The organism is Anaerococcus octavius (assembly GCF_900445265.1).
Classification (GTDB): Bacteria; Bacillota; Clostridia; order Tissierellales; family Peptoniphilaceae; genus Anaerococcus; species Anaerococcus octavius.
In genome coordinates this window covers 115,344-230,686 of record NZ_UFTA01000002.1, presented here as the reverse complement: position 1 = coordinate 230,686, position 115,343 = coordinate 115,344, and the positions used below count along the sequence as shown (strand labels likewise).

The 115,343-nt window shown below is 30.9% G+C and carries 100 protein-coding genes, 1 tRNA gene, 3 pseudogenes and 1 riboswitch (2 of these 105 cut by a window edge); of the genes and pseudogenes, 25 read left to right on the top strand and 79 right to left on the bottom strand.

The genetic code is table 11. The annotated features are described in order from the left end of the window. The 6 genes from thiM to DY249_RS01180 all read right to left on the bottom strand — a co-directional run. On the bottom strand, positions 1–494 hold the 5' portion of the coding sequence (gene thiM / locus DY249_RS01205) for a hydroxyethylthiazole kinase (protein ID WP_115594903.1). 343 nt of this gene lie to the left of the window's left edge; the window shows 494 of its 837 coding nt (coding positions 1–494); the start codon lies at positions 492–494; its stop codon lies off the left edge, out of view. After that, positions 495–1,424: a P1 family peptidase gene (locus DY249_RS01200; RefSeq protein ID WP_115594902.1), complete on the bottom strand. Its 930-nt coding sequence runs from the start codon at positions 1,422–1,424 to the stop codon at positions 495–497. It lies immediately after the preceding gene. Between the two features lie 41 nt (positions 1,425–1,465). Continuing rightward, on the bottom strand, positions 1,466–2,155 hold the full coding sequence (locus DY249_RS01195; RefSeq protein ID WP_115594901.1) for a beta/alpha barrel domain-containing protein: 690 nt from the start codon (positions 2,153–2,155) through the stop codon (positions 1,466–1,468). 48 nt (positions 2,156–2,203) lie between these two features. Then, complete coding sequence (locus DY249_RS01190; RefSeq protein WP_115594900.1) at positions 2,204–3,361, bottom strand: nucleotide sugar dehydrogenase; 1,158 nt, start codon at positions 3,359–3,361, stop codon at positions 2,204–2,206. A 93-nt stretch (positions 3,362–3,454) separates the two neighbouring features. After that, positions 3,455–4,744: a dicarboxylate/amino acid:cation symporter gene (locus DY249_RS01185; RefSeq protein ID WP_115594899.1), complete on the bottom strand. Its 1,290-nt coding sequence runs from the start codon at positions 4,742–4,744 to the stop codon at positions 3,455–3,457. A gap of 111 nt (positions 4,745–4,855) precedes the next feature. Then, positions 4,856–5,923, bottom strand: a complete 1,068-nt coding sequence (locus DY249_RS01180) for a hypothetical protein (RefSeq protein ID WP_115594898.1) — start codon at positions 5,921–5,923, stop codon at positions 4,856–4,858. Between the two features lie 86 nt (positions 5,924–6,009). On the opposite strand from DY249_RS01180, the gene DY249_RS09240 reads away from it, so the two are divergent. Next, on the top strand, positions 6,010–7,770 hold the full coding sequence (locus tag DY249_RS09240; protein WP_218565041.1) for an ABC transporter ATP-binding protein: 1,761 nt from the start codon (positions 6,010–6,012) through the stop codon (positions 7,768–7,770). Beyond that, positions 7,685–8,746 carry an ABC transporter permease gene (locus DY249_RS09290; RefSeq protein WP_245943476.1) on the top strand — a complete coding sequence of 354 codons (1,062 nt, stop codon included), beginning with the start codon at positions 7,685–7,687 and terminating at the stop codon, positions 8,744–8,746. The genes DY249_RS09240 and DY249_RS09290 overlap by 86 nt, the downstream gene beginning before the upstream one ends. 97 nt (positions 8,747–8,843) lie before the next feature. Here DY249_RS09290 and ribH read toward each other — a convergent pair whose 3' ends face one another. The 9 genes from ribH to rpsL all read right to left on the bottom strand — a co-directional run bounded on the left by ribH (position 8,844) and on the right by rpsL (position 18,660). Next, entirely contained in the window at positions 8,844–9,302 is a 459-nt protein-coding gene (gene ribH, locus DY249_RS01170) for a 6,7-dimethyl-8-ribityllumazine synthase (RefSeq protein ID WP_101540954.1), read from the bottom strand. Further along, positions 9,302–10,507, bottom strand: a complete 1,206-nt coding sequence (ribA, locus tag DY249_RS01165; protein WP_101540956.1) for a GTP cyclohydrolase II — start codon at positions 10,505–10,507, stop codon at positions 9,302–9,304. The genes ribH and ribA overlap by 1 nt, the downstream gene beginning before the upstream one ends. 5 nt (positions 10,508–10,512) lie before the next feature. After that, positions 10,513–11,130 (bottom strand): riboflavin synthase, encoded by a 618-nt coding sequence (locus tag DY249_RS01160; RefSeq protein ID WP_115594897.1) that lies wholly within the window; start codon positions 11,128–11,130, stop codon positions 10,513–10,515. Next, entirely contained in the window at positions 11,111–12,184 is a 1,074-nt protein-coding gene (gene ribD, locus DY249_RS01155; RefSeq protein WP_115594896.1) for a bifunctional diaminohydroxyphosphoribosylaminopyrimidine deaminase/5-amino-6-(5-phosphoribosylamino)uracil reductase RibD, read from the bottom strand. Before ribD ends, DY249_RS01160 begins: the two co-directional genes overlap by 20 nt. 94 nt (positions 12,185–12,278) lie before the next feature. Next, positions 12,279–12,391: riboswitch (FMN riboswitch) on the bottom strand. 377 nt (positions 12,392–12,768) lie between these two features. Beyond that, complete coding sequence (locus tag DY249_RS01150; protein ID WP_115594895.1) at positions 12,769–14,022, bottom strand: YkvI family membrane protein; 1,254 nt, start codon at positions 14,020–14,022, stop codon at positions 12,769–12,771. A 300-nt stretch (positions 14,023–14,322) separates the two neighbouring features. Further along, positions 14,323–15,519, bottom strand: coding sequence for an elongation factor Tu (gene tuf, locus DY249_RS01145; protein WP_115594894.1), 1,197 nt, complete (start codon positions 15,517–15,519; stop codon positions 14,323–14,325). A gap of 16 nt (positions 15,520–15,535) precedes the next feature. Further along, a complete protein-coding gene (fusA, locus tag DY249_RS01140) occupies positions 15,536–17,608 on the bottom strand; it encodes an elongation factor G (protein WP_115594893.1) in 2,073 nt (690 codons plus the stop codon). Between the two features lie 14 nt (positions 17,609–17,622). Next, positions 17,623–18,093: a 30S ribosomal protein S7 gene (gene rpsG, locus DY249_RS01135; protein WP_101540200.1), complete on the bottom strand. Its 471-nt coding sequence runs from the start codon at positions 18,091–18,093 to the stop codon at positions 17,623–17,625. Between the two features lie 153 nt (positions 18,094–18,246). Beyond that, a complete protein-coding gene (gene rpsL, locus DY249_RS01130; RefSeq protein ID WP_101540201.1) occupies positions 18,247–18,660 on the bottom strand; it encodes a 30S ribosomal protein S12 in 414 nt (137 codons plus the stop codon). 252 nt (positions 18,661–18,912) lie between these two features. Here rpsL and tpx point away from each other — a divergent pair, with 252 nt between their 5' ends. Beyond that, positions 18,913–19,410: a thiol peroxidase gene (gene tpx, locus DY249_RS01125; protein WP_115594892.1), complete on the top strand. Its 498-nt coding sequence runs from the start codon at positions 18,913–18,915 to the stop codon at positions 19,408–19,410. Between the two features lie 70 nt (positions 19,411–19,480). Here the strand turns inward: tpx and glmS are convergent, their stop codons facing one another. Both glmS and DY249_RS01115 read right to left on the bottom strand, forming a co-directional pair. Then, a complete protein-coding gene (glmS, locus tag DY249_RS01120; protein WP_115594891.1) occupies positions 19,481–21,301 on the bottom strand; it encodes a glutamine--fructose-6-phosphate transaminase (isomerizing) in 1,821 nt (606 codons plus the stop codon). A 414-nt stretch (positions 21,302–21,715) separates the two neighbouring features. Next, positions 21,716–25,720, bottom strand: coding sequence for a protein kinase domain-containing protein (locus DY249_RS01115; RefSeq protein ID WP_172540041.1), 4,005 nt, complete (start codon positions 25,718–25,720; stop codon positions 21,716–21,718). A 274-nt stretch (positions 25,721–25,994) separates the two neighbouring features. Between DY249_RS01115 and DY249_RS01110 the strand changes: the two genes are divergently transcribed. Both DY249_RS01110 and DY249_RS01105 read left to right on the top strand, forming a co-directional pair. Beyond that, on the top strand, positions 25,995–26,996 hold the full coding sequence (locus DY249_RS01110) for an MsnO8 family LLM class oxidoreductase (RefSeq protein ID WP_115594889.1): 1,002 nt from the start codon (positions 25,995–25,997) through the stop codon (positions 26,994–26,996). A gap of 125 nt (positions 26,997–27,121) precedes the next feature. Continuing rightward, positions 27,122–28,159 carry an aldo/keto reductase gene (locus DY249_RS01105; RefSeq protein ID WP_115594888.1) on the top strand — a complete coding sequence of 346 codons (1,038 nt, stop codon included), beginning with the start codon at positions 27,122–27,124 and terminating at the stop codon, positions 28,157–28,159. Between the two features lie 101 nt (positions 28,160–28,260). On the opposite strand, the gene DY249_RS01100 is transcribed toward DY249_RS01105, so the two are convergent. The 5 genes from DY249_RS01100 to DY249_RS01080 form a co-directional block, all read right to left on the bottom strand. Then, on the bottom strand, positions 28,261–28,578 hold the full coding sequence (locus tag DY249_RS01100) for a PqqD family protein (RefSeq protein WP_115594887.1): 318 nt from the start codon (positions 28,576–28,578) through the stop codon (positions 28,261–28,263). Then, positions 28,571–30,451, bottom strand: a complete 1,881-nt coding sequence (locus tag DY249_RS01095) for an OPT family oligopeptide transporter (RefSeq protein WP_115594886.1) — start codon at positions 30,449–30,451, stop codon at positions 28,571–28,573. Before DY249_RS01095 ends, DY249_RS01100 begins: the two co-directional genes overlap by 8 nt. 163 nt (positions 30,452–30,614) lie before the next feature. Beyond that, a complete protein-coding gene (gene rpoC / locus DY249_RS01090; protein WP_115594885.1) occupies positions 30,615–34,178 on the bottom strand; it encodes a DNA-directed RNA polymerase subunit beta' in 3,564 nt (1,187 codons plus the stop codon). An 8-nt stretch (positions 34,179–34,186) separates the two neighbouring features. Then, positions 34,187–37,978, bottom strand: a complete 3,792-nt coding sequence (gene rpoB / locus DY249_RS01085; RefSeq protein ID WP_115594884.1) for a DNA-directed RNA polymerase subunit beta — start codon at positions 37,976–37,978, stop codon at positions 34,187–34,189. A 154-nt stretch (positions 37,979–38,132) separates the two neighbouring features. Continuing rightward, positions 38,133–38,642: a nitroreductase family protein gene (locus DY249_RS01080; RefSeq protein WP_115594883.1), complete on the bottom strand. Its 510-nt coding sequence runs from the start codon at positions 38,640–38,642 to the stop codon at positions 38,133–38,135. Positions 38,643–38,772: 130 nt separating this feature from the next. Here DY249_RS01080 and DY249_RS01075 point away from each other — a divergent pair, with 130 nt between their 5' ends. Genes DY249_RS01075 through DY249_RS01065 form a run of 3 tightly spaced genes read left to right on the top strand, consistent with a single transcriptional unit; the run spans position 38,773 to position 41,925 of the window. Beyond that, positions 38,773–39,744: a YrzE family protein gene (locus tag DY249_RS01075; protein ID WP_115594882.1), complete on the top strand. Its 972-nt coding sequence runs from the start codon at positions 38,773–38,775 to the stop codon at positions 39,742–39,744. A gap of 16 nt (positions 39,745–39,760) precedes the next feature. Beyond that, entirely contained in the window at positions 39,761–41,659 is a 1,899-nt protein-coding gene (locus DY249_RS01070; protein WP_115594881.1) for a fructose-1,6-bisphosphatase, read from the top strand. Positions 41,660–41,667: 8 nt separating this feature from the next. Further along, entirely contained in the window at positions 41,668–41,925 is a 258-nt protein-coding gene (locus tag DY249_RS01065) for a zinc ribbon domain-containing protein (protein WP_101540213.1), read from the top strand. A 334-nt stretch (positions 41,926–42,259) separates the two neighbouring features. Here the strand turns inward: DY249_RS01065 and DY249_RS01060 are convergent, their stop codons facing one another. The 4 genes from DY249_RS01060 to DY249_RS01045 form a co-directional block, all read right to left on the bottom strand. Next, the gene (locus DY249_RS01060) at positions 42,260–42,778 is read right to left on the bottom strand and encodes a peptidylprolyl isomerase (protein ID WP_115594880.1); all 519 of its coding nucleotides are present in this window, start codon (positions 42,776–42,778) and stop codon (positions 42,260–42,262) included. 64 nt (positions 42,779–42,842) lie between these two features. Continuing rightward, on the bottom strand, positions 42,843–43,622 hold the full coding sequence (locus DY249_RS01055; RefSeq protein ID WP_115594879.1) for a hypothetical protein: 780 nt from the start codon (positions 43,620–43,622) through the stop codon (positions 42,843–42,845). 97 nt (positions 43,623–43,719) lie between these two features. Then, positions 43,720–45,126: a phospholipase D-like domain-containing protein gene (locus DY249_RS01050; RefSeq protein ID WP_172540040.1), complete on the bottom strand. Its 1,407-nt coding sequence runs from the start codon at positions 45,124–45,126 to the stop codon at positions 43,720–43,722. A gap of 123 nt (positions 45,127–45,249) precedes the next feature. Then, the gene (locus DY249_RS01045; RefSeq protein WP_115594877.1) at positions 45,250–46,095 is read right to left on the bottom strand and encodes an aggregation-promoting factor C-terminal-like domain-containing protein; all 846 of its coding nucleotides are present in this window, start codon (positions 46,093–46,095) and stop codon (positions 45,250–45,252) included. Between the two features lie 428 nt (positions 46,096–46,523). On the opposite strand from DY249_RS01045, the gene DY249_RS01040 reads away from it, so the two are divergent. The 3 genes from DY249_RS01040 to DY249_RS01030 are packed head-to-tail and all read left to right on the top strand — an operon-like array spanning position 46,524 to position 49,879. Next, positions 46,524–47,561, top strand: coding sequence for a D-alanine--D-alanine ligase family protein (locus tag DY249_RS01040; RefSeq protein ID WP_115594876.1), 1,038 nt, complete (start codon positions 46,524–46,526; stop codon positions 47,559–47,561). Then, positions 47,558–48,937 carry a UDP-N-acetylmuramoyl-tripeptide--D-alanyl-D-alanine ligase gene (locus DY249_RS01035; protein WP_101540219.1) on the top strand — a complete coding sequence of 460 codons (1,380 nt, stop codon included), beginning with the start codon at positions 47,558–47,560 and terminating at the stop codon, positions 48,935–48,937. Before DY249_RS01040 ends, DY249_RS01035 begins: the two co-directional genes overlap by 4 nt. Before the next feature lie 9 nt (positions 48,938–48,946). After that, positions 48,947–49,879 (top strand): 1-phosphofructokinase family hexose kinase, encoded by a 933-nt coding sequence (locus tag DY249_RS01030; RefSeq protein WP_101540220.1) that lies wholly within the window; start codon positions 48,947–48,949, stop codon positions 49,877–49,879. Between the two features lie 633 nt (positions 49,880–50,512). Here DY249_RS01030 and DY249_RS09480 read toward each other — a convergent pair. The 8 genes and pseudogenes from DY249_RS09480 to DY249_RS00985 all read right to left on the bottom strand — a co-directional run. Continuing rightward, positions 50,513–50,721 (bottom strand): annotated as a pseudogene (locus tag DY249_RS09480) (IS3 family transposase); the annotation flags it as partial. An 858-nt stretch (positions 50,722–51,579) separates the two neighbouring features. Further along, entirely contained in the window at positions 51,580–52,353 is a 774-nt protein-coding gene (gene udp, locus DY249_RS01015; RefSeq protein ID WP_101540223.1) for a uridine phosphorylase, read from the bottom strand. 26 nt (positions 52,354–52,379) lie between these two features. Then, positions 52,380–52,817, bottom strand: coding sequence for a deoxycytidylate deaminase (locus DY249_RS01010; RefSeq protein ID WP_101540224.1), 438 nt, complete (start codon positions 52,815–52,817; stop codon positions 52,380–52,382). Positions 52,818–52,834: 17 nt separating this feature from the next. After that, a complete protein-coding gene (locus DY249_RS01005; RefSeq protein ID WP_115594874.1) occupies positions 52,835–54,064 on the bottom strand; it encodes a hypothetical protein in 1,230 nt (409 codons plus the stop codon). Further along, a complete protein-coding gene (locus DY249_RS01000) occupies positions 54,064–54,927 on the bottom strand; it encodes an ATP-binding cassette domain-containing protein (RefSeq protein ID WP_115594873.1) in 864 nt (287 codons plus the stop codon). The genes DY249_RS01005 and DY249_RS01000 overlap by 1 nt, the downstream gene beginning before the upstream one ends. Next, a complete protein-coding gene (locus DY249_RS00995) occupies positions 54,917–55,288 on the bottom strand; it encodes a GntR family transcriptional regulator (protein ID WP_101540227.1) in 372 nt (123 codons plus the stop codon). The genes DY249_RS01000 and DY249_RS00995 overlap by 11 nt, the downstream gene beginning before the upstream one ends. A 122-nt stretch (positions 55,289–55,410) precedes the next feature. Further along, positions 55,411–56,916: a PTS transporter subunit EIIC gene (locus DY249_RS00990; protein WP_115594872.1), complete on the bottom strand. Its 1,506-nt coding sequence runs from the start codon at positions 56,914–56,916 to the stop codon at positions 55,411–55,413. Positions 56,917–57,007: 91 nt separating this feature from the next. Then, positions 57,008–58,600 carry a phospholipase D-like domain-containing protein gene (locus tag DY249_RS00985; RefSeq protein WP_115594871.1) on the bottom strand — a complete coding sequence of 531 codons (1,593 nt, stop codon included), beginning with the start codon at positions 58,598–58,600 and terminating at the stop codon, positions 57,008–57,010. A gap of 82 nt (positions 58,601–58,682) precedes the next feature. Here DY249_RS00985 and DY249_RS00980 point away from each other — a divergent pair, with 82 nt between their 5' ends. The 3 genes from DY249_RS00980 to DY249_RS00970 are packed head-to-tail and all read left to right on the top strand — an operon-like array spanning position 58,683 to position 61,012. After that, entirely contained in the window at positions 58,683–59,474 is a 792-nt protein-coding gene (locus DY249_RS00980) for a carbohydrate kinase family protein (RefSeq protein WP_115594870.1), read from the top strand. Next, complete coding sequence (locus DY249_RS00975) at positions 59,452–60,792, top strand: MATE family efflux transporter (protein ID WP_115594869.1); 1,341 nt, start codon at positions 59,452–59,454, stop codon at positions 60,790–60,792. Before DY249_RS00980 ends, DY249_RS00975 begins: the two co-directional genes overlap by 23 nt. A gap of 7 nt (positions 60,793–60,799) precedes the next feature. After that, positions 60,800–61,012: a hypothetical protein gene (locus tag DY249_RS00970; protein ID WP_115594868.1), complete on the top strand. Its 213-nt coding sequence runs from the start codon at positions 60,800–60,802 to the stop codon at positions 61,010–61,012. A 47-nt stretch (positions 61,013–61,059) separates the two neighbouring features. Here the strand turns inward: DY249_RS00970 and DY249_RS00965 are convergent, their stop codons facing one another. The 4 genes from DY249_RS00965 to DY249_RS00950 form a co-directional block, all read right to left on the bottom strand. Next, positions 61,060–61,299, bottom strand: a complete 240-nt coding sequence (locus DY249_RS00965) for a Veg family protein (RefSeq protein ID WP_101540232.1) — start codon at positions 61,297–61,299, stop codon at positions 61,060–61,062. A gap of 96 nt (positions 61,300–61,395) precedes the next feature. Next, positions 61,396–62,778 (bottom strand): aminopeptidase, encoded by a 1,383-nt coding sequence (locus DY249_RS00960; RefSeq protein ID WP_115594867.1) that lies wholly within the window; start codon positions 62,776–62,778, stop codon positions 61,396–61,398. Positions 62,779–62,786: 8 nt separating this feature from the next. Next, positions 62,787–64,628: a molecular chaperone HtpG gene (gene htpG, locus DY249_RS00955; protein ID WP_115594866.1), complete on the bottom strand. Its 1,842-nt coding sequence runs from the start codon at positions 64,626–64,628 to the stop codon at positions 62,787–62,789. Between the two features lie 54 nt (positions 64,629–64,682). Next, a complete protein-coding gene (locus DY249_RS00950) occupies positions 64,683–65,042 on the bottom strand; it encodes a hypothetical protein (RefSeq protein WP_115594865.1) in 360 nt (119 codons plus the stop codon). Positions 65,043–65,168: 126 nt separating this feature from the next. Between DY249_RS00950 and DY249_RS00945 the strand changes: the two genes are divergently transcribed. Beyond that, positions 65,169–65,384: a DUF1858 domain-containing protein gene (locus DY249_RS00945; RefSeq protein ID WP_115594864.1), complete on the top strand. Its 216-nt coding sequence runs from the start codon at positions 65,169–65,171 to the stop codon at positions 65,382–65,384. Between the two features lie 31 nt (positions 65,385–65,415). Here DY249_RS00945 and DY249_RS00940 read toward each other — a convergent pair whose 3' ends face one another. The 4 genes from DY249_RS00940 to DY249_RS00925 all read right to left on the bottom strand — a co-directional run bounded on the left by DY249_RS00940 (position 65,416) and on the right by DY249_RS00925 (position 69,260). Continuing rightward, the gene (locus DY249_RS00940) at positions 65,416–65,739 is read right to left on the bottom strand and encodes a DUF1648 domain-containing protein (RefSeq protein WP_115594863.1); all 324 of its coding nucleotides are present in this window, start codon (positions 65,737–65,739) and stop codon (positions 65,416–65,418) included. 25 nt (positions 65,740–65,764) lie between these two features. Further along, positions 65,765–66,283: an NUDIX hydrolase gene (locus DY249_RS00935; protein ID WP_115594862.1), complete on the bottom strand. Its 519-nt coding sequence runs from the start codon at positions 66,281–66,283 to the stop codon at positions 65,765–65,767. Between the two features lie 73 nt (positions 66,284–66,356). Further along, positions 66,357–68,006 (bottom strand): putative manganese-dependent inorganic diphosphatase, encoded by a 1,650-nt coding sequence (locus tag DY249_RS00930; protein ID WP_115594861.1) that lies wholly within the window; start codon positions 68,004–68,006, stop codon positions 66,357–66,359. A 9-nt stretch (positions 68,007–68,015) separates the two neighbouring features. After that, positions 68,016–69,260, bottom strand: coding sequence for a hemolysin family protein (locus DY249_RS00925; RefSeq protein ID WP_115594860.1), 1,245 nt, complete (start codon positions 69,258–69,260; stop codon positions 68,016–68,018). 120 nt (positions 69,261–69,380) lie between these two features. Between DY249_RS00925 and DY249_RS00920 the strand changes: the two genes are divergently transcribed. Then, entirely contained in the window at positions 69,381–70,700 is a 1,320-nt protein-coding gene (locus DY249_RS00920; RefSeq protein WP_115594859.1) for an NCS2 family permease, read from the top strand. Positions 70,701–70,738: 38 nt separating this feature from the next. Here the strand turns inward: DY249_RS00920 and DY249_RS00915 are convergent, their stop codons facing one another. Then, the gene (locus tag DY249_RS00915; protein ID WP_101540242.1) at positions 70,739–71,035 is read right to left on the bottom strand and encodes an MTH1187 family thiamine-binding protein; all 297 of its coding nucleotides are present in this window, start codon (positions 71,033–71,035) and stop codon (positions 70,739–70,741) included. A 15-nt stretch (positions 71,036–71,050) separates the two neighbouring features. Beyond that, on the bottom strand, positions 71,051–72,325 hold the full coding sequence (locus DY249_RS00910; protein WP_115594858.1) for a M18 family aminopeptidase: 1,275 nt from the start codon (positions 72,323–72,325) through the stop codon (positions 71,051–71,053). 122 nt (positions 72,326–72,447) lie between these two features. Here DY249_RS00910 and DY249_RS00905 point away from each other — a divergent pair, with 122 nt between their 5' ends. Further along, a complete protein-coding gene (locus tag DY249_RS00905; RefSeq protein ID WP_115594857.1) occupies positions 72,448–73,020 on the top strand; it encodes a xanthine phosphoribosyltransferase in 573 nt (190 codons plus the stop codon). On the opposite strand, the gene DY249_RS00900 is transcribed toward DY249_RS00905, so the two are convergent. Then, positions 72,938–73,198: a YkvA family protein gene (locus DY249_RS00900; protein ID WP_245943475.1), complete on the bottom strand. Its 261-nt coding sequence runs from the start codon at positions 73,196–73,198 to the stop codon at positions 72,938–72,940. The genes DY249_RS00905 and DY249_RS00900 overlap by 83 nt on opposite strands. Here DY249_RS00900 and DY249_RS00895 point away from each other — a divergent pair. The 3 genes and pseudogenes from DY249_RS00895 (at position 73,131) to DY249_RS00890 (ending at position 74,928) form a co-directional block, all read left to right on the top strand. Next, on the top strand, positions 73,131–73,433 hold the full coding sequence (locus tag DY249_RS00895) for a macro domain-containing protein (RefSeq protein WP_245943474.1): 303 nt from the start codon (positions 73,131–73,133) through the stop codon (positions 73,431–73,433). The genes DY249_RS00900 and DY249_RS00895 overlap by 68 nt on opposite strands. A 93-nt stretch (positions 73,434–73,526) precedes the next feature. Beyond that, a complete protein-coding gene (locus DY249_RS09395) occupies positions 73,527–73,646 on the top strand; it encodes an LDCC motif putative metal-binding protein (RefSeq protein ID WP_281063119.1) in 120 nt (39 codons plus the stop codon). A gap of 146 nt (positions 73,647–73,792) precedes the next feature. Next, positions 73,793–74,928 (top strand): annotated as a pseudogene (locus DY249_RS00890) (IS256 family transposase). 311 nt (positions 74,929–75,239) lie between these two features. On the opposite strand, the gene DY249_RS00885 reads toward DY249_RS00890, so the two are convergent. Then, the gene (locus tag DY249_RS00885; RefSeq protein ID WP_115594856.1) at positions 75,240–77,081 is read right to left on the bottom strand and encodes a flavocytochrome c; all 1,842 of its coding nucleotides are present in this window, start codon (positions 77,079–77,081) and stop codon (positions 75,240–75,242) included. 242 nt (positions 77,082–77,323) lie between these two features. Here DY249_RS00885 and DY249_RS00880 point away from each other — a divergent pair, with 242 nt between their 5' ends. Both DY249_RS00880 and DY249_RS00875 read left to right on the top strand, forming a co-directional pair. After that, positions 77,324–77,845: a sigma-70 family RNA polymerase sigma factor gene (locus DY249_RS00880; protein ID WP_115594855.1), complete on the top strand. Its 522-nt coding sequence runs from the start codon at positions 77,324–77,326 to the stop codon at positions 77,843–77,845. After that, positions 77,838–78,824, top strand: coding sequence for a hypothetical protein (locus DY249_RS00875; RefSeq protein WP_115594854.1), 987 nt, complete (start codon positions 77,838–77,840; stop codon positions 78,822–78,824). Before DY249_RS00880 ends, DY249_RS00875 begins: the two co-directional genes overlap by 8 nt. Before the next feature lie 45 nt (positions 78,825–78,869). Here DY249_RS00875 and yihA read toward each other — a convergent pair whose 3' ends face one another. The 13 genes from yihA to DY249_RS00810 form a co-directional block, all read right to left on the bottom strand. Further along, positions 78,870–79,457 carry a ribosome biogenesis GTP-binding protein YihA/YsxC gene (gene yihA / locus DY249_RS00870; RefSeq protein ID WP_115594853.1) on the bottom strand — a complete coding sequence of 196 codons (588 nt, stop codon included), beginning with the start codon at positions 79,455–79,457 and terminating at the stop codon, positions 78,870–78,872. Further along, positions 79,454–81,784, bottom strand: a complete 2,331-nt coding sequence (lon, locus tag DY249_RS00865) for an endopeptidase La (RefSeq protein WP_115594852.1) — start codon at positions 81,782–81,784, stop codon at positions 79,454–79,456. Before lon ends, yihA begins: the two co-directional genes overlap by 4 nt. Positions 81,785–81,825: 41 nt before the next feature. After that, positions 81,826–83,055 carry an ATP-dependent Clp protease ATP-binding subunit ClpX gene (gene clpX, locus DY249_RS00860; RefSeq protein WP_115594851.1) on the bottom strand — a complete coding sequence of 410 codons (1,230 nt, stop codon included), beginning with the start codon at positions 83,053–83,055 and terminating at the stop codon, positions 81,826–81,828. 7 nt (positions 83,056–83,062) lie between these two features. After that, a complete protein-coding gene (clpP, locus tag DY249_RS00855) occupies positions 83,063–83,656 on the bottom strand; it encodes an ATP-dependent Clp endopeptidase proteolytic subunit ClpP (protein ID WP_101540251.1) in 594 nt (197 codons plus the stop codon). Between the two features lie 31 nt (positions 83,657–83,687). Beyond that, the gene (gene tig, locus DY249_RS00850; RefSeq protein ID WP_101540252.1) at positions 83,688–85,055 is read right to left on the bottom strand and encodes a trigger factor; all 1,368 of its coding nucleotides are present in this window, start codon (positions 85,053–85,055) and stop codon (positions 83,688–83,690) included. A gap of 56 nt (positions 85,056–85,111) precedes the next feature. Beyond that, a complete protein-coding gene (locus tag DY249_RS00845; RefSeq protein ID WP_115594850.1) occupies positions 85,112–86,428 on the bottom strand; it encodes a CCA tRNA nucleotidyltransferase in 1,317 nt (438 codons plus the stop codon). Then, positions 86,425–87,378 carry a CdaR family protein gene (locus DY249_RS00840; protein WP_115594849.1) on the bottom strand — a complete coding sequence of 318 codons (954 nt, stop codon included), beginning with the start codon at positions 87,376–87,378 and terminating at the stop codon, positions 86,425–86,427. Before DY249_RS00840 ends, DY249_RS00845 begins: the two co-directional genes overlap by 4 nt. Beyond that, positions 87,368–88,192, bottom strand: a complete 825-nt coding sequence (gene cdaA, locus DY249_RS00835; protein ID WP_115594848.1) for a diadenylate cyclase CdaA — start codon at positions 88,190–88,192, stop codon at positions 87,368–87,370. Before cdaA ends, DY249_RS00840 begins: the two co-directional genes overlap by 11 nt. Before the next feature lie 113 nt (positions 88,193–88,305). Beyond that, entirely contained in the window at positions 88,306–89,100 is a 795-nt protein-coding gene (locus DY249_RS00830) for a ZIP family metal transporter (RefSeq protein ID WP_101540255.1), read from the bottom strand. Positions 89,101–89,108: 8 nt separating this feature from the next. After that, positions 89,109–91,496: a glycogen/starch/alpha-glucan phosphorylase gene (locus DY249_RS00825; RefSeq protein ID WP_115594847.1), complete on the bottom strand. Its 2,388-nt coding sequence runs from the start codon at positions 91,494–91,496 to the stop codon at positions 89,109–89,111. Beyond that, positions 91,489–92,994, bottom strand: a complete 1,506-nt coding sequence (gene malQ / locus DY249_RS00820; RefSeq protein WP_115594846.1) for a 4-alpha-glucanotransferase — start codon at positions 92,992–92,994, stop codon at positions 91,489–91,491. The genes DY249_RS00825 and malQ overlap by 8 nt, the downstream gene beginning before the upstream one ends. A 9-nt stretch (positions 92,995–93,003) precedes the next feature. After that, positions 93,004–93,315 (bottom strand): divalent cation tolerance protein CutA, encoded by a 312-nt coding sequence (gene cutA, locus DY249_RS00815; RefSeq protein ID WP_101540258.1) that lies wholly within the window; start codon positions 93,313–93,315, stop codon positions 93,004–93,006. After that, entirely contained in the window at positions 93,302–93,925 is a 624-nt protein-coding gene (locus DY249_RS00810; RefSeq protein WP_101540259.1) for a hypothetical protein, read from the bottom strand. Before DY249_RS00810 ends, cutA begins: the two co-directional genes overlap by 14 nt. Before the next feature lie 110 nt (positions 93,926–94,035). Here DY249_RS00810 and DY249_RS00805 point away from each other — a divergent pair, with 110 nt between their 5' ends. Next, positions 94,036–94,656 (top strand): thiamine diphosphokinase, encoded by a 621-nt coding sequence (locus tag DY249_RS00805; protein WP_101540260.1) that lies wholly within the window; start codon positions 94,036–94,038, stop codon positions 94,654–94,656. A gap of 23 nt (positions 94,657–94,679) precedes the next feature. Here DY249_RS00805 and DY249_RS00800 read toward each other — a convergent pair whose 3' ends face one another. The 6 genes from DY249_RS00800 to DY249_RS00775 all read right to left on the bottom strand — a co-directional run bounded on the left by DY249_RS00800 (position 94,680) and on the right by DY249_RS00775 (position 101,484). Next, a complete protein-coding gene (locus DY249_RS00800; protein WP_115594845.1) occupies positions 94,680–95,909 on the bottom strand; it encodes an AI-2E family transporter in 1,230 nt (409 codons plus the stop codon). A gap of 21 nt (positions 95,910–95,930) precedes the next feature. Beyond that, positions 95,931–97,856, bottom strand: a complete 1,926-nt coding sequence (gene abc-f / locus DY249_RS00795) for a ribosomal protection-like ABC-F family protein (RefSeq protein ID WP_115594844.1) — start codon at positions 97,854–97,856, stop codon at positions 95,931–95,933. 2 nt (positions 97,857–97,858) lie between these two features. Next, on the bottom strand, positions 97,859–98,497 hold the full coding sequence (locus tag DY249_RS00790) for a redox-sensing transcriptional repressor Rex (RefSeq protein ID WP_101540263.1): 639 nt from the start codon (positions 98,495–98,497) through the stop codon (positions 97,859–97,861). Then, positions 98,490–99,152 (bottom strand): DUF3488 domain-containing protein, encoded by a 663-nt coding sequence (locus DY249_RS00785; RefSeq protein WP_115594843.1) that lies wholly within the window; start codon positions 99,150–99,152, stop codon positions 98,490–98,492. The genes DY249_RS00790 and DY249_RS00785 overlap by 8 nt, the downstream gene beginning before the upstream one ends. A 9-nt stretch (positions 99,153–99,161) precedes the next feature. After that, positions 99,162–100,982: a translational GTPase TypA gene (typA, locus tag DY249_RS00780; RefSeq protein ID WP_101540265.1), complete on the bottom strand. Its 1,821-nt coding sequence runs from the start codon at positions 100,980–100,982 to the stop codon at positions 99,162–99,164. A gap of 109 nt (positions 100,983–101,091) precedes the next feature. Continuing rightward, positions 101,092–101,484 (bottom strand): ATP-binding protein, encoded by a 393-nt coding sequence (locus DY249_RS00775; RefSeq protein WP_115594842.1) that lies wholly within the window; start codon positions 101,482–101,484, stop codon positions 101,092–101,094. Positions 101,485–101,612: 128 nt separating this feature from the next. Here DY249_RS00775 and rd point away from each other — a divergent pair, with 128 nt between their 5' ends. Next, positions 101,613–101,771 (top strand): rubredoxin, encoded by a 159-nt coding sequence (rd, locus tag DY249_RS00770; protein ID WP_019190929.1) that lies wholly within the window; start codon positions 101,613–101,615, stop codon positions 101,769–101,771. 59 nt (positions 101,772–101,830) lie between these two features. Here rd and DY249_RS00765 read toward each other — a convergent pair whose 3' ends face one another. The 10 genes from DY249_RS00765 to DY249_RS00720 all read right to left on the bottom strand — a co-directional run bounded on the left by DY249_RS00765 (position 101,831) and on the right by DY249_RS00720 (position 109,127). Continuing rightward, the gene (locus DY249_RS00765; RefSeq protein ID WP_115594841.1) at positions 101,831–102,856 is read right to left on the bottom strand and encodes a hypothetical protein; all 1,026 of its coding nucleotides are present in this window, start codon (positions 102,854–102,856) and stop codon (positions 101,831–101,833) included. A 73-nt stretch (positions 102,857–102,929) separates the two neighbouring features. Beyond that, positions 102,930–103,751 carry a glycosyltransferase family 8 protein gene (locus DY249_RS00760; protein WP_101540269.1) on the bottom strand — a complete coding sequence of 274 codons (822 nt, stop codon included), beginning with the start codon at positions 103,749–103,751 and terminating at the stop codon, positions 102,930–102,932. A 9-nt stretch (positions 103,752–103,760) separates the two neighbouring features. Further along, a complete protein-coding gene (locus DY249_RS00755; protein ID WP_245943473.1) occupies positions 103,761–104,720 on the bottom strand; it encodes a YitT family protein in 960 nt (319 codons plus the stop codon). A gap of 19 nt (positions 104,721–104,739) precedes the next feature. Beyond that, positions 104,740–105,921, bottom strand: a complete 1,182-nt coding sequence (locus tag DY249_RS00750; protein WP_115594840.1) for a coenzyme F420-0:L-glutamate ligase — start codon at positions 105,919–105,921, stop codon at positions 104,740–104,742. A gap of 64 nt (positions 105,922–105,985) precedes the next feature. Next, positions 105,986–106,360: a zinc ribbon domain-containing protein gene (locus DY249_RS00745; RefSeq protein ID WP_101540271.1), complete on the bottom strand. Its 375-nt coding sequence runs from the start codon at positions 106,358–106,360 to the stop codon at positions 105,986–105,988. Further along, the gene (locus DY249_RS00740) at positions 106,350–107,084 is read right to left on the bottom strand and encodes an NAD-dependent protein deacylase (protein WP_115594839.1); all 735 of its coding nucleotides are present in this window, start codon (positions 107,082–107,084) and stop codon (positions 106,350–106,352) included. The genes DY249_RS00745 and DY249_RS00740 overlap by 11 nt, the downstream gene beginning before the upstream one ends. Positions 107,085–107,092: 8 nt before the next feature. Further along, entirely contained in the window at positions 107,093–107,827 is a 735-nt protein-coding gene (locus DY249_RS00735; protein WP_115594838.1) for a hypothetical protein, read from the bottom strand. 2 nt (positions 107,828–107,829) lie between these two features. Further along, positions 107,830–108,528, bottom strand: coding sequence for an ABC transporter ATP-binding protein (locus DY249_RS00730; protein ID WP_115594837.1), 699 nt, complete (start codon positions 108,526–108,528; stop codon positions 107,830–107,832). Further along, complete coding sequence (locus DY249_RS00725) at positions 108,521–108,871, bottom strand: GntR family transcriptional regulator (RefSeq protein WP_101540275.1); 351 nt, start codon at positions 108,869–108,871, stop codon at positions 108,521–108,523. The genes DY249_RS00730 and DY249_RS00725 overlap by 8 nt, the downstream gene beginning before the upstream one ends. Beyond that, a complete protein-coding gene (locus DY249_RS00720; RefSeq protein WP_115594836.1) occupies positions 108,861–109,127 on the bottom strand; it encodes a barstar family protein in 267 nt (88 codons plus the stop codon). The genes DY249_RS00725 and DY249_RS00720 overlap by 11 nt, the downstream gene beginning before the upstream one ends. A 177-nt stretch (positions 109,128–109,304) precedes the next feature. Here DY249_RS00720 and DY249_RS00715 point away from each other — a divergent pair. Beyond that, positions 109,305–109,381 (top strand) — tRNA-Pro (locus DY249_RS00715). Positions 109,382–109,481: 100 nt separating this feature from the next. On the opposite strand, the gene DY249_RS00710 is transcribed toward DY249_RS00715, so the two are convergent. From DY249_RS00710 to DY249_RS00695, 4 genes and pseudogenes are all read right to left on the bottom strand, one after another. Next, the gene (locus tag DY249_RS00710) at positions 109,482–111,926 is read right to left on the bottom strand and encodes a zinc ribbon domain-containing protein (RefSeq protein WP_115594835.1); all 2,445 of its coding nucleotides are present in this window, start codon (positions 111,924–111,926) and stop codon (positions 109,482–109,484) included. An 85-nt stretch (positions 111,927–112,011) separates the two neighbouring features. After that, positions 112,012–112,944 carry an ABC transporter permease gene (locus tag DY249_RS00705; protein ID WP_101540278.1) on the bottom strand — a complete coding sequence of 311 codons (933 nt, stop codon included), beginning with the start codon at positions 112,942–112,944 and terminating at the stop codon, positions 112,012–112,014. 246 nt (positions 112,945–113,190) lie between these two features. Further along, positions 113,191–114,304 (bottom strand): annotated as a pseudogene (locus DY249_RS00700) (ABC transporter permease); the annotation flags it as partial. Then, positions 114,301–115,343, bottom strand: partial view of an ABC transporter ATP-binding protein gene (locus tag DY249_RS00695; protein WP_115594833.1) — the 3' portion only. The gene runs 481 nt beyond the window's last position; only the last 1,043 of its 1,524 coding nucleotides appear in the window; its start codon lies off the right edge, out of view; the stop codon is at positions 114,301–114,303. The gene DY249_RS00695 and the pseudogene DY249_RS00700, both read right to left, overlap by 4 nt.

Here is a 115,343-nt window from a genome sequence, read left to right as displayed (position 1 = left end):
GCAATGGCTGCATCTTTTGCTTCTTCTACTTCATCTTCTGCCTCTACACCTCTTATTTTTGTCTTACTGTTACTAGCTAATCCCCACATTTCTGCTATGGTAAGTATTTCTGTTGAATTTGCCCTAATTATAGTAGGAGTTTTATCTTTAAAATAATCTATAGCTTGGCTTCTCATTTGACCAAGTCCCGCCGCAACAGGATCTAGAACCCATTTATGATTATTTTCATGTAAATAATCAGATAAAGGTTCTAAAGTGTCCATATAAAAATCAAACATAGTGCCTAAGTTTACATAAAAGGATTGAGAAATGGATGCTATAGCCTCAGCTTCATCTGCTAAATAAACCATTGCAGCTGCGCCTCCTACTGCAAGTTGTGCATTTGCCACAAAATTTACTGTTACAGTATTGGTAATAGAAGGTGCCATCGGCTTAGTTTTTCTTACATCTTCTACTGCTTTTGTTATGCCTTGTTTTAATTCTTGTTCATCCATTTACTGTTTCTCCTCTACACTATAAATGGCATTTGCTATTGCACGGCTCATAGCATTTGCCGCCATTATTCCGACTACATTTAAATCTGCTTTGACTTCGTTTGTAGCAAGGGCAAAAACTGTATCTCCATCAAAAGCTGTATGGACTGGATTTATAGATCTTGCAAATCCGTCATGAGTCATTTGGGCTATTTTTTTAAGTTTAGTTTTATCAAAACTTGCATTTGTTGATACTATGCCTATAGTTGTATTTTTGTTTGCTATTTCAGAAAATCCTGACATTATATTTGCCATTTGATCAGTCGTTTTCATCATTTTCCCATCGGCTATAGGTCCTGCAATTTGCTTTCCTTTTTCATAATCAAAAATATCTCCAAAGGCATTTACTGCTACTATAGCGCTTACTTTTAAATCCCCTTCAATTATTGTAGCAGAACCAAGACCGGACTTCATTGAAGCTTCCATACCTAAAATTTTCCCAACACTTGCACCAGCTCCTGCTCCTATAATCCCTTGGCTATTTTCACTTGTACTTGCATTTTTGTAAGCTTTTATGCCCATATTCCTATCTGGTCTTATCTTTGGATTTTTATAGGCTAGGTCAAATAAAACTGCCTGGCATACTATTGGCACCTTGCAAACTCCTACATCTAGACCCAAACCATCTTTTTCTAAAGCTTCCATTACTCCACTTGCTGCATCAAGTCCATAAGCTGATCCTCCGCTTAAAATAAGAGCATTTACACTTTCTACTGTATTTATTGGGTCCAATAAATCCGTTTCCCTTGTTCCTGGAGCTGAACCTCTTACTTCTACAGAACAAGTATTATTTACTGGTGGAATTAAAACTGTAAGTCCAGTTCCACCTTCATAATTTTGAGCATGACCAACTTTTATACCATCTATATCTGTAATATATCCTTTATACATATTTCTCCTTAAAAAAAGACCTCCATTGGGAGGTCAAAAGATTAATGGGCAACATCTTCATTTCTGTATTTATCCATCATTTGACCAAAAACTTCGGAACTTGATGGTGGTGTATAAGAAATAGCATTAGCACCTGCATATATAGTTTCTAAAATGCTTTCACCAGTTTTGCCACCGGTTGCAATAATCGGGAATTTATCTCCAATATCTTTTCTTATTTCTTTAACTACATCTGCAGTATATCTACCTCCTGATACATTTAAAATCTCAGCTCCTGCTTGGATTTTACCTATGTAATCATCTTTTAATGTAGTAACAGTTGCTATAACTGGCACATCAATAAAATTTGCAATCTCTTTTATATCTTTATTTGGCATTGGTGAGTTTACTACCACACCATATGCACCAGAAAGTTCTGCATCTATTGCTACATATTTTGATCTAAGTCCTTGAGTAGTCCCACCTCCAACACCTATAAAGCATGGAACATTTGCTACATCTAAAATCGCACTTGATATAGTGCTTTGAGGAGTATATGGATATACTGCCATGATGCTATCAGCGTTTGAATTTCTTATGATTGCTAAATCTGTTGTAAAAAGCAATGATTTTATTCTTTTCTCAAATATCATTATTCCAGACGCCTTATATACTTCTTCTGGCACCTTTACAAAAGATTTTCTGAGCTTTGAGTGCACCAATGGTATGTTTTTTTCTTTTTTTCCGCTCATAAAGCCCTCCTATTTTTCACTTTCTATTCTTACCCGCTATAAGCTTTATCAATCTTTGTTAAAAATATCTCTAGTATATACTTTTTCTTTTACATCTAATAATTCTTGATCAAGTCTATTTGCAACTATGATGTCAGATTTTTTAAATTCTGCTAAATCATTGACTACTCTTAGTCCTTCAAAGTAATCTTCATCCAAATTTGGTTCGTAGATTTGGACCTTAGTTTTGTCTTTAATATTATTTATAACGTCAAAAATAGCTGATTTTCTAAAGTTATCTGAGTCTTTTTTCATTATAAGCCTATATATACCAACTGTTTTTGGGGCATTTCTTAAAATCCTATCACTTATATAAGTTTTTCTAATTTTATTGGCATCAATCACAGCTTTAAACATAGCATTTGGTACATTTTCAAAGTTTGCATATAGTTGCTTGCTATCTTTTGGCAAGCAATATCCACCATAGCCAAATGAAGGATTATTATAATAATTTCCTATCCTAGGATCTGCAGAAACTCCCATAATTATATCTTTTGTTGATAGACCTTTCATTTCTGCAAAAGTATCCAGTTCATTAAAATAAGAAACTCTCATAGCTAGATAAGTATTTGCAAAAAGTTTTACTGCCTCAGCTTCTGTAGAATCCATATATAAAACCTCTGTATCATTTAAAGATTCTTTTTTATAAAGATTAGCTATATTTTTGCCTATATCTGTCTTATCGCCAACAATTATCCTAGAAGGATTTAAACTATCAGCTAAGGCTTTACCTTCTCTTAAAAATTCTGGAGAAAATATAATATTTTGGCAGGCAAATTTTTCCCTTTGTCCTTTTGTATAGCCTACAGGTATCGTAGATTTTATTAATATTGGCAAATCTTCATTATCATTTTTTATATTTGTTATTACATCATCTACAAAGCTTGTATCAAAATATCTGGTATTTTCATCATAATTTGTAGGTACTGCAATAATTGCTAGATCACTATCTAATAAATGATCCTCATAGTTTTTTGTAGCTATTAAATCTAAATCTTTATTATTTAAATAATCAATAATCATTTCGTCATTTAGGGGAGATTTTCTTTGATTTATCAGATTTATTTTTTCTTCATCTGTTTCTATCCCTATGACTTCGTTTGATTGGCTAAGTAAAATAGCATTTGCTAGTCCCACATAGCCTAATCCAAAAACTAAAATTTTCATAAACTCTCCTTAAAATAGTTAAGATTATTTTACAAGAAAAGTTAATTTTTACAATAAAAAAAGCCTGATAAAAACCAAGCTTTTATTTTTTTGTTAGGCTCTATTAAATACTTCTCTATTTAATTTATCCTCACTTGCTGCTACTATAAGTGCTGATGAGTTTGCAGCTGTTACATTTGTAGCTGTTCTGCCCATATCTGCAAGTGTAGAAATTGGAGCAAGAAGTACTACCATTTCTAGTGGCAATCCCATAGCTGCAAATAATGCTGTTGTTGTAATTGTAGCTGTTCCTGGTACTCCTACTGTTCCTAGGGAAACTAAAAGAGCAATTAAAACTAATTTTACATAATCTCCTGCTCCCCAGCCAAGTCCCATCATATTTGCAACAAAAATCGCGTTCATTACTGGCCAAAATCCTGCACAGCCAGGCATGCCCATGGTTGCTCCAAGTGGAGCTGTAAATGAAGCTATTTCTTCAGCAACACCTTGTTTTTCCGTAAGATTTTCAACATTAGCAGGAATAGCTCCCATTGATGATTGAGTTGTAAAGCCAATCATTGTTACTGGCCATACCTTTTTGAAATACGCTATAGGATTTACTTTTGCAAATGAAGAAACAAGGATACCTGTTCCAAGGAAAGTGTGGATTACTGATGCTACATAATTTAATACCAAAATTAATATAAATGGTGTAATAGCTGTAGAATCCACTCTACCAACAGCATTTGTCATTAAAGCAAGCACTGCATATGGAGTTAAGCTTGTAATCATACTTGTTAATTTAAAAATAACTTCTGCAAAAGAATTTATAAATTCAGAAAAAGGACGAACAGTTTCTTCTTTGCCAGATTCAATTAATTTTAAAGTAGCAACACCAACTAAAACGGAAAATATAATAATCGGTACAACTTGACCTTCAGCTGCATTTGAAACTATATTTGAAGGGAAGAAGTTAGTAATAGTTTCACTAACAGTTGGCACTTCCTTAACTTCTGAATCTACTGGTACATCAAAATGTACACCTTGACCAATTTTAAAAGCAACTGCTAGAATAAGACCTACAATAGAACCCATTACATTGTGCAAACTTAAAATTCCAATTGATTTTAGACCAACTGATCTAAGTTTTGTAAGAGAACCAGTATTTAACATAGTTCTTATAATAGTAGTTAGAAGTAGCGGTATAACCATTGCGTATAGCAAGTTTACATAAATACTGCCAAAAACAGATACATATTCGGTATTGCCTTTAAAAATAAATCCTAAAATAAGACCTACAATAGTACCTGTTATTACTCTGCCACCAAATGAAATACCACGCTTTTTCATTTGATAGAGTACATAAAACAATACTAGGGTCACTAGTACAGCAACAAATTGCATATATTCCTCCTGATTTGTATATATTTTATCTATCAGATATTATTTTAACACTTTAGCATAAAATATACAATATTTTTATATAATATTTCACTTATATAATATATTTATAAATCATTTTATAAAGGCTATAAATTCATAAGGTCTAAGTAATAAATTTTTAACTATTTTTCTTCTACCATAATTGCCAAGTAAATAGTGAAAATCATTTCTATCTATAAAATGAAATCTAATATCAGCAAGAATTTCCTTTTGAGTAAAATTTGCGAATACAATAATTTTCTTATTTTTAAAAGTTCTTATAAAGGCGAATATATCAGGATCTTTATCAAAAATTTCCCTGTATTTTCCTTCTATAATGGTCTCTTTTTGGATTTTTATTTTAATAAGTTTTTGATAAAATTCAAAAGTTTTATTAGTTTGATCTAAAACTTTATAATCATTGCTGTAGTTTGAAGATGAAAATATACCTAGCTCCTCAAAATCTTTTAAAATAATCGCTCCCTTTAAAAGAAAACTTACTCCTGCAAGTAAAGAGCTAGTTAAAAACGGGAAATTTTTATTATTTGTAAAATTTTTTAAATTATTATCTGTAGTATATATTTGATTTATATTTCTATCCTGTATAGCTGATAAGCATTTTTTGCTATCTAAAAAATCATTTTGATTGTCAATTAAGTTTTTATTAAAAATATATGAGAATAATCCACTCTTTCCATGGGATAAGTAATTTTGATAGTTCAAATCATCCGAATCCACTTCAACAATAGAAGTTATTTCATTCGTAGCCAGTATATTTTTGCTCATTTCTCTTAGATAAAAACTTGAATTCTCAAAAAATAAATCTTCAAAATTACTAAAGTAAAGTCCACTTATATCATGTTTTTTCAAATAGTTAATAAATTGATAAAAAGACTTGCGTATTTTAGGATCATTCCAAGCCAAATCCTCTTCTTTAGTGTCCAGTAGTAAGCTAGATATTTTTTTCATATCTATTTTTACAAATAATTTTATGCTCCTATCTGCAAGTAAAAAGTTTATATATAGAACTTTTTCTATAATTTCTTCATCTAATTTTATAAATGGATCTAGCAAAATAGCATTTATACCAAGTTTTTTATAATATGTAATTTTATTTATAATATCTATTTGATTTTCTTTATAAACTACTAAATCTCCCATATTTGCCCTCTAAAGTATATTATATTTTACTTTACTTTTGACAAATTTTAAGGGTATAATATTTTGATTACAGAAAGAAGGCATAAATGTTAACTCTAAAAAATATATCTAAAATTTACAAGACTGGAGATTTTGAGCAAAAAGCTTTGGATAATATTTCCATATCTTTTAGGCAAAATGAATTTGTCTCTATTTTGGGTCAGTCAGGAGGTGGTAAAACCACTTTGTTAAATATAATAGGTGGGCTTGACCACTACACTTCAGGTGACCTTTTAGTAAATAATAAATTAACTAAAAATTTTACAGATAATGATTGGGACTATTACAGAAATGTATCAGTAGGTTTTGTTTTCCAATCATATAACCTTATTATCCATCAAAATATATTATCAAATGTAGAACTTGCTCTAACCTTATCTGAAGTTTCCAAAGATCAAAGAAAGCAAAAAGCTATAGCAGCCTTAGAAAAAGTGGGGCTTGGCAAACATATTAATAAAAAACCTTCAGAATTATCTGGTGGGCAAATGCAAAGAGTTGCCATTGCAAGAGCTTTGGTAAATAATCCTGATATAGTACTTGCAGATGAACCAACAGGAGCCTTGGATACGGAAACTAGCCAGCAGATAATGAAATTATTAAAAGAAATCTCCAAAGATCGCCTAGTAATAATGGTAACTCACAATCCAGAACTAGCAGAAATTTATTCTACAAGAATAGTTCGCATAAAAGATGGGCAAATAATTGGTGATAGCAACCCTTATAAGGAAATAAATGAAAATGATAATTTTAAAACAAGAAAAATAAAATTAGGATTGCCTACAGCTATAAGCCTTTCTTTTAATAATCTTTTAACTAAAAAGGCAAGAACAATTTTAACGGCATTTGCGGGATCTATAGGAATAATCGGTATAGCTCTTATTTTATCAATATCTACTGGTGCCAATGATTTTATAGCTGATAGCCAAAGAAAAGCTTTAAAAGCTTATCCCATACAAGTAAAAAAAGAATCAGTAAATATATCATCTCTTATAACACCACCAAAAACCGAAGAGAAAAACCACAAGGACAATAAAATATACACCAATAACTTCATCTTGGATCGTAGGTCAGATTTGGCTTCAAATGTAAAGGAAAATAATCTCACCCCTTTTAAAAAATATATAGAAAAAAGCAAAGACGATTTAAATAAAAATGTAGGGCCGCACTTTGTTAGCTATCTTTATGATATGAACTTTGATATATTTACCAAAGATCCAAAGGGAGAGCTAGTAAATACAAACGGAGAAGATTTTGAAGAGGATAATCGTCCAGAATTTGCTAGTATGTTTGAGCCTAGCCAAGATAATAAAAATTTCACTCAATTAATAAGCAAAGATGATGGGAGTATTAGCCCAATAATAACAGATGAATATGAAATAGTAGATGGCCACTGGCCAAGAAAATCCAATGAGCTAGTGTTATTTACCGATTATAATAATGAAATCCTAGCATCTCATATGTATGAACTAGGATTTTTGCCAGCAAAAGACTATAAAAATATTATTGCAAAACTAGATAATAATGAAAAAGTTGACCTAGATGAAATCGGCATAAAATCATCTGATATTTTAGACCATGAATACAAAATAGTATCCCCTTCCGATTACTATGAAAAAAATGGTGATAGTTTTGTAAACATAAAAGATGATGAAATAAAAGTAGATGAAATAGTAAAAGATGGCGTAAGTGCAAAAATAGTTGGTATAGCAAAAAGAAAAACTAATGAAGATAATCAAAGTTGTAAATGGTACTATTGGATTTACAGAAGGTCTAACCGATATGATGATAGAGCACGCAAATGCATCTGAAATTGTAAAAGCACAAATAGCAGACAAAGACAAAAATATTCTAAATAATCTGCCATTTAAAGCACAAAATGATGATGACAAACAAAAGGCAGCAAAATATTATCTAGAAAATTTAAATGACAAAGACTCTTTAGCCTTTTCTACTTGGATAGTTAAAAATAAGCCAAAAATTGCAGAACAAGCACAAAAAAAGACTGGAGAAATGCAAAAGCAAGCTATGATTAATCCAAGCCTTATGCAAGCACAAGATAAAAATAAGCAAAATGCAGATATTAAAGAACAAAACCAACTTGCCCAATACATTTTAGAAGAAAACAACAAAGATACTCTAATTGATATTTACGATGAGTTTTTATCTGGAAATTCCTACAACAAAAACTTAGAAGATCTAGGAGTTGTAAGCAAGGATGCACCAGCAGAAATAGACATTTATGTAGAAAACTTTGAAAATCGTGAAAATATCAAAAATGTAATAGATAAATACAATCAAGGTAAAAGTGAAAACGAGCAAATAAACTATACAGATATTATTGGACTAATAACAAAATCAATCACAGATATAATTAATGCTATTTCCTATGTGCTAATAGCCTTTGTTGGAGTAAGTTTGGTAGTTTCTTCAATAATGATAGGAATTATAACTTATATATCAGTTTTAGAACGTACTAAAGAAATAGGCATCCTAAGATCCATTGGTGCTAGCAAGGCAGATATCATAAAAGTTTTCATGTCTGAAACCTTTATCATAGGTTTATTATCAGGTTTAATCGGCATAGGAGTTACTATGATTTTAAATATACCAATTACAAATCTAATTAGAAATCTAACAGGAGTAGATTATATAGCATCCACCCTTCCAGTTAACGCTGCGGGAATTTTGGTTTTAATTTCAGTAGTTTTGACATTAATAGCTGGAATCATCCCATCAAGCATGGCAGCTAAAAAAGATCCTGTCGAGGCACTTAGGGAGGAATAAAATATAAGGCAAAAGAGCCAAATATAGATTTTTAAGTAGCAAAGCTATTTGGCTCTTTTTTTTACATAAATTAATTTAAATTTATCATATATCTTTTCTAAAACATATCAATTAGGTTAGCCATTTCAATAGCAGATAGAGCAGCATCGCTTCCCTTATTTCCTGATTTTACACCTGCTCTTTGGATTGCTTGATCTATGGTATCTGTTGTTATTACTCCAAATATTATTGGTTTTCCAGTATTTAGACTTACATTTGCTACTCCCTTTGATACTTCAGCACATACATAGTCAAAATGTGGCGTATCTCCTCTAATGACTGCTCCAAGTGTAATTATGGCATCGTAGTCTTTTTTACTTGCTTTTTGAGCTGCTAGTGGGATTTCAAATGCTCCTGGTACTCTGATGATTTCTATTTCCTCATCCTTTACCCCATGTCTTTTAAGAGTATCTAGACATCCTTCTACTAGTCTATCTGTTATAAAGTGGTTAAATCTTGCTACTACTACTGCGTATTTTTTGCCTTCACTTGTTAATTCTGCACTATATTCTTTCATTAATTTGCTCCTTTAAATTCTTGTAAGTCATGTCTCATTCTATCAGCTTTTGTTTTTAGATATATTTTATCAATCTCGTTGGAATGAATTTCTATTGGAACTCTATTATTTACTTTTATATTATATTTTTCTACTTGCTCTATTTTATCTGGATTATTGGTTAATAATCTAACAGATTTTACTCCAAGCTCTTCTAGGATATCTGCAGCTATCCTGTAATTTCTCATATCTGCAGGAAAACCTAACTTAATATTCGCATCTACAGTATCATAACCTTCTTCTTGAAGTTTGTAGGCTTTGATTTTATTAAATAAACCAATACCTCTTCCTTCTTGTCTTAGGTAAACCAAAACTCCAGATCCTTCTTTTTCTATCATTTCTAAGGACTTGTGTAATTGTGATCCACAATCACAACGGCGAGAAGCAAATACATCTCCTGTTAAGCACTCAGAGTGTATCCTACATAAAACATCTTCTTTATTTATAACACCTTTTATAAGTGCTATATGTTCTTCTTCATTTTCCTTATCTAGAAAACTTATAGCCTTAAATGTTCCATAGTCTGTTGGCAAGTTTATTATATCTGTTTGTTCGATTAATTTTTCCTTTTCCCTTAATTTCTCAAGTTTATATTTTTGGATTTGTTCGACACTTGTCATTTTCAGATTAAATTTCTTTGCTAATTTTTCTAAGCCCTCACCTCTAAGCATATGACCATCTTCTGCCATAATTTCACAACAAACCCCAACTTCTTCTAATCCTGCAAGCTTCATTAAGTCAATTGTTGCTTCTGTGTGTCCATCTCTTACCAGAACTCCACCTTCCCTTGCTATTAGAGGGAAAACATGGCCAGGACGTCTTAAATCACTTGCTTTTGTAGATAAATCGCACAAACTTCTGATAGTATCAGCTCTTTCAAAGGCAGAAATGCCAGTTGTAGTATTAATATGATCAACTGATACTGTAAAAGCTGTGGAATGATTGTCTGTATTCACCGCAACCATTGGTTCTAGATTAAGTCTATCAGCTACATTTTGGCTGATAGGTGTACATATAAGTCCCTTACCGTAGCAGGCCATAAGATTAATCATATCTCCTGTAACATTTTGACCGGCACAAATAAAATCTCCCTCATTTTCTCTATTTTCATCATCTGTAACTATTATTATTTCATTATTTCTTAGTGCTTGTAATATTTCTTCCATTATATTTAAAAACCATTTTCTAATAAAAAGTTTTTGTCCACCCTTTCTTTATCTTCTGTCAATTTTTCTATATATCTTCCTATAATATCAGTTTCTATATTTACCTGATCATTTATCTTTTTATACTTAAAATTCGTAGCTTCTAAAGTTTCTGGAATAAGAGAAACTTCAAAAATATCCTTATCTGCCATCGAAACAGTAAGTGATATGCCATCTATGGCAACCGATCCTTTTTTGACTATATATTTTGAAATATCTCTTGTTGTTTTAATTCTATAGACATTTTTATTTATAGCAATTATATTTCCAAGTCCATCAACATGACCTTGGACAACATGACCGTCAAGTCTTGATCCAATTCTCATGGCCCTTTCAAGATTGACCTTTTTTAATAACATTGATCTATCAAATTTAGTGACTTTTAATGATTCATTCATTATATCAGCAGTATAAGATTTATCTGTAAAAGATGTAACAGTTAGGCAAACGCCATCAGTCATTATCGAATCACCCTTTTTGATATCTTCTAAGACTTTATCTGCCTTAACTTCAATGGTGACATGGTCAGATTTTTGGGTAAATCCAACAACTTCTCCTATTTCCTCAGATATTCCAGTGAACATTTTTTGCCTCTATCAAAATATCTGTATCAAACATAGATACATTTTCTATATCAAACTTATAAGCATCACTCATAAACTCACATCCCTTTCCAGTAAAAGGAGAAAGCGTCCTTTCACCAGAAATGATTTTTGGACTAATAAACTCATAGATCCTATCTACTAGATCAGCTTCTAGAAAAGTATTATTTATATGTGATCCTCCTTCTACTAATACTGAACCAATATTCATAGCATAAAGCTTATATAACAAATCATTAATATCTACTTGTCCATTCTTATCCTTGCATCTGATCAAATCTACTTTGTAAGGATTTTCTTTATCTGAACAAGTTGCTACGTAAGTCTTTTTATCAGACTCTAGATCAAATACCTTTAAATCTTCTGGTAGTTCTAGTTTACTATCTATTATTATCCTAACAGGATCTATGCCAGCTTCTATTCTAGAATTAAGAGAAGGATTATCATGTATAGCTGTAGTCTTTCCTACTATAATAGCATCGTATTTACTACGTAATTTATGGACATGCTCCCTAGACTTTTCATTGCTTATCCATTTAGAATCACCATTTGCACAAGCAATTTTCCCATCTAAAGTCATAGCATATTTTAAGGAAATAAAAGGTCTATTGTATTTCATATTATAAAAAAATACTTCGTTTAACTTTTTCCCCTCTTCTTCAAGTAATCCAGTATAAACTTCTATACCATGATCTTTAAGCTTTTTTATACCGTCTACCTTAGGATTGGTATCAATATTTGAAATATAAACTTTGCTTATGCCCTGTCTTATAACTTCATCAACACATGGTGGTTGTTTTCCTTGGTGAGAACAAGGCTCTAAGTTTACATATAAACTTGCACCCTTAGCATCTTCTGTAAGATTATTAAAGGCATCTCTTTCAGCATGAAGATTGCCATAATTATGATGGTAACCTTCTCCTATGATCTTATTATTTTTGACAATTACAGCTCCAACCATAGGATTTGTTAGAACCTTTCCTTCACCCTTTTTTGCTAATTCAAAAGTTCTTTTCATCAACTTTTCATCATTCATCTTGCCTCCTTAAAAGCTTCGGGCATATAAAAAAAGCCCCTGAACTCAGGGACTTGTACGTTGAGATTCTAAGTAATACACAAATGAATTACTCTTATTTCTTCTCTCATCCAGACTATAACTGTCGGTTTAGGAATCGAACCTAATCAGCTTTCGCTCGCAGACTTTACTGCCGGTGGAGACTTGCACTCCGCCCTGAAGAATTTAATATTTAATTTACAATTATATTGTAATAGATAATTATTTATTTGTCAAAACGATTGCACAATATATTTTTCATGATTATAAAAAACAAGTATGTGTAATAAAAAAACAAGAGACTCAATTTAAGAGTCTCTTTGCAATAAGTATATTATTTAATTTTCATATTCTTTTTTCTTTTTACATAATCCATGACTTGCAATTTTAAGAATATTATTCCAAGAATAGTTATATTGACTTGCATAATTATTAAATATTCCAAGCTTTCTTATAATCTTTTATTAAGTTTTTTTAAAATATTACTATTTAATTTTTTTCTTTTTTTTATATATAATTTAAAAAAGAGACCATTTTAAATGACCTCTTTTAATTACTATATTTGTTTATTTTTCATTATCCTCTGCTTCTGTTTCTATTTCACTTCTTACGAATTCTTCAGCAGCTTCTTCCATTTTTTCGTTATCTATATTTGATCTATCTATTAGTTTTTCTAATTTTTCTTCGTCTTTTTTAGAAAAATCTTCATTTTCATCTACTTTTTTTCTCATATAATGGCTAATTCCTAATCTTTTATAGGATTCGTATTTTATTGCAGATCTTTCTTTTAGCCAAGCTGCTACTAATACTATCATCATTAGTATGCCGACATAGCCTATTATTGGATAGAATATTGATACTAGCTCTTTAAAACCGCCAAAGCTTAGTACAAATCCTACTAGGGTTAGTACTACTAAAAATATTCTAAATCTATTTTCTTTTCCTTTTGAAAATCTACGTGCTAGGGCATAAAATAGGGAAATACCTGTATTAAATATCATACCAAATATTACCAAAGCCATTAGTATTCCGAGTATTGGATTTATGTCTTCAATTATGTATAGCATTGGTATATCAAGCTTACCTACTTCTTCTACTCTAATAAAAAGTGTAAATGATATTAAAATTCCTAGTATACCAGCAATTGCTCCACCTAATAGACCTCCTATTCCAGCATCTGTTGTATTTAATTCTTCTCCACCTAATACAAGTCCCATTGAAACTCCACTCATTAGGCACATTCCGTAATAATTAAATGTGGAAAATATTACACTATTAAAATTTGATGGTAATTGTGTAGCTATGCTATTTAGTTGATTCCAATCTGGATGATAATTAAAGAATGTATATAAAGAACCTATTAGTGTAAAAATAATAATTAACGGTGTAAATGACCCTATAATTTTGGATACTTTATCAAAATCCATCATGCCCACTATTATTATAAGGGCTGCACAAATAACTTGTCCTATCCATTTTTTGATGCCAAAGGCTTCATTTAAGTTTGATCCTGCTCCAGCTATCATTACAAATCCTATAACAAAACAAGTAAATATCAAGGAATAGTCCATAAATTTAGCCATGTATTTATTAGTAATTTCTCCAAATACTTCTGAGTGGTCTATTGCCATATAGTGTGATCCTAATTGCAAAAGAACTCCGCCTATCAATGTATGTAATAATCCTACCATTCCTGCTCCAATAAGACCTGGTATTCCTAGTGAAACAAAATATTGTAAAAGTTCTTGTCCTGAAGCAAGTCCCGCTCCTGTTACTACTCCTACATATGCTAACATTATTACTAGTGATTTTTTATTCATAGTTCCTCCATATTAATTACTATACTTTTTTATAGGGTATGTGTAAATATTTGTAAAGTACTTTAGGAAATGAACTAGTGAAATTATTTAAAGTTTCAGCTTATTTCTTATAATTTTAAAATATATAATATATTTTTGTATAAAAAAAGAGCAAGTTTTACTTACTCTTTTTAAAATATTTATAATCCTCTCGAAGTGCCCTTTGGGCTCTTCTTACTTAGTTATCTAAATTTAAGCTTTACTTAATCTTAGAGATAGATGTCAGATGCTTTGCATCTAACAACCATGTATAGATTGGGACTATTTATCTATTTTTGTTACTACTCCTGATGCTACTGTTCTTCCACCTTCACGTACTGCGAATCTTAGTCCTTCTTCTAGGGCTATTGGTTTTTGTAGTTTGATTTTGAATGTTGCGTTGTCTCCTGGCATTACCATTTCTACGCCTTCTTCTAGTTCGATATCGCCTGTTACGTCTGTTGTTCTAAAGAAGAATTGTGGTCTGTATCCACTGAAGAATGGTGTGTGACGTCCTCCTTCTTCTTTGGTTAGTACGTATACTTGTCCTTCGAATTCTGTGTGTGGTTGTACGCTGCCTGGTTTTGCTATTACTTGTCCTCTTGAGATTTCGTCTCTTTGGATTCCTCTTAGTAGGACTCCTACGTTGTCTCCACTTTCTGCTTGGTCTAGTGATTTGTGGAACATTTCTACGCCTGTTACTACGGCTTCTTTTGTTTTGTCTGTTAGACCTATGATTTCTACTGTGTCGTTTACTTTTAATGTTCCTCTTTCTACTCTTCCTGTTGCTACTGTTCCTCGTCCTGAGATTGTCATTACGTCTTCTACTGGCATTAGGAATGGTTGATCGTTGTCTCTTTCTGGTACATCAAAGTATTCGTCTACTTGTTCCATTAGGTCTAGGATTTTGTCTGTCCATTCGCCTTCTCCACCTTCTTGTAGTGATTTTAGGGCGCTTCCTACTACTACTGGGGCTTCGTCTCCGTCGAATTCGTATTCGTTTAGTAGGTCTCTTACTTCCATTTCTACTAATTCGATTAGTTCTGGATCGTCTACTTGGTCTTCTTTGTTTAGGAATACTGCGATTTTTGGTACTCCTACTTGGCGGGCTAGTAGGATGTGTTCTCTTGTTTGTGGCATTGGACCGTCTGCTGCAGATACTACTATGATTGCTCCGTCCATTTGTGCTGCTCCTGTGATCATGTTTTTAACGTAGTCTGCGTGGCCTGGAGCGTCGATGTGAGCATAGTGTCTATTTGGTGTTTCGTATTCTACTACTGATGTGTTGATTGTGATTCCACGTTCTCTTTCTTCTGGTGCTTTATCTATGTTTTCGTAGTCTACGAATTCGCCTGTTCCGTATTTTTTGTTTAATGCTTGTGTAATTGCTGCTGTTGTTGTTGTTTTACCGTGGTCTACGTGACCGATTGTTCCGATATTTAAGTGTGGTTTTGTTCTTTCGAATTGTTGTTTACTCATTGTTAACTCCTATTAATTATTTATCTAATATTTGTTCTTTTACTGATTCTGGTACTTGAGCGTAGTGGTCAAATTGCATTGAGTAAGTTGCTCTACCTTGTGTCTTACTTCTTAGATCTGTTGCATAACCAAACATTTCTGAAAGTGGGATGAAGGCATCTAATATGTGGATACCATCTTTTGGATTCATACCATCGATTTTACCACGACGGCTTGATACGTCTCCCATTACATCTCCTAGATATTCATCTGGTGTTGTAATTTCTACTTTTTCTACTGGTTCTAGTAAAACTGGTTTTGCCTTTTCTACTGCATTTTTAAGACCCATAGATCCTGCTACGTGGAAGGCTACTTCTGATGAGTCTACTTCGTGGTATGATCCATCGTAAAGTATAACATGCATATCTACCATTGGATATCCACCTAGGATACCGCTAGATGCTGCTTCGCGTACACCTTCTTCAACTGGTCTGATGTATTCTTTTGGTACTGAACCTCCGACAATTTGTGATTCAAATGTAATACCGCTTCCTTCTTCACCTGGGATTACTCTTAAGTGAACATCACCGTATTGACCAGAACCACCTGATTGTCTTACAAACTTACCTTGTGCTTCAGATTCTTGTGTGATACCTTCTCTGTAAGCTACTTGTGGGTTACCGATATTAGCTTCTACTTTGAATTCTCTAAGTAGCCTATCTACGATAACTTCAAGGTGAAGCTCTCCCATTCCTGAGATGATTGTTTGACCTGTTTCTTCATCTGATTTTGTAACGAAAGTTGGATCTTCTTCTGCTAGTTTTTGAAGACCAATAATCATTTTATCTTGTGAAGCTCTTGTTTTTGGTTCGATTGCAACTGAGATTACTGGATCTGGGAATTCCATTTTTTCAAGGATGATTTGATTATCTTGATCACATAGTGTATCCCCTGTTGTTGTATCTTTTAGTCCTAATAAAGCTACGATATCTCCAGCATATGCTTTTTCGATTTCTTCTTGTTTATTAGAGTGCATTTGCATGATACGTCCAACACGTTCTCTTTTACCTTTTGTTGCATTATATATATATGAACCTGACTCAATTGTACCTGAGTATAGTCTTGTGTAGATTAGTTTACCTACATAAGGATCAGTTACAACTTTAAATGCTAGTGCACTTGTTGGTGCATTATCATCAGGTTTTCTTTCCATTTCTACTGATTCATCTTTTGGATCGATACCTTTTATACTTGGTACGTCAAGTGGGCTTGGCATAAATTCAATGATAGAATCTAGAAGTGGTTGTACACCTTTATTTTTGTATGCTGAACCGCATAGGCATGGGAAAATCTTTTGTTCGATTGTTCCTTTTCTAATAGCAGCTTTGATTTCTTCTACAGTTATTTCTTCACCTTCTAGATATTTCATCATAATATTATCATCAATTTCTGATAATTCTTCTAAAAGGTTGTTTCTGTATTCCTCAGCTTGCTCTTTTAAATCTGCTGGTATTTCTCCATATAGTGGGTGAGCACCTAAGTCTTCTGTATTATATGTTACAGCTTCCATAGTGATTAGGTCTACGGCACCTTGGAAATCTTGTTCAGCTCCTATTGGAATTTCTATAGGTACTGCATTTGCTTTTAATTTATCTTTAATTGTGTCTACTGACATGAAGAAGTCTGCCCCAGTCGCATCCATTTTGTTGATAAAACAAATTCTTGGGATGTGGTATTTGTCAGCTTGTCTCCATACAGTTTCTGATTGTGGTTCTACTCCGCTTTTAGCATCAAATAAAGCTACAGCACTATCTAGTACTCTTAGTGATCTTTCAACTTCTACTGTAAAATCAACGTGTCCTGGAGTATCGATAATATTTATTCTATGGTCTTTCCAAAAAGCTGTAGTTGCAGCAGATCCGATTGTAATACCACGTTCCTTTTCTTGGTCCATGGAGTCCATTACTGCTGTACCATCGTGAGTATCACCTATTTTATAAATTTTACCAGTATAATATAGCATTCTTTCTGTTACTGTAGTTTTACCGGCATCGATATGAGCCATGATTCCTATATTTCTGGTATCTTTTAGTGAAACTTGTCTAGGCATTTATCCCCCTGAAATTAATATCTGTAATGTGCAAAGGCTTTGTTAGCTTCTGCTGCTCTGTGCATTTCTTCTTTTCTTCTAACAGCTGCACCAGAGTTGTTAGATGCGTCTAGAATTTCTTTTGCAAGTCTTTCTACCATAGTTTTTTCACCACGAGCTCTTGAGAAATTAACTAACCATCTTAAAGCTAGAGTTTGTCTTCTTTCTGGTCTAACTTCCATAGGAACTTGGTAATTAGCACCACCGATTCTTCTTGCTTTAACTTCAAGTGTTGGCATAATATTTTCAAGTGCTTGGTAGAATACTTCTAGTGCGTCATTTCCTGTTGTTTCTTCTATAATGTCAAATGCATCATAGACAATTCTTGTTGCAAGGCCTTTTTTACCATCTAGCATAACGTTATTGATAAGTTTTGTAACTACTCTATCGTTATACTTAGCGTCAGGCATTACTTCTCTTTTTGGTATATGTCCCTTTCTTGACACTTTGCTTCCCTCCTTTACCAATTATTAAGTAATATCATTAGTACTCGACTAATTATTTGTCGTCAGTGTGCATGCATATACCATAATTTTCTATAATAATTTAATAATTTATTTTATAATTATAGGTACATTATGCACTTATATTTCTAGATCCTAGTTTTGGTCTTTTTTCGCACCATATTTAGATCTAGCTTGTTTTCTTCCATCAACTCCTGCAGTATCAAGAGTACCTCTTATGATGTGGTAACGCACACCTGGAAGGTCTTTTACTCTTCCACCTCTAATTAGTACAACGCTGTGTTCTTGCAAATTGTGACCAATCCCTGGAATGTATGAAAGTACTTCAGCACCGTTTGTAAGTCTAACTCTGGCAACTTTACGTAAAGCTGAGTTAGGTTTTTTAGGTGTTACAGTTCTAACAGATGTACAAACGCCACGTTTTTGTGGTGATTGGTTAGGAGTAACTCTACCTTTAAGTGTATTGTAGTTGTAACCTAAAGCTGGTGTGTTAGATTTTGTTTGTGTACTTTTTCTACTTTTTCTAACAAGTTGGTTAATTGTAGGCATAATGCACCTCCTTTTCTTTTTATACTTATAAATGGCATACCTATGCCAATACTTAATAAGTGTACTATCTTAGCCTGCTAATGTCAAATGATTTGTCAAAAAGAAGTTAATAAATATTATATAGAAGCTTTTAGCAAAATATACTTATAAATCTGCCCTATAATAAATAATTATTTAACAAAATAAAAGATGATTTGTGGGTATATATAAGTAAGTAGTAATAAAAGAATTAAATATTAGGAGGATATATCAATGGATATAACATTTGGCGGAAATAAAGTAAATTTAATAGGAAATGAAATCAAAGTTGGTGACAAGGCTCCAGCATTCAAGGCAACTATGAATGACCTAAGCGAATGGTCAAGCGAAAATTGTGATGATAAAGTAGTAATTTACTCAGTAGCACCATCACTTGATACAAGCGTTTGTGCTCTTCAAGCTAAAAAATTTAACAAAGAAGCAAGTGAATTAGACGGAGTAAATGTAGTAACAATTACAGAAGACCTTCCATTTGCTCAAGCAAGATTCTGTTCTAATGAAGGGATCGAAAATAATCTAATGGTTTCAGATTACAAAGATCGTGAATTTGGAGAAAAATACGGATTCCTAATGGACGAAAACAAACTTTTAGCTCGTGGTGTTGTAATTGTTGATAAAGATGGCACAGTAGCATACGTGGAATATGTACCAGAAGTAACAGATGAAGTTGACTTTGATAAAGCTTTAGAAGAAGTTAAAAAACTTATTTAATTATTAATTTCAAATGAAAAATAGGCTAAGTGCTTAGCCTATTTTTATTTTACAAATTTATAAATATTTTTTATTCAACCGTTACTGATTTCGCTAAATTTCTTGGTTTATCAATATCTAAGCCTAATTTATTTGCCACTTCATAGGCAAGTAATTGTTGTGGGATAACCGCAAAAATTGCTTGGTACATATCTCTACATTTTGGTATCTGTAAACAAATATCATAAGTTTGTTCTATATCCTTATCTATATCTTGTGTAATTACAATAGTATATGCTCCACGTGCCTTTACTTCTTTTATATTTGATAATGATTTTTCTCTAAGATTTTTTTGAGTAACTATATTTATTATAGGCACTCCTTCTTCTATAAGAGCAATGGATCCATGCTTTAATTCTCCAGCTGGCATCGCTACAGAATTAATATAAGAAATTTCTTTTAGTTTTAATGCTCCTTCTTTTGCTGACAAATAATCTAGTCCCCTACCTAAATAAAAAACTGCTGGAGCATCTTTTATTTTTTCAGCAATCTTATCAATTACTTGATCTTTTTCTAAATATTCTTTTATTAAAGCTGGATAAGTTTTAAATTCACGAACAATTTCACTTACATAGTCTTCATTATAAGTTCCTATTTTATATCCAAAATCTAAACTAAGTAAATATAGAGCCATAAGTTGAGCTGTGTATGCTTTTGTAGATGCTACTGATATTTCTGGACCTGCATCGCAATATATTACTTTGTCTGCTTCTCTATCTATGCTTGAACCAACAACATTTGTTATAGCTAGCACTTTTGCCCCACGTTTTTTAGCTTCCCTAAGAACAGATAATGTATCTGCTGTTTCTCCAGATTGACTTAGAACTATTAAAAGACTATCTTTAGTTAAAAATTGCATATTATATCTAAATTCAGATGCAAGTTCTGCACTAACTGATTTTTTTAAGGCATCTTCCATGGATATTTTCCCAGCTTCTGCTGCATGAAAAGCTGTTCCGCAAGCTGTTAGATATATGTGATCAAAGGATAATATTTCTTCTTTAGTAAAAGAAGTATCTCCTAAGTTTATAAAATCTCCTTTAATCTTCCTAATTAAAGAATCCTCTATAACCTTTGGCTGCTCGTGAATTTCCTTTATCATAAAGTGATCATAACCATTTTTACTAGCTGCTTCAACAGACATATCTACATGAATAATTTCTTTATTTACTTCTTTATCCTTAAGTTCAATTTTATATTTTCCATCTTTAATAGTTACTATTTCTTCATCATCTAGGTAAATTACATCTCTAGTATAATTTAATATTGCTGTTATATCTGATGCTGCAAATACACCATTATCTATAATACCTAATATAAGTGGGCTTTCTTTACGAACTAGAACTAATGTTTCTGGATCTCTGCTAGATATAACTGCCAAACTAAAAGATCCTTCTAAAAGATCTACTACTTTTTTTACACTTGTAGATAGATCTTTTTCATAGTATTTATCTATAAGATTTGCTATAACTTCGCTGTCAGTTTCTGAATAAAAAGAATATCCGTCTTTTATTAAATCTTCTTTCAATATTTGATAATTTTCAATAATACCATTGTGAACAATAGCAATATCTTTTTTATTGTTTACATGTGGGTGGGCATTTTCTTCTGTTGGTTTGCCATGAGTTGCCCATCTAGTATGACCGATACCAATATTTGCCTCTGACGGATCATTGTTTGCCTTTTCTATCAGAGCATCTATATTTCCACTTTTTTTGATAACATCTATAGAATTTTCATTCAAAAGGGCGATACCTGCTGAATCATAGCCCCTATACTCTAATTGTTCTAATCCCTCTAGTAACTTTTTCTTACAACTTTCGCTTCCATTATATGCAACAATTCCACACATTATAAACCTCCTTGTGGTGAGGGTTTACTGTAATGATTTTGTTATCCTATTACTAGAAATATTTGTACATTACTAAGGCTGTAATACCTGTGGAGCATCCGCCGAATTTTTCGATAACTCCACTCCTCGTCAACCAAAAGGTCCTGGCGCTTCTTATATTTTTTCCCTCAAAAATTTTTGCTCTTTTATTATAACATAATGCAAAAAAATATTATCGTTTTTTTAAATAAAGTTATAATAAAATTGATATAATATTATCAAATAATTTTGTACATATAATGGAGTGTTTTATTTATAGTTTATAAAATGTACTATGCTTAGTAGCTAAGTGTTAAGAAAAACAAGTTATAATATAAAAATTAATTTATTATTCCATAAAAAAACCAACTAAATACTTAGCTGGTTTTAATTTATTTATTCTATATTTTGCCAATCTTTTTTACCAAGGGCAATATTTTTTATATAATCTGCTACATTATTTTCTACAATCATTTCTCTATCTATAAAATATACACCTGCTGCAGCTGCTATCATTTTTATTTGGCTAGTGTCATCGTTAGAATTTGATGTTATTAGAACTGGCTTTGCATCCATACCAAATTGCTTGCTGTCGTTATTAATCTCATATAGGTCTTCATTTTTTATATTGCCTTCTACTGTAGAAATTATAATAGTTGAAAATCCTTTTGTGCATACTAGGTCGAGTACGTTTTCAATTGCTAGACTATCTTCCCTGTAATCATCGTAAGCCTTCCACCTTAGATTTACTTTTATTTTTATATCGTCAAAAAATTCTGAATATTTTAATAATTCAAAGTAAGTATAAACTCTAAGCAGGCTATCTTTTCTACTAAAAAATTCTCTAAATCCTGCATCTCCATATTCATAGTTTAACATAACTTTCTTTTCTAAACTTTCTGCATATGGTTTATTATCTATATGGTTAAATATTCTAGTATCTGTAAGCTTACCTTCTTTATCCATAGCTTCTATTATATTATTAAATTTCTTCGCAAATCCCTTTGGATTATCCACTTCATATTCATAGCTAAAGTTTAATTTATCTGAATATATACTATAGCTATAAGCATAATTTTTCTCTGCTAGCTCAGTTTTTACTAGATTAAAGTATAAATTATATTCCCACATATTTTTAGAAATAAATTCTCCAATAACTTTAGAAAGCTTGTCGTTATATGAATGTAGTTTCAAGCTGCCAGGATTTTTTGGGAATTGATAAGCAATTAATATTTCTTCTTTAATTAATTGGTCTAAGAGGTTTTTTAATGAGTTATATTTGCCGGCATCATTTTTTCTAAATTTAAAATCTCCAACTTCTATTAAGCTATGTTGGTCTTGTTTTGGAAAGTTATCTATATTTAGCCTATAGTATTTTTCGCTAGCATTAATTGCTTCAATAGAATTTTTCCAGTCATCAGAACTTAAATTTATATATGTTTGCCATATTCTTGGATAATATTTCTTTAACCTAGTTATACTTACAAGGCTATCATTATCTATAATTCTAGCATTATTTAAGAAAAAAGTTTCTTCTACTGTTAGCGAACTGTTATATATATAGTAATCGAGAGCCTTATAATTACCGCACCAATTATTAGATCCTATATATTCTACAAATTCTAATCCTATTAGTTCTTCTCTTTTGGCATCAGCATGAGAATTTAAAGTAAGATCTACTATGGAATTTTCTTTGCTGTAGTCCTTAAACTTATCGTAAGTTATAGTTTCAATTTTTAAAGATTTCTGTAATCTCTTATTTTTTAGAAAATTTTCTATCCTATATATTTTATTTGAATCAACAGGATAATCGCTTAAAAAAATAAGTTTTTCTGGATAAAACTTAATAGCAGCAATTATATTTGCCCACAAATTTTCATCGCTTTCTAAAAATGGTTTGTAGATAGTTTTTACTCTTTTTGAAGAAACCAAAGGTATAGAATCAATTATCATATAATCTACCGCTTTGATATCTGTGCTTTTATTTCTTTTTATTATCAAAGTAAGATCATCTTTTATTTGGTAATAATCATTAGAAAGTTGTTTTAAATCTGGACTAGCTTCATTTAATATTTCCTCTATTTCATAGGTTAAAATATTTAATGAGTTATTGGTATAATATTCATTTTCTATTATGCTATCAGATAATTTATATAGTTCTATCCACAGTGGTCTAAGTTTTATTAAATACTCATTGTCATCCCAAAGTGTATTGTTTAGTATATTGTTAACTCGAGATCTTACTTGTTCTTCTTTATAGATGGTCTTTTGCCTTATAATTTCATCAATTTTTTGTGAAATTTTTGACAAATTATCTTCACCACCTTTTTTTAGTACTTTGGAATGAGTATTAGAAATTAACGGATGATACTTATTTCTGTAATCCACATATTTTTTTTGATCAACATAAGAATATGATCTTAGCTGTTCATCTGTTGGAACTTTAAATCCTTGGACTATCATAAATCTATTCCGAGAATGATGTTCATAATCAGCTAGCATATCATGTAGACTTGCTTTGCCATCATCACTATCTTTGTATATTACTTCTTTAGAAAATTTGAAGGCTACATCATCACTTTCTTTTATTCCAGCCATATATTTGTAATATTCTATTGAGAGGGCAACTCTAAGAGAGGATTTGAGATTATAAAAATCATTTTCTATAAAATTTGACCAGACCATTTCATTATCTACTCTTTCACCGTGGTTACTAACTATGTGATATCTATAAAATTCAAAGGCTTCATCTAAAAGCTTGTCACTAAAATATCTATTTTTAGAAGTAGATGTAGAGGTAAGGTCTAGATTATAAAAGGCAATATTTCCCTCATGCCTAATATCTACTTTATGATTATTTCTAGAATAATTTAAAATAATCCTTTTTTTGCTATCTGCTTTAAACTCATTGTATAAAATATCTCCCATGCGAGGGTAATTATAACCAGATGGATCTAGGATTAATATATATGACTGGTATATTCTCTCATTTAAAGGAAAAAAATTTATATTTGCATATGCCTTATCAGTGATCTGTGGATTTATATAATCATTTACTAGTTTTTTATTTAAGAAAATTTTACTAGTTTGTGATAGGAGAGGATTTTCTTCTATCATCTCTTTATAAAAAATCTTAGGATTCCTATCATAAAATGAGATATTTAAGTTGACATCTTTGATATTAGCTACTGAAAATATATAGCTAAAGAATATCTTTGATACATCGTTATTACCTACTATAGCAACATCAATATTTTTCTTTTCCTTATCTTCTGTAATATAGTTATATAGTCTATGATAGTCTAGAAAATAAGATGCTGATATAATTGCGGAGAATTCTTCATCATCTCTAAATCTAATATTATCTTGTATTCCTATTAGCCTATCTTTAAAATCTCTTACACTAATTAGCCTATGAATTGATAAGGTATCTTGCAATAAGCTAACAATCTCATCCTCGGATTTTTGATTAATTAGAATTTTATTTGACTTATGATTTAGGACTTCTCTTAGATTTCTTTCTAATAGATCCATATCTTCATTTTCTTTTACTGTCGGAGTCCTAGCCATCAATAATGTAAAAAATGTAGCTGCTAGCATATATAAGTCTATTTCTTCGGTAATAAATATTTCTTTTCTTTTAGAAATATCAGAAATAAATCTAATCTCTGGTGGGATAAAGGTCTTATCACTAGGCATGGCAAATTCATTAATTTGATCAAGCTCATTTAGATCAATAGCTGCATCAAAGTCAAATAATTTTACCCTGCTATTATTATAATCATAAAGTATATTAGCAGGTTTTAAATCCATATATATAATATCATTATTATGTAGGTGGATTAGTATATCTGCTGTTTGAATAAGAATATCTACAATCCTTGCCAAATCTAAATTATAATACTTATCCACACTAGTAGCAGAATCCACCTCATAAAGAGAATATAAAAATGAATTGTCTATCTCTACCCTATAAGGTCTTACTATCTTGCTATCAAAAAAGCTATCCATCTCCAAAATTCTAATATGCTTATTATAGGCATCAATAAATTTATTTCGATCTTTTTTTATTCTCTGTTCATCCTTGCTAGTAATTGCATCAAAATATAATTCCAGTCTGTTAATAGGATTTCTTTCTGCAACAATATTATCCTCATTGTAGTTTGGATAAAATTCTTTCATAATCATTTTTTTAATAGGTGGATAGGTATCATCTACCGATACCTCATAAACAAGAGCAGAAGCTCCTTCTCCTATGAGTTTATTTACTTCAACCTCATATTTTACTTCACCCATCATAGAAATAATATTAAATTTTTCACCTACAAGTGAGCTCCTATTTGTCTTAATATTTTCTGTAAGCCCATTTATAAAATCTTCTTGTGAATTAAAATCTTTCATCTTTAATACCTTTTCTAGTAATTTATCAACAAAAATTCTATATAAGATATCTTTATATAATGTGAATGTAAGTTGATAAAATATGTTATAATCCTTATAACTATTATACATTATTTTCCTTTAATGATATTTAGTTTTATTTAAGAAATATAATTAATTACTATATTATCAGGCAAAATAAGTTAAGCAATATTATAACATTTTTTTACTAAGATGAGTATATTTATGTTATAATTGTTCTAATACTATATAAAAAATAACTTTGGAGGTAAGCATGAAACTTGGAGTTCATGATTTAATGTTAAGAGAAAACGGCAAATCTAACCAGGAATTCTTTGAAGACACTAAAAAAATAGTTTTAACCTTAGATGAAATGGGTTATGATAGATATTGGTTTGCTGAGCACCATAACTACGAAAATTTACTAGCTGTGGCACCAGAAATCATTTCTTCTTATTTTCTACCAATAACAAAAAATATACATTTAGGTGCTGGTGGTTGCATGATAATGCATTATTCACCACTTAAGGTAGCAGAATTATTTAAAACTATGGCAGAACTTGCACCAGGCAGAGTCGACTTAGGTATAGGTCGTGCTCCAGGATGTGGAGTATCTGAAACAAGAGCTTTAAACCACAAATTTGATGAAAAAACACCTGAATTATATGATGAAATAGAAACTATCCTTGATTATTTGCAAGATAAAAAGCCAAAAGATCCTATATATAGGTTTGTAAAAGCGGTACCAACAAATAACGAATCATTGGTTAATCCATGGATGCTAGGCTCTACAGGTAAATCTGCTCCTAAGGCAGCTGAATGGGGATTGCCTTATTCTTTTGCTAAATTTTTCTTAGTAGAAACTCCTGCTGAAGTCTTTAAACAATATAGATCTGACTTTAAGCCATCTATCTATGCGGATAAGCCGTACATATCTATATCTTATAAAATTCTTATAAGCGATGATAAAGATGAACTAGAATATTTAGGAAAATCTTTTGAATATTTCCATATTCAACAAAATAATGGAGAATTCAATGGCGTAACTGATCCTGAAGAACTTAAAGATTACAACTTTAGCCTAAATGAGCAAGCAATACTAAAAAAAGGTTATGATAATAATTTCCTAATCAAAGGCAGTAAACAAGAAGTTGCCGATATTCTAGAAAAAGAAATAGAGGAGTTTTATATAGATGAAATCCTATGTTTCACTCCTATTTTTGGAGTAGATAATAGAATAAATACTTATAAATCACTAAAAGAAATATTTGACTAATTTTATATCAACCCTAGTAATCAATTAGGGTTGATTTTTACTTACATTTTTAATTCTACAATTAAAAGTTATAGAACTTATTACAAAATCAATATAAATGGCACTGTATTTATAAAGGATAGTATATGAAATACTATAATTTAAACGGAGAAAATATTTCTAGATTAGGTTTTGCTTGCATGAGATTTAATACTATAGATAATGACAACAGCAAAATCGATAAAGAAACTTCTTCAAAAATAATTCTAGAAGCAAATAATCTAAGAGATAAAATTTATTTGACAACAAAGCTTCCTTGCTGGCTAGTAAAAGAAAAGAAAGATTTCTATAAGTTATTAAATGAACATCTCGAAAATCTTAGAACTGACCATCTTGATTTCTACCTGCTGCATTCTTTAGATATTAAAAGGTTTAATGAAATGGTTGATTTAGGTGTATTTGAATTCTTAGATGAAATCAAGGAAAAAGGATTAGTCAAAAATGTTGGTTTTTCTTTCCATGATGAATATTCTTCCTTTGAAAAAATTATAAAATCTTATGGTTGGGACTTTTGTCAAATCAAGCTAAATTATCTAGATATTAATTACCAAGCTGGATTAAAAGGATATAAACTTGCAAAAGATATGGGCATATCGGTTGCTATAATGGAGCCAATAAAGGGATCTCGTTTAGCTAATCCTCCTGAAAAAATATCAGATTTATTAAAAGATTTTACAGACTTAAGTCCAGCTCAAGAGGCCTTAAAATTTCCTCTAAGTCTAGATAATGTTATGACTGTTTTAAGCGGTATGAATGATATGAATCAAATAAGAGAAAACATTCATATGGCAAGCTCTGTTGATTATAATTCTTTATCAAAAGATGATATAGACTTTTATGAAAAGGCTCTTTTTATATATAAATTAAAAGAACAAATAGGATGCACTGCTTATGAGTACTGCTTACCTTGCACAGTAGAAATTAACATACCTAAAGTCTTCTCTCTTTGGAATAATGCTTACCTATATGATGAGAGTAAAAAAAGCAGAAAGCAATATAAAGATTATCTAAAAAATGGAGTAAGTCCAATAGAATGCATAGAGTGTGGTAAATGTGAAGAAATATGTCTACAAAATCTCGAAATCATTGAAGGACTAAAAAAAGCTAATGCCTTTTTAGCCTAGAAATTATTTATGTAATTTTTACTAAAAAATAAAAAAACCACTGCCATAATTTTTCATTAGGCAGTGGTTTTTGTTTTTTGAGTTTAAAATATATTATTTGTTTAGTATTTTATAAAATCATTTTTTTCTAAACCATTAAGATATAAGCAAAGTCGTTCATACAAAGGCTCAGCTTCATCTTTATATTCACTCTTTAATATTTGTCCAATATCTTTTATAGTATTCTCTCCATTTATAGACTCCCAAACTTTGTTACCCATTCCTTTAACCTTAACCCTTGTAATTTCTGGTCTATTAAAAAACTTTTGGGCTATCTTGTGGTTAAGCCCCTTATGGGGCATTAGTATTATATAATTTTTATTATCTTGATCATATTCATAGTCTACATTCTTATGAGGAATCCTATCTAAATCATGCATTTACTTTTTCTTTCTTTATTACTGATTTTGCCTTAGAATAAATAAGTACAGCTAATCCCAAAAATAATACTATAGAAACTTCTTGAGGTAGGCTAAATTTGTCAGATATATTTATAGCATCTGCCAAAGTTTTACCATGTGATGGTATAATAGCAAATATTGCAAGTATAATGCCCATTATTCCTTCACCTGCTATAAGGCCTGCTGAATATAATGTTCCTTTTGTTTCTGCATCTTTTTTGCTTTTTTTATCTATTTTTAATTTATCAACTATTAGTCTAACGACACCACCAAACATTATTCCTAGAGAAGTATTAAGTGGTAGGTAAAGACCTATAGCAAAAGGTAGTACGCTTATACCTAGCAATTCAATCATTATCGCAATAGCAGCACCTATAAATACTAAATCCCAAGGAAGGTTTCCATTCATTACTCCTTCTACTATCATTTTCATTAATACAGCTTGAGGAGCTGGTAAATCCTTAGTACCAAATCCTATTGATGTATTTAATATCCAAAGTATTCCACCTATAGCCAAAGCAGAAGCTAAAACACCTATTATTTCACCGATTTGTTGATATTTAGGACTTGCACCTACTATATAACCTGTTTTTAAATCTTGTGAACAATCTCCTGCTATAGCTGCTATTACACATATGATTGTTCCTATAGAAATCGCTGCTATCATTCCATCGTGTCCAACTAATCCTGTAGCTTTAAGTATTAAAGTAGCAATTAATAGAGTAGCTATAGACATTCCAGATACCGGGTTATTGGATGAACCGATTATGCCAACCATTCTTGATGATACAGTAGCAAAGAAGAATCCAAATATAACTATAATAATTGCACCAACAATATTAACTGGTGTTGATGGCATTAAAAATATTAAAATCACAGATATTATTATTAATATAATTGATGCCTTAAAAGAAATATCAGTATCTAATCTATCACTGTTACTATTATCATCTCTGCTTTTTAAATCACTAATTGAATCCTTAAAAGATTTAACAATCATAGGCAGGGATTTAACTAAAGAAATAATTCCACCTGTGGCTACCGCACCAGCTCCTATATATCTTATGTAGTTTGACCACAAATCAGATGGTGCTAGATTAGTCAGTTCAGTACTACCAAAAGCATGAAGTAATGGCATAAGTACAAACCAAGCAAGTATACCACCTGATAACATTATTGCAGAAATATTTGGTCCTACTATATATCCTACTCCCATTAAAGCAGGTAGAGCATCAAAACCTACAGCAGTTCCAGCAAAATTTTTAGCTGATATTTCATAACTTACTTCTTCTGGAAATATTTTTAGTCCATTTGCCAAAAATTTATATAAAGCTGCTAATCCAAGGCCCTTAAACACAACACTTGAATCTTGTCCGCCTTCTTCGCCTGCCTTTAAAACTTCTGCACAAGCTTTGCCTTCAGGATATGGTAAAACGCCATCTTCTTTAACTATAAGGGCACGTCTTAAAGGAATCATAAAAATAACTCCCAATATACCCCCAATTAAAGTCAACAATAGGATATTTAAGTAAGAGATATAGTGACTATCACCCCACTCTGTTTCCCATAAAAATGCTGCTGGCAAGGTAAAAATTGCACCTGCAGCAAGTGATTCACCTGCCGAACCTATAGTTTGAACAAGATTGTTTTCAAGAATAGAATCTCTTTTGAGAATTTTTCTTACTATACCCATTGAAATAACAGCAGCTGGTATAGATGCTGATATGGTAAGGCCTACTCTAAGACCCAAGTAAGCATTGGCTGCACCAAAAACAATAGCAATAATGACTCCTAAGATAATCGCCAAAGGCGTAAATTCTCTTAGTTCATTTTTTTCAGGTTTCTTTTCCATAATGACTCCTTTTTATAATAAGTAAAATATATAATACTTTAATATAGTATACTGCTAAATTATATAATTTGTAAAATTTTTTTATATTTTTTTATGCTTTTTTTGCCAAATAAAAAACACCCTACAATTTTACAAAAATCATAAGGTGTTAATTATAAATTATTTAATTTTGCATTTGTTCTTCATTCTCAGATTCTTCTAAAGATTCCATATTTAAAGCAATTTGTGCATCTTCAAGATCTTTTGTTTCATAGTCTATTTCTACATCATTGTAGCGTTTCATACCTGTACCTGCTGGTATAAGTTTACCTATGATGATATTTTCTTTTAGACCCATTAGGTCATCTACTTTTCCTTTTATAGATGCATCTGTAAGAACTCTTGTTGTTTCTTGGAAGCTTGCTGCAGATAGCCAAGAATCTGTAGCAAGTGATGCTTTTGTTATACCAAGAAGTTCTTGTGTATATTCTGCAGGTTCTTTGCCTTCTTCAATCAATTTTTCATTTATGAAGTCAACTTCACGTCTTTCTTGTAGGCTTCCTGGTAAGAATTCTGTATCACCTGATTCATCAATTTTTACTTTTTTAAGCATTTGACGGGCTATAACTTCTATGTGCCTATCGTCTATTTCTACACCTTGGATCCTATATACTTTCTGTACTTCTTTTGTAATGTAGTTTTGTACCCCTACCTTACCTAGTACATTTAATACATCGTGTGGATCTAGGGAACCTTCTGTTAGTTGAGCACCTTTTTCTACAACATCTCCATCTTTAACTAATAATCTAGAACCAAATGGAATATTGTATTTGTGTACGTGTCCATCTTCTGATTCAATTTCTACATCTGTTTTCTTTTCGTTTTGAATAAGACTTACTGTACCACTATTTTCTGCTATATAAGCAAGACCTTTTGGTTTACGTGCTTCAAATAACTCTTCAACCCTAGGAAGACCTGATGTGATTCCTACACCTGCTATACCACCTGAGTGGAAGGTCCTCATTGTAAGCTGTGTACCCGGTTCACCTATTGATTGAGCGGCAATAATTCCTACTGCTTCACCTATATTTACTGGTTTACCAGTAGCAAGATTACGTCCGTAGCATTTTGCACAAACGCCTTGTTTTGATCTACATTCTAATACTGAACGAAGTTTAACTTTTTTTACTCCAGCAGCTACAATTTTTTCTGCTGTATCTTCATCGATTAATTGGTCTTTTTTAGCTAATATTTCACCGTTTTCATCTTTTACATCTTCAAATGATGTACGTCCAACTATACGTGTATAAAGATTTTCTACTAATTCGTTACCATCTTTAAATTCATAAGCTTCTACATATCCATGTGTATGGCAGTCATCTTCTGTTACAATTACATCTTGAGAAATATCTACCATTCTACGTGTTAGATAACCTGAATCGGCAGTTCTTAGAGCTGTATCTGTAAGTCCCTTACGAGAACCGTGAGAAGAAATAAAGTATTCTTGTACTGAAAGTCCTTCACGGAAATTTGCTTTTACTGGGATTTCGATTGTTTTACCATCTGCCTGACTCATAAGTCCACGCATACCACCTAGCTGTCTGATTTGGTTTGTAGAACCACGGGCACCAGAATCAGCAAATATTTTGATATTATTATCACTGCGTAGGTCAGTTAGTAGAGCTTCTGTTACTTTATCTGTAGTTTCTCTCCAAATATCGATAACTTTTTCATACCTTTCGTCATCTGTTATAAGACCACGTCTGTATAATTTTTCGTAATTATCTACTTCCGCATCTGCATCTGCTATAATATCCCATTTAGCTTTTGGAATATTAACGTCTGCCATAGATACAGTCAAACCTGAAAGTGTTGAATATTTATATCCTGTTTGTTTTATATAGTCAAGCACTTCTGCAGTTTTAATATTACCATGCTTTCTAAAACATCTATCTACAATGTCTTTTAATACTCCAGAATCTGCTACTTGATTAATTTCTAGTGAATATGGATCTTCTTTTCTATTTACATATCCTAAATCTTGTGGAATACCTTCATTGTAGATAAATCTACCTACTGATGATTCAACAATTTTTCCTGGATCTTCATTATCTTTCTTAACTCTAACGCTTACTCTTGTTTGATATTCTACATCTCCAGTTAAAAGAGCTTTTTTCATCTCATTAGTAGATTCAAATACCATTCCTTCACCTTTGGCACCCTCTTTAATAGTAGTTAGATAATAGGCACCTAGTACCATATCTTGAGAAGGAGTTGTGATAGGTTTACCGTCTTTTAAACCTAAGATATTATTTGTAGACATCATTAAAAGACGAGCTTCAATTTGTGCTTCATTTGATAATGGTAAGTGGATAGCCATTTGATCCCCATCAAAATCAGCATTAAATGCGTTACATGCAAGTGGATGAAGTTTAATAGCTTTCCCCTCTACTAGAACTGGTTCAAAAGATTGGATACCAAGTCTGTGCAGTGTCGGAGCACGATTTAGCAAAACTGGATGGTCTTTTATAACTTCCTCAAGGACATCATAAACTCTAGGATCTTTTTTTTCTACCATTTTTTTAGCAGATTTTAAATTATGAGCCATACCACGGTCTACTACTTTATTCATTATAAATGGCTTAAATAATTCTAATGCCATTTCTTGTGGCAAACCACATTGGTTAAATTTAAGGTCTGGACCAACTACAATTACTGAACGACCTGAGTAGTCTACACGTTTACCAAGTAAGTTTTGTCTAAATCTACCTGATTTACCTTTTAATAAGTCAGATAGTGATTTCATATTTCTATTTGAGGCACCAGTTACTGCACGGCCACGGCGACCATTATCTATTAGAGCATCAACAGCTTCTTGAAGCATTCTTTTTTCGTTACGAACAATAATTTCTGGTGCTCCAATGTCTAAAAGTCTTTTTAATCTGTTATTTCTATTTATAACACGTCTATATAGATCATTTAAATCAGATGTAGCAAATCTACCACCTTCAAGTTGTACCATTGGTCTTAGTTCTGGTGGCATAACTGGAAGTACATCTAAAATCATCCATTCTGGACGGTTACCACTTGTCATAAAGGCATCGACAACTTCTAGACGTCTTGAAATTCTAACTTTTTTTTGGCCTGTAGATTCTTCCAATTCCTTTAAAAGCAAGCTATATTCTTTTTCTAGGTCAATGCTAGCAAGAAGTTCCTTTACAGCTTCAGCACCCATTGCTGCATGAAATTCTAAGTCATCTGGGTGTAGTTCGATGGCTTCTTGGTATTGAGTTTCTGATATTTCTTCTTTAAAAGCAAAGCCTGATTCGCCAGGATTGATTACTACGTATGATGCAAAATAAAGAATTTTTTCAAGTATTCTAGGACTCATATCTAAAAGTAATCCCATTTTTGATGGAATTCCTTTAAAATACCAAATATGACTTACAGGAGCTGCAAGTTCTATGTGACCCATTCTTTCACGACGTACTTTTGCTTTTGTAACTTCTACACCACATTTTTCGCAAACTACGCCTTTATATCTAATTCTCTTGTACTTTCCACAAGAACATTCGTAGTCTTTGGTTGGTCCAAAGATTTTTTCACAAAATAGACCATCTTTTTCCGGCTTAAGGGTTCTATAATTTATTGTCTCAGGCTTTTTTACTTCCCCATGAGACCAGGATCTGATTTTTTCAGGGGATGCGATTTTCATCCTCATCCCGTCAAATTGTGTTAATTCGCTCATAAATCTCCCTATTCTAATTCTTCGATACTAAATCCTTCGCTATTAGATTCTTCATATTTTGTTTCAAGATCACTATCTTTTAGGATATCATCACTGCTTTCAACATTTTCTTCATCTTTTACAGCAGTTTGTTTTGTATTTGTGTTTGAAACTTCTTCACTTGGGTTTTGTGTTAAAGATCTGGTTTGGGATTTAATTTTTGATGCATCTATTTTATCTACTTGACTAAATCTATCTTGTTCTTCGACATTTTCTTTTAACTCAATGACACTTCCTTCATTGTCTAAAAGCTCAACATCTAAGGCAAGGGATTGCAATTCTTTTACTAGTACTTTAAATGATTCTGGTGTACCTGGTTCTGGAATATTTTCACCTTTTACAATGGCTTCATATGTTTTTACACGTCCTGTAACATCATCTGATTTTACAGTTAAGATTTCTTGTAAGGTGTGGCTTGCTCCATAAGCTTCTAATGCCCAAACTTCCATTTCCCCAAATCTTTGTCCACCAAATTGTGCCTTACCGCCTAGTGGTTGTTGGGTTACTAGTGAATATGGACCTATTGATCTAGCGTGAATTTTTTCTTCTACCATGTGGTGAAGTTTTAGCATATACATAACTCCAACTGTTACTGGGTTTTCAAAGCTTTCGCCTGTTCTACCATCACGTAGTTCAATTTTTCCTGTTTTATTAATGTATGGTGCAGTTTGTGATGCTTCTTCTAGTGCATCTTCAATTTCTATATCTGTTGCCCCATCAAATACTGGTGTTGCAACTTTCCATCCCATAGTTCTTGCAGCAAGTCCCATGTGTACCTCTAGTACTTGTCCAAGGTTCATACGGCTTGGGATACCTAGTGGGTTTAGGCAGATTTGTACTGGTGTACCATCTGGTAAAAATGGCATATCTTCACGTGGTAATATACGAGAAACAACACCCTTGTTACCGTGACGACCACACATTTTATCCCCGACCATGATTTTTCTTTTGGTTGCTACATAAACTCTTATAACTTTATTTACACCTGGAGATAATTCGTCTCCATCTTTTTTGTTATATTCTTTTACATCTACTACAATACCTTCTTCACCGTGTGGTACTTTTAGTGATGTATCACGAACTTCACGAGCTTTTTCTCCAAAAATTGCTCTTAGTAATCTTTCTTCTGGTGATAGTTCTGTTTCTCCTTTTGGAGATACTTTACCAACTAGGATGTCTCCTGATTTTACCTCAGCTCCGATTCTAATAACCCCATTTTCATCAAGGTCTTTTTTCATATCTTCGCCGACATTTGGGATATCTTTTGTAATTTCTTCTGCACCTAATTTTGTTTCACGAGCTTCACATTCGTGTTCTTCTATGTGAACTGATGTTAACACATCGTCAATTACTAATTGCTCATTAAGAAGCATAGCATCTTCGAAGTTATATCCTTCCCATGTTGTAAAGGCAATTAGGATATTTTTACCAAGGGCAAGTTCACCATTTTGAGTAGATGGACCATCTGCTAAAATTTCATTTGCCTGCACTTTATCGCCAAGTTTTACTAGAGGTCGTTGGTTAATAGTAGTACCTTGGTTTGCCCTTACAAATTTTAATAATTCATAAGAGTCAATTTCGCCATCAGAATCTCTTTTTACCTTAATATGGTTATCACCAACATAAACTACTTCTCCGGCATTTTTAGAAACTACACAAACTCCAGAGTCTTTTGCAGCTCTATGTTCTATACCTGTAGCAATTATTGGTGCTTCTGCCTTTAATAAAGGTACAGCCTGACGTTGCATGTTTGCACCCATTAGAGCACGAGTACTATCGTCATTTTCTAAGAATGGAATTAAAGATGCTCCTACTGATACGATTTGTTGAGGAGAAACATCCATGTATTGAATTTTTTCTCTTGGATAAATATCATTTTCACCGTTTAAACCACGTCCTGATACTCTCTCATTTATGAATCTATCTTCTTCATCTAAAGGTTCGTTGGCTTGGGCAATGATATAATTATCCTCTGTATCTGCTGTTAGATAATCAATTTCGTCTGTAACAACTCCGCCTTCTTTTACAACTCTGTATGGAGTTTCGATAAATCCATATTTATTAATTCTCGCATAAGTTGTAAGAGAAGTTATAAGACCGATATTTGGTCCTTCTGGTGTTTCTATTGGGCAGATTCTACCATAGTGGGAATCGTGAACGTCACGTACTTCTACACCAGCACGATCTCTTGACAAACCACCTGGTCCTAGAGCAGATAATCTTCTTTTGTGGGTAAGCTCACTCATTGGATTTGTTTGATCCATAAATTGTGAAAGTTGGGAACTACCAAAGAATTCTTTTATAACTGCAGTAACTGGTTTTATATTAATTAAACCTTGTGGAGTTGCTAAGTCTGGATCTTGGGTTGTCATTCTTTCACGAACGACTCTTTCCATTCTTGCGAGACCAACTCTAAATTGATTTTGTAATAATTCACCAACACCTCTTACACGGCGGTTTCCTAAGTGATCAATATCGTCAACTTCACCAATGCCTTCAAATAAGTTGAATTGGTAGTTTACAATTGCAAGTAAGTCTGCTTTTGTAATATTTTTGGGTGCTAGTTCTTTTTTTCTAGCATTCATTGCATTTAAAATATCTTCAGCATTATCATATTGATCTAAGATTTCTCTCATTACTGGATAATAAACTTTTTCTGAGAATTCATCAACATCGTAGTCAACATCTTCTAGTTCTTCAAAAGAAGTGATATCTACAAAGTGGTTACCAACTATTCTTAAGACTTGGTCTTCACCATCATTATCGATTTTTTTAATATCAACTGTATTTATACCTGCATTTTCAATAGCAATGGCAGTTGTCCTATCAATAGTTTCGCCTTCTTTTATGAAAAGTTCTCCAGTTTCGCTATCAATTACATCAATGGCTGCAACTCTGCCCTCTATTCTTGGCCATAGGGCAAGTTTTAAGTTGTATTTATATCTTCCTACTTTTGCCAAATCATATCTTCTATCATCAAATAATAAATTATTTATAAGATTTTGAGAAGATTCCAAACTTGCAGGATCTCCTGGTTTTAATTTTCTATATATCTCAATTAAAGCCTCTTCACTAGTTTCAGAATTTTCTTTTTCTAAAGTAGTTCTAAGATGTTTTGTATCTCCAAGTGCATTTATAATTTCATCATCATTTTCAAATAAAAGCGCACGTACTAGAGTAGTTGCTGGTAATTTACGAGTTCTATCAAGACGTACATTTACAGTATGACTTGCATCTGTATCAAACTCAATCCAAGCTCCTCTATTTGGGATTACAGTTGAAGAGTACAGCTTATCCCCAGACTTATCAGTTTCTTCTGCATAGTAAACTCCAGGTGAACGAACAAGTTGGCTTACAATTACTCTTTCTGCACCATTAATAACAAAAGTAGCAGAATCTGTCATCATAGGGAAATCTCCCATGAAAACTTCTTGTTCTTTTACTTCTTCAGTTTCTTTATTTATAAGTCTCGCCTTAACTTTAAGGTCACGTGAATAAGTTGTATCCTTATATTTTGTTTCTTGAATAGTATATTTTGTTTCATCATCAAATTCATATCCTACAAATTCTAGAATTAAGTTTCCGTTGTAATCTTCAATTGGGGAAATATCTTCTAATATTTCACCAAGACCTTCATTGAGAAACCACTCATATGAATCTTTTTGAACTTTTAGTAAATTAGGTAGATCTAAGACTTGAGGGAATTTGGAAAAGCTCACTCTCTCAGTTCTTCCAAACATCTCATTGTGATATTGGGCCATTAATTAAAAACTCCTTATCTTTTAAAAACACAAAAGGCTAAAAATACGCAAATATCTTAGCCTTAATAGCAAATAAAAATCTCTTGTGTACAGATTTCTAGCAATGCTTAATTATACTATGATTATCAAGGTATTGTCAAGTAAAATTTCAATATTATATGAAATTAGTCTTTATAGTATGCTCTTTTCCTGAAAGTTCATCTTCGCTGTGGCCTATTACTATACCACTAACTGGACAAAAGCCTTGGTCTAAATTTAGTTTTTCAATGTATTTGCCACTATCACCTAAATTATGAAAAACTCCTCTTATATAGCAAGATCCTAAGCCTAAACTTGTTGCAGCAAGAGAAATATTTTCTAAAACACAACCTGCATCTTGAAATCTTAAATCATTTTCTTTGTTATCTGATGAAAAAATAATTAGCAAAGGTGCATTAAATAAAGGATCAGATTTTTTATCCATCTTTTCTTGGTATTCTCTGCTAATTTCTTCTATTAAAGTCTTATCCTTTATAACAGTTAGTCTTGATTTATCATAAGCCCCCAAGCCAATAGGAGCTTTGTAAGCTGCATCTAACAATTTTTTAATATTTTCATCACTAACTTTTTCGTCAGTATATTTTCTAGTTGAAACACGTTTTTCTAATACTTTATAAAAATCCATAAATAACCTCACTTTACTATTTACTATACGAATTTTACAAATATTTGCTAACTAATTTTTATCTATTCTGTATATTAAAAACGTCCAAAACGTAAGCTTTTTATGATATAATGTGACCAATGGAGGAGATATGAAAGATACAGTTAAATTTTTTAGTGTAGTAACAGGGATTTTTAGGTCTCTTGTGACTATTTTATTTTTACTAGGCATAGGATTTACTATTTTAGTTGATAGTAAGCTATTAATGTCATTTTTAGATTTACTAGGCTTTCAAGGGATTTCAGAAAATATTGTAAAACCAATATTAATTTTGATTTTTGCCGTACTTTTTATTATCAATTTAATAATAACAAGACATATTTATAAGTCTGGGGATTATGGCGAATACCACTTATCCAATTTTGTATTTGGACTATTATTTTTAGCCTTAACTGCATTTATCTATATAACTTTTAAAAGCCTTACAACAAATTTAATATTTGTATTTTTTGTTTTGAATGCAATACTAGTATTAAATTCTCTTTTAGGATTAATAGCCAAAGCTCGTGGTTTATATCCTAAAGAAGAAATAATTTCTAGTCAAAACACAAGGGCAAACGATTATATTGAATTCGATGATAATAATGCAGAAAACAAAATTACTGAAGATAAAGATTTTTATATGAACAATCTCGTAGATAATACTGGAAAAGTAAAAAACGATTCAGATAAAAAAATAAGAACCGACGAAAGCAGAACCATAAAAAATAGTAAAGAAAAACCAAAACAAAATAAGGATCAAACAAAAGTCTTAAACAAAGACGAGATAAAGAAAGAAAGTGAAAATCCAAAGACCGAAGTAGTTGAAGATGATCAAAAAACGGTATTTGAAAGCCATGAATATCCTAAAATGGAAATTGCTAGCAGCACAAAAACCTCCCGTCCTGTTTCAAATAAAAAAGTAAGTAGTAATAATGTTTCTTATGAAAACGAAAAAAAGGATGAAGAAACATACGGCAATGAACATAAAGAAAAGATAGTAAAAGAAAAAGAAGACAAAGTTTTTGATAAAAGCCAATTTACAAAAATAAAAATAGACGATATTAACGAAGAAAATAATTAAGCAATCGAGGTAGGTTATGGACGAAAACTATTTTAAACTTCTAAAAGAATATTACCCAAGCAAAGCTGATATTAGAAGCGAACTAATATCTTTAAATGCAAAATTATACTTACCAAAGGGCACAGAGTACTTTTTTTCCGATGTCCACGGCGAAGCTCCCGCTTTCTTACAACTTTTAAAATCTGCTTCAGGCAATATCAGAGAAAAGATATCCATGCACTTTGGCGAAACACTTTTAAAAGATGAGCAAGATAAGCTTGCAGAATTAATATACAATCCCAAAGAGGCTCTTCATCAGATGGAAATTAATGGAGAACTAACAGAAGATTATTTAACAATAACAATCCATAGGCTTATAAGTTTATTCAGATTCGTTTCTACCAAATATGCCAAAACTTATGTTAAAAAAAAATTTGGCTATCTATTTACTGATATAGTTGATGAGCTTTTATATACCAACGATTCAGAATTTAATAAAAAGCAATACTATGATAAATTAGTTGAAAATATTGTAAAATATGATGCTGCAGAAGAATTTATAGTGACAATTACAACCCTTATACAAAGAATAAGTGTTGATAAACTTCATGTGGTAGGTGATATATACGACCGTGGTCCTTCTCCACAGATAATTATGGATGAATTATTAACCTTTCCAAATGTAGATATCCAATGGGGCAATCATGATATTGAGTGGATGGGAGCAGTCGCTGGTAATAAAGCTCTAGTTGCTGCCTGCATAGCAAATGCAATTTCCTATAATAATTTTGATATGCTAGAAGATGGTTATGGTATAAATCTTAGACCACTTTATGAATTTGCAATCATAACCTACAAAGATGATCCTTGTAAATTATTTATGCCAAGGATATTTGACAAAAATCTCTATGACAACATAAGCTCTGAGATAGCCGCAAAAATGTTTAAGGCAATCTCTATTATTCGTTATAAATTGGATGGAAAGCTTATTGAACGTAATCCTGATTTTAGTATGGAAGATAGAAACTTCTTAAAATTAATTGATTATAAAAATATGACCTATAAGGGAGAGGCATTAAAAGATAGTAATTTCCCAACTGTAGATCCAAAAAATCCATTAAAATTAACAAAAGCTGAACAGACAGTAATAGATGCCTTATCTTTAGATTTTAAACGCGGTGTAAAACTTAATCGACATATAGAGTTTTTATACGAAAACGGAGCTCTTTATAAAATTGAAAATGGATCTTTGTTATTCCATGCATGTTTACCTTTAAACAAGGATGGTACATTTACAGAGGTAGATATTTGTGGCAAAAAATACAAAGGCAAAGCTTTGATGGATAAGTTTGATCAAATTTCAAGAAACGCTTATTATAAAGGAGATGAAAAATCTTTAGACATACTCTGGTACTTATTTTATGGTAGATATTCTCCTTTATTCGGAAAATCTCAATTTTCATATTTTGAAAATATTTTTATAGAAAATAAGGAGTTAAAAAAAGAAATTTACAATCCTTATTACTCCCTATCCGAAAAAGAAGAAATCGTAGATATGATATTAGATGAATTTAGGGTAACTGGTGAACGCAGACGTATAGTAAATGGACACGTTCCAGTAAAAACTATAAAAGGAGACAATCCAATAAGAGCAAAAGGCAAGCTTTATGTAATTGATGGCGGTATATCAAAACCTTACCAAGATAAAACTGGTATAGCTGGATACACTTTAGTTTTTAATTCCCATGCGGTTTCACTTGCTGAACACAAAAATTATAAATCAATTACAGATGGTGTAAGTTCATACAGACCAAATATAAGAGAAATAGAAGTTCTACATCCTAGGATGCTTATAAAAGATACAGATGAAGGAAAAACAATTAGAAAAAGAATAGAAGTTTTAGAAGAACTCCTAAAAAAGTATGATAATTTATAGGAGGAAATATGGATTTAAAAACGTCTAAAAAAGTTACTACTATTATTTCAATAATTGCAGCACTTTTTCTAATAGTTCCAATGATTATGGGCCATGAGGAATTGGATATTTGGTTTTATTTGGCAATAATATTGCTAGTTATATCCTTTGCTATAAATTTGAAATATAGCAGATGTCCTCACTGTCATTCTTATTTAAGAGATATTCCAAAAGATAATGGATATTGCCCTTATTGCGGAAAATATTTATATGAATCCGAAAAATGATTATAAATTTATTTAGGAGGTGGTTAATATTTCTTATAAAAATGCTAGCAGGATAAATTTTACAATAGCTATACTGATATTAGTTCTTGTTATTTTACAAGTAACTTTATATGAATCAACTAATAAATTAATTGCAATTGCTACATTAATACTATTTATCACGACACTTATAATTTCAAAAAAGTATTATAACTGTCCTAATTGCAAATCTCATATTACAAGAGAGTCAGCATTTAAAAAAACTTGTCCACATTGCGGAGCAGAATTAAAATAAAAAAAGATGGTAAAGCACAAATTTGTACTTTACCATCTTTTTCTATTATTAAATTATCATTTACATTTTTTCTGGCTGTGGATATTCTTCACCAAAAGTATCTACCGTTACTTTTTTTATTTTTTGTTCTTCTTTTGGTCTATCTGATCTATCTGTTTTTGTTTGAGCGATTCTATCAACCACATCCATGCCCTCGATTACTTTACCAAAGGCTGCATAGTCACCATCTAGGTGTGGACTATCCTTATGCATGATAAAAAATTGGCTGCCTGCTGAGTCTGGCATCATTGATCTTGCCATCGATAAAACTCCAGCTTCATGGGCTAGGTCATTTTTGAAACCATTTGAAGTAAATTCGCCTTTGATTCCATAACCTGGTCCACCCATACCTGTTCCTTCAGGATCTCCCCCTTGGATCATAAATCCTTTTATAACTCTATGAAAGATTAGTCCATCATAAAAACCTTGATTTATAAGTGAAATAAAATTATTTACTGTATTTGGTGCTATTTCAGGATATAATTCTGCTTTTATTATATCTCCATTTTCCATTTCAAATGTCACTATTGGATTAGTCATATTTACCTCTTTCTTTTAATCTTGTGATATTTAATTTATATCCCAAAAACAATTAAAAGAAACATCAGTTATTGTTTTGCTTATCGTAGTTTTTATCTTTATCTCCAAGAGCAGCCGTATGGGTAAATACTGGATAGCCATCTATAAAAGCATCATCTAGACTCATTCTTCTTTGGTCAAATTCTTTTTTGCGATAATATTCTCTAACTATTTCTAAAAATAGTGCAGTATCAAAATCATTGACCACATCTGTAAAAGAAAATTTTTCTTTGAAATTATAATCATTTCTTACTGTTATTTTATTTTTCAAGGAATTGTACTTAATTTTTGATGAATCTATATATCTTTCTAAGTTAAAATGATCTTTTTTATCTACGAAATCAAATCTTTTTAATTGGTCGATTATAAAATATTTATCATAATCTTTATCGTGGATTTCTTTTAGGGTTTCTTTTACTTTTTTGTAGATTTTCTTTGTTTTTTCATCTTGGATTTGAACTATATCATCCTCAAAAACATTTTCTAAATCAGAAAAATAATCCTCATCAATCTTATTGACATTAAATTTGCTTACAGTTACTTTATCCAATGATTTTCTAATAAGTGGATCTATTTTTGTCCTAGAAACTCCTCCATTATCATTTACTTTTAAGCTATTTGTAGCAGTGTTTATTTCAATAACACTTCCCTCTTGCTCGTATTTAATATAAACACCTCTATATTCTACAGTTTCTAAGTTCAAAATAATAAGCACTTCACTTTCTTCATTAAAGAATAGTGTCTGAATTTTATTTTCATTGCAAAGTTTGTCTAGCTTATTTTTTATATTGTCAGCTGTGTTCATTCTTCCCCCTAGCATTTTATATACTGTTAGTATAGCTAGATTATATCATTCAATTGTAAAGTTCATGTAAAATTATACAAGGCTGATATTAACTAGCTTAAAAGAGAAATCTGAGGGGATAAAATAAGATTATAAACATAATTGATATAAATTTCTTTACAAAACTTGCCTTTGTTATTTTTTTGCCAGCTAAGTTAATCTTATCTCCGTTTTCTAAAACTTTGTTAGCATCTTTTTCGTAGAAACTAAATTCATCTTTGACTTTTTTAGAAAATTCCTCTCCTTCTATAACTAGCATTAGTTCTGTATCTATATATGTCGATCTCATATCCCAGTTAAAACTTCCTACAGCAGATAAGTTATCATCTATTGTAAATGCCTTGCCATGATAGGAAAAATCTTTTTCATTTTCCAAAAGATTTACACCTAAATTTTTGATTTTATTTTTATGAACTATATACTCTCCATTTCCAGCCGTGTTTACACCACTAGCTGGTGAATTGGTAAATAGTCTTGTAGGTACTTTTTTAGATATATCTTTTAGAGAATCATACATAAGTTTATTTCCTATAAAATATGGTGTATGTATGTCTACTGATTTATTAGCATTTTTCATTAGTTCTATAATTTGATAAAAGACTTGCGGCTCTTTGCTATAGACATTTATTGGATTTGCTATCAAATTTACTCTAGAAACTTTAATAAGAGTGTTTGGATAATCTCTATTTTTATAATTGTCAAGATTATTAATCTTATCATTTTCATAAATAGTTTTAAGATTGTCTAAAATTTCTTTATTTTTTCTATCATTTGCAAAAATTGCTGCCTTTTTTATATCCTTATTTCTTTGTCCATTATCATATATGTCATAAAAATATTTTTTAAGTTGACCTATAGCATCATTCTTGCTTCTTTTATCACAATAAAGCAAAACATCCCAATCATAGGTATATTTGCCTGTAGTTTGCATAAATCTATCAGCTATATTTCTACCACCGACAAAGGCTATTCCATCATCTACAATCATATATTTATCGTGCATCCTACCCATAAGCGACCGTGGTTTTAAAAGACTCATAGGATTATATATTTTCATATGCACATTGGGAAAACTATCTAAGGCTAAATAGTAGTTATTTTTACCCAAGTTCATAAAAAGAGTATTGCCATCTAAAATTATATCTATATCCACTCCTCTTTTTGCTGCAGCTACTAGGCTAGCCATAAATTTTTCTCCAGTATTATCTATCAAAAATCTATAGTTTGAAAGCATAATTTTATCTTGGGCGTTATCTATGGCTCTGATTTTCTCAATCCTAGCTTTATCATTTTCTCTAATTATTTGAGCATAAGTGCAAGATCCGTCTTTTTTATAAAACCTGCTTATATCAAAATCATTTTTAAATTTATTAGATACATTTTTTTGTCTTATATAAGGAAAACTTGAAAATACTACTATATATATTAAAAATCCAAGTAAAATTCTCAATATTTTAGTTTTCATAAAATCCTTCTCCATCTTAGATATTATTAATAAATAATACTTTAAATACTTTTTTTCACAAAAAAACTCCAAGGCAAAAACCTTGGAGTTTAATTTAATTTATATTTTATTATAAGCTAATTATTAATACCAACCATTAGCTGCCCAGAATTGTTGAGCACGTTCCCAAGAACCATATCTTTGAGAAACATAGTTATCAGCTGCTGCTTCTTGTTGAGCAGGACTTGCACCGTAAGGTACTAGTGATGGATTTAATTGGTATCTTCCGTAGTATCCACCATTTGCATTGTAAGCTGTGTATGAACCACCACTTTCTCTTTGTGCAATCCATTCTTTAGCCCAGCTTGAAGAAGCTTGAGATTGTTGTTGAGCTGGTTGTTGGTAAGTTTGTGTTCTTGTTTGTTGTTTTTGTGTTTGAGCTTGAGCTGCTTGATTGTTATTTGTAGCTTGTCTTTGTGTTTTAGCTTGAGCTGCTTGTGCTTTTTGGTTTTCAATTCTAGCTTGTCTAAATGATTCTAAAAGATCATGGTAAACATATCCTTCTTGATCATTTGCTTTTACTTTTACATAACCATTATCAGCAAGGCCAAGTACTTGTACTTCTGTACCTGATTTTAAAACTCCAATTACTTTAGAATTAAGATCAGCTCCGTCTCTAAAGTTTGCATCTGCGACTAATTTTGTATCATCTAGTACATGGAACCATCTAGAAACTACATAAGCTTCTTTTCCATTAAAGTCAATTTTTGCCCAATCTCCTTTATCTTCTAAAACTTCATAAGCTTTTTCATTATCATCAATTAGGCCGATTACATTATCACCTACTTTAGCTTCTGTTCTAACATTTACACCTTGTGCAAGGTTTTTATCAAGAGCTAGTTTGCTAGCTTCTGAATCCTTTGATCCAAATCCAATTGCTGTTGGAATTACTAATGCAGCTGCAATAGCATATTTTTTAAAGTTAATCATCTAATTATATCCTTTCATAGCCTTTATGGCTCTATTTTTCAATTTAAAATTTTATAGTTTGTAACAATAGTTACAAATTATTAACAGCTCGTTTTTACAAGAGTTATTATACAAGCCAATTGTGTAGATATTATGTGTATTTTGTTTTTTCTTTAACTTTTGATTTATATTGAAATTCCAATGCTTTAATTAGCTAGTTATAAGTTTTTGTCATAAATTTATCTAAGTAGGCTAATAAATATTTGTTAATTCTATATAATAATCTTGTAAAACTTTCATAAAAAATTCTACTGACGTTTTTAAATTGAGAATAATAAGTTACTATTTTGTTACAAATTTTATAATTAAATAATTTAATAGTTTTAAATTTGCCCCATTTTTTCATATGTAGTAAAATTTTATTAATTATAGAAGAAAGTGAGAAATAAATGATTAACGTTTTTCTACTTTGTGGAGGGCCTTCTAGTGAGCATGATATTTCACTTAGGAGTGCTTTAAACATAAGCAAAAGCTTAAATAAAAATAAATATGACACCAAATTAGTTTATATAAATAAAGAAGGATGCTTTTCAAAACCTTTTGATATTATAGAAACTAAAGACGAATTTGATTTAGTAAAAGATACCAATAAAAATATAGCTGGATCTATAGCAGAATTTTTACAAGTCTTAAAAGATTATAGTCCAGAAAATACAATTATTATCCCAGCCATTCACGGGACATACGGTGAAGATGGTACTATCCAAGGATTTTTAGATTGTATAAGATTTCCTTATATAGGCAATGGGTTGCTTTCCTCTGCCTTATGCATGGATAAGGTAACTACTAATGATATTTTCGAAAAAAATAATCTTAGCCAAGCAAAATATCTTTACACATATAAGGAAGGTTTTGATGATGAATTTATGCAAAGATGTATAGATGAAATCGACCTACCTTTAATAGTAAAACCATCTGCTAATGGTTCTTCTGTTGGAGTAAGCAAGGTTGAAAATAAGGATGAACTTAAAGAAGCTATAGCTGAAGCTTTAAAATACGATCAAAAGGTCTTGGTTGAAGAATTAATAGACGGTCAAGAAATAGAAATTGCTGTTATTGGTCAAGGAAATAATTTGGATGCTTCTGCTCCGGCAGCATATATTACAAATCATAAATTCTTAGACTATGATGCAAAATACTTTGATAGCAAAACTATAGCTCAAATTCCTTATGAAATGGAAGAATCTTACAAAAACAAAGCTAAAGAATTTGCTAAAGAATGCTACAGGGCTGCAGGCTGCGAAGGTTTTGCCCGTGTGGATATTTTCTATACTAAAGATCACAAATTCTTTATTAATGAAATAAATACTTTCCCAGGTTTTACACCTACTTCATTTTTCGCAAGACTTGCCATGGATATGTATGATGAATCATTTGATTATGTAATTGATAAATTAATTGAAGATGGTTTTAGGAGATTTAAATGATTAAAAGAACATTAGGTCAAATTGCAAATATGCTAGGAGGTGAAATTTCTGATCCTAGTAAAGAAAATATCTTCATTGAAGGGATTTCTACAGACTCTAGAACCATTAGCCCAGCTAACTTATACATTCCTTTAATTGGAGAAGTATTTGATGGCAGAATTTTTATAAAAGAGTGTGAAAATAAGGGTGCAGCTGCTTTTTTAATAAATAAGGATTATGAAATTAATAAAAACATTAATATTCCTTATATAATAGTAGATGATACATCAAAAGCTTTAAGAAATTTGGCAACAGCTTATCGAAATGAATTAGACATAAAAATAATAGGTATAACTGGTTCTAATGGTAAAACAACTACTAAAGATTTACTAGAATCTACATTAAAAGAAAAATACAAAGTTCAAAAAACAATGGGCAATTTAAATAATGAAATTGGTGTTCCAAAAACAATCCTATCTTTAGATGAGGATACTGAAATTGGAATTATTGAACTTGGTACAGATAATTTTGGTGATATCGCCCTAACAACACGTATAGCTCAACCAGATATAGCTGCAATTTTAAATATAGGTGATAGCCACCTTCATAATTTAAAAACACGTGAAGGTATTGCTAAGGCAAAAATGGAAATTACCGAGGGTCTTTCAGAAGATGGAATCTTTATTTATAATCTAGATGATCCAGTACTTAAAAAAATAGTTCCTAACTATGATTTAAAGCAAAAAGTCTTAACCTTTGCTAGTAGTGAAGATGCAGATTTTGTAATTACTCCAGTAAAAAATGATAGTTCTGGGGTAAAATTTAAACATGGAGATACAACTTTTTCAGTTCCACTTTTAGGTGATCATCAAATATATAATGGTGGTATAACAGCAATGATTGCCCAAATTTTAGACCTTAGTGATGATCAAATCAAAGATGGTCTACAAAAAGTAAAAGGTAGTCATAATAGGTCAGCTCTTTTAGAATTAAATGGATTTGATATTCTAGATGACTCATATAAATCAAATCCCCAAGCTCTATTAACAGGTTTAAATACAACTTATACCCTAAAAGGCTATAAGAATAAAATAGTGGTTTTAGGCGATATGTTAGAACTTGGAGAAAATGAAAAAAATCTCCACTACGAAGTCGGCAAAAAAATAGATCCAAATGAAATACATTTTGCTCTATTTTATGGGCCTCTTTCTTATGAAATGTATAAGGGAGCTATGGAAATTTTCCCAAAAAATCGTGTCTTTTACTTTGAAAATAAGGCTGATGTATGCGATAAGCTAAAACAATTAGTAACAAAATCAAGTCTGATTTTTGTAAAAGGAAGCCATGGTATGCACATGGAAGAAATAATAGAATGTGTTAGAACACTTAAAATTTAAGGAGTAATAATGATTTATACAGTAACCTTAAATCCTTCTATAGATTTGTTTGTTGGTCTAGACCAATTAAATTTAGGAGAACGCAATGATGTAAAAAGTGAGCGAATTTTACCAGGTGGTAAAGCTTTAAATGTATCAAGAGTACTTTCAGCTTTGAGAATACCTACTATTGCAACAGGGTTTGTAGGAGGATTTCAAGGACAATTTATAAAAGATTGGTTAGTAAATGAAGATATTATGACAGACTTTGTTGAGATGAAAGAAATAAATCGTACAAATGTCAAAATTTATGAAAATAAAAGAGAAACATATATTAGTTTCCCAGGGCCAAATATATCTTCAGATGAGGTAGACGAGCTTTTATACTATCTTTCTAGAGTTCGTGAAGGAGATACTATTATTTTTGGTGGTTCTGTGCCTCCTATGCAAGAAAATATGGATGAAGATATATATGATAGATTACTATCAGTTGCAAAAGCAAATGGAGCTGAATTTGTAGCAGATGTTCCTAGCCAATATCTAATAAATATGGTTAAAGAAAAACCTCTACTTATAAAACCAAATGGCTACGATATTATAAAAATATTTGATGCCAATATTAAAACAAAATTTGACTATATACCTTACGGAAAAAAATTATTAGAAATGGGAGCAAAAAACGTAATTATATCTTACGGTGCCCATGGTTCCATGTTATTTACAGAAGATAAAGTTTACGAATCAAACGAAATAGAAGATGGCAGAGAAATATTAAATACAAATGCCTGCCGTGATGCAATGATTGCTGGATTTTTAGCAAATATGGCAAAAAATAGTGATCCAGTAGCAGCATATCAAATGGCAGTAGCTGCAGCATCTGCTACAGCAAGAGTTATAGACTTACCAACTCGCGAACAAATAGTCACAATGCTTGATTATGTAGAAATCGAAGAAATAGAATAAAATTTAAGTATTTTAAATATTTTTATAAAATAAAGCATATACTAATTAGTCATATATGTAATAATATGTAATTTATTTTATTAAATTTTAAATATATTTTAGAAATATAAATTATTTATGGATGTATTAGTATATAACGTTTATATATAAATTTATTGGGTAATTAATTTAAAGTAGATTAATGTAGGTTCTAGTAGATGTAAAGTTATAATGACGGCTTCTGCGGAATTTCCAATAGATAGTTTAAATTCTATTAAGCATACTAAGATTAGGAAATGGTGATTATGTTATTGATGATATTTGAAATAGGTTTTATAATAGCTACTATTAGAGGATTTTTAATAATAAAAGACAAAAAAAATGGAAAAGAAATAAATGAATATTATATGAAGAAAATATTCACAATTATAGCTCTTATTTTTAGTATTTTAAATATATTTTTAATGATTAATTTAAACATAATATAAAATATATTACTTACGTAATTTTCGAAAAATAAAAGTTCACATTTTATGTCTATAAAAAGACGGGGTCTGTAAGGTGACCCCATAAAGTTGAACCTAATACCAGGGCTGGTAGTTATACTAGTTCTGGTATTTTATTATTCCTTTCCACCCATAGGGGTAGAATTTTTTATGCTGAACATTTTTTTCTATATTCTACTGGACTTAAATATCCTAACTTTTCTTTTATTCTATCTTCTTTGTCAATTTGTCTATGACTGATTTTAATTCTTCATATGACTTGAACTTGTTTTTGTAGTATATTTCTTGTTTTAGTATTCCAAAGAAGTTTTCCATAGGTGAATTATCTAGACAATTCCCTTTTTTTGACATGCTTTGTCTATGCTCATTGTTTCTAGTATTTTAGTCCGTTTAATGTTGATATGTAATCATTGCTCCGAGTGTATATTAGTTTACATATATCTTTTGTTTTATTTAATGCTTTTTCTAGCATTGTATTTGTTAATATAGTTGTTTGATGATTGCTTAATGTGTAGTTAATTATTTCACTGTTGTATATATCTAATATTAGTTATAGGTATAGCTTTTCTTTTTTACTTTTTTATCTGAATTCTGTTACATCTGTTGACCATAATTGATTTGGTTTATTAGCTGTAAATTATCTTTTTTACTAAATTACCTGCTACTTTGCCTATTTGTCCGTTGTATGATGAGTATTTTCTTGATCTAGTTTTAAATTTGGTGCATAGCAGGGATTCTTCTCTCATTATTATTAAAGATCTTTTATTATTGATATTAAATTCTTTATTTTTTAGTGTTAAAATTATTATCCTGTAGCCATCTTTTCTACGTGCTATTTCAACTATATTTAAATATCTACTTAAATAAAAATCGAGAAGTCTATTTAATCTTCCCGGTTTTTATTTATTTTGTTCTTATATGATTTCTAATTAAATATATCAAATAAACTAGCAGAGCTAATGTAAATACTCCAGTTATTTTTCTCTTAGCTACTTCAAATTTTTTTGCAAAAATACTGTAGATAGAAATAAATGATACGGCTATTATAAATACAATTATTACTATTACCCTACTTATTTTTCTCACTTTTGATATAGTCTTTGCATCTTATTCTTTATTTATGGCAATGTTAAAATATTTTCAAAAAAATTCCGTATATAATCCTTAAAAAAGCTGGTTTTAAGTATACTTTCTACTAAACCAGCTTTTTAAATATTATTTACTTTTATCTTTTTCGATTAGTTCTATTAATGCTTCTACAGCTACTTTTATAGCTACTTCCGTATCATGAACTACCGGATTTTCAAGTCCTTTTTTTTCTCTTTCCTGGTTAGCTACTACTAAAAAACAAGATCCTACTCTAACTTTTAGATAATTTGCAACTGTAAATAAGGCTGCAGACTCCATTTCGCTAGCAAGTGTACCCATTTTAAGCCAAGCTTGCCATTTATTTTCTAATTCATAAGAAACAGGTTTTTTTTCTGGCTCGTGTTGACCATAAAAACTATCTTTGCATTGAACAACTCCAATATGGCTTGTTTGATTTAATTTATCACTGGCATTTTTTAAAGCGTTTGTTACTTCAAAAGTACTTACTGCTGGAAATTCTATTGGTGCATATTCCTTACTGGTTCCCTCTGCCCTAATTGCAGCATTGGCGATAACTACATCTCCACTTTTTATATTTTCTTGCATACCACCACAGGTTCCTATACGTATAAAAGTATGAGCACCAATTTTTGTAAGTTCCTCCATGGCAATAGCTGCTGATGGTCCCCCTATGCCTGTAGAAGTTACGGATACTTTTTCACCATTTAAATATCCTGTATAAGTTACATATTCACGATTATCTCCGACTTTTTTTGCATCATCAAAATGAGCGGCTATTTTTTCACATCTTTGTGGATCTCCTGGAAGGATCACATATTTTCCTATATCTTCACTATCAACTCCAATATGATATTGTTTATTATCTTCACTATAGTGCATATTTACTCCTATTTAAGATTGTTATTTTATGGCAAATCAATCTTAATAAATTCTATATTATTGCGATTTAAAAGTTCTACTGCATATTCATCCATCCTGTAAGCTTCTTTATAATAAATCTTGCTTATACCAGCTTGTATTAAGCTTTTTGTGCAATTTAAGCAAGGAAAATGTGTTACATAGCAAATGCAATCTTTTACAGATATACCTTCTTTGGCACAGTATAAAAGTGCATTCATTTCTGCATGTATAGTTGCAATACAATGACCATCTCTCATAGTATGACCAATTTCATCGCAATGTGGGTTGCCTTTTATAGAACCGTTATACCCAGTTGTTACTATTCTATGGTCATTATTTACAATGACACAACCTACATAGGCTCTATCACAAGTTCCTCTTTGTGAAACTGTTACTGCTAAGTTCATGAAATATTCATCCCAAGTTAATCGATCTTTTGCCATATATCTCTCCTTAAAAACTAAAATTTAAGTCTTATCTTAAATAGAATATCAAATAGTTTTATGCTAATCAATAGACCTAGTGCATAAATTGCAATATCTATGATAATATTATTTGATCCTAGTATAGTATCAGAGAGTATTACATAAAATAAGCTTGTTAGACTTACTATTCCAAGTACTTTTACAATTTTTTCTACAGATGTTGATATAATCATATATCCAGATTTTTCTCCACCTAATTTTTGACTTACTAAATAAGCAAGTATTGCCCACAATATTGCTATGATCAAATATGCAAATTCACTTTGATAAAATGTTCTTGTATACAGGATAGACATAAATGGCTTAGCAAATAAAGATATATTATTAATAAATTTTTCATACCCTTGGTCCAAATTAACTATAGTATCTTGACTAAATACAGAAATAATGACTCTAATATTTTGCCAAATTAGCTCAATCCCCCCTACAGAAACTACCATCATTCCAATATGACCTAGGAAGTTTCCAGCAATCATGCCTGTAGAAACTATCATAATACTAGTAGCTAGCATTATCAAAATCATCTTTAACAATAAGCTTCCCATACTAGGTGGACTTACTATATTTGCTAAACTTGATGAAGTGAGAATTAGAGAACTTACTATAAAGTTTGCTAATAATACCAATAATCCGAGTCCAAATAATATTAATGCCTTCATCCAAACTTCATCACGTTTTTTCCATGGAAACATAGTTGAAAATTCATAGTATGGTAATGATTGTTCCAAAGATGTTATCAAAAATCCAATTACGCAAATAAAAAATAGTATTGGTGCAAATATATTTTTTAGATAATATTCTTCTCCTAAAGTTCTACTAGATAAAAATCTTTTTACTTGCTTATATTGAGAAGCTTGATCCATTAGCTCATAATCTATATCTGAATTATCATCCATATAAACACTTGGATAAAAATCTGATTCATCTTGGTCTGCAAACTTTATATTATATTTTTTTACAAATTTTTCAAAAATTTCATCAGACTTTTCTATATAATCTTTGTCGAACTTTTTACCAGCCCTAGGTGCTTCTACCTCTAAATTCCTAGCCATATTTGCTACACTGCTAGTTAAATATTCTTGGTACTGTTTCGTTTGCTCACGAGCTGATAAACCATTTATCATAAAGGTTAAAATTGCAAAAAGCCCAATCCATACAGAAAATCTTTTCCAAATCACCTTAAATAATTTTTTTAAATCATTCATTACTTAGCTCCTTCTTCCATATAGAAGTAATCTTCTACTTTCATCTCTAATCTGTCGTATTGTACAACTTCTGGAGATTTTAATAAGATTTCTAGATTTTTATCATCTAAATTTATTAAAATATTATAAACCCTTCCTATATGAGAAATAATTACTGATTTTTCTTTTATTTCTTCTGGTAATTCATCTTTAACAACTATTTGGAGTTTATTTATATTTTTATTTTCATCTGCATTTGTCGCTGCCAAATGACCATCTTTAGATAGATAATATATTTGATCACAAATACCGCTTAATCCTGCTAGTTCGTGACTAGAGGCAAAAACCGCACAATCTTTATCCCTTGCATCTAATAAATACTGGATAATTGCACGCTTATTTATAACGTCCATTCCATCTAAGATTTCATCTACCAATAAAACTTCTGCATTGGTAGATAATATTGAAATTAGTCCCAAAAGATTTTTCTCACCCTTAGAGAAATTTCTTACATTTTGGTCAATATCTAAATTGTATTTAGCAATTTCATCAAAGAAAAATTTCTCATCAAATTTTGGATATATAATTTTATAAAAACCCGGTATATCCTTTAACTTATCATAGTTAAAATAATCAAATCTATCTGGCATATAAGCAACTTTTTCAATTGTTTTTGGATTAACTGTCAAAGAGTTGCCATCTATTTTGAATTTGCCACTATCAGCATTGTAAATACCAGCTAATATTTTTAGTAAAGTTGTTTTTCCAGATCCATTTCTACCAACCAGTCCTGTAATATTTCCTTTTTCTAAATTTAGGCTAACATCTTTTAAAACTTTTTTATTATCAAAACTCTTATTTATATTGATTGCCTCAACGATCATTATAATCACCTGCCTTTTCATACATAGCAATAATTTCATCAAGGGTAATACCTAGATATCTTGCCTCTATTAAGTCATCTTGTAATTTTTTACTCATTTCTTTAATTCTTTCACTAATTTTGCTATCATCAAAAGAAATAAAAGTACCTATTCCAGCCTTTGTTTCAATAATTCCCTGCTTATCCAGCTCTTTAAATGCCTTGGAAACTGTTGCTTGGTTAATTAAAAGTTCACGAGATAGTTCTCTTACAGATGGGTACTTATCTCCATTTCTAAAATAACCTTTTGCAATAGCAAGTTTCGTTTGCTCTACAATTTGCATATAAAGAGGTGTATCAGAGTTTGGGTTTAATTCAAACACAATTTACCTCCTAGTAAGTGTTATGCATTTCACCATACACTAATATAATTATAGCACCCTTCTAATTTTTTGCAAATAAAAACCACATTTATTATTAATAATGTGGTTAAAAATTTATTTTATCAATCATCTCTTCCTAAAATTTCATTTATTTTAGAAGAATATATATTAGCCTTACTTCCAAATACAGCTTGTATACCATTTTCAACTTCTAAGACTGCTGTTGCTCCTAAATTTTTAAGTAACTCTTGGTCTATTTTTTCTTTATCTTTTACAGTAACCCTAAGTCTAGTTGCACAAGCTGTCACATATTCTATATTTTCTTGATTACCTAGAGCATCAATAATTTGTATGGATTTATTTTCCAAATCAGAATTATTATCACTTACTATATTTTCTTTTTTATTTCCTTCTTCTACTTGCATACCTGGTATAGCTATTTTAAATTTGCTTACTAGGCTTCTAAATAAGAAATAATAAAGAATAGCCCATATTATTCCTATAGGTATAACTCTTATCCAATTTGTTTTTGCATTTCCTTGTAAAGGACCAAATAAGATAAAATCTATAAGTCCTCCAGAAAAAGTATTTCCAACTCTGATATTAAACAAATCAGCCAAAAAGAAAGAAAGTCCATCAAAAAATGCGTGTATTACATATAACCAAGGAGCAGCAAATAGAAATGAAAACTCTATAGGCTCAGTAATTCCTGTTAAAAAAGAAGTCAAAGCTGCACTTACATAAAAGCCCTTATTTTTCGCCCTATTTTCTTTTGGAATTGAATGGTACATACCAAGGCATGCTGCAGGTAAGCCAAAGATCATAGTATCAAATCTACCTGCAAAAAATCTTGTCCCTCTTGTATAAAGTCCAACATGATTTGGATCCGCTAACTGGGCAAAGTAAATATTTTGTGCACCAGAAATCATTTCTCCTGCTACCTTTTCACTTCCACCTAAGGATGTATACCAGAATAAGGGATAAATAGTGTGGTGAAGACCAACTGCTCCTGTTAATCTTAAAAAGAATCCATAAAAGAATGATCCAACAGTTCCAAGATTTGCAATCCATTTACCTACTATTTCTAAACCATTTTGTATAGGTGGCCAAATAATATAAAATGCAATAGCTATTAAAATTGCAGTTAATGCTGAAATTATTGGTACAAATCTATTACCACCAAAAAATCCCAAAAATTCTGGTAGTTGTTTTTGTCGATACTTGTTATGTAGTCTAGTAACTATTAGCCCTATTACAAGAGCTCCCAACACTCCTGTATCAATACTTGCATCTTCTGCAGAAAATTTTTCAAGTAAAACTGCAATAGTTCCTGCAAAAACAAGATAAGCTACTGCCGCAGAAAGTCCAGCTGTACCCTTATCCCTATCTGCAAGTCCAACTGCCACACCGATAGTAAAAATTAGGGGTAAATTTGTAAAAACAGCATTTCCTGCTGCAGACATTATAGAAAATAAAGTTTGTAACCAACTAACACCCAAAAATGGAAAAGCTGAAATGGCAGCATCATTTGAAAGGGCAGCACCCAAACCTAAAAGCAAACCTGCAACAGGTAAAATTGCTATGGGCAACATGAAAGCTTGTCCTAACCTAGAAAATTTTTTAAACATACTCTCTCCTTATATATATTAAATATTATTTATTATATCATTTGACTAATATTCTGAAAATTAAAAAAGAGCACAATTTGTACTCTTTTTATTAAAATAAGGTTGCAAATGGTTTAGCAATCTTTCCAACTGCTTTTGTATGTAGGGGAATATTTTCTACATCTTCCATACTGACTCTAGTCGCTATATTGAAAAATACATCAAAATCACTTTTTATTTCTACTAGAGCTTCTGTATCTTTCATCCATACTCCACACTCAAAATTTAAATAAAGGGCTCTATAGTCTAGGTTTATAGTTCCTACAAATCCATAGCTATCATCAGATAGCCAAACTTTAGAGTGGGCAAAACCTGGTGTGTATTCAAAAATTTTCACTCCATTGTCAACAAGAGTCTTATAGTGGGTTTTTGCCAGTGCAAAAGCTATTTTTTTATCTGGTATGTGTGGTAAGCAAATTCTAACATCTACTCCTCTTTTTGCTGCATTTACAAAAGCGTTTACAATTTCATCCTCAACTATAAAATAAGGAGTCATAATGTATACATAGTCTTTGGCATTATTTAAAAAAGAAAGTATAGAATTTTTGCCATAATCTTCCATATCCATAGGACTATCAGAAAATGGTAAGGCTAGTCCTTGACCATCCATAGCCATTTTTCTTTGTAAATAAGGACTAAAATCTTCTATCTGATCACCGATTGAATTCCACATTTGTAAAAACATTATTGTAAAGGACTCAGTGGCTTCTCCTTTTAAACGAATACCACAATCTTTCCAATGGCCAAACCTTTCAAAAACATTTATGTATTCATCTGCTAGATTTATGCCACCTGTAAAGGCATATTCATTATCAATTACAAAAATTTTCCTATGATCACGGTTGTTATAATAAGTAGAAATAATTGGATATAGGGGCGAAAATACCTTGCATTTTATGCCCATAGATTCCATTTCACTTGGAAAATTTAACTTCACTCTAGTAAGTAAATTTGTCCCGTCTATTAGAAGTCTAACCTCTACACCTTCTTCAACTTTTTTTACAAGTTCCTCTAAAATTGTTCCCCACATATAGCCGTAATCAATTATGAATATTTCTATAAATATAAAATCCTTAGCACCTTTTATAGCATTTAATAAGTCATTAAAAATATCTTCACCTACCGGATAATACTTACTGGCAGTATTTTCATACAGGGTAAAGCCTCCTAAATCATAAAAATAATTTTGCATATTATAAAGACCTGGTTCATCTTCTTTTAGATTGTCAATCATATCTATATCTCTATGGTGATATTTTCTAGATATTTTTTCTATTTCCAAAATCTTTTTTTGCTCTTTTTTATAGCCTATACTAAAATATGCCAGAAAAAATACTATGGTTGCAAATGATGGCATAATGGCTATTAATATAAACCATGATAGCTTAAAGGATGACCTTATAGAATCCATATTTAAAATTACAAGCATAATAACTATTGTTAAAACTGTATCCCCACTTATTAGAAAAGAAGGATCGACTTTTAAGTGTTTATAAAGATAGATCATAGCCGCAATTTGTAGCAAAATTAATAAAGCAAATACTCCTGCCCTTGAAAAAAATAAAGATATGATAGATTTCTTAGTTTTTTTCACATACTTATTTTTATTAACTTTTTCTATAATATTAAAACGATCGTCACTCATATTTTTATTATAGCAAATTTTACGATTTTAGTTAATTGACAAAAGGCTTATAATTAATATCATATTAAGTAAGGAGTTAGTAATGAGTAAAATTCTTTTATTTTGTGATTTTGTATCCAAAGGCAAAATTGCTGGTAATATTATGGAGCCAGTTTTGACATATAGTGGCAATGACGCTTTTTTCTTACCTTCTGCATTAATTTCAAATAATTTCTCTTTAGGAAACGTAGCTATTTTTGATACAACAGATCATATAAAAAATAGTTTAAAAGTCTGGGATGAGCTAGGCTTAAATTTTGATTTAATTTTTATAGGTTTTATAAACAATATTGAGCAAAAAAATATTATAGTAAAATACATAGAAAGTTTAGAAAAAAAACCCATAGTAATATTAGATCCAGTTATGGGAGATGATGGAAAGCTATATCCTAGCGTCAGCCAAGAAAAAATAAATATATATAAAGAACTTTTATCAATAGCGGATATTTGCATGTCAAATATTACAGAAGCCAATTTCTTAGGCCTTGATAATTATAAGAATCTAGCAACTTCTAATAAAAAATATACTATTACAAGTCTAAATGATAACAATGGTTTTTATAATATAGCTATAGATGATAGTATATCCAAAAATTACTACAACAGAATTGACCATGATTTTGCTGGTACTGGTGATCTATTAGATGCACTTTTTATAAATTATTATCTAAAAACAAATGATTTTATCAAAGCTAATAAACTAGCTATGACAAAAATCTATGAAATTTTAGCAAATAATGTAAATGATTTTCCAGATGAAATAGATATTTACATAGAAAAATACTTGCAATTAATAGAAAGCGGAGGAAGTTTTGCAGGAAAAAAAATATTATAAAAGAGCCTTGGCTCTAGCTTGGCCTGCTGTATTTGAATCTTTTTTTATAGCACTAGCAGGAATCATAGATACATTTATGATTTCATCGCTAGGGCCAGAAGCTATTGCCGCAATAGGGCTTACGACTCAGCCCAAATTTTTGGCAATTACATCTTTTTTTGCCATATCTAGTGCTGTTTCTGCTCTAGTAGCTAGAAGGCAGGGCGAAGATAATCGTAGAAAGGCAAATCAAACTTTGATGACAGCCTTATTAATCTCACTGATTTTTGTTGTCATCACCACAATTTTGATGGTTAGATTTTCAGATCCTATTTTAGTTTTTACAGGCAGTGATGCTAGCACCCACCAAATGGCCAAAGAATATTTTAATGTTATTATGATAGGTCTTATATTTAATGCTATTTCAATGATTATAAATGCAGCTCATAGGGGAGCTGGCAATACTAGAATAGCATTTATTACTAATCTGGTATCTTCTCTTGTAAATATATTTTTCAACTACCTACTTATTGAAGGAAGATTTGGTTTTCCAGAACTTGGTACAAAAGGAGCAGCTATAGCAACTGTAATAGGTACTGCAGTTTCTTCTATAATGTGCTTTCATTCACTAAGAAAAAAAAGATCCTATCTTAATCTAAAAGAAATGGCCTACAGTGGCATAAGAATCAGTAAAACAATCTCTAAAGAAATATCCAATCTGGGAATAAATATTTTTATAGAGATAATGTCTATGAGGATAGGATTTTTTATAACAGCTCTTACTGCAGCAAGACTTGGTACTGATTATTTTGCAGTTCACAATGTAGGTATGAACTTACTTTCACTTTCATTTTCCCTAGGAGATGGTATGAGTGTAGCAGTAATTACCTTAACAGGAAATAACTTAGGAGCGGGACGTAAGGATGAGGCTATAAAGTATGGTAAAGTTTGCCAGCAAATTGGTCTTGTAATGGGTTTGTTAATTTCCTTGATATTTATAATATTTGGTAGACAAATATTTAGCCTATTTTTTGATGATATAAATATAATAAAAAAATGTGATATAGTAATTAGATATATTGGGATTATAGTTATTTTCCAAATATTACAAGTAATCTATGGTGGTTCTTTAAGATCAGCTGGAGATGTTAGATATACCTTATTTGTAGCAATATTATCAGTAACAATAGTAAGGTCAGTTGCTACACTATTAATGGTAAATGTCTTAAAATTAGGATTAGATGGTATATGGATAGCTATTTTAGCTGACCAAGCAAGTAGGTTTATAGGACTAAGACATAGATTTAAAAAAGGTAAATGGGTTGATTTAAAAATTTAGAGGTAAAATGAAAAAAATTAATAAAATGCTACTATCAACTTTTATAATGCTTGTTGCTTTTTCTGGATGCGAAAAAAAGAAAGAAAAAGTAGAACCTACAGAAACTACAACTACTATTATAGAAGTGGATAAAGATAAAGATAAAGATAAAGATAATAACAACGATAATGAAAATGATGACGAAAATGTTGAAGATGAAATAGATAATACTGACAACTAAGAAGATAATTAAAAAAAAAACTGATTGGTAAAATCCAATCAGTTTTTTTACTCTGCAGAGATTAACTCTACAGTTGATGTTAATATATCTGAATATGAATATGATACCGTGCGTTCAACATCAAAATCATTATTAACTTTTACAGTGAAGACACTTGGAAATGCATCTACAATGACACCTGTTTTAGTTTTTATACGCTTACGCCCCATATCAGCTTTTAGAATAACTTCTTTACCGATATTTCTCTTCACATCTTGCCTGATGTCATTAACTGATCTTTGCTCCATTATATCATCCTCTCATTAAATGCTAAAATATATTATACGATGATACATGTCAAAAGTCAAGCAAGCGTAATATTATACTAAAAGAATAATACTATGTCAAATATTTTTATAAAAAGATTTGTAAGCTAAAATTGTTTCATATAAATCCGCTTTGCTTACTAATTCTGTTGGAGCATGCATAGATATAACTGGTGTACCACAATCGACAACATCCATGCCATATTCAGCAAGTATAAAGGCAATTGTTCCGCCACCACCTGCATCAACTGCACCTAGTTCGCCAGTTTGGTAAATTACCTTATCTTTTTCAAATGCTAATCTTATTTCAGATAAATATTCTGCATTGGCATCATTAGATCCACCTTTTCCACCACTACCTGTGTATTTAGTAAGGGCAACTCCACAACCAAATTGAGCTGCATTATCTATTTCTGATACATCTTTAAAGTTTGGATCATAGGCCATAGTTACATCTGCAGAAAGCACTTTTGAATTTGCTAGAGATCTTTTTAGACTAATCAAATTTACTTTTTCTTCTATATTTAATAGTTCTAAGACTGCATTTTCGAAAAATTGAGAGGTCATTGCTGTAGCACCACGAGAGCCTATCTCTTCTTTATCTACAAATAGTGCTACTGATGTTTTTGCTGGGTCTTCTATTTTTAAAATCGCATTTAATGCACTATATGCACAAACTCTATCATCTTGACCATGAGCAATAATCATAGAATTATCTAATCCTGCGTTACGGGCTTTAATAGCTGGCACCACTTCAAATTCTGCTGTGATAAAATCTTCTTCTTCTATGCCATATTTTTCATTGAGGATTTTTAAAATATTTTTCTTAACCGGATTATCTTCTTCATCAGCTAATGGTATAGATCCTACAATTACTTTTAATTGCTCACCTTCTATTACTTCATTGGCGGATTTTTGCATCATTTTTTTAGATAAGTGAATTAGTAATTCTGAGATTGTAAATACTGGTTCATCATCATTTTCTCCAATAGCTACTTCTATTTTTTCTCCATTTTTATTAAAAACTACACCATGCAAGGCTAATGGAATTGTTGTCCATTGATATTTTTTAATTCCACCATAATAATGAGTTTTAAAATATGCGATTTGTGTATCTTCAGAAAGAGGAACCGGCTTTAAATCTAGTCTTGGAGAATCAGTATGAGCTCCTACTATGCTCATACCTTTTTCTAAATCTTCACTTCCTATTACAAATAAAGCCACAGCCTTATTTTTATTTACTGTATAAACTTTGTCACCAGCTTTTATAGAATTATTATTTATTTTTTCTTCAAGATTCACAAAACCAGCTGCTTGTGCCCTTTTTATAATTTCATTTGTAGCAAGCCTTTCTGTTTTTGCCACATTTAAAAAATCTATATAATCTTTTGAAATTTCTTCTAATTCGTTTTTTTGCTGATCATCAATGTTTAGCCAAACATTTTTTCTTTTATATTCCATATTATCCTCTAGATTAATTTCCAAATATTTTTTGTATAGGATACTGGATCTTCTATTTCTAGACCTTCTATTAGTTTTGCTTGATCTAGTAGTAAATTTACAATTTCATTTTTATTTTCATCATCTTTTGCATTTTCTAAAAGTTCATAAGCCTTAGAGTTTTTATTAATTTCTAGAACTTTTTCTGCTTTTATAGCTGGACCTTGAGGATTATTTTTTAGAGCTTTTTCCATTTCTATAGAAATATCCCCTCTTTGCTTAATCATTGCTGGGATATCGCCCATTTTTTCGTTAAATTTGATATCTACAACATCATCTGGTAGATTTTCTAAAAGTTTTCCTACTAAATCTTTTTGATCTTCATTTTCAACTTCACTGTCATCTTCTTCTGCTAATGATTTAAAGCTTAATCCATCATATTCTTCTAGCATTTTTATTAAAAATTCATCTATTGCTTCATCTAGCAATAATACATCGCTATCTTCATCTACCATAGCTAGGGCTGGTGAATTTTTAATCTTTTCTAGAGAATCTCCTGTAGCATATAAGATATTTTCCTCACTTGATTTTGCATTTTCTTTATACTCTCTTAAAGATATAAGTTTGTCTTCATTTTTAGAATGAAAAAGTAATAAATCTTGTAATTCTTCTTTGTTTGAGCCGTAGGCTTCATAGATTGCAACTTTTATATTGTTTCCAAACTCTTTAAAGAATTCACTATACTTTTCAGGTTCATTTTTTTGTAAGTCTAATAAGTGTTTGTTGATTTTTTTGTTAATTTGCTTGGATATTACTCTTAATTGCCTATCTTGTTGTAGCGTTTCTCTTGAAATATTTAAAGTTAAATCATCACTTTCTACAACACCTTTAGCAAATGAATAAGCATCATGTAATAAATCTTCACTGCGTTCCATAATTTTTACACCGTGGGTGTATAATTGCAAGCCTTTTTGATAATCTTTTGAATAATAATCAAATGGTGCTTTTTTAGGAATGTAGATTAGTGCTTTAAATTGAACTGCCCCCTCTACCTTAAAATGAATCCATGATAGTGGTTCATCAAAGCCAAAATGTTGATCTTGGTAGAAATTAATGTAGTCTTCATCAGCTAAATCACTTTTATTTTTCTTCCAAATTGGTGTTTCAGAATTTAAAACATCTAACTCTTTATAGTCTTCATATTTTGGGTCTTCTTCTGTGCTATCTTCAGCAAGCCTTGTTTTTGTAACTTCCATTTTGATTGGATAGCGGATGTAGTTTGAATATTTATTTACTAAATTTTTAATTTTAAACTGATCTAGATATTCATCAAAATTTTCATCTTCTGTATTTTCCTTTAAGAAAAGTGTGATTGCTGTACCATTATCTTCTTGATCAGTTTCTGATATTTCAAAGCCATCAGCATTTTCACTTTCCCATATATATCCAGTATCTGATCCATATTTCTTAGTTTTAACTATAACCTTATCAGCAACCATAAAAGCAGAATAAAATCCTACACCAAATTGACCAATCAAGTCTTTTATATCAGAATTTTCTACAGATTTTTTAAAACTATCTGTACCTGATTTAGCAATAGTTCCTAGATTTTCAACTAATTCATTTTCATCCATACCTATACCAGTATCTTTTATGGTTAAAGTACGATTTTCTCTATCTGGAATGATTTGTATATAATAATCATCTTTATTTGTTTCACTATCTGATTTTAAATCTTTATAATATAGCTTATCCAAAGCGTCAGATGCATTTGAAATTAATTCTCTTAGGAAAATCTCTTTATTTGTGTATATGGAATTAATCATCAAATCCATGACTTTTTGGGCTTCAGCTTTAAATTCTTGTTTCATTTTTCCTCCTTAGCACTCTAGTAGTCTAACTGCTAATATTATACTAACAAGCCTCTACTTTTCAATATTATTTTCAAGCTCACTTAGATCTTTTCCTTTTTTTACTAGAGCTTTTTGTATGGCAATTCTCTCATTTATTAGTTCTTGTTTCCTATTTGCTATTTTCTTTTTATTAATAATAGTTGCAATACTTATACTAACAATAAAAATTACTATAAAAAATCCCACACTTTGATTATCACTAATAGGGATTTGCCTTATAATTAGCGTTGTTAGACCTGCTATTATTAAAGGGATAATAAATAATTGAAAAAACGATACGTTTTTACCCAAATTACTTATCATTTCATTTTTTTCTTTTAGTTTTTCTCTTAATTCTAAAATTTCATCCATTAATAATTCTTTTTCTTGCATTTTCTATTGACCTTTCTTAGATTTTCTATTATTATACTAAATGTTAAGAGAAAGTTTAATCCCTAGTAAGTTACTTGCTAATAGTGCATTTTGTAGTACTATAAATATATAAAAGGGGGTACTAGAATGGAAGATACTAAACAAACAACTGGCAAAGTTGAAATCACCCGCGATATGTTAATTGGTGATATCATCCAGGCAAAACCAGAATCAATAAACACTCTCCTTATGGCAGGTATGGGTTGCATCGCATGTCCATCTTCATTGTACGAAACACTTGATGAAGCATGCATGGTACACGGCATGGACCCAGAATACCTACTTGAGGAATTAAATAAATAAAACTCGGAGCTTAAGCTTCGAGTTTTTTTATTTATATATATCTTAGTAATAAGTAAGCAAAATTTAAAAGAAATAAAGTTAAGACAACTATGATAATAATATTGCTAGTTCTATTGTCTTTATAATCTGCTCTTTTATATGCTATTTTATCTATTAAAAGTGTAGCTGAATAAATTATCCAGATACTAATTAGAAAGTGCCCCTTTTCTATACTATTATTGACTTCTCCACTGCCATTCCAATGGATTGGTATGAGGTCAGGTAAATTTTTAAAATTTATTATTCCAATAACTAATAATAAACTAAATGCTATCCTTAGAAATAGATAAGCCTTGGTGAAACTAGTTTTTTTCATAAACTTGCTTCCTTTCTTATTCTAATTATATATCCACGTACCTATTATCACGGCTTAAATCAAATAAAAACCTAATAAATGATTCCTTGTAGCCTACAAATTTATCTGCTCGTCTTAAAGCAAGAACTCCTTCTAGATTTTCCCACCTAGCATCTGCTACTTCTTCTTTTTGAAGTATTAAATCATCTAAATTTATATCACCGTGTAAAATATAAAAATCATCAAAGCCTTGTGGAAAATTAGCAGTTAAGCTTGGTCTTATTTTTGAAAAGTCTATATTTATGCCAAGTTCTTCTGATAATTCTCTTTGTGCTCCTTGAGAAGATGATTCTTTTGTAGAAACCGCTCCTCCACATGTTACATCCCATAGGCCAGGCATTTTTTTATTATAGGTTCTTTGTTGGATTAATAGTTCTCCCTTACTATTAAAAATACAAACATGAACTACTAATCTAAAAAAACCTTTGGGTTGGGCACTTCCTCTTATGTAGGTATTTTTTGTTATTTGCCTATTTCTATCATATAAATCCATTATTTCATCCATACACTCACACTCCTAATAATTTTTTACCCTAAAATAATATAAATAAAAAATCCTAGCTTAAGCTAGGACTCTGTTACTCTGCTTTTACAAAAGCATTTGTTAGTCTTGGTATGACTTGTTTTTTACGACTTAAAACTCCCGGTGCAGAAATAGTACCATTTGTAACCTTATTGCCAAATTCTTCTTCTATATCTTCCACATGTTCACCTACAACTAAAAGCTCACTAGTTTCATTAAATATATCTGTTAGAACTAAAACAAATGTAGATTCTCCTTTTGATTCTATTTTTGCTTGCATAAGACTTGTAATTTCATCACGAAGCGGTTCTAATTCTTCTGGATTCATTGTCATAACTTGACCAACTCTTACATCTTCTCCACCTATTGTAAATGTTTTTACATCGCCTTCTACAATATCTGCTGGAGATTTTTCTTTTAAACTTGTACCCGCTTTAAACATTTGGTTGGCAAACTCTTCTGGATTTATATCTGCAATTTTGCTCATACGGTCAAGTATTCTACGATCAACATCTGTTGTTGTTGGTGATCTAAACAAAAGAGTATCTGATATAATCGCTGCACATAGTAATCCTGCAACTTTTTTTGATGGTCTTAATCCACTTTCAAAATACATTTCTGAAATAATTGTTGCTGTTGATCCTACAGGCTCTGCCCTATAAAAAAGTGGAGCTGTTGTAGAAATATTTGCAACTCTGTGATGATCTATAATTTCCATTATCTCAGCTTGGTCAATATCATCTATTGATTGATTTTTTTCATTATGATCTACTAATATTAATTTTTTCATATTTGATGAAATCAAATGGTAGCGAGAAATAGATCCTATTACTTTTTTATTTTCATCAACTACTGGATATGATCTAAATCTTGACTTAGCCATAGTTTCCCTTACAAGATCTATAGTATCATTTGTAGAAAAATATACTAAGTCATCTTCTGTCATTACATGACTAACTGGAATAGTCATTGGCAAAAGTCTGGATGTCATAAAGGTGTTATATTCTGTAGATAAGATTGTAACTCCATTTTTATAGGCATTTTCTAATAAATCCTTATCCAAGCTAGATCCATTTGTTAATATTACAAGGGCTACTTTTCTTTCAATTAAATAGTCTAAATAATCTGTACGATTACCTACAATTACTATATCACCCTCGCTAAAATAAGTATCAAAATCTTGATTTTCATCGTTCATAGCCATAACTGTCATTTTGCCATCAAAGTCACGAGGATTTTCTGGTAAAACTAGGGATTTTGCAGCTAATACATCGATAATATTTTCTATAGGTGTGTTGGATCTTCCAATAATTTTATCATCCCAAACATCCATATAAGATTTTGTAATATTTGAAAGTGAGGCTATACCCATTATTTTGCCATCATTATCTACTACCGCTAGAGAGTTTGTAAGTCCTTCTTGAAAAATATCCCAAGCCACCCTTACTGGAATAATTGGATCTATAGCATATGCTCTATCAAAATTTAAATCTTTTACTTGTAAAAGCATGGATTCTTTTAAAGCTGGAACTTCCACATTAAAATAATCTAGGACAAATTTTGTTTCTGGATTTAGATTGCCAAGTCTTACTGGAATGGCATCTACATATCCTTGCCTATTTTTTAAATCTGCATAACAAATTGCAGAAATAATTGAATCTGTATCTGGATTTTTATGGCCACTTATATAAACTGTATCTTTCATTGTCTCTCCCTAAATAAATTCTACTTTCAACTTTTCAATCTTATATCTATCGACTTCATCAACAGTAATTTTTATATTATCGACCTCTACAATATCTCCTTGAACTGGTATTCTTGATAGATGATCGATAACAAAACCACCTATAGAGTCATTTTTAATTTCTTCAAGCTCTAAATTAAAGTAATCATTAAAATCACTAAGGTGCAATGACGGTTCTACTAAATAAGTTCTTTCAGCTATTTTAAATATATCTTGATTATCTTTATCATACTCATCATCGATTTCACCAACTAGTTCTTCTACAATATCTTCTATAGATACTAGTCCACTAGTTCCACCATATTCGTCTATTACCACAGCAAGCGAAACATTTTCAGATCTCATATTTGTAAATAAATCAAATATATGCATATTGTCATAAACATAATAGGCAGGTCTTACTAGCTCTTCTAAAACTAGACCTTTCCCATCAGCAATATGTGAAACTATATCTTTCATATGTAAGATACCGACGATATTGTCAATATTTTTTCCATAAACTGGTATCCTTGAATGATTTGTTTCTTTTAACATATCTCTTAACTCTTGTTGATCCGAGTCAATAGAAATGACTTCCATATTTGTTCTAGGAGTCATAATATCTGAAACATATGAGTTACCAAACTCAAATACATTATTAATCATTTCACTTTCTTCATTATTTATAACACCTTGTTCTTCAGAAACATCTACTATAGTTTTTAGGTCTTCTTCTGTAACTACATTTGAATTCTCTTCTTCGCCTATTAATAATTTAGTCATTGCTCCTGTGATTTTTCCTAAAACTAAGTTAATTGGTTTTAAAATCACATCAATAATCCTAATTGGTCTTGCTACTTTTAAGGCAAGTTTTTCACTATTTGCAGCTGCAATATTTTTGGGAGTAACTTCTCCAAAAATTAGAATAACTATAGTTAGTATAATTGGTGATATTACTGCACCCTTCGATCCCATAACTTCGGTAAAAAAAATTGTTGCTACTGTTGTAGTAACAATATTTACTATATTATTTCCAATCAATATAGTAGTCAAAACTGAGCCTATATTATCTACTAATCTTTTTACCAAGGGAGCTTTTTCTACTCCATTTTTTTCCATTTGCCTAATTTTAAATATATTTACACTTGTAAGAGCAGTCTCCGACGACGAAAAAAACGCCGAAAGCATTATTCCTACAATTATTACTATTAATTGTATAAAGTTTTTTGTACTCATAAACCCTCCATGACTTATATATATATTATAGTTTAGAAAATTCAAAAAATAAAGATTTTTAGCAAAAATAAATATTTTGCGTATAATAGGTCTGTATCATTTTATTTTAAGGAGGATATAATGGCATTTGAGTCGTTTAATGAACGTACTTTCAAGTTACGTGAACATGGTACAGATCAAAAAACAGAAATAATGGCTGGCATTACCACTTTTATGACTATGAGCTATATTTTAGCTGTAAATCCAGCTATACTTTCTGATGCTGGCATGGATGCTGGTGCTGTATTTTCTGCTACAATTTTAGCTTCTGTAATTGCTATGCTAATTATGGCCTTTTATGCAAATATGCCTTTTGGTTTGTCTGCAGGTATGGGTCTAAATGCATTTTTCACTTATACAGTTGTAATGCAAATGGGTCAAAGCTGGCAATTTGCTCTAACAGCAGTATTTTTAGAGGGTCTTATTTTTATTATTCTTTCTTTTACAGGAGTTCGTGAAGCTTTATTTAATGCTATTCCTATAAATCTTAAAAAAGCAGTTTCTGTTGCTATAGGTTTATTTATTGCCCTTATCGGTTTATTAAATGCTGGTATTGTAGGAGTCGGCGATATCTCACTAGAACTAGGTAATATAGCATCTAAAGAAGGTTTAGTTTTCTTTATCGCTCTTATTATTATGATTGTTCTTACAGCTAAAAATGTAAAAGGTGCTCTACTTTGGGGGATTCTTGCATCTACAATTATTTCACTTATTCTTGGAGTTTCAAAACTTCCAGACGGAAATGCTATAGTGTCAAAACCGCCAACAATTGCTCCAATAGCTTTTAAATTAGATTTTTCAAATATTTTTTCTTTTGAAATGTTTTCAGTACTATTTTCATTTTTATTTGTAGATATATTTGATACTTTAGGTACTCTTACTGGAGTTGCTACCAAGGCTAATATGTTAGATGAAGATGGAAACTTAAAAGATGGATCAAAAGCACTTTTAGCAGATGCTATTGGTACAACATTCGGTGCATTGTTAGGAACATCAACTATTACAACTTTTGTAGAATCTTCTGCTGGTGTTGCAGAAGGTGGTAGAACAGGTTTAACTGCACTTTCAACTGCATTTTGTTTTGCAATCGCTGCATTTTTCTTTCCACTATTTTCAATCATTCCAGCCCAAGCAACTGCAGCTGCACTTGTAGTAGTTGGATTATTTATGCTATCAACAGTTGTGGAAATAAACTTTACAGACATTACTGAAGCTTTCCCAGCTTTTATGACTATTTTAATGATGCCTGCAACTTACTCTATTGCTGAGGGTATTTCATTTGGTATGATTTCTTATGCTGGTATAAAACTATTAACAGGTAGAGGTAAAGAAGTAAGTCCTCTAGTTTATGGACTAGCGATTATTTTCTTATTAAGATATATAGTTCCGGTGTTTATTTAATATAAAAAAGATTGCCAAATAACTTGGCAATCTTTTTTTTACATCTTATCTTTTACTGATTTTACTTTATAATCCATGTCGTGATCTTTATCTCTTCTATCGTCCATTTTTATTACTGTATAAACTCTATCAGATCCAGCTTTAAAAACCTCTTCTTGCATCTTTCTAGCAACTTCAAAGCACTTATCAGGATCTGCTTGTATTACAGTTCCCATTGGATTTAATTTGTGTTTAACTCCTTCCGCTTCTAAAACTTTACTAGCACTTGCTACATATTTACTTACTGAAGTTTCTTTTGTACCTATTGGTATTAAACAAATTTCCATTATTGCCATAATATTCTCCTTTTTTTATAATTCTGTTTGATAAAATGCCTTATAAATTTTATAAGCATCAAAATGATCTTCTATACCTCCAAGCTCTCTTATTGAGTGCATGGCAAGTATTGGCTCACCTACATCTATAGAATTTATTCCAAGTCCAGTTGATGCAATTGGTCCTATAGTGGAACCTCCAGCCTTATCGTTTCTATTGTGGAATTTTTGTATATTGCATCCAATATTATTTGCTAGGTCAATTAATCTAGAATTTGAAGCAATATTTGATGAATAAGCTCCATTTGCGGCAGTTTTTATAACAAGTCCACCATTCATCATTATAGGATTAGTTGGATCGTGATAGTCCTTAAAGTTTGGGTGCACTGCATGAGCTTGATCGGCTGATATAAGATAAGTATTTGCTAGTGCTATATAAAAATCTTCATCATCTAAGCCACAATTATCGCAAAGTCTTTTTAAAGTATCTCTTAAAAATGGTGAAAATGCTCCTGTCAGCGTTCTTGATCCTATCTCTTCATTATCATTTAAAACTAATACATTATTTTTTTTACTTTTTGCATCGATAAAAGCCTTTAAAGATGCATGTACTGAGCCAAGATTATCTATACGGCCAATTTGATACATATTATTTATAATTGCACCCTTTTGCCTATCATACAAGCCTAAATCAAAATCTAAAATTTTATAAGCATTTATACCAAATTCATTAGCTAAGATTTTCTCTAAATATCCATTTTCAAAATTTTCCTCAATTGTTTCAATAATGGGATACAGATGATCCTGAGGATTTAATTCAAAACCCTTATTTGCATTTCTATTCATATGGATAGCTGGATTTGGAATAGTAAGTAAGTCTCTATTTATATTTACTAATTTACTTTTGATTTGTCCATCTTCTTTATAAGAAAATTTACCTGCCAAAGACAAGGTTCTATCTGTCCATGTGGAATAAATCATGCCACCATAGGGTTCTATATTTATTTTTAAATAACCACTATCATTTATTTCTGCATTTGATTTTACCTTAAAAGTTGGACTATCAGTATGTGAACCGATTATATCAAATCCCTTTGTTAAATCATCTCCTAGTGTAAAAGCAATTAGTGCTGTATCATTCCTGCTTACAAAATATTTACTATTTCTTTCTATCTCCCATCTTTCATTTTCCTTTAGCTCTATAAAAGCATTGGATTTTAAAATATCTTTGGTATTTGCCACTGCAAAATAATTAAGAGGACTGGCATCTATAAATTTTATTAAATCTTTACTAAATTCTATACTATTCATATAATTATTTTACCCAACTTATTTAGGGTATCTATTATTATAGAAATGCTTATCTTTGACTATTTAGGAATTTATCCTTATAATAATAATAAGTTTTACATACAAAAAAATAAGGAGTTAAGATGAAAGAATTAAAAGATAAAATTTTAGAAGAGGGCGTTGTTCTTGGCGATGATATATTAAAAGTAGATTCTTTTTTAAACCAGCAAATTGATGTTGAGTTAATAAAAAAAATGGGCAAAGAATTTGCAGAACATTTTAAAGATCAAAAAATCGATAAAGTATTTACTGTAGAGTCATCAGGTATTGCTCCAGCTTTAGCAACTGCAAGTGAACTTGGTGTAAAATGCGTATTTGGTAGAAAAAAACAATCTTTAACTACTAGCGAAGATGTTTACCACTCAAGTGTATTTTCATTTACAAAACAAGTTATGAATGAGCTTATAGTTAATAAAGAATTTATAAGTGAAGGTGAAAACGTCCTAATGATCGATGACTTCCTTGCAAATGGACAAGCAGCAAAAGGAATGATCGCCATTATTCGCCAAGCAGGAGCAAATCCAGTTGGTTGTGGGATAGTAATTGAAAAATCTTTCTCAAATGGACGCGACATTATTGAAGAAATGGGAGTAGAAGTATATTCTCTAGCAAGAATTGCAAAACTTGAAGAAGATAATATAGAATTTGCTGAATAATATTTGCCAGGTCCTTGACCTGGTTTTTTTGTACAAAAAAAGTAGCCCTTAGCTCCTTTTTATTTATTTTCTTAATTTTTTCCTTATCCATAACTGAATCTGGGATCATTTTGCTTGTTATACAAATTAGAAATGGAAGGACGATTGCATCATCCAAAATTCCTAAAAAAGGAATCATATCATTTATCAAATCGGCAGGCATTACTGCTTATAGAAATTCTCTAAAGCTTTCAAAGGAAAAGGGAATAAAATCTATAGCCTTTCCTTTAATTTCTGCAGGTATTTATGGATTTCCAGAAAAAGATGCGTTTTTTGTAGCAAAAAGAACAATCGATGAATTTTTAAAAGATAATGAAATGGAAGTTTATCTTTCTACTTTTGTAAAAGATATCCTGTCTTTAATTATGGGATAGGAAAAAGGGAGATAAAAAATTGAAAAAAATAATTTTTTCCGGTATAAATATTATTGTAGAAAATTTACAAATAATTACCCGAGGAGGTAAAATATGAAAATCTTTGAATCAATAAAAAATAGATGGGAAAAATTCTTGAAAAATCTAGCAGAAGAAAATAAAAAATCTTTTGGAAATGAAAAATTAGATTGTTGTTCAATGAACAAAAGATAATATAAATAAAGAAAAAAATGACCATGGCGGAGACTGTGTAAAATTTTGTGTATAGAAACCTCCTGATTAGGGTAAGTGAAAACTAATCAGGAGGAATTTTTATGCCAAGAAAAAGACCAGAGACAAAAAGAAGCAAAATAGCAAAAATGTTAATTGAAGAATATCAGCCTAAAAGTTCACAAGATATTCAAGAAGCACTAAAAGATCTTTTAGGCGATACAATGGAAGAACTTTTAAAAGCAGAATTAGATGAGCATTTAGACTATGAATATGGAGAAAAACCACTATCATTAAATACAAGAAATGGTACTAGTAAAAAAAAACAGTTAGATCATCATATGGAAATATAGATTTAAACATACCAAGAGATAGAGAAGGAACATTTGAACCACAATCATTAAAGAAATATGAAAAAGACATATCAAACATAGAAAATCAAATAATATCAATGTATGGCAAAGGAATACCCTCGTCTAATAATATCATCAACTCATTTCATTCGTTGGAAAGAATGGGCTGGGGCAGGCCCTGGCAAAATAGACCAATAGAAAAAATCTATCCAATGGTCTTTTTAGACGCTATACACTACCACGTAAGAGAAAACAATATAGTAGTCAAAAAATCAGTCTACATTGCCCTAGGCTACAACCTATAAGGATTTAAAGAAATACTAGGACTATGGGTTGGAGAAAACGAATCAAGCAAATACTGGCTTTTAGTATTAAATGGTCTAAAAGAAAGAGGACTAGAAGATGTATTAATATTCTCAACAGACAATCTACCAGGATTTAGTGAGACTATAGAAGCAGAATATCCAAGAGCAGAAATACAAAAATGTATAATCCATCAAATAAGAAACTCCACAAAGTATGTATCCTACAAAGACATAAAAGAATTAATGAAAGACCTAAAAGCAGTATACAAGGCACCAACAGAAAACTTAGCCTTAACAAATTTAGGAGTCTTTGAAGAAAAATGGGGTAAAAAATATCCAATGTGTGTAAGCTCTTGGAAAAACAACTGGACAGAATTATCGACATATTTTAAATATCCAGAAGGAATAAGAAAACTGATATATACAACAAATGCTATGGAAAACTTCAATAGGTAACTAAGAAAAGTGAGCAAAAATAAAACCACATTTCCAAATGACTATGCTTATGCTCTACAAAAAAGCTTGTATCTAGCAATGGTAGATGCCTCAAGTAAGTGGACATATAGAATACGAGGCTGGGATCAAATCTTATCCCAATTATCAATATTTTTTGAAGGGAGGTGTTAATTAAGATAAAAATTTAGTATGAAATCGGCTGCAAATTTTCATGAAAATTTGACAGCTTATTAAAGTTCTGTACAATTAAGAAAAGCTCCATTCCTATAGAAATGGACAAATATTGATACATAAAAAATGTATCAACCCTTACCCTTATATCAGAATTTAGGTTGATACACAAAATTATTTACAGACCCGCAAAAACGGCTATGAGCATTAAACTCATAGCCTTTCTGCTTGCCACCTAAAGACTCTCTAAATCAGTTTTCTAAAATCCCTAATTCAATGAGCCTTTTGACTACTTTTTATTATTGTGTATTTTATTTTGCATATTCAGAAGCATTTTTACCTGCTATTCTACCATATACTGTTATATCTGCTATAGCTGCTGATCCAAGTCTGTTTGAACCATGAATACCGCCTGTTACTTCTCCTGCTGCATACAAACCTTCGATCCATTTATCATCTTTTGTTAATACTTCAGCATCTGTATTTATTTTTAAACCACCCATAGTATGGTGAACTGCTGGTGCTGCTTTTAACATATAGTATGGTCCTTGATCTATTGTCCATCCTAGCATTCTTAGATTAAAGTCTGGATCTTTGTCTTTTTTAGAATTTTCATTAAATGTTTCTACAGTTTTTAATAGCTGATCTTTGTCTATATCAAAATGATCTGCAAGCTCTTCTATAGTATCAGCTTTGTATAAATTTCCTTTATCAAATTCTTCTTTAGCTTCTTCAGGATTTGATTTCATGGTACCTGTTTCTTCGTTTGATTTTTCATCCCATATTAAGTATCCAACATGGTCTGTTTGATCTTTAATTGCTAGAGAAATTTCACGTCTTGTTGCAAGTTCTTCAACAAATCTATCTCCTTGCTTATTAACTAAGAGTGCTCCACCAACTAATCTTGTATCACCAGTATAAAGAATTCTACCAGTATCTACATCACAGATTGGGTAAAGTTGAATTTGGTCCATATCAACTGTATCTGCACCAAGTTTTTCTGCCATAAGTATACCATCGCCTGTTGCTCCTTTAGCATTAGTTGATTTTACGTGTTCATCAATTTCATGATCGTATTCGTAGGTCATTTCTTCATTTGCACCAAATCCACCTGTTGCAAGTACAACTGATTTTGCATTTACTGTTAGGTTTTCATTAGGTGTTTCAGCTTTTACGCCTGCTACTTTATCATCTTTAGTTAAAATTTCTTTTACATCTGCATCTGTGATAACATCTATTCCCAATTCTTCACATTTTTTTGTATAGTTTTTAATTAACTCATTTCCTGAGTGATCTGCTGGTATAAGTGACCTTTTTACAGAGTGACCACCAAAGAACATTAGATTATCAAGCCATTTGACACCGATATCATCTCTTAACCAGTAAGCATCTTCTGTAGCATGGTCTGCTAGAACATCGATTAGTTCTGGGTTTCCACCTGCTTCTTTAACATCTTTGGCAAATAATTCTTTGCTATCTTCTATACCTTCTTTTTCTTGAAGTTCATTAGCTGGAGCTGCCATTTCACCACCAGAAATTAATGTATTACCACCAACTTGTGGCATCTTTTCTAGTAATATAACATCTGCTCCATTTTCTTTTGCTGTAACTGCAGCTGCAAATCCAGCTCCACCACCACCTACAACTACTACATCAACATCTTTTGTAGCATCTTTTCTTTCTTTATCAGCACTTGTAAAGTCTTCTTGGTAGTTTTCTATGTCATTACCACTAGCTTTTATGGCTTCTGATACTGCTTCTAAAATAGCTGTTGATGAGAAAGTAGCTCCTGAAACAGAATCGATATTTACTGATTGATTTTCAACAATTTGTGGAAGCATTTTGTCGATTGCTGCAGCTCCAAGACCTTCCGTTTCCTCATGATCTACCTTGATGTCTTTTATTTTATCTCCATCAAAGCTAACATGAGCAATTACATCACCATTATAACCCTTTGCTTTTCCTTCAAAAGCGTTTTCATCAGTCTCTTGCTTTTCTTTTTCTTCTACCTTTTCATTTTCATCAGTAGCTTGTTCACTTACTGTTGTGTCAGTAGATGTATCTTCTTTACCTTGGCCTGTATTATCAGCTCCACAGGCAGAGAAGATTAGTGACATTGATAATATGTAAGGTAAAATTTTATATTTTTTCATAACTCCTCCATTCAAAATTTTACTTGTGCAAATATATTATCAAAGAAAAACGTTTTATGCAATGTGCTAAAGTAAATAGTTATTAAAGATAGATAATATTTAACAAATAAAAAATCGCAGCTAGCTGCGATTAATAATTAACTATAAGCTTATTTTATATGAAGTTTTAATATTTTACAATATAATTTTAAAAATGATAGATTTAGCCTTAACTTTACGAATATATAGGTACAGGAGGATATATGGATGATAAGAAAATAATATCTGGAATTAAAAATAAAAAAGAGCCTTACCTAAGCGAATTTATAAATAAGTATGGTGGCGTTCTTAAGGCAAGCATTGTAAAAACTATAGGAAATAGAGATGACCTTGTAATAGAAATACTGAATGATACTCTACTTGCTATTTGGGATAATATAGATTATTTTGATGAAAATAGATCTTCTTTTAAAAACTGGTGTGCTGGTGTTGCTAAATATAAGGCAATTGATGCTATCAGAAAGGAAAATCGCCACGAAAGTATTGATCTTGATAAAGTTAAAAATAATATTAGCATAGAAGAAGATTTTTCAATTGATGAAAGTGGAGAAATATTAAGTCTTTTAAACCCTGAAGATAGAGATATCTTTAAAAAATTATTTATAGAAGGCTATAGCTATGATGAGCTATCAAATATAACAGAAATCCCCAAAGATAGACTTTACAATAAGGTTTCAAGATCAAAAAAGAAACTAAAATTACAACTAGGAGGTAAATATGACTAGTATATACGATAAGATAAATGATATAGATTTTGATACAGATAGCATAGAATTAAATGATATTGAAAAAGAAAAAATGTTTAGAAGTGCAAAATCTTATGCAAAAAAAACTAATAAAAGTAAATTTGTAGCAAGTGCTGCAGCAGCTCTACTTATAGCGGGCCTTATGACACCACAAGTAAGAGCAGAAGTTTTAAAATTTACAACTGATATTAAAGTTTCAATGATGGATGCCTTTGGCGCAAGCCCTGATTCTTATAAATATACAACTGAACTTGACGAATCCGTAAAAGTTGGAAATGATTGTTTTGTAATAGAAAATATAGCCTTTGAAGATAATAAAGCATTTATAAATACCCTTAGAGATAGTGATGGATCTATGGAAAATCAACTTTCAGAAAATGAAGCTTGTGTTTATAAAATTGTTGTAGATGGAGTATCATACAAAGCTTTGGGTAGCTCTGGAAGTTCTGGTCTATTAGAAGATGGAAAAACAATATCCGAAGTTAGCATGATAAATTTTGATAAAGAATTTCCAACTCTTGATAATGCAGACGTTGACCTTTACTATACTGATGGTAATTCAAATGAAATAATATCAACCAAAGCTAGTACAAATACAGTTAATGAAGAAAATGTAATATTTGCAAAAGATCAAAAATTAGAAAATGGATCAGTGATTTCTCTAATGAAGTTAAATCCAATTACTATGACTGCCATTATTAAAAACCTTGAAACAGACTATTATTATCAAATCGAGGGAAGCAACAATGAAGGAAAAACTTTCTTACTTGATGATAGAATAGGTGATAATGGTGAAGTAACTTTTATTTACAACAAAGATTTTTCAGATATGACTTTAGATGAAATAAAAGATGCAGAAGAAATAAACTTTGTTCTTAAAAAAGGAAAAAATAAGATAGACAACAAATCTGGCAAAGAAGAATATAGAACTATAGAAAAATTTACCTACAAAAAATAATAAATATAAATACTAAAAAACCGGTCTAGTGCCGGTTTTTTTAAATTAATTATTTACTATGACATCTACCTGTTCATGAATAACTGATAAGTTGTGTTTATTTTCTGATGAATAAGCAAATATTAGACCTTCATCATCTATATTTAATTTGCTTTTTATAGCTTTAATATGCTTTGATAGTTGATTTTTAGAAATTTTATCATATTTAGTAGCTATTACAAATCCTGTAAAACCTGATTCTAGTATCCATTCATACATTTGTAGGTCCAATTGAGTTGGCTCGTGACGAATGTCTACTAAAAGAAAAACTTCTTTTAAGTTTTCTCTTTGGTGGAGATATTCATTAATTAGTTTGTCCCATTTTGCTTTTTCCGTTTTTGAAACTTTGGCATAGCCATAGCCTGGTAAGTCTACTAATCTAAATTTATTATCTATATTATAAAAATTTATAGTACGAGTTTTGCCTGGTTTGGAGGAAGTTTTAGCCAAATTTTTTCTTCCTAAAAAAGCATTTATAAAAGAGGACTTGCCTACATTTGAACGTCCTACAAAGGCTATTTCTTCTATGCATTCTTTTGGCCACTGAGATTTAAAACCTGCAACTTGTTCTAATTCGATTTTGTTAAATTTCATATTAAAGCCTTATCTATTACTTCAGAAACATTTGTTACTTCTATAAAGTTAATCTTTTCTCTAATTTCTTTTGGTATATCTTCTGTATCTCTTTTATTTTCTTTTGGGATAATGACATTATGGATGCCATAAGTATAAGCTGCTAGGGCTTTTTCTTTTAATCCACCGATTGGCAGTACATCTCCAGTTATAGTGACTTCTCCTGTCATAGCAATATCATTTCTAACTTTTTTGCCAGTTAGAGATGAAACCATAGCCGTTGTCATAGTAATGCCTGCTGAAGGACCATCTTTTGGTGTTGCTCCTTCTGGAACATGGACATGAATGTCTTTATTATCATAAAATTTGCCGCGAATGCCAAGTTCTTTTGCATTTGATCTAATGTATGTCATCGCAGCTTGGCCAGATTCTTTCATCACATCACCTAGAGAGCCTGTAAATTCTACGTTGCCTTTCCCATCCATAACATTAGCCTCTATAGTAAGCATAGTACCACCTACAGAAGTCCATGCAAGACCATTTGCCACGCCAATTTTATCTTTTCTTGAAATATGATCTTCGAAAAATCTTTCCTTGCCCAAATACTTAGTGTAATTTGACATAGTTACTCTTACTTGGTCTTTGCCCTCTAGGATTTCTTTTACAGCTCGTCTGCAAATTTTTGCTATAAGCCTTTCTAACTCACGCACACCAGCTTCTCTGGTGTAATTTTTTATAATAATATCTAGAACATTATCGGAAATTGTAAGTTCATCTTCATTTAATCCGTTATTCTTCATTTCTTTAGAAACTAAATATTTTTTTCCAATATTTAATTTTTCACTATTGGTATAGCCTGAAATTTCTATGATCTCTAGCCTATCATAAAGAGCATCTGGTATTTCGTTTGGATCATTTGCCGTTGTTATAAAAAATACATCTGATAAATCAAAAGGTATATCCACATACCTATCTATAAATTTATCATTTTGCTCTGGATCTAGGACTTCTAGTAAGGCTGATGATGGGTCTCCTCTAAAATCAGAGCCTAATTTATCAATCTCATCTAATAAGAATACTGGATTTTTTACACCAACTCGGTTTATACTTGAAAGTAATCTGCCTGCCATAGCTCCAACATAAGTTCTTCTATGACCACGTATTTCACTCTCATCAGTTACTCCACCTAATCGCATAGTGACAAATTCACGATCTAGAGCTCTTGCAATGGATTTTGCAATAGATGTCTTGCCTACTCCTGGAGGTCCTACTAGACAAAGTACTGTGCCTTGATTATTGTTATTTTTTATTCTAACTGCTATAGATTCTAAGATTCTATCTTTAACTTCCTTAAGTCCATAGTGATCTTCATCTAATATTCTCTCAGCACGTTTTATATCTAAAATATCTTTTGTTTTTTCTTCCCAAGGAAGGTTTACTGCAAAATCTAAATATGCACTTATTACTCCATAGTCAGGACTCATTTCAGGTATAGCTTCTAGCCTTTGAGCATCTTTAAGTAAAGATTTCTTACTAGCTTCTGCTATATTTAATTTATTTATTTTATCAATTAATTCAGCTGCTTGACTTTCATATTCACCTGTTGCTTCATTTAATTCTCGGCGAATAGCTTCTATTTTTTCTCTCAAATAGTATTCTTTTTGAGATTGATTTATATTTTCTTGGACATCTTGCTCAATTTCCATACTTAAATTTTTTAGTTCTATTTCTTTTACTAATATAGTATGAAGTAGGGATAGTCTTTTTTCTGTATCAAGTTCTTTCAAAAGAGCATAGTACTCCTCAGCTTTTAAATCTAGGTGATAGATGATAATATCAGCTAACCTTTGAAGATTATATACTTCTCCTATTGAGGATATAGATTCATCAAAATTTGAACCATCAAGGTCTATATATGCTTTAAAATCATCTAAGATCATTTTTCTTAGAGCTTCTTTTCTATTTGTTTCATCTTCATTTTCTTGTATATATTCATATTCTTCTACAACAGCTTTATAGAATCCTTCACCTAATTTTATTTCTTTTATTTTAGCAATTGATTTTGCTTGTACATACACTCTTATATCCCCATTTGTAAGGCTAAATGACTCTTTGATACTTACAACCATTCCATAGTCATAAAGAGCGTCAGAGCTTGGATTTTCATCGAATACATTTTTTTGATTTACCAAAAAAACTTCTTTATTTTTTATATTTGCATCATCAATAGCATTTTTGGATATAGGTCTAGCACAATCAAAATTTATAATTGTATTTGGATATGCCCAGAGTCCCCTAAGGGGTACGAGTGGATATTCGTTTGTGCTTACTTCATAAACATCTGCCATTATTAACTCCCGTTTAAAAAAGGGAATGGCTAGCCACTCCCTTATCTTTTCTTGTATTTTAGTTTTGAGTGATCCTTAATAGAATCTTTAGTAACAACTACTTCTTTTATATCTGTTTTTGATGGGATTTCATACATTACATCAAGTAGTAAATCCTCTAATATTGTCCTAAGTCCGCGTGCTCCAGTTTTTTGATCAATTGCTTTTTGTGCAATTTCATGTAAAGCTTCATCGTCAAATGAAAGTTTTACATTATCCAATTCAAATAATTTTTGATATTGTTTGATCAATGAGTTTTTAGGTTCTTTTAAGATACGAATTAGAGCATCTTCATCTAGGCTATCTAATGTTACTATAATAGGTACCCTACCTATAAATTCTGGTATAAGACCAAATTTTAGTAAATCTTCAGTGTTTACATCTTTAAGATTTGCCTTATGGTTAGCTGCAACAAGTTCTGCACCAAAACCTATAGTTTTTTGAGCTTGTCTACGATTTATTATATCTTCGATGCCATCAAAAGCACCACCTAGGATAAATAAAATATTGCTAGTATCAACTTGGATATATTCTTGGCTTGGGTGTTTTCTACCACCTTGTGGTGGTACATTTGCCTCAGTTCCTTCAATTAATTTTAAAAGAGCTTGTTGGACACCTTCACCAGATACATCTCTTGTAATGGAAGGATTTTCACTTTTTCTTGTAATTTTATCAATTTCATCTACATAGATTATTCCATGCTCAGCAGCCTGTATATCATAATCTGCGGCTTGGATTAATTTTAAAATAATATTTTCAACATCTTCACCAACATAACCTGCTTCTGTAAGACTAGTTGCATCTGCAATTGCAAATGGAACGTTAAGCTTACGAGCAAGAGTTTGAGCTAAAAGTGTTTTTCCTGAACCTGTAGGACCTAGTAAGAGTATATTTGATTTATTAAGTTCAACATCATCTAGGTCTTCATTGTTTGCATTTATCCTCTTGTAATGGTTATAAACTGCAACCGCTAGGGTCTTTTTAGCTTCATCTTGACCAATTACATATTCATTTAAAAAATCATTTATTTCTGAAGGTGTAGATAAGATTACATCTCCATTCTCATCAAAGTAGTTTTCATCAAATTTTACTTCTGCATTTATTATTTCGCTGCAAAGATTTACACATTCATTACAAATATAAGCATTTGGTCCTGCAATGATACGTTCTACTTGAGAACTATCTTTACCACAAAACGAGCATTTTACATCTTCTTCTTCGAGGTTTGCCATTTATTTCCTACTTACTTTCAATAACTTGATCTATTAAGCCATATTCTAACGCTTCTTGGGCTGTCATGGCAAAGTCACGATCGGTGTCTTTTTCAATTTTCTCTAGGTCTTGACCTGTATTATCAGCTAAGATATGGTTAAGCCTATCTTTTATTTTTAAGATTTGTTCAGCTTGGATTACTATATCAGATGCTTGACCTTGAGCTCCACCGCTTGGTTGGTGGATCATAATATTTGAATTTGGTAAGGAAAATCTTTTTCCTTTTGTACCTGAAGATAGTAAAACTGCACCCATACTTGCTGCTTGGCCGATACAAATTGTAGATACATCTGGTTTGATATAATTCATTGTATCGAATATAGCAAGACCGCTTGTAACAACTCCACCTGGAGAGTTGATATAAAATTGAATATCTTTATCTGGGTCTTCGCTTTCTAAAAATAGTAATTGAGCAATGATTATATCACTCATTTGGTCATTTACTTCCCCAGATAGGAAGATAATTCTATCTTTTAAAAGTCTAGAATATATATCATAGGCTCTTTCGCCTTTATTTGTTGATTCTACTACAGTTGGTACTAAGTAATTACTTGTTTGCATATTATCTCCTTATTTTTGTAAGGATGATATCTTAGTTTTCTTCACTTTCTTCTTTAGAATCTTCGCTGTGGTCGCCTTCATCACCAATTGCTTTGTGATAGTCTTCATGTGGTAGAGCTTTTGCATTTTCGACTAAAAGTTCTACAGCTTTACGACGTTTAATGTTTTCTTTAATTGTATCTTCTGATACATTTTTTCTAAAGATTTCTTTGAATTTTTCGATATCATCTACACCATACATTTTTGCTGATTCATTGATTTCTTCTTCAATTTCATCATCTGTAACATCGAAACCTTCTTTTAGAGCTAATTCGTCAATTACTAGATTTGCTTTTACACGTTCTTCTGCTTGAGCTCTGTATTGTTCTCTAACTTGATTGATATCCATTTGTGTCATTTCGATATATTGAGAAAGACCTATACCCATTTGTTGTAATCTTTGGTCTAGGTTTTGCATTTCAACATCGATTTCTTGATTTACTAGGGATTCTGGTGCTGAAACTTCACTTGCTTTTACTAAGGCTTCTACTGCTTGGTTTTGTTTCGTATTTGTTGCAAAGTTTTCTTTATCATCTTTTAATTTTTCTCTTAAATCAGCTTTTAGTTCATCAAGAGTTTCAAATTCTGAGATGTCCATTGCAAATTCATCATCAAGTTCTGGTAATTCTTTTGTAGTTACAGAATTAATTTCTACTTCGAATTTTGCATCTTTGCCTTGGAATTCTTTTGCTTGGTAATCTTCAGGGAAAGTTACATTTACATCAAATTTATCTCCAGCTTTGTGTCCTGCAACTTGTTCTTCAAAGCCTTGGATAAATGTGTTTGATCCTAATTCTAAATCATAATCTTCAGCTTTTCCGCCTTCGAATCTTTCTCCATCAAGATAACCATCAAAGTCTATATTTACTGTATCACCCATTTTTGCTTCGCCATCTTCTACTGGGATTAGTCTAGCATTTTCTTCTTGTTGACGAGCAAGTTCTGCATCGATATCTTCATCTGTTACTTCTGATGGGATATCTTCGATGATTAATTCGCTGTAATCACCTAAAGTTGGGTGTGGTTTTGTTTCTACTTCTACTTTGAAAGTAATGTCCTTACCAGCTTCTATATCATCAAGATCAACTGATGGTTGGTCTATTGGTTCAAGGTCAAGTTCTTCTACTGCTGCTTCATAAGGTTTAGGGAAAACTATTTGGATAGCTTCATCGTAGAAAATTTCTGGACCATACATTTTTTCTAGGACTTTTCTTGGAACATGTCCTGCTCTAAATCCATCAAGTCTATATCTTTTTTTATTTCTGTTATATACTGTATTTACAGCTTTTGCAAATTCATCATATTTTACGTCAAATTCAAATTTTGCAATATTATTTTCATGAGATTTTAATTCTGTCATTTCTTCCTCCTGCTTATATAGCTACTCATTTGTTTAATATACTACATGTAAGTCTATCAATCAACATTTAAAATGTTAGATTTAATGTAATTTATAATCTCTTTCTTATCATTATTTAATTTTTCTTCATAGACTAAATTTTCTATGATTTTTAATGTTTGACCAAGCTCTTTTCCTTCTTTAAATCCCAATTTTTTTAAATCATTGCCATTTATTTCTATCTGGCTTTTATTAGTTGGCACATTATCATTTTTGATTTCTTCTAATAGTTTTATACCTAAATCTATATTTGAATCGTCAGCATACTTTGTAGAAAGCACATCTGCTCTTTGCAATTTAAAAAGATTTAATAAATTTTCTTCTCCTATATTTCTTAAAAGTTTTCTAATAGATTTTTTAGTATAAGTATTGGTATTATCCATATGTCTTTTTACCAATACCGATGTATTTTCTATGAATTTATTTGAATACTTCAATGTTTTTAGACGTTTTATTAAAAGTTCTTCTGATAAATTTTGATGACCAAAAAATCTCCCCTCTCCGTTTTCATCTAAGAAAAATGTATCAACCTTACCTACATCATGATATAAAGCTGCCATTCTTACTTCTAATATTGGTGGAGTTTTTTCTAAAACACTTAATGTGTGATTATATAAATCATCTACATGAAAGCTAGAGTGTTGGTTAAATCCCTTTGTTTTATAAACTTCTGGGAAAATGTAAGGCAAAAGTCCAACATCATCTAAAATCTTTATTCCCCTTTTTTGATTATCAGCTAGTAAAATTTTATTTATTTCAACTTGAACTCGTTCTTTTGAGATTGCATCAATACTTGCTGCATGTTTTCTAATTGCTGATTTTAAATTCTCCTCTATGTTAAAATCAAGACTCGTTGCAAACCTTACAGCTCTTAGCGATCTTAGTACATCTTCTTTTATACGATTATCCGGATTGCCAACTGCTCTTATTATTTTATTTTCTAAGTCTTTTTTGCCATCAAAAAGGTCTAAAATTTCTCCATTTCTTTTAGCCATAGCATTTATTGTAAAATCTCGCCTTTGTAAATCTTTTATAATGTCATTTGTAAAGGAAATTTTTTCTGGATGACGCTTATCAGAGTAGCCAGATTCACATCGCATGCTGGTAATTTCATATTCATTTTCTTTATCTAGGACTTTTATTGTTCCAAATTTTGCACCAATATCGATTATTCTATAATTTTTAAAAACTTCTTTGATCTCATCTGGCTTAGCTGTTGTAGTTATATCTATGTCAAAGTTTTTGCGATTTAAAAGCTCATCTCTAACGCAGCCGCCTACTATATATGTTTCATATCCACTATCTTCTAGTTGATCTATTATTTTATTTGTCATTTTTTTTCATCATCTGCTTTAGATTTTTTTTCTATATTTATTTTATAGTTTACTAAGTCTTCTCCGTTGTAAACTTTTACCGACTCTGGCAAATCAAGTTTTACTTCTCCATTTTTTGAAGTTCTTTGATTATTTATATCTACTGGTAATGTGTATATAGCTTCTATATCTTTTAAAACAGATTCAGGTCCCTTTATTATGATAGAATCTGGTGATACCTCACGAGATACTTCTTCATAATCTTTATCTATATTTCCATCAGTTTTCATAACTACGTTGACTTGTTTTGTTTCATATACTAAAAATGAAACATTTACATCATCATGAGAAATACTTAAATCTGATATCACTTTGCCTTCTTTATCTAAAATCTTTACTGGTAGGCTATGAATATTTCCGTCTAATAAATTAGGATCATCGACTTTTAGCTCAGCTCTATCAACTTTATTTATTAAGCTAGCTGGGCCTTTTACCGTTATTTTTTCTGGTGTAAGTTCATTTACTTCTACTATTTTGCCATCTTTTATATTATCTGAAATAACAAGATTTACCGGCAAAGCCTTTTCTACCACTTCTTGGATATTTAAATTTATTTGCCCAGGATCTACTTCATCTACGCTTATTCCTGATGGAGTATCTACTTCTATGTCTAGTGATTGCACGCCTGTTTTTAAATCAGAAATATCTACACTAGCATATATATTTGCAGGTTTTAGACTGACTAACTTTTCTCTTGATCCCTTTAATTTTACACTTGTTTGATAAGATTCTTCTTTTCCTACTATGGTATATCCTGATTTTTCCAAATCATCTTGATTTTTGATAACTACTGGAATATTGCGGAAGGTTTTACTTGTAGTTGGATCTGTAGAATTTACTACAAAGGTCCACATAAAAATGGCTACTAAAACTGAAAGAGCTTTTAATTTTGCATCACTTTTATTGTTCATTTTCTTCTGCCTCTTTTTCTTCCTTTTTAGATTCTTTTTTTGCTAAAGATAAGCCTTTTTGTAATCTTTTCTTTAGAGAATCTTCATCTAGATACCTATCTATGCGTCCGTTTTCAACTACTGAAATATTTCCTGTTTCTTCACTTACTACAACAATAATGGCATCTGATTTTTCAGAAATACCTACAGCTGCCCTATGGCGTGTACCTAGTTCTTTTGATATTAAATTTGAATTTGAAAGTGGCAAGTAGCAAGCAGCAGCAACGATTTTTTCATTATTTATTATAACTGCACCATCGTGTAAGGGGGTGTTTGGTATAAAAATATTTATCAAAAGTTCGCTTGATACATCAGCATCTAGAACTGTTCCACTTTCTACTATGTCATTTAAACCAACTTCTCTTTCTAAAACAACTAAGGCACCAATTTTTTGACGAGATAATGATGTCATAGCACGAGTTAGCTCATCGATAGTATTTTCACTTTTTAAAACACGTTCTCCTGTAAAAATAGACCTACCACGCCCAATTCTCTCTAGAGCTGATCTTAGCTCTGGTTGGAAAACAACGATTATAAATACAAGTGTAACTGTCAAAAATTGATTCATAACCCAGCTTACTGTGTTTAGATTTAAAATATCAGCTACCGAAGCAAAAATCAAAAGAATAATAAATCCATATAAAACTTGTTCAGCTCGGGTGTTTCTTAATAATGAAAATAATTTATACACAGCAAAGGCAATAATTGCTATATCTATAATATCTGTAACTCTTATTAGTGCTAAAGAATTTATAAAATCCGTAAAATAATTCATTTTTCCCCCTAATCTTTTTATAATAATATATTACTATTTATTAGGAAAACTGGGTAGTTTTTTGCAAAATAAAAGCACCTGCTTTAAGGTGCTATACAATTATAATTATATTTTTATCCTAGCATAACATCTAAGATCATCATTATTACAAATCCTGCTGAAAAACCAAGTGTACCTATATTAGTATGGCTTTCTCCTTCACCAGTTGCTTCTGGAATAAGCTCTTCTACTACTACATAAAACATTGCTCCAGCCGCAAATGATAATAAATATGGCAATATTGGTATCATAATTTGTGATAATAAAATTGTAATTACTGCTGCTATTGGCTCAACTGCACCAGAGCCAACTCCTGCCCAAAAAGATTTAACCTTATTCATACCAGCTGCATTTAGCGGCATAGAAATTATAGCTCCTTCCGGAAAGTTTTGAATAGCAATTCCAACTGCAAGGGCAAAAGCACTTGCAAGGCTTACGCTTTCTGTTCCATAAAGAGCTCCTGCATAAGAAACTCCAACAGCCATTCCTTCTGGGATATTGTGAATAACTACTGCTAAAACCATCATTGTAGTTCTGCGCATATTTTCACTATTGTGTCCTTCTGGGGCATCTGAATCTATATGCTGGTGAGGAATTACATTATCTAATAATAGTAAAAATAAAATACCTATTAGAAACCCTATAACTGCAGGCACCCAGCTCATATTGCCCATTTTTTCATCTACCATATCCATGGATGGGATAAGTAGAGACCAGATACTTGCAGCTACCATTACTCCAGCAGCAAATCCTGATAATCCTTTTTGTACTTTTTCGTTTAACTCATCACGCATTACAAAAACCATGGCAGAGCCTAGGGATGTACCTAAAAATGGGACAAGCAAACCAAGTATAACATCTTTGTTCATTCTTACTCCTAATAATTTGGAGAATCTATTTTCCAAATATCATCTGCATAATCAATTATTGTCCTATCTGATGAAAAATAACCAGCATTTGCAATATTCATTAAGCATTTTCTAGACCATTCTAGTTTATCTCTATAATCTTTATTTATTTTTTCGTGAGCATTTTTGTAATCTTGAAAATCTTTTAATACAAAGTACCTATCTGCACGAGATCCATCTTGAGGATTTATCAATTCATTGTAAATATCAAGGAACATATAAGAATTATTGTCGTCTAATTCCCCATTTACTAAAGCATCAACTGCATCCTTTATATCTTTATTTGTTTGATAGATGCCACGTGGATTGTAGCTACTTTCAATTTCATTTAATTGTTCAACAGTAGCTCCAAAACGATAGTTATTTTCTTCACCTGCATGGTCAAAAATTTCTATATTTGCTCCATCAAGAGTTCCTAAGGTTGGTGCACCATTTAACATAAATTTCATATTTCCTGTACCAGATGCTTCTTTACCTGCTGTTGAGATTTGCTCTGAAACATCTGCTGCAGGATAGATTTTCTCACCATATGATACTCTAAAGTTTTCTACAAATACTACTTTCAATTTTTTATTAACATCTGGGTCATTATTTACGACTCTTGCTACCTCATTGGCAAGCTTTATTATACTCTTTGCTCTAAAATATCCTGGTGCTGCTTTACCACCAAATATAAATGTTGTTGGATAAAAATCCATATAAGGATTTTTCTTTAACTGATGGTAAAGGTATATAATATGCAATACATTTAAATGTTGTCGTTTGTATTCATGAATTCTTTTTACTTGTATATCAAAAATTGATTCTGGATTTATTTTTATTCCTTCATGCTCTAAGATATAAGATGCAAGCCTATTTTTATTTACTTGTTTGATATTCCAAAGTTCATTTAATGTTGATTCATCATCCACAAATTTTTCTAGAGCTTTTAGCTCATCTAAATTATATTTCCAATTATCATTTCCAAGTTTTTCTGTAATAAAGCTTGAAAGAGGTCTGTTTGCATAAACTAGCCATCTTCTTGGAGTGATACCATTGGTTTTGTTATTAAATTTATTTGGGAAAATCTTATACCAGTGACTAAAGGTATCATCTTTTAAAATTTCTGTATGAAGGGCTGCTACACCATTTACTGAAAACCCAACATAAATAGCAAGATTTGCCATATGAACTTGGTCATAAATAACTATACGATATGGATCAATTTCAGTTTCAGTAAGTCCTTTTTCTTTAAAGCTTTTTACTAGCATATCATTTATTTTATAGATGATTTCTAGGCATCTTGGAGATACTTCTTCAACTATATCTATAGGCCATTTTTCAAGAGCCTCTTGTAAAACAGTATGGTTAGTAAATGCAAAAACTTTTTTTGCTATATCTAAAGCTTCTTTAAATTCTAATCCGTTTTCATCTACTAAAACCCTAATTAATTCAGCAATAGCAATATTTGGATGAGTATCATTAAGTTGGATTACATGGTATTTATGGAAATTTTTGAAACGCAAGTCATCTGAAAAATATCTTTTATATTTGGCAACTAAATCTTGGATAGATGCTGATACAAAAAAGTATTGTTGTTTTAATCTTAAAAGGCGACCTGCTCTTTGTATATCATTTGGATAAAGGACTCTTGTAATATCTTCTGCCCTATTTTTTTTAGCAACTGCAGCATCATATTCAAAATTATTAAATCTCTCAAATTCAAATTCTTCAAATGGTTCTGCTTGCCACAATCTTAAGGTATTTACTTTTCCATTTTTATAACCCACTACTGGCATATCAAAAGGAACAGCCTTTACTTGTTGATCTTTAAATTTTACAATTCTAGAATCAGAATCAACTCTAATTGACCAACCATCTCCATCTTTTATCCAGCTATCACCTTTTTCAACTTGAAAGCCATTTTCAAAGGATTGTTTGAATAAGCCTTCACGATAGCGGACACCGTATCCATACATATTTATATCTTGAGTCGCTGCAGAATCCATAAAGCAAGCAGCAAGCCTACCCAAGCCACCATTACCTAAAGCCGCATCATCTTCATAATCTTCTATTGCTTCAAAATCAATTCCAAGCTCATCTAATAAATCTTTTACTTGATCGTATATTCCTAGATTTATTAGATTATTTCCTAAAGATCTGCCTATCAAAAATTCCGCAGAGAAGTAATAAGCAGTTCTTTCATATCTTGATTTATTTTTACTAAGTCTCCATTCTTGGTTAATACGTTCCATTATAGTATCACAAAGGGCATCATACTTATCTTTTTCACTTGTATCATCAAAATTTTTAAGGGTGATCCTTTGTAAATTTTCTATATAATCTTCTGTGAATTTATTTTTTTCTAACTTATCCATTATATCTCCCATATAGTCTTGACATATCTTTTATTTTTTCTGCCAATTCATCTGTAAAGTCTTCTTTTCTAGCCCTCCACTTCCAGTTATTTCCTAAAGTAGAAGGTGTATTAATTTTTGCTTCATCACCTAATTCAAAAAAATCTTGGATGGCAAACATCGAAACGTCCGCAACTGAAGCCATTAAAGACCTTATTATTGCCCACACATAGTCTTCTTTTTCGCTATTTTTAAGTCCAAAATATTTTTCCACAAGGCTTATTTCTTCATCATCCAAAGAATCCAACCAAGCTTTTAAAGTAGATGAATCATGGGTTGATGAATATACTATAGAATTTCTTTCATAATTGTGGGGTAAATAATTGCTTGTAAAAGTACCATCAAAGGCAAATTGAATAACATTCATACCTGGGAAGCCATAATGATTTTTTAAATCATAAACTTCTTTAGTGATATACCCTAAATCCTCTGCTATCAATTGCCTATCTGAATATTTTTCTAAAATTGTATCAAAAAATTCATAGGATCCACCTTCCTGCCAAGAACCATATTTTGCATTTTCATCACTAGCTGGTATTGCATAGTATTTTTCAAAACCTCTAAAGTGATCTAAGCGTAATAGGTCATAAGTTCTAAGCGCCATTTCCAATCTTTTTTGCCAAAATGAATAAGAATCACTTTTCATCTTATCCCAATCATACACTGGATTTCCCCATAATTGACCATCTTCAGAATAAGAATCTGGAGGAGCACCTCCTACTATAAGAGCCTGTTTGCTATCTTTATCAATTTTTAATATATCAGAATTTACCCAAGCATCACAAGAATCATATGCAACATATATAGGCAAATCTCCAATAATTTCTATATTTCTTCTATTGGTATATTCCTTTAATTTTTTCCATTGGCTAAAAAATTCATATTGGATAAATATATAAAAATCTATCTCATTTTTGTGATCTAACTTAAATTTTTCTAGGAAATCTTTATTTCTATTACGTAGATTTTCATCCCACTCTACCCAGCTTATATCTAACTGATCATGTTTTATAGCCATAAATAGAGCATAGTCTTCTATCCAAAAGCTTTCTTTTTCTCTAAATTCTTTTATTTGATTATCTAATTTTCCCTTTGCATTATCAAATGCTTTTTCTAAAATACGGTATCTAATATTATACTGGATAGCATAGTCTACATATCTTTCATTATCACCAAAATTTATATTTCCCAAATCGTTTTTTTCTAGCAAGTCATCTTCTATGAGCATATCTAAGTCGATAAAATATGGATTGCCGGCAAAGGAAGAAAATGCTTGATATGGACTATCTCCATATGAAGTTTGACCTAATGGTAAGATTTGCCAATATTTTATAGAAGCATCAGCTAAAAAATCTACAAATTCATAGCTAGCCTTTCCAAAAGTTCCTATACCATAATTAGATGGCAAGGAAAAGATGGGCATTATAACGCCATTTGATCTTTTAAGTCTTTTTTGCATTGTTTTTTCCTATAAAAGTTCTATAAAGTTTATTATTGGCACTTCATAAGGATGATTTGCTTTTATTATTCTAAAAACTTCATCCTTTCTTTCTGCTTTTATTCTAAATTCTAGTTTTACTTCATTAACTTCACAGGCTTTACCAACTTCCCCCTTATCAGGATTGGATCCTTCAAGGGGTATGAAGTGACCAGTTACTGGTGTTTGTGAAAAAACAGAATCATAGCCATTATCTTTTAAAATTTCCTTTTCGTTTAGTCCTTCTATTACTTGCCATTTATTCTCATTTGGTACAAAAACTTCAACTTTAATATATTTCATAATCATTCCTTTCAAAATAAATAAGACCGCTATATGATTTCATTTGCCTATCGAAAATTTCAAAATTTATCTTATAAACATTGCCCCAACTTGATATGATCAATTCGTGGTAATCTCCCATATCATTGCATTCTGTAATGGTTACTCCATGGTGGGCAAGTACTTTTACATTTCTACTCATCCAATTTATAAAAATTACTGGGCAATTTTTACTAAGTCCTTCGTTTATAAAAGCAATTTTTTCTGCACTACTATGACGTCTTACAAAATATTCTTGCATGATATAAGCATATAAATTTAAATTGCGATCTCTTCTAATGCGATTTACCCTATGGTTTAATGCATCTACGGTTGGTACTCCATTTATATGAGGTCTGATTTTTTTATAAAAATCATGGTGGTAGCTATTGTATTCCTCCAAGCTAAATTTTTGATTTGGATGATACATATATAAATATGCATTGGTAAAAGCTGTGACCACACAAGATCTATCCCTATAAAATTTTGGAACTCCTAAATCTCCTAGAGAATTTTGATATCCTCCGTAATACAAGCCTTTTTTTGTAATAACCGGAACAAATTCTCCAACTTTGCTATATTTTAATTTCATTTTAAACCTAAATTCTTTTTAATCTCTTATATAATTTTACCCTTGAAAATTTTTTTATTCTAATGGCAGATTTGTTATAATTGATGTAAGAAACACAAAAGGGAGAGTTTATGAAAACGTGCTATATAATCGCAGGTGGCGAATTTGATGGTTTTTTTGATAAAGTAAATGAAGAGGATATGGTAATTGCAGCCGATAAAGGACATATCTATGCAAAAGAGTCAGGTATTACACCAACTATGATAATAGGCGATTTTGATTCGTCAAATCAACCCGATGGTGAAATGGTTATAAAATTAAATCCTATAAAAGATTACACAGATACAAAAGCTGCACTAATGATAGCAGAAGACTGGGGCTATGACAATATTGTTATATATGGAGCTTTAGGAGGTCGTGATTCTCATACCTTTGCCAATGTACAAAGTGCCCTAGAATTTAAAAAGAAAAATATAAATGTTGTCTTAAAGTCAAAAAACAAAAGATTTTATATAGTAAACAATCAGCTAGACTATAAATTTACTGAAGATAATGATTTTTATGTATCTATCTTTGCCATATCTGATCTGGTAAGAGGTCTTGATATTAAAGGATTATATTATGAATTAAATAATTTTGACTTAACAAATGACAATGCTTTAGGAGTATCTAACGAAACTATAGGTAGAGATTTTAAAATTTCAGTAGAAAGCGGATATATTCTGGTTATTTTTGAAGATAAGTCCATATAAAAAAGCCCCTTAAGGGGCTTTTTTTACATATTTCTTTCTATTTCTTTTTTTCTTAATTCTTCAACACTTTGGTTAGATTTTTCTGCAACTGTAATCCTATCCATACTTTTTTCTTTTAATTTAATATGGGTCTTATCTTCAACTAATGTATATACTACCGTTGCTAGTGGCATAAATAATATCATTCCTAAGATACCAAATAATCTACCACCTAAAAATACCGATAGGAATATCCATATTGCAGGAAGACCAGAATTTTTACCGACAAATAATGGATATATAATATTTTCTTGAACTTGTTGCAAAACCACTAAAAATACTATAAAAATAATCGATTGGATTGGAGATTGTATAAATATCAAAATCATACCAAAGGCACCAGCAATAATCGGTCCAAAATATGGCACAATATCCAAACTACCAACTAAAACAGAAATCATGCCAGCATATGGCAATCTTAGTATTTTCATACCTATATAGTTAAATATACCTAAAAGTATACAAGAAATAATCTTTGAATCCAAAAATTTAGAAAATGAATCATAGGTCAATTTAAATATATAATTGATATGGTCTGCTCTTTGTTCATTAAAGTTTGCATATAAAATTCTATTGGCATTTTGCTTTAAGCTCTTCTTATTTACACTAACATAAATAGAAAATATAAATCCCATAGCTACTGCAATTAGTCCAGATCCTACTGATGATAATATGCTTTGAGCTCTGTTTAATAAATCAGAGCTATCACCACTGATATAAGATGTCACACTATCAGATATTTTTGCCACATCTAAGTCTTGATAATAATCTTTAAGTTCTAAAGCTTGTTTGTGAATTGCTGGAAACTTCTCAGTATATTTTAATATAGAATTCAAAAATACAGGCAAATTAGTAATACCTGCTTGAACAGCATTTATTATTTCTGGGATAACTACAATTAATAGTATGCTAACAGCTGCAAAAAATATTAGCCAGCTAACAATTAGTGAAAGGGCAACAACTAATTTTCTGTGTTTTAATGGATCTATTATCTTTCCAAACACTTTTTCTTGGAAGAAATTCATAGGTAGATCTATAACAAAGGCAATAGCAAAGCCAAGGATTATCGGTCTAAGCACCGCGTAAGTTGATAGTAAAAACTTACCAATGGTTTCGATATACCAAATACCAAAAAATGTAAAAAGCAATATAAGTCCTACTTTTAAATTATTTTTTGATTTTTGGTCTAATTCTTTTCTTTCTTTTAACTTCATTTATTTTCCTCACCAATGATATTATTCTTCTAGGCTCATACTAAGTTCTAGCCATTTTTCATCAAGTTCTTCTTTTTTATTTTCCAATTCTTTAATGCGAGCAAAAGTTTCAACTACGTTTTCTTGGTCAGAATAAAAATCTTCTGATATGGTTAACTCAGTAAGATCTGCTATTTTTTTATTGATTTCTTCAATCTGATTTTCTGCTTGTCTAATATCATTTTTCATCTTCTTGATTTCGTTTTTCTTTAAGTTTTGTTTTTTCTTTTCTTTAACAAATCGAGTTTTACTAATAGCTGGTTCTTTTTCGCTAGTTTCATTTAACTCTCTTTGCTTATTTTCATAATAAGTATAGTTACCCAAATATTCTTCCATACCATCAGAATTCATATCTAAAATCTTGACTGCTATTTTATTTAGAAAATATCTGTCGTGGCTAATGATGAGCATAGTTCCTTCGTAATCTAGGATAGCATCTTCTAGTATTTCCTTTGAATCTATATCCAGATGATTTGTGGGCTCATCCATTAAAATAAAATTAGTATCAGAAATCATAAGTTTTAATAGGGAAATCCTTGCTCTCTCTCCACCAGAAAGCTCTGAAATTTCTCTGTCAATATCATCTCCATAGAACATAAATTTTGCAAGATATGATCTTATTTCAAAATTTGTAAGCATGGGATAAGCTTCTCTTATCTCTTGAAAAATTGTATTTTCTAAAGACAAAGATTTTTGCTCTTGATCAAAGTATCCTATATTTACGCTTTGACCCACCTTTATTTTACCTGCAGATGGCATTTCTTCGCCCAAGATTATTTTAAAAAGGGTGGTTTTCCCCACTCCATTTTTCCCAATAATAGCTGTTCTTTCGTTTCTATAAAGATTAAAAGATATATTTTCAAATACTTTTTTATCATCAAACGATTTTTCTAAACTTTCTACCTTTAGAACATCCTCTCCACTTTGGATGCGTGGAGTAAATTTTAACTTCATAGAATTTTGAATGGTTTCTGGCATTTCTATTTTTTCCATCTTATCTAAAAGCTTTTGACGGGACCTAGATTGAGAAATGCCTCTTTTTCTTTTAGAACCACCTTGATTTTTTAGGCGGTTAATTATTTCTTCTTGGCGTTCTATCTCTTTTTGTTGGCTCTTATACTGATGCATGCGAACCTCGAGGTCTTTTTTACGTTTTTTTACATAGGATGTGTAGTCTCCTTCGTATGTAGTAAGTCCGCCATTTTCCAACAAAAACATCCTATTAACAGTATTGTCTAGAAAATATCTATCGTGAGAAATAACTATTACTGATCCATTATAATTTTTAATAAAATTTTCCAAAAACCTTATAGCATTTATATCTAAATGGTTGGTTGGCTCATCTAATAAGATTAGATCCGGTTTTTCTAATAGTAAGTAAGCAAGTTCTACCCTTGCTTTTTGTCCACCAGACAAATAAGAAATGTCTTTATCAAAATCTTCTTCGCTAAATCCCATAGCTTTTAAAGTACCTTCTAGCTCAGATCTTATAGCGTAGCCATTTTTTTCTTCAAATTTTTCAAAAAGTTTATTATGTTCATCTAAAAGACTATCCATATTTTCTGGATCTAAGTTTGGATCCGCAAGCTTTCTCTCTATTTTTCTTAAATTTGCTTCTATTTCTATAATATTATCAAATACTTTCATACAATAATCATAGATGCTTATACTATAATCTATGGAAAGTATTTGCTCTAAATATCCAACCTTGACATTATTTGGTATGTAAACTTCTCCACTATCCTTTTCATTTTCACCCATTAGGATTTTAAAAAGGGTTGATTTGCCAGCCCCATTTACTCCTATAAGGCCAACTTTATCACCCTTTTCTATCTTAAAACTCACATTAGTAAAAATGTCCTTATCAGGATATGATTTACTTAAATTGCTTGCTGTAAGTATATTCATTTTTAAAAATTAAAGTCTTCTGGAGAATTGATGAAGTATGTCAAGGTAAATAAAGATTCATCAAGGTGGACATTTTCAAGTACTACATCATTTTTTGTTTTTATGTCAACTGGTGAGAAATTCCAAATACCAGAAACATCTCCATCACAAAGTATATCACATACTTCTTGGCTAGCATCTTTTGGAGTAGATATAATTCCAATATCAACTTTATTTTCTTTTAAATAAGCTGCTAACTTATCAATACTAATTACTTCAGGATCATTTTCAGTAGCATCTTTTGCTTCTAAGTCAAATACTGCATCAATATGATAACCTAAATCTTTAAATGATTTGTATTGGAAAAGTGCATGACCTATATTTCCAAATCCTACCAATACCATCTTATATTCTTTGTCAACACCAATTATTTTTGAAAGTTCATCCATAAGCTCACGGACATTATAACCATAGCCTTGTTGTCCAAAACAACCATAATGGTTTAAGTCTTGTCTAATTTGACTTGCTGTAAGTCCTGTTATTTCTGATAATTCTTTTGATGATACCCTTACTATTCCACGATCGTTTATACTTTCTAGATACCTATAATACTTTGGTAATCTTTTTATAACCGATAATGATACTCCGTTATCTTTAGCCATCCTTCTCCTCATCTTTCATAAAATTTATATCTTCGTCTGTTAAATCTTCGACAAGCATAACGTCTTCTGTGTCATAAGCAGAATTTTTGCTTTCATCAGATGTAAAAACTAATTTTTCGTCAGCGTCCTTTGTTATATTATACTCAACTTCGCTATCATTATGCAAATTTTCGTTAATTTCTAAATTTTCATTGCTTTCGTCACTTGCTTTTCCTGTATCACTTGCATATTGTAAGTACTCTTCATTTTTATTTTTTAGTTTTAAGGAATTTATCACATGAACAAAATAAGTTACTATTAAAAAAGTATAAATTACAAGCTGACTATTTGCATTTAAAAACTTATTATTAAATGTAAGTCCAACTGGAAGCCCTGGTATAAATCTTGCTAAAACTAAGATAACAGGCACACTTAAAATAGCAAAAGCTAAAGCTGTAATAATAGCAACAAAAATAGATAAGCCATAGGATTCTTTTTGAAATAGGATATGAAGTCCAAAAACTAACATCAAAATCCAAGCTATAACAAATCCTGCGGCCCATACATAGCTAACTAACCAAATATTAAAATTTGACGATATTATAGTTATTAAAAACACTAGCAGAACAATAAAACTTAAAATCTGGCTTAGTGTTCTTTCAAACCTTCTATCCATAAAAACCTCTTATTTATTTTTTTTAGATTTGTATCTTAAATTACTGTCTAGGATTCTTTTTCTAATCCTTAAGTTGTTTGGAGTTACTTCTATAAGTTCATCATCTTCTACAAATTCCATCATCTCTTCTACACTCATCTTTTTTGGAGGAGTAAGAATTATGGCATCATCAGATCCTGATGCACGAGTATTAGTTAATTTTTTGGTTTTGCAGACATTTACATCTATATCCAAACCTTTAGCGTTCATACCAACAACTTCTCCTTCATAGACTTCATCACCTGCATCGATAAATAATTGCCCACGAGATTGGGCAGAATTTAATCCATAAGCTCTTGCAATTCCTTGCTCACTTGCTATAAGTGATCCATCTTGGCGAGTTTCTATATCTCCTTTGTATGGAGCATATTCTTCAAATTCTGAGTTTAAGATTCCTGTTCCTTTAGTATCTGTTAAAAATTCTGTTCTATAACCAATAAGTCCACGGGCAGGGATTCTAAAAATTAGTCTTGTATAACCAGATGAAGTTGGAGTCATATCAATTAATTCACCTTTTCTGCGTCCTAATTTTTCTATAACTGATCCAGTGTATTGTTGATCAACATCTATAGTTGCTATTTCTATTGGTTCATTTTTCTTTCCATCGATTTGTTTAAACATTACTTCTGGCTTAGAAACTTGGAATTCATAACCTTCACGTCTCAAATTTTCTATTAGAACTGATAAATGAAGTTCTCCACGTCCTGAAACTTTAAAGCTTTCAGTTGAGTCAGTATTTTCTACTTTTAGTGAAACATCTGTTTCTTTTTCTTTAAATAATCTTTCTCTTAAGTGGCGACTAGTTACATATTTTCCATCACGACCTGCAAATGGTGAGTCATTTACTGAGAAGGTCATAGAGAGTGTTGGTTCAGAAATTTTTGTAAATTCGATTGCTTCGTGATCTTCTTCTGTACCTATAGTATCTCCAATAGATATATCTTCCATACCAGAAAGTGCAACTATAGAACCAAATTTAGCTTCTTCTACTTCTACTCTTTCTAGTCCATCAAATTCGTAAATTGTAACTATTTTTGATTTTTCGTTACGTTCAGGATCATTGTAGTTTGTAATAACTGCATTGGCATTTTTCTTTATAACACCTTGCTCTACTTTACCAATGGCAATAGTTCCTAAGAATGAACTATAATCTGTTGTTGAAACCAAAACTTTAAATGGAGCATTTTCATCTGCATCAAAAGCAGGAGTGTAATCTACAATAGTATCTAAAAGATCTTTCATATCTTCTTTTACTACATCCTTTTCTAGGGATGCCCAACCATTTTTGGCTGATGCATATATAAATGGGCTTTCAAGATATGATTCATCTGCATCTAATGAAATAAATAAGTCTAGTACTTCATCTTCTACTTCATCTATTCTTTGGTCTGGTCTATCTACTTTGTTTATACAAATAATTGCTGGTAAACCTAGTTCGATTGCCTTTCTTAAAACAAATTTTGTTTGTGGCATAGGTCCTTCATGGCTATCTACAACTAAAACTACAGACTCAGCCATATTTAAAACACGTTCTACTTCTCCACCAAAGTCTGCGTGGCCTGGGGTGTCTATAATATTTATTTTTGTATCTTTATAGTGAATAGCAGTATTTTTAGAAAGAATTGTAATTCCTCTTTCTTTTTCAATACTATTTGAGTCCATTACTCTCTCATTAACCTCTTGGTTTTCTCTAAAGGTACCAGAACTTCTTAAAAGTCCATCTACTAAGGTTGTTTTACCATGGTCAACGTGAGCAATAATGGCTACATTTCTTACATCTTCTCTTTTCATAATTCCTTCTTTCAAACTAATAAATTCTATCAATATATTATATCGATTGTGGATATATTATCAATAAATATAATAAAAAAACACCTAGTTGACAAAGATTCTAGGTGCTTTAACTAACTTCTTGCTCATCTAAAAGCAAAAAAGCTGAAATCATATTATCTTGTACTATTAAATTGTCTGCTAAATTATAGACAAGTTTTATACCTCTCCCATGGTCTGAAAGCATATCCTCTTCGCCAATATAATTTATACCTTCTCCCTCATCTTTTACCTTTATCATACAATAGTCCCTATCTAAAAGCATTATAATATCAATCATTTTTTCATAATTTTTATTATTACCATGCTTATAAGAATTTATAATTAGCTCATCTAAAATAAGCCTGATTTTAAATAATAGATCCTCATTATAATCAAGCTCTTTTAAACATTCAATAGTCTCATCTCTAAATTCTTTTATCAAGGCTAGGTCACTATGTATGAGATTCCTAATAATCTCCATAGTCATCTCCTTTTTTGTCACTAATTTTATACCCAAATATTAGAAATTTATAAATAATTTTAAAAGTGATTAAAATCCGCTAAAAGTGGTATAATATATATGTAATAACAATGAAAGGAGACATTGGTATGAAATACGTATGTACAGCATGTGGATACATTTATGATCCAGCTGAAGGAGATGTTGATAACGGAATCGAAGCTGGTACAGAATTTGACCAACTTCCAGAAGATTGGGTTTGCCCAGTTTGTGGAGTAGGCAAAGATATGTTTGAACCACAAGAATAATTATAAAATGATAAAGAGGCTCTTTAAGCCTCTTTTTATTTTATAAAAAAATAAGCCCTCTAGGACTTATTTACTTTATTATCTTTATTTTTTAATACATACGCTAAAGATATGCTTAGGACCAGTAATAAAACTATAAAAAGTGCAAAAGATAATTTTAAATATTTATTAAATTTATTATACTTAGTAAGTCTGGGAGATTTTTCTAATGATGTGGTTTTGCTTACTTCTATATTATTTCCCTTATCCTTACTGTCAGCTTCTATTTCTAAAACCAAACTTTCATTTTTTTGATCATATATGGAATCGTCATCACTTTTATCTCTATCAATAGCATTTTTAGAAACTTTGACTAAATTTTCGTTTATTTTTTCACTTGCTTCTTTTACAAGAGCTTCTTTTTCTGCAGATGTTTTTGCAGCTTCTATTTTTTTATTGTATTCATCAACTATTCTATTTGTGGTTTTAGCAATTTTTTTGCTTTCTTCTTTACTAATTTTATCCGATTTTATAGTTTCACTTACTCTATCAACTGATTTCTTATAATCTTCAGCTCCTTTTGATTTTTTACCAGTATTCTTATCGATATTTTCCATCTTGCTTTGTATAGATTGGGTGCTTTCATCTAACTCTTTAATTAATGCATCCACTTCTTTTGATGAAATTTCTTCTTTTTTTGTTTTAGTTAATGTTTTAGTTTTTTTAAGTGGTTGTGATTTGTTTTCAGTTTTTTGCTTATATTTTTGTTCTTCTCTATATTTTTGGTTTACTCTTTCATTAACTTCAGCTGCTCTTGGATCAATTGTTGGACTTGGTCTTTGTTTGTTTTCTGCTTTATCACTTTGACTCTCATCTGGTTTTTTGCTAGCAGGCTTTTGTGGCTTTTTTTCTTCAACTGTAACAGTAGTAGTTTGAGTATTTTCAGAAGGTTCTATTTCTGTAATTATTATCTCATCCCCACTTTTTATATCTGTTTGCTCGCTAGTAGTCGTACTTTCTGAATTTTCTTTAGCAAAGGATGGTTGAATATTGAATAAAGCCACTAAAAGACAAAGATACATAAAAGTTTTGTTTTTTGACTTCATAATTTTTCTCCATCCATAGTTTCTCACTATTATTTTACACTTATTTCCTACACATTTCAAACAAAAAAGCACCCTAATCATAGAGTGCTTTTTGCCACATAAATTTATATAGCGAATTGAACTTGCCTATTGAATTTTCTAGCCATGGTTTTCTTTTTCCGCAAAAATGTAGGATAGATGTCTTAGCCATGACATCTTCTATATCATAGTTATACATAAGCTTATATGCCGAAAATCTCCTAGCATCATAATTATATTTTAGTTCTGATATTTCTTTTATTTCTTTTCTAAATACTACATTTAATAAATCTTGGTCAGGCATCATAAGACCTGCCTTTGGTGTGGAATTTATATATTTTACTATCTTATCTTCATAAGAATTTTGCCTAGCCCTTGCTAAATTTATCATCAAAATCCCGGAATTGTAATAATTTACTATATCCGATTTTTCACTAGTTACCTTTAATCTAGCCTTATTTGCAGATTGTACTGTTGGTATGGTGTGGATAGCTGCCATAAATAAATTATCACAAAAATCAGATTTATATAAAGTTTCCAAGGAATTTAATACTAATATGTCCGGATCTAGATATAAGACTCTATCTAAATCTTCTGGTAAATACTTATAAGCTAGCAATCTATAGTACATTTCACTTGTATAATAAAAAGTAGTAAGGGCACCAGAAAACTCATCCTCTACCCTTACATTTATTAGTCTTGCTTTATTATTTGATTGTTCTTTTACAAAATCTTCTAATAATTTTATATTTTCATCACTTATTGATGAGTGCATTATATAAATATCTATATTAGTTTTATTTGTTAAAAATAGCGAATAAAACATTGTTTTTAGAGGCTTTATATAATTTGTGTCACAACTTACTAAAATGTTCAATACTTACTCCTAGTCTTTATCACTGGTTAGATAAAAGCCCTTACCAATGATTTTTGATGTATTTATAATTGTTATAAAGGCAGATGGATCCACCCCTTTTATATATCTTTTAAATAATGGTGCCTCTTTTGGAGATAGTACTAGTAAAAAAACAAATCTGTGGATTCCTTTGTAAAGACCAACACCATTCATAACTGTAGCAGACCTATTTAAGTCATCTCTAATAAACGCTCCAACTTCATCGGGCTTTGTTGTTATTATTATAAAAAGTTTGTCAGTATTTAGCGATTGAATAATTACATCCACAAAAATCCCTTTTAACAACAAACCTAATATAGAAAGCAAGCCAATCTCTATATCAAATATCCAAATAGAAGCTATAGTAAAGATGCCATCTACACACAAAAGTGCCTTACCTACTTCCAAGGAAGAATACTTTTTGATAATCATAGCAATAATGTCTGTTCCACCAGAACTTGCTGCAAGATTAAATAATATAGCTGAACCAAAAGCTGATATAAGTAAAGTGAAAATTAGTTCTAATAAATTATTATTTGTAAGTGGTCCAGTAAGTGGAGCAATATAATCAAGTCCTAGGGCTGTTAGAGAGTTTAATATTGCTACATAGCCTGTTCTTAATGCAAAATGCTTACCCAAAGCAAAATAACCAATAATAAGTAAAACAACATTTATAAAAAGAGTAATCTCAGCACGGGTAAAAGGAACAAATGTAGATGCAATAATACTCATACCTTCTACTCCACCAATTACAAACGAATTTGGATATTTAAAAAAATGTGTCCCAAAAGCCATAAGTATGGCTGCAAAAGACATCATCAGATATCTTTGCAGCTCATCCATTGGATCGTGATTGTACTTTGCCTCTGCTCTTTTTTCCAAATAATCATTTACATATTTTTTGCCAAAAACTTTGTTGTCATTTTTTTCTTGGCTGTCAGATCCATCCACAGCTAATGCTCCTTAAATATTAATTATCTGAATAATTATCAAAATATCCTTGAACAAGAACAATAGGTGTACCCTTATCTCCAGATCCAGATGTAAGGTCACATAGTGAACCCAATAAGTCTGTAATTTGTCTTGGGGTTGTGCCTAGGGTTTCGTTTTTACCAACTAATTCTTTTTCTTTTTTAGAGATTCTATCTACCATTGCAGAAGTTCTTTCTTCGATAGATAAATCTGCTAGCTCATTATCTGCTATATATTTTATTTTTAATTCACTTGGTGTACCAGAAAGACCATCTGTAAATGCTGGTGATACAATTGGATCAGCTAGTTCCCAAATTTTACCAACTGGATCTTTAAACGCTCCATCACCATAAATCATAACTTCTATTTGTTTTTCAAAATGATCTATTAATTTTTTTTGAAGATTTTCTACAAATTCTTTACCATCTCTTGGGAAAAGTTTAACTTCATTCTCTGTAGATAAGTTTGATCCAAGTAAACCATAATCAGCATTATAACCAGAACCATCTACTGGTTGTGTTAATATTTCATCTAATGATAGGATATTCTTGCCCCCAGCTTCTTTTAATTGCCTTTTGATTATATTTCTAGTGTGGATTGAGCAAACCAAAACATCATCAGCAAATCGTAAACTATCTACTGGATTATTTAAAAAGTGAATTTCAGAATTTGGTGCAAGCTCTGTATATAAAGTAGGATAGTCCATACCTGTAAATGTATGTTTATATTCCCCAGCAACCTTTCTAAATTCTTCAATATTCAATACATCTTGGTAGGGATTTATATCACTATTAAATAAATCCATCTCATCCATCAAATAATTTCCTACTTCATCTTGTGGATAAGATAAGCAAATATGTAGCTTTTTACCAGATAAGGCAATCGCCTTTAATAATATAGAAAATCTATTTCTAGAAAGGATTGGAAATAAAACTACTAATTCATCTCCATCAAATTTATTATTAATATCCTTTGCAATTTGATCTATGCTTGCATAATTTCCTTGTGCACGTGCTACAAGAGATTCTGTAACACAAACTACATCCCTATCATTTAAGCTAATATCGTGATTTTCACTTGCTTCTTTTACAGTTTCAAATACTATCTCTTCTAGGTTATCGCCTTTTTCAATAATCGGTGTGCGAAGTCCCATTGATCTTGTTCCTATTATTCTTTTCATTTTTTAACCCCTCTTTCTTAAAAATTATACAACTTTTTATAGAAATTTAAAAGATGCTAGATAATTAACTTCTAGCATCAAACTTATTGCCACACTTGGGACATCTTACTTTTATTTTTCCTTTTTTCTTTGGTATACGTAGTTTTTGACCACATTGTGGGCAAGAAACATATTTGAAATTTTTATCTCCTATGCTTTGATTTTTAAAACCTTTAAATGATTTTTTTATAGGATTTAAAAATTTTTGCTTAAATTGCATATTTTCTGCCAGCCTTTTGGTCTTATTCCTAGAAAAAAATCTAAAAATTGCGTATAGCACATTTACCAAAGCTAGGGCATCTACGAATTGTGAATGGGTAAAATAGGCTATTAGACTAAAAATAATCCCAAGCCAAATTAAAAATATACCGTATTCATCTATATTAAATCTATCTTTCATCCAAATCCTCAACTAATTCTTTCATTATTTTACTAATATCTCCTTTTAACACATAATCTGCAGCAGATTCTCTACCAGTATCATCTTTATTTATTAAAAGCAATTTATTTCCCCTATAAAAATCAATTAGGCCTGCTGCAGGATAAACTGCAAGGGATGTGCCTCCGATTATTAAAACATCTGCGTGGGAAATTAAATTTATAGCATAGGAAATATTTTCTTGGTCCAATCCTTCGCCATAAAGGACAATATCTGGACGCACAACGCCAGAACATTTTTCACAAGTAGGGAGATCAGTAAATTTATTTACATATTCTACATCGTATCTTTGACCACAAGATGTACAATAATAATCATTTAATGTTCCATGAAGCTCTATTACATTTTTGCTGCCAGCTTTTTGATGAAGACCATCTATATTTTGAGTAATAATTCCTTTAAGCTTTCCCATTTTTTCTAATTTTGCTAAGGCATAATGGCAATCATTTGGAAGTACTCCATCAATCATTAAGTTTTCTTTGACATATTTCATAAATTCATCTGGATGATTTATAAAAAACTCGTGGCTAAGCATATATTCTGGCGAATAATTCGCATTATTTTTTTTATTATAAAGACCTGTTGCAGATCTAAAATCTGGCAAGCCAGAAGCTGTAGATACTCCCGCTCCACCAAAAAATACTATATTATTTGAATTATTAATAAGTTCTTTTATTTCTTGCATTATCCCTCCTATGATAAATCAATATTGTTCTTTATATTTTCTTTATTTAAAAAAGTAACTAGTAAAAGAGCCATTATATAATAAATAAGAGCTGTGATATTTTTATAAAGACCCATAGATCCAATAGCAAAAGGAAAAATAAATCCATAATTCATTGGACCTGCATGTTGCAACTCTCCATTTATAATTACAAAGGAAAAGTACTTGCAAATAAAAAATCCTAGTAAAAATATAGCAATAATTATTAAAACACCATAAAATCTATAGATTTTTCCTTGACCAAATCTTTTAATTTGTAAAAAAAAGTATATTATTAATCCAATAATTGCCATCCAAATTAAGCCAAGCAATAAAAAATATATAATATCAGAAGATATTTTAAATCTTAAAACCCACAAAAATATAGAAAGAAATATAGCATTGCTTATATAAAATAAGGCTAATTCACATATTTTTGTCCAAACAATTTTATTTGAACTAATTGGTAGGGAAAATTTAAAAATACTAGCTTTAATAGCAAAATCCTTGCCAAGATTTTTTATCATATAAATTAAATTTATAATTACAAAAAATAAAATAGATATGGTAAATATACCCTTTGCAAAAACTGGATTCGTTAAATAATTTGTCGACAAAAAACCATGGCATATAAAACTTAGACCTATAAATATTACTTGTAGAATAATAATATTTCTTAAAAAATTTCTATCTAATTTTAAATCATATTTTATTAATCTGTTCATAACTACCCTAAATAAATCTCATCATAATAATCTGCTAGGTCCATACTATTATCATTTCTTATACTATTTGCATTTCCAGAGTCATGGATAGCACCATTGGATAAAAATATAACATCATCAAATAAATTTTCTATAGTAGCTATCTGATGAGTTGAGATTATAAATGTTTTGCCTTTTTCAATCTTATCGATTATCAAGTCCATAACCTTAGCAGTAGATATTGGATCCACACCATCTAATGGCTCGTCAAATAAAAATATATCAGTATCCCTAGATAAGTTTAAGGCAAGACCCATTTTTTTATAATCTCCTTTAGAAAGACTTTTAATTTTTGTTTTTGAAACTAAATGAAAATAATCTAAAATTTTATCAAACATTTCTCTATCAAAGTCAGCAAAAAAATCTACATATACATCTTTTATTTCTTTTATACTTTGATTTTCATAAATGAATTCTTCATCTGGCAAATAGGCTATCTTATTTTTATCTATAAGATTTGCCTTTTTGTCATCAAAAAGTATTTCTCCACTATCTGGACGAATAAAACCTGCTATAGCCTTTAAAAAAGTTGTCTTTCCAGAAGCATTTGGCCCCATTAGTCCAGTAATTTTCCCAGGTCTAATTTTTATGGAAATGTCATCTAAGGCAATTAAATCACCATATTTTTTTGTAAAGCTTTTTATTTCTATTACCTTATCCATTTGCTTGATTCCTTTGTTGTAATATTTCTATAGCTTCATCTACTGTCATGCCAATACTACTTATATTATCCATAAAATCACTTATATATTCGTGTAAAATCTCAACTTTTAGCCAATTTATCTTTTCATTGCTTGCGCAAACTATATATTTTCTGCCATTTTTTGTAATGATTTCTTCTTTTTCTAATTCTTTAAAGACTTCATCTACATAAGAAGGATTTACTTTAAACTTACTTGTAAAAAACTTTTTTTCAAAAAGAGGATCTCCTGGTCTAATACTACCATTTATAAGTGATAATATCACAAAATCTCTCATTTGATTTTGTTTATTTTTATAAATCATATCCATGCTCCAAACTTATATTTGCATCATAATCTTTTACAGCATCGATAAAAACTGTCATCAACCTTTGTCCATATTTTCCTAAATTTAAAAATATATATCTATAATTAATTATTTTTATCTCATAATCTGTAGTCACTAGAAAATCGTATAAGGCATCTAGGTTTTCTACATAATAATAAAAATCTATATTTTCATTTAATATTTTATAAAACTTTTCTTTATCCGAAAAGTCTTTACCATTTAATATAATCATATGCTTTCCTTTTCGATATTAAATCTATTTTACATTTACTTATTCTTATGGTATTATTATAACAGACTTCAGAAAAAGAGGTCAGAAAAATGATTTTGTAAAAATAATTTAAAAAAGTTTTTACAAACCCTTGACATTATAAATAAATAGTTGTATACTTATATAGTAATCACTTAACGGGGTGTGGCGCAGCTTGGTAGCGCGCGTGTTTTGGGAACATGAGGTCGAAGGTTCGAATCCTTTCACCCCGACCATTTATAAGCAGTATAGCTGCTTATTTTTTTGCTTAATTATAATCTTTTTTTTATTAAAATAAACCCGATAAGATTTTTCTTATCGGGCTTATTTTTTAATTTAGTATGATTCCATTTTATTAAATGTTTGTCCTGTCATTTCACCTTGTTCAGCAACGTTTAATGCATCATTTTCAAATTTAGCTTTTATTGGTGTATCGACATTTACCCCTTCAATTGTAAGAGATATTTCTGATCCATTTTCTTGCCATGTTCCTGTATGAACTCTTTGATCTAGTTTATATCTTAAAGTTCCATCATCTTTTAATGATAATCTTGTTCCGTTACCTTGATATTCTCCAGCTACTCCATCAGACTTAGCAAAATATTCTGAAACATCTACTGATATAGAATCCTCAATATCTAGTCCTGATAGGGCATTATTTATTCTTGTGATTACTTCTTCTAAGAATGCAAATCCGTAGTATGGAATTTCATAATATGTGTAATCATCTTCTACAAAAAACTTGTGGAAGATTTCATTGTCGGTTGTGATTGGACCTTCAGTGTAAAATTTGCCATCATCGTCTTTACTATCTTTTACATTTTGGTACTCTACAAAAGTATAGTAGGTAAATTGATCGGTGTATCTACCTTCATAGTCTTCATCTGCTTTTACTTCATAAACTAGCATAACTCTATTTTTTAAATCGGCATTTGGATCCGATCCTGTTATTGCTCCTAGGTAATTTATATCACTAATTTCAGTAAATGATCTACCACCAAATGTTTCTTTAATTAATTTACCTGCATTATATTTTAAATCACCTAGCAAATCTTCATCTAGATTATCAATAGTAAAAATATATCCACCTTCTAAATCAGCGGGTGCCTCATTGTCATCTTCCTTGTTAGATTCTTCATCATCTTCACTTGCTTGACCAGGTGCTGTAAATGTTTTGTCAGTTGGATTTAATTTGATGCCATAGGTTTTAAATAACTCTTTTTCATCATAATTTAGACTAACATTTACCTCTTCTCCGCTAGATAAATCACTAGTTTTGCTTGGCACTATTTCTATATCTTGTAAATATTCTGGTGCATCTTCTTTAAAGTTTGCGGATAAGCTCATATTTGGACTTTCTCCATCAAAGTTGACTTCCATATATTCAAAGGGATCTATATATTCTTGAGTGATTATCCCCTCTACAATTACAGATTTTATTGTATTTGTAAACATAACATTGTAGTCATCCATAATTGAACTATCATCTACATTTGCTACAACTGTTATCTCTTCTCCATTTGAAATATTATTATCTTTGCTAAATTGAAATGTTGTACTTTTTTCAAGTTCTTCTACAAATTGATTTGCAGGTGAAGAATATTGATCATTTTTCCTATCTTTATTTACATAGGCTATATCATTTCCATGATCAGCCAATAATTTAGAAGTATCTAGACTTGCACTTGGAGTTGCTGCTCCATCATCACCATTATAAGTTACATCTATATAATCACTAAGATCTATTTCTACTTCTGCTGGCTTGCGATTTTTTAGAAAATATGCTCCAGCAACTGCAAGGGCAATAATCAGTAAAGGCAATAGATAAATTGGTTTGAATTTGAATCCTTCTTTTTTATTTTCTTCTGAATCTTCTTTAACTTCATTTATATCAGGACTTTCATCTGACAAAACTTCTTCACTGCTTATTTGTTCTTGATTTTCATCTGCAAGGGGTCTATTTAAAGCGTTTGTCCTATCATTTTGGTCAAAATTATCTTCTGACTTATTGTAGGTCATTTTTGGACCACCACCGTTAATTTGTCTGGCAATCCTTGCCTCTACAAATTCTTTTGGTATGTCATCATAAGATACTTTTTCTTCTATAATTTCTTTATCTTTTTTGTTATCCTTACTTACAAATCCTTGTTTTTGCCCAATATTTTGAGCGATACGCATTTGTGTAGATAAGTTGCTTTCATTTTGCAAATTATTAGGCTTAACTTGCTCTTTTGTTTCTTTTATCTTTTCTTCTACTTTGTTTTCACTCTTACTCTGTAAAATTTTATTTTGTACATATTCTGCTGGATTATCAGTGTTTATAAGACCAGGATTTCTAAAGTCCTTTCTTTGCCTATTTTCAACAGGATTATATCCATAGTAAGAAGGTGGTATATCATTTCCACTTACTTCATTTGCTTCTATTTTTTTATTTAAATGACTATAGCTATTGCCATTATCAAATATTTGTCCGGCAATTTCTTTATCTTTTTTGTCCGTATCTATCTTTTTCGGATCTTTTTTGACATTAAAAGAACTTACAAATTTTTTTATCTTGCTAATTTTTTCATCTGATTTTTGTGAGTTGTTTTCGTTTTTTATTAAATTTTCTTCTTTTTTAATCGATTCATAGGTAGATTTTCTTACAGGTTTAGGCTCAGTTTTAATAGGATCTTTTGCTGATTTTTCAGGTGTTTTTCCATCTGATTTTAATTTATGACCGCATTCTGGACAAAATCTTGCACGATCATCTACCTTTGCACCGCAATTAGTACAATTCATGCTTGCTCCTTTTAAAGCTATATATAATAATATACAACTATTTCACAAAAATATAAACCCTATTATAGGGCTTATATTCTAATGATTATATATTATCTATAGTTAAATAAGGTTTACCTGAGGCTTTTGGTGCCTTTGATCTTCTTTGGAAGATTATTAGTATTAATAATGTAGCTACATATGGGATCATAGAAATAAATTCTATTGGTATATTTGCAGCTGATCCTCCAAGATAGGTTGCTATTGATTGTGCTAGTCCAAAAAATAGTGAGCCTACAAGTACACCTTGTGGTTTCCAGTTACCAAAAATAACAGTTACTAAGGCTATATACCCTTGACCTGCTATTAATGATTGGGAAAAACTACTTACTACAGCAAGTGCCATACTTGCTCCACCAAGACCTGCCATAAATCCCGAAAAGATAACTGACCAATAACGAGTTTTCTTTACAGAAATGTTTAAAGTTTCTGCAGCTTTTGGATGCTCGCCTACTGCAATAACCCTTAAACCCCATTTAGTTTTATAAATAAAAAGATACAAAACCGCAACCATTATTAAGGCTATATAGACTGTAGCGTATTGGCCAAAAATATTTAATAAAACTTGATTATCAGTTCCTCTAAATAACCTTGGTATTTTATTTTCCAATGGTATAGATGGTGTTTGGCTAGCTCCATCAAAGAATAATCTAGCTAAAAATAAGGACAAACCAGGTCCTAAAGTATTTAAAGCGATACCAGATATGGTTTGATCTCCACCTAATGATATAGAAATAAATGCATGGATTAATCCAAAAAATGCTCCAGCAAGCCCACCACATAGGAAAGCTAGCCAAGGATTACCAACTTTATATCCAATAGTTGCTCCCACAAGAGCACCTATTGTCATCATTCCTTCTAGTCCGATGTTTACAACACCAGATTTTTCACTCATCATACCACCAAGGCCTGCTAAAAGTACTGGAGCAGCATTTGAAAATGTATTTCCTATTATTAAAGCGAGCATTACTAAATTCATCTTACTCCTCCTCACTTTCTACAGTTCTTACTATAATTTCTTCGCCAGTTTCATTTATAACATTTTTGGAAGAATTACTCACCAACTTAGTTTCTTTTTTTATTTGACCATTCTCTACTTGCTTATCTTTTTTTATAAGCTCATTTTCTTTTTCATTATGATCTTTCAAAATAGTTTCTTTTTCTTTTACTCCTACTGTGGATTTTTCACTTTCTTGTGATATTAGTTTTTCTTCTTTGGCAAGATTTTTGGCTTCTTTTCTATTTTTGTGTTTTGCACGGATAATTCTAAATACTAGAGGTACTGCTGTAAATAAGATTATTGTACCTATAATAATATTTATAATTTCTGTTGGCACACCCATTACTCTTTGGATATTGCTACCTGCATATTTTAAAGATCCAAAAAATAATCCTGAGAATATTACTCCAATTGGATTATTGCCTGCCAAAAGTGAAACAGCTAGTCCATCAAAGCCATAGTTATCCATAGCTGAAATAATTGAAAGAGCATAAGTAAAGCCTAATATTTGGGTGACACCAGCTAAAGCACAAATAGCTCCAGAAATAGCCATTGACTGAACAATTTTTTTACCAGAATTAATTCCACCATATTCGCTGGCTTCACGGTTTAGTCCTACTGCCTTTAACTCATAGCCTAGGACAGTTTTATTTAAAATATACCACACAACAATTACTGCAATTATTGCAAGTAACGTTCCGTAGTGAATAGGCGCTTTAAAAAACTTTTTAAAAAAGGGTCCAAATGTTTTTATAGTTGCCTTATCAAACATAGTTATTTTTGCACTATCTAAAACATCAAAAGATGCCATTGAGTTTGGTTGTTGGTTTGCATAGCCTACAAAGTTTTGGAAGTAAAACGCAACCCAATTTAGCATTATAGTTGATATTACCTCATGAATTCCAAAACGCGCTTTGATAAATCCAGCCAAGGCTCCGTATAAAGCTCCTGCTAGCATAGCTAAAAGTATAGCAACTATTGGGTGAATAATTGGTGGTAGCGGCAGTTTATATCCAACCAAGAACCCTACTATAGTACCAATAATAAATTGACCTTCAGCTCCCATATTAAATAGTCCTGTTTGAAAGGCAAAGCAAACACCAAGTCCAGTTAGAATTATAGGGGTGGATGTAACAATTGCCCAACCTACGTTTCTAGGAGTTTTAAAAATCCCTTGAAAAAGTGCTTGATATCCTTCGATAGGATCGTAACCTGATATTAAAAGAACAATTGCACCTACTAAAAATCCTAGCAAAATGGAAATTATAGTAAATAAAAGTTTGGAATTACCACGTGCGGTGTTTCTTTTTGCCTGTACTTGATTTGTATTTTCTGTCATTTTCCACCTGCCATTAGTCTTCCTAGTTCAAATTCATCAGTATCTTTAGGATATTTTTCTCCAACTATTTTTCCGTCATATATTACAAGAATCCTATCTGATAAGTCCATTATTTCATCAAGCTCAAAACTAATTAATAAAACAGCCTTATTTTGATTTCTTAGCTCTACTAGATATTGGTGGATAAATTCTATAGCTCCAACATCTAATCCCCTTGTAGGTTGAGCTGCAATTAATACATCTGGATTATTTGATATTTCCCTTGCGATTATAACTTTTTGTTGGTTACCACCAGAAAGAGACACAGCCTTTTCATTGATATCATTTGGTCTAACATCAAATTTTTCTACTAATGAGTGAGCATTTTCATCGATATTTTTGAAATTTAATTTGCCTTTTGTAGAAAAAGGTTCTTTCTCAACATTTTCTAAAATAAAATTATCTTTTATAGGGTATTCTAAAACAAGACCTCGCTTTTGTCTATCTTCTGGGATAGAATTCATCCCAGTATCCAGAATGTTTCTTGGGGATGTATTTGTAATATCTTTGCCATTTAAAGTGATAGTGCCTCTATTTGCCTTTGCCATACCTGTCAAACAATCTATTAGTTCCGTTTGACCATTTCCATCAACTCCGGCAATACCAAGTATTTCTCCAGCGCGTAGTTCTAGATCTAGACCTTTTAAAATATCCACACCTCGGCGGTCTTTTGCCCAAAGATCCTCTACATTTAAAACAACTCCACCAATTTCTTGATCTTTTTTATCTACATTAAAGCTAACATTACGTCCAACCATTTTTTCTGCTAATATATTTTCATCAACTTCTTTTACTTTAAGTTTATCAATATATTCACCACGTCTAATTATAGTACAATGATCAGCCATAGCTTTTATTTCCGCAAGCTTATGGGTAATAATAATAATCGATTTATCCATTCTGGTTAATTTATTTATAATTTCTATAAATTCATTTATCTCTTGCGGAGTTAAAACTGCTGTTGGCTCGTCAAATATCAGTATATCAGCTCCTCTGTATA

Excerpts from the sequence above, each read along its gene's own strand:
- DY249_RS01200 (WP_115594902.1), bottom strand. The coding sequence starts at position 1,424 with ATGTATAAAGGATATATTACAGATATAGATGGTATAAAAGTTGGTCAT.
- DY249_RS01195 (WP_115594901.1), bottom strand. The coding sequence starts at position 2,155 with ATGAGCGGAAAAAAAGAAAAAAACATACCATTGGTGCACTCAAAGCTC.
- DY249_RS01190 (WP_115594900.1), bottom strand. The coding sequence starts at position 3,361 with ATGAAAATTTTAGTTTTTGGATTAGGCTATGTGGGACTAGCAAATGCT.
- DY249_RS01185 (WP_115594899.1), bottom strand. The coding sequence starts at position 4,744 with ATGCAATTTGTTGCTGTACTAGTGACCCTAGTATTGTTTTATGTACTC.
- DY249_RS01180 (WP_115594898.1), bottom strand. The coding sequence starts at position 5,923 with ATGGGAGATTTAGTAGTTTATAAAGAAAATCAAATAGATATTATAAAT.
- DY249_RS09240 (WP_218565041.1), top strand. The coding sequence starts at position 6,010 with ATGTTAACTCTAAAAAATATATCTAAAATTTACAAGACTGGAGATTTT.
- DY249_RS09290 (WP_245943476.1), top strand. The coding sequence starts at position 7,685 with ATGAAGATAATCAAAGTTGTAAATGGTACTATTGGATTTACAGAAGGT.
- ribH (WP_101540954.1), bottom strand. The coding sequence starts at position 9,302 with ATGAAAGAATATAGTGCAGAATTAACAAGTGAAGGCAAAAAATACGCA.
- ribA (WP_101540956.1), bottom strand. The coding sequence starts at position 10,507 with ATGGAAGAAATATTACAAGCACTAAGAAATAATGAAATAATAATAGTT.
- DY249_RS01160 (WP_115594897.1), bottom strand. The coding sequence starts at position 11,130 with ATGTTCACTGGAATATCTGAGGAAATAGGAGAAGTTGTTGGATTTACC.
- ribD (WP_115594896.1), bottom strand. The coding sequence starts at position 12,184 with ATGAATGATGAAAAGTTGATGAAAAGAACTTTTGAATTAGCAAAAAAG.
- DY249_RS01150 (WP_115594895.1), bottom strand. The coding sequence starts at position 14,022 with ATGAATAAAAAATCACTAGTAATAATGTTAGCATATGTAGGAGTAGTA.
- tuf (WP_115594894.1), bottom strand. The coding sequence starts at position 15,519 with ATGAGTAAACAACAATTCGAAAGAACAAAACCACACTTAAATATCGGA.
- fusA (WP_115594893.1), bottom strand. The coding sequence starts at position 17,608 with ATGCCTAGACAAGTTTCACTAAAAGATACCAGAAATATAGGAATCATG.
- rpsL (WP_101540201.1), bottom strand. The coding sequence starts at position 18,660 with ATGCCTACAATTAACCAACTTGTTAGAAAAAGTAGAAAAAGTACACAA.
- tpx (WP_115594892.1), top strand. The coding sequence starts at position 18,913 with ATGGATATAACATTTGGCGGAAATAAAGTAAATTTAATAGGAAATGAA.
- glmS (WP_115594891.1), bottom strand. The coding sequence starts at position 21,301 with ATGTGTGGAATTGTTGCATATAATGGAAGCGAAAGTTGTAAGAAAAAG.
- DY249_RS01115 (WP_172540041.1), bottom strand. The coding sequence starts at position 25,720 with ATGAAAGATTTTAATTCACAAGAAGATTTTATAAATGGGCTTACAGAA.
- DY249_RS01110 (WP_115594889.1), top strand. The coding sequence starts at position 25,995 with ATGAAACTTGGAGTTCATGATTTAATGTTAAGAGAAAACGGCAAATCT.
- DY249_RS01105 (WP_115594888.1), top strand. The coding sequence starts at position 27,122 with ATGAAATACTATAATTTAAACGGAGAAAATATTTCTAGATTAGGTTTT.
- DY249_RS01100 (WP_115594887.1), bottom strand. The coding sequence starts at position 28,578 with ATGCATGATTTAGATAGGATTCCTCATAAGAATGTAGACTATGAATAT.
- DY249_RS01095 (WP_115594886.1), bottom strand. The coding sequence starts at position 30,451 with ATGGAAAAGAAACCTGAAAAAAATGAACTAAGAGAATTTACGCCTTTG.
- rpoC (WP_115594885.1), bottom strand. The coding sequence starts at position 34,178 with ATGAGCGAATTAACACAATTTGACGGGATGAGGATGAAAATCGCATCC.
- rpoB (WP_115594884.1), bottom strand. The coding sequence starts at position 37,978 with ATGGCCCAATATCACAATGAGATGTTTGGAAGAACTGAGAGAGTGAGC.
- DY249_RS01080 (WP_115594883.1), bottom strand. The coding sequence starts at position 38,642 with ATGGATTTTTATAAAGTATTAGAAAAACGTGTTTCAACTAGAAAATAT.
- DY249_RS01075 (WP_115594882.1), top strand. The coding sequence starts at position 38,773 with ATGAAAGATACAGTTAAATTTTTTAGTGTAGTAACAGGGATTTTTAGG.
- DY249_RS01070 (WP_115594881.1), top strand. The coding sequence starts at position 39,761 with ATGGACGAAAACTATTTTAAACTTCTAAAAGAATATTACCCAAGCAAA.
- DY249_RS01065 (WP_101540213.1), top strand. The coding sequence starts at position 41,668 with ATGGATTTAAAAACGTCTAAAAAAGTTACTACTATTATTTCAATAATT.
- DY249_RS01060 (WP_115594880.1), bottom strand. The coding sequence starts at position 42,778 with ATGACTAATCCAATAGTGACATTTGAAATGGAAAATGGAGATATAATA.
- DY249_RS01055 (WP_115594879.1), bottom strand. The coding sequence starts at position 43,622 with ATGAACACAGCTGACAATATAAAAAATAAGCTAGACAAACTTTGCAAT.
- DY249_RS01050 (WP_172540040.1), bottom strand. The coding sequence starts at position 45,126 with ATGAAAACTAAAATATTGAGAATTTTACTTGGATTTTTAATATATATA.
- DY249_RS01045 (WP_115594877.1), bottom strand. The coding sequence starts at position 46,095 with ATGATTAACTTTAAAAAATATGCTATTGCAGCTGCATTAGTAATTCCA.
- DY249_RS01040 (WP_115594876.1), top strand. The coding sequence starts at position 46,524 with ATGATTAACGTTTTTCTACTTTGTGGAGGGCCTTCTAGTGAGCATGAT.
- DY249_RS01035 (WP_101540219.1), top strand. The coding sequence starts at position 47,558 with ATGATTAAAAGAACATTAGGTCAAATTGCAAATATGCTAGGAGGTGAA.
- DY249_RS01030 (WP_101540220.1), top strand. The coding sequence starts at position 48,947 with ATGATTTATACAGTAACCTTAAATCCTTCTATAGATTTGTTTGTTGGT.
- udp (WP_101540223.1), bottom strand. The coding sequence starts at position 52,353 with ATGCACTATAGTGAAGATAATAAACAATATCATATTGGAGTTGATAGT.
- DY249_RS01010 (WP_101540224.1), bottom strand. The coding sequence starts at position 52,817 with ATGGCAAAAGATCGATTAACTTGGGATGAATATTTCATGAACTTAGCA.
- DY249_RS01005 (WP_115594874.1), bottom strand. The coding sequence starts at position 54,064 with ATGAATGATTTAAAAAAATTATTTAAGGTGATTTGGAAAAGATTTTCT.
- DY249_RS01000 (WP_115594873.1), bottom strand. The coding sequence starts at position 54,927 with ATGATCGTTGAGGCAATCAATATAAATAAGAGTTTTGATAATAAAAAA.
- DY249_RS00990 (WP_115594872.1), bottom strand. The coding sequence starts at position 56,916 with ATGTTTAAAAAATTTTCTAGGTTAGGACAAGCTTTCATGTTGCCCATA.
- DY249_RS00985 (WP_115594871.1), bottom strand. The coding sequence starts at position 58,600 with ATGAGTGACGATCGTTTTAATATTATAGAAAAAGTTAATAAAAATAAG.
- DY249_RS00980 (WP_115594870.1), top strand. The coding sequence starts at position 58,683 with ATGAGTAAAATTCTTTTATTTTGTGATTTTGTATCCAAAGGCAAAATT.
- DY249_RS00970 (WP_115594868.1), top strand. The coding sequence starts at position 60,800 with ATGAAAAAAATTAATAAAATGCTACTATCAACTTTTATAATGCTTGTT.
- DY249_RS00965 (WP_101540232.1), bottom strand. The coding sequence starts at position 61,299 with ATGGAGCAAAGATCAGTTAATGACATCAGGCAAGATGTGAAGAGAAAT.
- DY249_RS00960 (WP_115594867.1), bottom strand. The coding sequence starts at position 62,778 with ATGGAATATAAAAGAAAAAATGTTTGGCTAAACATTGATGATCAGCAA.
- htpG (WP_115594866.1), bottom strand. The coding sequence starts at position 64,628 with ATGAAACAAGAATTTAAAGCTGAAGCCCAAAAAGTCATGGATTTGATG.
- DY249_RS00950 (WP_115594865.1), bottom strand. The coding sequence starts at position 65,042 with ATGCAAGAAAAAGAATTATTAATGGATGAAATTTTAGAATTAAGAGAA.
- DY249_RS00945 (WP_115594864.1), top strand. The coding sequence starts at position 65,169 with ATGGAAGATACTAAACAAACAACTGGCAAAGTTGAAATCACCCGCGAT.
- DY249_RS00940 (WP_115594863.1), bottom strand. The coding sequence starts at position 65,739 with ATGAAAAAAACTAGTTTCACCAAGGCTTATCTATTTCTAAGGATAGCA.
- DY249_RS00935 (WP_115594862.1), bottom strand. The coding sequence starts at position 66,283 with ATGGATGAAATAATGGATTTATATGATAGAAATAGGCAAATAACAAAA.
- DY249_RS00930 (WP_115594861.1), bottom strand. The coding sequence starts at position 68,006 with ATGAAAGATACAGTTTATATAAGTGGCCATAAAAATCCAGATACAGAT.
- DY249_RS00925 (WP_115594860.1), bottom strand. The coding sequence starts at position 69,260 with ATGAGTACAAAAAACTTTATACAATTAATAGTAATAATTGTAGGAATA.
- DY249_RS00920 (WP_115594859.1), top strand. The coding sequence starts at position 69,381 with ATGGCATTTGAGTCGTTTAATGAACGTACTTTCAAGTTACGTGAACAT.
- DY249_RS00915 (WP_101540242.1), bottom strand. The coding sequence starts at position 71,035 with ATGGCAATAATGGAAATTTGTTTAATACCAATAGGTACAAAAGAAACT.
- DY249_RS00910 (WP_115594858.1), bottom strand. The coding sequence starts at position 72,325 with ATGAATAGTATAGAATTTAGTAAAGATTTAATAAAATTTATAGATGCC.
- DY249_RS00905 (WP_115594857.1), top strand. The coding sequence starts at position 72,448 with ATGAAAGAATTAAAAGATAAAATTTTAGAAGAGGGCGTTGTTCTTGGC.
- DY249_RS00900 (WP_245943475.1), bottom strand. The coding sequence starts at position 73,198 with ATGATTCCTTTTTTAGGAATTTTGGATGATGCAATCGTCCTTCCATTT.
- DY249_RS09395 (WP_281063119.1), top strand. The coding sequence starts at position 73,527 with ATGAAAATCTTTGAATCAATAAAAAATAGATGGGAAAAATTCTTGAAA.
- DY249_RS00885 (WP_115594856.1), bottom strand. The coding sequence starts at position 77,081 with ATGAAAAAATATAAAATTTTACCTTACATATTATCAATGTCACTAATC.
- DY249_RS00880 (WP_115594855.1), top strand. The coding sequence starts at position 77,324 with ATGGATGATAAGAAAATAATATCTGGAATTAAAAATAAAAAAGAGCCT.
- DY249_RS00875 (WP_115594854.1), top strand. The coding sequence starts at position 77,838 with ATGACTAGTATATACGATAAGATAAATGATATAGATTTTGATACAGAT.
- yihA (WP_115594853.1), bottom strand. The coding sequence starts at position 79,457 with ATGAAATTTAACAAAATCGAATTAGAACAAGTTGCAGGTTTTAAATCT.
- lon (WP_115594852.1), bottom strand. The coding sequence starts at position 81,784 with ATGGCAGATGTTTATGAAGTAAGCACAAACGAATATCCACTCGTACCC.
- clpX (WP_115594851.1), bottom strand. The coding sequence starts at position 83,055 with ATGGCAAACCTCGAAGAAGAAGATGTAAAATGCTCGTTTTGTGGTAAA.
- clpP (WP_101540251.1), bottom strand. The coding sequence starts at position 83,656 with ATGCAAACAAGTAATTACTTAGTACCAACTGTAGTAGAATCAACAAAT.
- tig (WP_101540252.1), bottom strand. The coding sequence starts at position 85,055 with ATGACAGAATTAAAATCTCATGAAAATAATATTGCAAAATTTGAATTT.
- DY249_RS00845 (WP_115594850.1), bottom strand. The coding sequence starts at position 86,428 with ATGACAAATAAAATAATAGATCAACTAGAAGATAGTGGATATGAAACA.
- DY249_RS00840 (WP_115594849.1), bottom strand. The coding sequence starts at position 87,378 with ATGAACAATAAAAGTGATGCAAAATTAAAAGCTCTTTCAGTTTTAGTA.
- cdaA (WP_115594848.1), bottom strand. The coding sequence starts at position 88,192 with ATGAATTATTTTACGGATTTTATAAATTCTTTAGCACTAATAAGAGTT.
- DY249_RS00830 (WP_101540255.1), bottom strand. The coding sequence starts at position 89,100 with ATGAACAAAGATGTTATACTTGGTTTGCTTGTCCCATTTTTAGGTACA.
- DY249_RS00825 (WP_115594847.1), bottom strand. The coding sequence starts at position 91,496 with ATGGATAAGTTAGAAAAAAATAAATTCACAGAAGATTATATAGAAAAT.
- malQ (WP_115594846.1), bottom strand. The coding sequence starts at position 92,994 with ATGCAAAAAAGACTTAAAAGATCAAATGGCGTTATAATGCCCATCTTT.
- cutA (WP_101540258.1), bottom strand. The coding sequence starts at position 93,315 with ATGAAATATATTAAAGTTGAAGTTTTTGTACCAAATGAGAATAAATGG.
- DY249_RS00810 (WP_101540259.1), bottom strand. The coding sequence starts at position 93,925 with ATGAAATTAAAATATAGCAAAGTTGGAGAATTTGTTCCGGTTATTACA.
- DY249_RS00805 (WP_101540260.1), top strand. The coding sequence starts at position 94,036 with ATGAAAACGTGCTATATAATCGCAGGTGGCGAATTTGATGGTTTTTTT.
- DY249_RS00800 (WP_115594845.1), bottom strand. The coding sequence starts at position 95,909 with ATGAAGTTAAAAGAAAGAAAAGAATTAGACCAAAAATCAAAAAATAAT.
- abc-f (WP_115594844.1), bottom strand. The coding sequence starts at position 97,856 with ATGAATATACTTACAGCAAGCAATTTAAGTAAATCATATCCTGATAAG.
- DY249_RS00790 (WP_101540263.1), bottom strand. The coding sequence starts at position 98,497 with ATGGCTAAAGATAACGGAGTATCATTATCGGTTATAAAAAGATTACCA.
- DY249_RS00785 (WP_115594843.1), bottom strand. The coding sequence starts at position 99,152 with ATGGATAGAAGGTTTGAAAGAACACTAAGCCAGATTTTAAGTTTTATT.
- typA (WP_101540265.1), bottom strand. The coding sequence starts at position 100,982 with ATGAAAAGAGAAGATGTAAGAAATGTAGCCATTATTGCTCACGTTGAC.
- DY249_RS00775 (WP_115594842.1), bottom strand. The coding sequence starts at position 101,484 with ATGGAGATTATTAGGAATCTCATACATAGTGACCTAGCCTTGATAAAA.
- rd (WP_019190929.1), top strand. The coding sequence starts at position 101,613 with ATGAAATACGTATGTACAGCATGTGGATACATTTATGATCCAGCTGAA.
- DY249_RS00765 (WP_115594841.1), bottom strand. The coding sequence starts at position 102,856 with ATGAAGTCAAAAAACAAAACTTTTATGTATCTTTGTCTTTTAGTGGCT.
- DY249_RS00750 (WP_115594840.1), bottom strand. The coding sequence starts at position 105,921 with ATGAAAAGAATAATAGGAACAAGATCAATGGGACTTCGCACACCGATT.
- DY249_RS00745 (WP_101540271.1), bottom strand. The coding sequence starts at position 106,360 with ATGAAAGATAGATTTAATATAGATGAATACGGTATATTTTTAATTTGG.
- DY249_RS00740 (WP_115594839.1), bottom strand. The coding sequence starts at position 107,084 with ATGCAAGAAATAAAAGAACTTATTAATAATTCAAATAATATAGTATTT.
- DY249_RS00735 (WP_115594838.1), bottom strand. The coding sequence starts at position 107,827 with ATGAACAGATTAATAAAATATGATTTAAAATTAGATAGAAATTTTTTA.
- DY249_RS00730 (WP_115594837.1), bottom strand. The coding sequence starts at position 108,528 with ATGGATAAGGTAATAGAAATAAAAAGCTTTACAAAAAAATATGGTGAT.
- DY249_RS00725 (WP_101540275.1), bottom strand. The coding sequence starts at position 108,871 with ATGATTTATAAAAATAAACAAAATCAAATGAGAGATTTTGTGATATTA.
- DY249_RS00720 (WP_115594836.1), bottom strand. The coding sequence starts at position 109,127 with ATGATTATATTAAATGGTAAAGACTTTTCGGATAAAGAAAAGTTTTAT.
- DY249_RS00710 (WP_115594835.1), bottom strand. The coding sequence starts at position 111,926 with ATGAATTGTACTAATTGCGGTGCAAAGGTAGATGATCGTGCAAGATTT.
- DY249_RS00705 (WP_101540278.1), bottom strand. The coding sequence starts at position 112,944 with ATGAATTTAGTAATGCTCGCTTTAATAATAGGAAATACATTTTCAAAT.